Annotated in this window: 108 protein-coding genes and 1 riboswitch (2 of these 109 only partly in view); of the genes, 51 read left to right on the top strand and 57 right to left on the bottom strand. The window is 66.5% G+C overall.

The annotated features are described in order from the left end of the window. From rplX to rpsL, 17 genes are all read right to left on the bottom strand, one after another. On the bottom strand, positions 1-98 hold the beginning of the coding sequence (gene rplX / locus ACX40Y_RS06340; protein ID WP_459118698.1) for a 50S ribosomal protein L24. Its footprint begins 220 nt before the window's first position; only the first 98 of its 318 coding nucleotides appear in the window; its start codon is at positions 96-98; the stop codon falls past the left edge of the window. Further along, positions 98-466: a 50S ribosomal protein L14 gene (gene rplN, locus ACX40Y_RS06335; protein ID WP_019369682.1), complete on the bottom strand. Its 369-nt coding sequence runs from the start codon at positions 464-466 to the stop codon at positions 98-100. The genes rplX and rplN overlap by 1 nt, the downstream gene beginning before the upstream one ends. Before the next feature lie 143 nt (positions 467-609). Continuing rightward, complete coding sequence (rpsQ, locus tag ACX40Y_RS06330; protein WP_459118697.1) at positions 610-876, bottom strand: 30S ribosomal protein S17; 267 nt, start codon at positions 874-876, stop codon at positions 610-612. Between the two features lie 13 nt (positions 877-889). Beyond that, positions 890-1,093 (bottom strand): 50S ribosomal protein L29, encoded by a 204-nt coding sequence (rpmC, locus tag ACX40Y_RS06325; protein WP_459118696.1) that lies wholly within the window; start codon positions 1,091-1,093, stop codon positions 890-892. 4 nt (positions 1,094-1,097) lie between these two features. Next, on the bottom strand, positions 1,098-1,529 hold the full coding sequence (gene rplP, locus ACX40Y_RS06320) for a 50S ribosomal protein L16 (protein ID WP_459118695.1): 432 nt from the start codon (positions 1,527-1,529) through the stop codon (positions 1,098-1,100). A 17-nt stretch (positions 1,530-1,546) separates the two neighbouring features. Beyond that, the gene (gene rpsC / locus ACX40Y_RS06315; RefSeq protein WP_459118694.1) at positions 1,547-2,254 is read right to left on the bottom strand and encodes a 30S ribosomal protein S3; all 708 of its coding nucleotides are present in this window, start codon (positions 2,252-2,254) and stop codon (positions 1,547-1,549) included. Further along, positions 2,254-2,631, bottom strand: coding sequence for a 50S ribosomal protein L22 (rplV, locus tag ACX40Y_RS06310; protein ID WP_459118693.1), 378 nt, complete (start codon positions 2,629-2,631; stop codon positions 2,254-2,256). Before rplV ends, rpsC begins: the two co-directional genes overlap by 1 nt. Further along, positions 2,631-2,909: a 30S ribosomal protein S19 gene (gene rpsS / locus ACX40Y_RS06305; RefSeq protein WP_459118692.1), complete on the bottom strand. Its 279-nt coding sequence runs from the start codon at positions 2,907-2,909 to the stop codon at positions 2,631-2,633. The genes rplV and rpsS overlap by 1 nt, the downstream gene beginning before the upstream one ends. 3 nt (positions 2,910-2,912) lie before the next feature. Continuing rightward, a complete protein-coding gene (gene rplB, locus ACX40Y_RS06300; protein ID WP_459118691.1) occupies positions 2,913-3,764 on the bottom strand; it encodes a 50S ribosomal protein L2 in 852 nt (283 codons plus the stop codon). A 2-nt stretch (positions 3,765-3,766) separates the two neighbouring features. Continuing rightward, positions 3,767-4,084 carry a 50S ribosomal protein L23 gene (locus tag ACX40Y_RS06295; RefSeq protein WP_459118690.1) on the bottom strand — a complete coding sequence of 106 codons (318 nt, stop codon included), beginning with the start codon at positions 4,082-4,084 and terminating at the stop codon, positions 3,767-3,769. Beyond that, positions 4,077-4,703, bottom strand: a complete 627-nt coding sequence (gene rplD, locus ACX40Y_RS06290) for a 50S ribosomal protein L4 (RefSeq protein ID WP_459118689.1) — start codon at positions 4,701-4,703, stop codon at positions 4,077-4,079. Before rplD ends, ACX40Y_RS06295 begins: the two co-directional genes overlap by 8 nt. Beyond that, on the bottom strand, positions 4,704-5,453 hold the full coding sequence (rplC, locus tag ACX40Y_RS06285) for a 50S ribosomal protein L3 (RefSeq protein WP_459118688.1): 750 nt from the start codon (positions 5,451-5,453) through the stop codon (positions 4,704-4,706). A gap of 363 nt (positions 5,454-5,816) precedes the next feature. Next, entirely contained in the window at positions 5,817-6,128 is a 312-nt protein-coding gene (rpsJ, locus tag ACX40Y_RS06280; RefSeq protein ID WP_010545719.1) for a 30S ribosomal protein S10, read from the bottom strand. A 268-nt stretch (positions 6,129-6,396) separates the two neighbouring features. Continuing rightward, positions 6,397-7,590 carry an elongation factor Tu gene (gene tuf, locus ACX40Y_RS06275; RefSeq protein WP_459118687.1) on the bottom strand — a complete coding sequence of 398 codons (1,194 nt, stop codon included), beginning with the start codon at positions 7,588-7,590 and terminating at the stop codon, positions 6,397-6,399. A gap of 80 nt (positions 7,591-7,670) precedes the next feature. Continuing rightward, entirely contained in the window at positions 7,671-9,764 is a 2,094-nt protein-coding gene (fusA, locus tag ACX40Y_RS06270) for an elongation factor G (protein ID WP_459118686.1), read from the bottom strand. Positions 9,765-9,845: 81 nt separating this feature from the next. Continuing rightward, entirely contained in the window at positions 9,846-10,316 is a 471-nt protein-coding gene (gene rpsG, locus ACX40Y_RS06265; RefSeq protein ID WP_168845191.1) for a 30S ribosomal protein S7, read from the bottom strand. A gap of 63 nt (positions 10,317-10,379) precedes the next feature. Beyond that, positions 10,380-10,751 carry a 30S ribosomal protein S12 gene (rpsL, locus tag ACX40Y_RS06260; protein WP_010545715.1) on the bottom strand — a complete coding sequence of 124 codons (372 nt, stop codon included), beginning with the start codon at positions 10,749-10,751 and terminating at the stop codon, positions 10,380-10,382. Positions 10,752-11,066: 315 nt separating this feature from the next. On the opposite strand from rpsL, the gene ACX40Y_RS06255 reads away from it, so the two are divergent. Further along, positions 11,067-11,501, top strand: a complete 435-nt coding sequence (locus ACX40Y_RS06255; RefSeq protein ID WP_459118685.1) for a bactofilin family protein — start codon at positions 11,067-11,069, stop codon at positions 11,499-11,501. A 23-nt stretch (positions 11,502-11,524) separates the two neighbouring features. Here the strand turns inward: ACX40Y_RS06255 and ACX40Y_RS06250 are convergent, their stop codons facing one another. Beyond that, positions 11,525-12,115: a DUF4142 domain-containing protein gene (locus tag ACX40Y_RS06250; protein ID WP_459118684.1), complete on the bottom strand. Its 591-nt coding sequence runs from the start codon at positions 12,113-12,115 to the stop codon at positions 11,525-11,527. 139 nt (positions 12,116-12,254) lie between these two features. Then, a riboswitch (cobalamin riboswitch) is annotated at positions 12,255-12,447 on the top strand. Between the two features lie 133 nt (positions 12,448-12,580). On the opposite strand from ACX40Y_RS06250, the gene ACX40Y_RS06245 reads away from it, so the two are divergent. The 5 genes from ACX40Y_RS06245 (at position 12,581) to ACX40Y_RS06225 (ending at position 18,110) form a co-directional block, all read left to right on the top strand. Next, the gene (locus ACX40Y_RS06245) at positions 12,581-14,434 is read left to right on the top strand and encodes a TonB-dependent receptor plug domain-containing protein (RefSeq protein WP_459118683.1); all 1,854 of its coding nucleotides are present in this window, start codon (positions 12,581-12,583) and stop codon (positions 14,432-14,434) included. Continuing rightward, positions 14,434-15,258: an ABC transporter substrate-binding protein gene (locus ACX40Y_RS06240; protein WP_459118682.1), complete on the top strand. Its 825-nt coding sequence runs from the start codon at positions 14,434-14,436 to the stop codon at positions 15,256-15,258. Before ACX40Y_RS06245 ends, ACX40Y_RS06240 begins: the two co-directional genes overlap by 1 nt. After that, positions 15,255-16,226: a FecCD family ABC transporter permease gene (locus tag ACX40Y_RS06235; RefSeq protein WP_459118681.1), complete on the top strand. Its 972-nt coding sequence runs from the start codon at positions 15,255-15,257 to the stop codon at positions 16,224-16,226. Before ACX40Y_RS06240 ends, ACX40Y_RS06235 begins: the two co-directional genes overlap by 4 nt. Continuing rightward, positions 16,217-16,996, top strand: coding sequence for an ABC transporter ATP-binding protein (locus ACX40Y_RS06230; protein WP_459118680.1), 780 nt, complete (start codon positions 16,217-16,219; stop codon positions 16,994-16,996). Before ACX40Y_RS06235 ends, ACX40Y_RS06230 begins: the two co-directional genes overlap by 10 nt. Before the next feature lie 61 nt (positions 16,997-17,057). Next, the gene (locus ACX40Y_RS06225) at positions 17,058-18,110 is read left to right on the top strand and encodes a hypothetical protein (protein WP_459118679.1); all 1,053 of its coding nucleotides are present in this window, start codon (positions 17,058-17,060) and stop codon (positions 18,108-18,110) included. A 33-nt stretch (positions 18,111-18,143) separates the two neighbouring features. Here the strand turns inward: ACX40Y_RS06225 and ACX40Y_RS06220 are convergent, their stop codons facing one another. The 3 genes from ACX40Y_RS06220 to ACX40Y_RS06210 are packed head-to-tail and all read right to left on the bottom strand — an operon-like array spanning position 18,144 to position 20,541. Then, positions 18,144-18,935: a LysR family transcriptional regulator gene (locus ACX40Y_RS06220; protein ID WP_459118678.1), complete on the bottom strand. Its 792-nt coding sequence runs from the start codon at positions 18,933-18,935 to the stop codon at positions 18,144-18,146. Continuing rightward, entirely contained in the window at positions 18,932-19,336 is a 405-nt protein-coding gene (apaG, locus tag ACX40Y_RS06215) for a Co2+/Mg2+ efflux protein ApaG (RefSeq protein WP_459118677.1), read from the bottom strand. The genes ACX40Y_RS06220 and apaG overlap by 4 nt, the downstream gene beginning before the upstream one ends. Next, positions 19,333-20,541: a trans-sulfuration enzyme family protein gene (locus ACX40Y_RS06210; RefSeq protein ID WP_459118676.1), complete on the bottom strand. Its 1,209-nt coding sequence runs from the start codon at positions 20,539-20,541 to the stop codon at positions 19,333-19,335. Before ACX40Y_RS06210 ends, apaG begins: the two co-directional genes overlap by 4 nt. 94 nt (positions 20,542-20,635) lie before the next feature. Between ACX40Y_RS06210 and ACX40Y_RS06205 the strand changes: the two genes are divergently transcribed. Then, positions 20,636-21,937: a phospholipid carrier-dependent glycosyltransferase gene (locus tag ACX40Y_RS06205; protein WP_459118675.1), complete on the top strand. Its 1,302-nt coding sequence runs from the start codon at positions 20,636-20,638 to the stop codon at positions 21,935-21,937. Positions 21,938-22,026: 89 nt separating this feature from the next. Here ACX40Y_RS06205 and ACX40Y_RS06200 read toward each other — a convergent pair whose 3' ends face one another. From ACX40Y_RS06200 to ACX40Y_RS06185, 4 genes are read right to left on the bottom strand one after another with little or no spacing between them, the layout of a single operon-like run. Further along, a complete protein-coding gene (locus tag ACX40Y_RS06200) occupies positions 22,027-22,248 on the bottom strand; it encodes a hypothetical protein (RefSeq protein ID WP_459118674.1) in 222 nt (73 codons plus the stop codon). Next, positions 22,245-23,102, bottom strand: coding sequence for a signal peptidase I (gene lepB / locus ACX40Y_RS06195; RefSeq protein WP_459118673.1), 858 nt, complete (start codon positions 23,100-23,102; stop codon positions 22,245-22,247). Before lepB ends, ACX40Y_RS06200 begins: the two co-directional genes overlap by 4 nt. Continuing rightward, entirely contained in the window at positions 23,080-23,442 is a 363-nt protein-coding gene (locus tag ACX40Y_RS06190) for a GntR family transcriptional regulator (RefSeq protein WP_459118672.1), read from the bottom strand. The genes lepB and ACX40Y_RS06190 overlap by 23 nt, the downstream gene beginning before the upstream one ends. A 37-nt stretch (positions 23,443-23,479) precedes the next feature. Continuing rightward, positions 23,480-24,061, bottom strand: coding sequence for a nitroreductase family protein (locus tag ACX40Y_RS06185; protein WP_459118878.1), 582 nt, complete (start codon positions 24,059-24,061; stop codon positions 23,480-23,482). A gap of 131 nt (positions 24,062-24,192) precedes the next feature. Here ACX40Y_RS06185 and ACX40Y_RS06180 point away from each other — a divergent pair, with 131 nt between their 5' ends. After that, on the top strand, positions 24,193-25,986 hold the full coding sequence (locus ACX40Y_RS06180) for a peptide MFS transporter (protein ID WP_459118671.1): 1,794 nt from the start codon (positions 24,193-24,195) through the stop codon (positions 25,984-25,986). Between the two features lie 93 nt (positions 25,987-26,079). Here ACX40Y_RS06180 and ACX40Y_RS06175 read toward each other — a convergent pair whose 3' ends face one another. From ACX40Y_RS06175 to acs, 3 genes are all read right to left on the bottom strand, one after another. Further along, positions 26,080-26,301 (bottom strand): hypothetical protein, encoded by a 222-nt coding sequence (locus ACX40Y_RS06175; protein ID WP_459118670.1) that lies wholly within the window; start codon positions 26,299-26,301, stop codon positions 26,080-26,082. A 77-nt stretch (positions 26,302-26,378) separates the two neighbouring features. Continuing rightward, positions 26,379-28,412 carry a M13 family metallopeptidase gene (locus ACX40Y_RS06170; RefSeq protein ID WP_459118669.1) on the bottom strand — a complete coding sequence of 678 codons (2,034 nt, stop codon included), beginning with the start codon at positions 28,410-28,412 and terminating at the stop codon, positions 26,379-26,381. A gap of 99 nt (positions 28,413-28,511) precedes the next feature. Then, positions 28,512-30,449: an acetate--CoA ligase gene (gene acs / locus ACX40Y_RS06165; RefSeq protein WP_459118668.1), complete on the bottom strand. Its 1,938-nt coding sequence runs from the start codon at positions 30,447-30,449 to the stop codon at positions 28,512-28,514. Between the two features lie 144 nt (positions 30,450-30,593). Here acs and ACX40Y_RS06160 point away from each other — a divergent pair, with 144 nt between their 5' ends. From ACX40Y_RS06160 to ACX40Y_RS06145, 4 genes are read left to right on the top strand one after another with little or no spacing between them, the layout of a single operon-like run. Further along, positions 30,594-32,090 carry an efflux transporter outer membrane subunit gene (locus tag ACX40Y_RS06160; RefSeq protein ID WP_459118667.1) on the top strand — a complete coding sequence of 499 codons (1,497 nt, stop codon included), beginning with the start codon at positions 30,594-30,596 and terminating at the stop codon, positions 32,088-32,090. Then, complete coding sequence (locus tag ACX40Y_RS06155; RefSeq protein WP_459118666.1) at positions 32,090-33,463, top strand: efflux RND transporter periplasmic adaptor subunit; 1,374 nt, start codon at positions 32,090-32,092, stop codon at positions 33,461-33,463. The genes ACX40Y_RS06160 and ACX40Y_RS06155 overlap by 1 nt, the downstream gene beginning before the upstream one ends. Continuing rightward, positions 33,453-34,175 carry an ABC transporter ATP-binding protein gene (locus ACX40Y_RS06150; RefSeq protein ID WP_459118665.1) on the top strand — a complete coding sequence of 241 codons (723 nt, stop codon included), beginning with the start codon at positions 33,453-33,455 and terminating at the stop codon, positions 34,173-34,175. The genes ACX40Y_RS06155 and ACX40Y_RS06150 overlap by 11 nt, the downstream gene beginning before the upstream one ends. Beyond that, positions 34,175-35,383 carry an ABC transporter permease gene (locus ACX40Y_RS06145; RefSeq protein WP_459118664.1) on the top strand — a complete coding sequence of 403 codons (1,209 nt, stop codon included), beginning with the start codon at positions 34,175-34,177 and terminating at the stop codon, positions 35,381-35,383. Before ACX40Y_RS06150 ends, ACX40Y_RS06145 begins: the two co-directional genes overlap by 1 nt. On the opposite strand, the gene ACX40Y_RS06140 is transcribed toward ACX40Y_RS06145, so the two are convergent. Beyond that, positions 35,352-35,966, bottom strand: a complete 615-nt coding sequence (locus ACX40Y_RS06140; RefSeq protein ID WP_459118663.1) for an NTP transferase domain-containing protein — start codon at positions 35,964-35,966, stop codon at positions 35,352-35,354. The genes ACX40Y_RS06145 and ACX40Y_RS06140 overlap by 32 nt on opposite strands. Further along, positions 35,953-36,864, bottom strand: a complete 912-nt coding sequence (locus ACX40Y_RS06135; RefSeq protein WP_459118662.1) for an XdhC family protein — start codon at positions 36,862-36,864, stop codon at positions 35,953-35,955. Before ACX40Y_RS06135 ends, ACX40Y_RS06140 begins: the two co-directional genes overlap by 14 nt. A 79-nt stretch (positions 36,865-36,943) precedes the next feature. On the opposite strand from ACX40Y_RS06135, the gene ACX40Y_RS06130 reads away from it, so the two are divergent. After that, positions 36,944-37,990, top strand: a complete 1,047-nt coding sequence (locus tag ACX40Y_RS06130) for a glycerophosphodiester phosphodiesterase (RefSeq protein ID WP_459118877.1) — start codon at positions 36,944-36,946, stop codon at positions 37,988-37,990. Positions 37,991-38,002: 12 nt separating this feature from the next. After that, positions 38,003-38,263, top strand: coding sequence for a hypothetical protein (locus tag ACX40Y_RS06125; protein WP_459118661.1), 261 nt, complete (start codon positions 38,003-38,005; stop codon positions 38,261-38,263). Between the two features lie 81 nt (positions 38,264-38,344). Here ACX40Y_RS06125 and ACX40Y_RS06120 read toward each other — a convergent pair whose 3' ends face one another. Both ACX40Y_RS06120 and ACX40Y_RS06115 read right to left on the bottom strand, forming a co-directional pair. After that, positions 38,345-38,617, bottom strand: coding sequence for a hypothetical protein (locus ACX40Y_RS06120; protein ID WP_459118660.1), 273 nt, complete (start codon positions 38,615-38,617; stop codon positions 38,345-38,347). A gap of 106 nt (positions 38,618-38,723) precedes the next feature. Continuing rightward, entirely contained in the window at positions 38,724-39,491 is a 768-nt protein-coding gene (locus ACX40Y_RS06115; protein WP_459118659.1) for an esterase/lipase family protein, read from the bottom strand. A gap of 80 nt (positions 39,492-39,571) precedes the next feature. Between ACX40Y_RS06115 and phhA the strand changes: the two genes are divergently transcribed. Then, positions 39,572-40,438, top strand: a complete 867-nt coding sequence (gene phhA, locus ACX40Y_RS06110) for a phenylalanine 4-monooxygenase (protein WP_459118658.1) — start codon at positions 39,572-39,574, stop codon at positions 40,436-40,438. Between the two features lie 9 nt (positions 40,439-40,447). On the opposite strand, the gene ACX40Y_RS06105 is transcribed toward phhA, so the two are convergent. From ACX40Y_RS06105 to ACX40Y_RS06095, 3 genes are all read right to left on the bottom strand, one after another. Then, a complete protein-coding gene (locus ACX40Y_RS06105) occupies positions 40,448-41,389 on the bottom strand; it encodes a 50S ribosomal protein L11 methyltransferase (RefSeq protein WP_459118657.1) in 942 nt (313 codons plus the stop codon). Then, positions 41,379-42,083 (bottom strand): SDR family NAD(P)-dependent oxidoreductase, encoded by a 705-nt coding sequence (locus ACX40Y_RS06100; RefSeq protein WP_459118656.1) that lies wholly within the window; start codon positions 42,081-42,083, stop codon positions 41,379-41,381. Before ACX40Y_RS06100 ends, ACX40Y_RS06105 begins: the two co-directional genes overlap by 11 nt. Before the next feature lie 96 nt (positions 42,084-42,179). After that, a complete protein-coding gene (locus ACX40Y_RS06095) occupies positions 42,180-42,662 on the bottom strand; it encodes a hypothetical protein (RefSeq protein ID WP_459118655.1) in 483 nt (160 codons plus the stop codon). Between the two features lie 185 nt (positions 42,663-42,847). On the opposite strand from ACX40Y_RS06095, the gene ACX40Y_RS06090 reads away from it, so the two are divergent. Continuing rightward, complete coding sequence (locus tag ACX40Y_RS06090; protein ID WP_459118654.1) at positions 42,848-43,591, top strand: dienelactone hydrolase family protein; 744 nt, start codon at positions 42,848-42,850, stop codon at positions 43,589-43,591. A gap of 10 nt (positions 43,592-43,601) precedes the next feature. Here ACX40Y_RS06090 and ACX40Y_RS06085 read toward each other — a convergent pair whose 3' ends face one another. The 3 genes from ACX40Y_RS06085 to ACX40Y_RS06075 all read right to left on the bottom strand — a co-directional run bounded on the left by ACX40Y_RS06085 (position 43,602) and on the right by ACX40Y_RS06075 (position 47,032). After that, complete coding sequence (locus ACX40Y_RS06085) at positions 43,602-44,243, bottom strand: DUF2490 domain-containing protein (RefSeq protein ID WP_459118653.1); 642 nt, start codon at positions 44,241-44,243, stop codon at positions 43,602-43,604. A 96-nt stretch (positions 44,244-44,339) separates the two neighbouring features. Then, entirely contained in the window at positions 44,340-45,695 is a 1,356-nt protein-coding gene (locus ACX40Y_RS06080) for a methyl-accepting chemotaxis protein (RefSeq protein WP_459118652.1), read from the bottom strand. Between the two features lie 11 nt (positions 45,696-45,706). Next, on the bottom strand, positions 45,707-47,032 hold the full coding sequence (locus ACX40Y_RS06075) for a methyl-accepting chemotaxis protein (RefSeq protein WP_459118876.1): 1,326 nt from the start codon (positions 47,030-47,032) through the stop codon (positions 45,707-45,709). 241 nt (positions 47,033-47,273) lie between these two features. Here ACX40Y_RS06075 and sdhC point away from each other — a divergent pair, with 241 nt between their 5' ends. The 21 genes from sdhC to pdeM all read left to right on the top strand — a co-directional run bounded on the left by sdhC (position 47,274) and on the right by pdeM (position 71,670). Next, the gene (sdhC, locus tag ACX40Y_RS06070) at positions 47,274-47,696 is read left to right on the top strand and encodes a succinate dehydrogenase, cytochrome b556 subunit (protein WP_459118651.1); all 423 of its coding nucleotides are present in this window, start codon (positions 47,274-47,276) and stop codon (positions 47,694-47,696) included. Then, the gene (sdhD, locus tag ACX40Y_RS06065; RefSeq protein ID WP_459118650.1) at positions 47,689-48,081 is read left to right on the top strand and encodes a succinate dehydrogenase, hydrophobic membrane anchor protein; all 393 of its coding nucleotides are present in this window, start codon (positions 47,689-47,691) and stop codon (positions 48,079-48,081) included. The genes sdhC and sdhD overlap by 8 nt, the downstream gene beginning before the upstream one ends. Continuing rightward, complete coding sequence (sdhA, locus tag ACX40Y_RS06060) at positions 48,081-49,883, top strand: succinate dehydrogenase flavoprotein subunit (RefSeq protein ID WP_459118649.1); 1,803 nt, start codon at positions 48,081-48,083, stop codon at positions 49,881-49,883. Before sdhD ends, sdhA begins: the two co-directional genes overlap by 1 nt. Positions 49,884-49,960: 77 nt before the next feature. After that, a complete protein-coding gene (locus ACX40Y_RS06055; protein WP_459118648.1) occupies positions 49,961-50,629 on the top strand; it encodes a DsbA family protein in 669 nt (222 codons plus the stop codon). Between the two features lie 54 nt (positions 50,630-50,683). Further along, positions 50,684-51,652: a C13 family peptidase gene (locus ACX40Y_RS06050; protein ID WP_459118647.1), complete on the top strand. Its 969-nt coding sequence runs from the start codon at positions 50,684-50,686 to the stop codon at positions 51,650-51,652. A 36-nt stretch (positions 51,653-51,688) separates the two neighbouring features. After that, positions 51,689-52,273 (top strand): ATP-dependent Clp protease proteolytic subunit, encoded by a 585-nt coding sequence (locus ACX40Y_RS06045; protein WP_459118646.1) that lies wholly within the window; start codon positions 51,689-51,691, stop codon positions 52,271-52,273. A 102-nt stretch (positions 52,274-52,375) separates the two neighbouring features. Continuing rightward, positions 52,376-53,158, top strand: a complete 783-nt coding sequence (locus tag ACX40Y_RS06040) for a succinate dehydrogenase iron-sulfur subunit (protein ID WP_459118645.1) — start codon at positions 52,376-52,378, stop codon at positions 53,156-53,158. A 304-nt stretch (positions 53,159-53,462) separates the two neighbouring features. Then, on the top strand, positions 53,463-54,233 hold the full coding sequence (locus tag ACX40Y_RS06035; RefSeq protein WP_459118644.1) for an NF038132 family protein: 771 nt from the start codon (positions 53,463-53,465) through the stop codon (positions 54,231-54,233). A gap of 115 nt (positions 54,234-54,348) precedes the next feature. Then, positions 54,349-55,461 carry a cell division protein ZapE gene (gene zapE / locus ACX40Y_RS06030; RefSeq protein ID WP_459118643.1) on the top strand — a complete coding sequence of 371 codons (1,113 nt, stop codon included), beginning with the start codon at positions 54,349-54,351 and terminating at the stop codon, positions 55,459-55,461. An 81-nt stretch (positions 55,462-55,542) separates the two neighbouring features. After that, complete coding sequence (locus ACX40Y_RS06025) at positions 55,543-57,399, top strand: glycoside hydrolase family 2 protein (RefSeq protein WP_459118642.1); 1,857 nt, start codon at positions 55,543-55,545, stop codon at positions 57,397-57,399. Positions 57,400-57,629: 230 nt separating this feature from the next. Next, positions 57,630-58,592, top strand: a complete 963-nt coding sequence (gene mdh / locus ACX40Y_RS06020) for a malate dehydrogenase (RefSeq protein WP_459118641.1) — start codon at positions 57,630-57,632, stop codon at positions 58,590-58,592. Then, positions 58,562-59,161 (top strand): hypothetical protein, encoded by a 600-nt coding sequence (locus tag ACX40Y_RS06015; protein ID WP_459118640.1) that lies wholly within the window; start codon positions 58,562-58,564, stop codon positions 59,159-59,161. Before mdh ends, ACX40Y_RS06015 begins: the two co-directional genes overlap by 31 nt. Beyond that, on the top strand, positions 59,162-60,046 hold the full coding sequence (gene sucD / locus ACX40Y_RS06010) for a succinate--CoA ligase subunit alpha (protein ID WP_459118639.1): 885 nt from the start codon (positions 59,162-59,164) through the stop codon (positions 60,044-60,046). It begins immediately after the preceding gene. Between the two features lie 66 nt (positions 60,047-60,112). Continuing rightward, positions 60,113-63,043 (top strand): 2-oxoglutarate dehydrogenase E1 component, encoded by a 2,931-nt coding sequence (locus tag ACX40Y_RS06005; protein WP_459118875.1) that lies wholly within the window; start codon positions 60,113-60,115, stop codon positions 63,041-63,043. A gap of 2 nt (positions 63,044-63,045) precedes the next feature. After that, positions 63,046-64,254, top strand: a complete 1,209-nt coding sequence (gene odhB / locus ACX40Y_RS06000; protein WP_459118638.1) for a 2-oxoglutarate dehydrogenase complex dihydrolipoyllysine-residue succinyltransferase — start codon at positions 63,046-63,048, stop codon at positions 64,252-64,254. Positions 64,255-64,256: 2 nt separating this feature from the next. Next, a complete protein-coding gene (locus ACX40Y_RS05995) occupies positions 64,257-65,474 on the top strand; it encodes an AAA family ATPase (RefSeq protein WP_459118637.1) in 1,218 nt (405 codons plus the stop codon). Beyond that, entirely contained in the window at positions 65,471-66,100 is a 630-nt protein-coding gene (locus tag ACX40Y_RS05990) for a DUF4276 family protein (RefSeq protein WP_459118636.1), read from the top strand. Before ACX40Y_RS05995 ends, ACX40Y_RS05990 begins: the two co-directional genes overlap by 4 nt. A 9-nt stretch (positions 66,101-66,109) precedes the next feature. Next, positions 66,110-67,501 (top strand): dihydrolipoyl dehydrogenase, encoded by a 1,392-nt coding sequence (gene lpdA / locus ACX40Y_RS05985; RefSeq protein ID WP_459118635.1) that lies wholly within the window; start codon positions 66,110-66,112, stop codon positions 67,499-67,501. A gap of 90 nt (positions 67,502-67,591) precedes the next feature. After that, positions 67,592-68,776 (top strand): BaiN/RdsA family NAD(P)/FAD-dependent oxidoreductase, encoded by a 1,185-nt coding sequence (locus tag ACX40Y_RS05980; protein WP_459118634.1) that lies wholly within the window; start codon positions 67,592-67,594, stop codon positions 68,774-68,776. Between the two features lie 149 nt (positions 68,777-68,925). Further along, complete coding sequence (locus ACX40Y_RS05975) at positions 68,926-70,959, top strand: TonB-dependent receptor plug domain-containing protein (RefSeq protein WP_459118633.1); 2,034 nt, start codon at positions 68,926-68,928, stop codon at positions 70,957-70,959. Positions 70,960-71,007: 48 nt separating this feature from the next. Then, positions 71,008-71,670, top strand: a complete 663-nt coding sequence (gene pdeM, locus ACX40Y_RS05970) for a ligase-associated DNA damage response endonuclease PdeM (protein WP_459118632.1) — start codon at positions 71,008-71,010, stop codon at positions 71,668-71,670. A gap of 38 nt (positions 71,671-71,708) precedes the next feature. Here the strand turns inward: pdeM and ACX40Y_RS05965 are convergent, their stop codons facing one another. The 5 genes from ACX40Y_RS05965 to ACX40Y_RS05945 all read right to left on the bottom strand — a co-directional run bounded on the left by ACX40Y_RS05965 (position 71,709) and on the right by ACX40Y_RS05945 (position 76,518). Further along, positions 71,709-72,434, bottom strand: a complete 726-nt coding sequence (locus ACX40Y_RS05965) for a head GIN domain-containing protein (protein WP_459118631.1) — start codon at positions 72,432-72,434, stop codon at positions 71,709-71,711. Between the two features lie 112 nt (positions 72,435-72,546). After that, a complete protein-coding gene (locus ACX40Y_RS05960) occupies positions 72,547-73,080 on the bottom strand; it encodes a CarD family transcriptional regulator (RefSeq protein ID WP_459118630.1) in 534 nt (177 codons plus the stop codon). A 251-nt stretch (positions 73,081-73,331) separates the two neighbouring features. Beyond that, the gene (gene fdxA / locus ACX40Y_RS05955; RefSeq protein WP_459118629.1) at positions 73,332-73,670 is read right to left on the bottom strand and encodes a ferredoxin FdxA; all 339 of its coding nucleotides are present in this window, start codon (positions 73,668-73,670) and stop codon (positions 73,332-73,334) included. Positions 73,671-73,733: 63 nt separating this feature from the next. After that, a complete protein-coding gene (locus ACX40Y_RS05950) occupies positions 73,734-74,045 on the bottom strand; it encodes an RNA-binding S4 domain-containing protein (RefSeq protein ID WP_459118628.1) in 312 nt (103 codons plus the stop codon). After that, entirely contained in the window at positions 74,038-76,518 is a 2,481-nt protein-coding gene (locus ACX40Y_RS05945) for a helicase-related protein (protein ID WP_459118627.1), read from the bottom strand. The genes ACX40Y_RS05950 and ACX40Y_RS05945 overlap by 8 nt, the downstream gene beginning before the upstream one ends. A 249-nt stretch (positions 76,519-76,767) precedes the next feature. Between ACX40Y_RS05945 and ACX40Y_RS05940 the strand changes: the two genes are divergently transcribed. Then, a complete protein-coding gene (locus tag ACX40Y_RS05940; RefSeq protein WP_459118626.1) occupies positions 76,768-78,273 on the top strand; it encodes a peptidoglycan DD-metalloendopeptidase family protein in 1,506 nt (501 codons plus the stop codon). Positions 78,274-78,288: 15 nt separating this feature from the next. Here ACX40Y_RS05940 and ACX40Y_RS05935 read toward each other — a convergent pair whose 3' ends face one another. The 5 genes from ACX40Y_RS05935 to ACX40Y_RS05915 all read right to left on the bottom strand — a co-directional run bounded on the left by ACX40Y_RS05935 (position 78,289) and on the right by ACX40Y_RS05915 (position 84,187). Continuing rightward, entirely contained in the window at positions 78,289-79,983 is a 1,695-nt protein-coding gene (locus tag ACX40Y_RS05935) for an ATP-binding protein (protein ID WP_459118625.1), read from the bottom strand. A 70-nt stretch (positions 79,984-80,053) separates the two neighbouring features. Next, positions 80,054-80,776: a TIGR02186 family protein gene (locus ACX40Y_RS05930; RefSeq protein ID WP_459118874.1), complete on the bottom strand. Its 723-nt coding sequence runs from the start codon at positions 80,774-80,776 to the stop codon at positions 80,054-80,056. A gap of 38 nt (positions 80,777-80,814) precedes the next feature. Continuing rightward, positions 80,815-81,729: a sulfite exporter TauE/SafE family protein gene (locus ACX40Y_RS05925; RefSeq protein ID WP_459118624.1), complete on the bottom strand. Its 915-nt coding sequence runs from the start codon at positions 81,727-81,729 to the stop codon at positions 80,815-80,817. 50 nt (positions 81,730-81,779) lie between these two features. Then, positions 81,780-82,778 carry a hypothetical protein gene (locus ACX40Y_RS05920; protein ID WP_459118623.1) on the bottom strand — a complete coding sequence of 333 codons (999 nt, stop codon included), beginning with the start codon at positions 82,776-82,778 and terminating at the stop codon, positions 81,780-81,782. A 32-nt stretch (positions 82,779-82,810) separates the two neighbouring features. Further along, positions 82,811-84,187: a glycosyl transferase family protein gene (locus tag ACX40Y_RS05915; protein WP_459118622.1), complete on the bottom strand. Its 1,377-nt coding sequence runs from the start codon at positions 84,185-84,187 to the stop codon at positions 82,811-82,813. A 247-nt stretch (positions 84,188-84,434) separates the two neighbouring features. Between ACX40Y_RS05915 and ACX40Y_RS05910 the strand changes: the two genes are divergently transcribed. Continuing rightward, positions 84,435-90,209 (top strand): alpha-2-macroglobulin family protein, encoded by a 5,775-nt coding sequence (locus ACX40Y_RS05910; protein WP_459118621.1) that lies wholly within the window; start codon positions 84,435-84,437, stop codon positions 90,207-90,209. A 134-nt stretch (positions 90,210-90,343) separates the two neighbouring features. Next, entirely contained in the window at positions 90,344-92,455 is a 2,112-nt protein-coding gene (gene pbpC, locus ACX40Y_RS05905) for a penicillin-binding protein 1C (protein WP_459118873.1), read from the top strand. 126 nt (positions 92,456-92,581) lie between these two features. On the opposite strand, the gene ACX40Y_RS05900 is transcribed toward pbpC, so the two are convergent. Next, positions 92,582-93,103 (bottom strand): RcnB family protein, encoded by a 522-nt coding sequence (locus tag ACX40Y_RS05900; protein ID WP_459118620.1) that lies wholly within the window; start codon positions 93,101-93,103, stop codon positions 92,582-92,584. A 111-nt stretch (positions 93,104-93,214) separates the two neighbouring features. Then, positions 93,215-93,691 (bottom strand): outer membrane protein assembly factor BamE, encoded by a 477-nt coding sequence (locus tag ACX40Y_RS05895; protein WP_459118619.1) that lies wholly within the window; start codon positions 93,689-93,691, stop codon positions 93,215-93,217. Positions 93,692-93,806: 115 nt separating this feature from the next. On the opposite strand from ACX40Y_RS05895, the gene ACX40Y_RS05890 reads away from it, so the two are divergent. After that, the gene (locus ACX40Y_RS05890; protein WP_459118618.1) at positions 93,807-94,328 is read left to right on the top strand and encodes a ubiquinol-cytochrome C chaperone family protein; all 522 of its coding nucleotides are present in this window, start codon (positions 93,807-93,809) and stop codon (positions 94,326-94,328) included. Then, a complete protein-coding gene (locus tag ACX40Y_RS05885; RefSeq protein ID WP_459118617.1) occupies positions 94,315-94,845 on the top strand; it encodes a YceD family protein in 531 nt (176 codons plus the stop codon). Before ACX40Y_RS05890 ends, ACX40Y_RS05885 begins: the two co-directional genes overlap by 14 nt. Here the strand turns inward: ACX40Y_RS05885 and ACX40Y_RS05880 are convergent. Next, on the bottom strand, positions 94,820-95,491 hold the full coding sequence (locus ACX40Y_RS05880; protein ID WP_459118616.1) for a TetR/AcrR family transcriptional regulator: 672 nt from the start codon (positions 95,489-95,491) through the stop codon (positions 94,820-94,822). The two genes, ACX40Y_RS05885 and ACX40Y_RS05880, sit on opposite strands and share 26 nt — an antisense overlap. Positions 95,492-95,602: 111 nt before the next feature. Between ACX40Y_RS05880 and ACX40Y_RS05875 the strand changes: the two genes are divergently transcribed. The 3 genes from ACX40Y_RS05875 (at position 95,603) to ACX40Y_RS05865 (ending at position 99,648) form a co-directional block, all read left to right on the top strand. After that, complete coding sequence (locus ACX40Y_RS05875; RefSeq protein WP_459118615.1) at positions 95,603-97,933, top strand: TonB-dependent receptor; 2,331 nt, start codon at positions 95,603-95,605, stop codon at positions 97,931-97,933. A 182-nt stretch (positions 97,934-98,115) separates the two neighbouring features. Continuing rightward, on the top strand, positions 98,116-99,369 hold the full coding sequence (locus ACX40Y_RS05870) for a spinster family MFS transporter (protein WP_459118614.1): 1,254 nt from the start codon (positions 98,116-98,118) through the stop codon (positions 99,367-99,369). 42 nt (positions 99,370-99,411) lie between these two features. Then, positions 99,412-99,648, top strand: a complete 237-nt coding sequence (locus tag ACX40Y_RS05865; protein ID WP_459118613.1) for a hypothetical protein — start codon at positions 99,412-99,414, stop codon at positions 99,646-99,648. Here the strand turns inward: ACX40Y_RS05865 and ACX40Y_RS05860 are convergent, their stop codons facing one another. The 4 genes from ACX40Y_RS05860 to ACX40Y_RS05845 all read right to left on the bottom strand — a co-directional run bounded on the left by ACX40Y_RS05860 (position 99,649) and on the right by ACX40Y_RS05845 (position 105,390). Continuing rightward, positions 99,649-101,217: a peptide chain release factor 3 gene (locus ACX40Y_RS05860; protein WP_459118612.1), complete on the bottom strand. Its 1,569-nt coding sequence runs from the start codon at positions 101,215-101,217 to the stop codon at positions 99,649-99,651. It abuts the gene before it with no gap. Between the two features lie 108 nt (positions 101,218-101,325). Beyond that, positions 101,326-102,042, bottom strand: a complete 717-nt coding sequence (locus ACX40Y_RS05855; RefSeq protein WP_459118611.1) for a hypothetical protein — start codon at positions 102,040-102,042, stop codon at positions 101,326-101,328. A 66-nt stretch (positions 102,043-102,108) separates the two neighbouring features. Further along, complete coding sequence (locus ACX40Y_RS05850; protein ID WP_459118610.1) at positions 102,109-102,978, bottom strand: aldose 1-epimerase family protein; 870 nt, start codon at positions 102,976-102,978, stop codon at positions 102,109-102,111. 63 nt (positions 102,979-103,041) lie between these two features. After that, entirely contained in the window at positions 103,042-105,390 is a 2,349-nt protein-coding gene (locus ACX40Y_RS05845) for a S8 family peptidase (protein WP_459118609.1), read from the bottom strand. A gap of 130 nt (positions 105,391-105,520) precedes the next feature. On the opposite strand from ACX40Y_RS05845, the gene ACX40Y_RS05840 reads away from it, so the two are divergent. Beyond that, positions 105,521-106,183, top strand: a complete 663-nt coding sequence (locus tag ACX40Y_RS05840) for a pyrimidine 5'-nucleotidase (RefSeq protein WP_459118608.1) — start codon at positions 105,521-105,523, stop codon at positions 106,181-106,183. A 1-nt stretch (position 106,184) separates the two neighbouring features. Next, positions 106,185-107,003, top strand: coding sequence for a 2,3,4,5-tetrahydropyridine-2,6-dicarboxylate N-succinyltransferase (gene dapD, locus ACX40Y_RS05835; RefSeq protein WP_459118607.1), 819 nt, complete (start codon positions 106,185-106,187; stop codon positions 107,001-107,003). A gap of 9 nt (positions 107,004-107,012) precedes the next feature. Here the strand turns inward: dapD and ACX40Y_RS05830 are convergent, their stop codons facing one another. Then, complete coding sequence (locus tag ACX40Y_RS05830) at positions 107,013-107,441, bottom strand: CoA-binding protein (RefSeq protein ID WP_459118606.1); 429 nt, start codon at positions 107,439-107,441, stop codon at positions 107,013-107,015. Positions 107,442-107,444: 3 nt separating this feature from the next. Beyond that, complete coding sequence (locus tag ACX40Y_RS05825) at positions 107,445-108,401, bottom strand: Mrp/NBP35 family ATP-binding protein (RefSeq protein WP_459118605.1); 957 nt, start codon at positions 108,399-108,401, stop codon at positions 107,445-107,447. Between the two features lie 72 nt (positions 108,402-108,473). On the opposite strand from ACX40Y_RS05825, the gene hflK reads away from it, so the two are divergent. The 4 genes from hflK to ACX40Y_RS05805 all read left to right on the top strand — a co-directional run. Next, a complete protein-coding gene (gene hflK, locus ACX40Y_RS05820) occupies positions 108,474-109,574 on the top strand; it encodes a protease modulator HflK (RefSeq protein ID WP_459118604.1) in 1,101 nt (366 codons plus the stop codon). Then, a complete protein-coding gene (hflC, locus tag ACX40Y_RS05815) occupies positions 109,571-110,422 on the top strand; it encodes a protease modulator HflC (RefSeq protein ID WP_459118603.1) in 852 nt (283 codons plus the stop codon). Before hflK ends, hflC begins: the two co-directional genes overlap by 4 nt. 97 nt (positions 110,423-110,519) lie before the next feature. Continuing rightward, positions 110,520-112,028 (top strand): Do family serine endopeptidase, encoded by a 1,509-nt coding sequence (locus tag ACX40Y_RS05810; RefSeq protein ID WP_459118602.1) that lies wholly within the window; start codon positions 110,520-110,522, stop codon positions 112,026-112,028. 65 nt (positions 112,029-112,093) lie between these two features. Then, positions 112,094-112,862, top strand: partial view of a helicase HerA-like domain-containing protein gene (locus ACX40Y_RS05805; protein ID WP_459118601.1) — the 5' portion only. Its footprint extends 884 nt past the window's final position; the window shows 769 of its 1,653 coding nt (coding positions 1-769); the start codon lies at positions 112,094-112,096; its stop codon lies off the right edge, out of view.

The following is a 112,862-nucleotide window of genomic DNA, read 5'->3' as shown; positions in this document are numbered from 1 at the left end:
TCCTTCGGCAGCGACTTGACGACCTCACCGGTCTTGCCCTTGTCCTTGCCGGACAGGACGATGACCTGGTCGCCCTTCTTGATCTTGGCAGCAGCCATCACAGCACCTCGGGGGCGAGCGAAATGATCTTCATGAAGCCCTTCGAGCGGAGCTCGCGGACCACCGGGCCAAAGATACGGGTGCCGATCGGCTCCTCGTTCTTGTTGACCAGCACAGCGGCGTTGCCGTCGAAACGGATCACCGAGCCGTCGGCGCGACGAATGTCCTTCGCCGTGCGGACGATCACCGCGCGGTGAACATCGCCCTTCTTAACCTTGCCGCGGGGGGCGGCTTCCTTGATGCTGACAACGATGACGTCGCCTACGCCGGCGAAGCGACGCTTCGACCCGCCCAGCACCTTGATGCACTGCACCCGCTTCGCGCCGCTGTTGTCTGCGACGTCGAGATTGGACTGCATCTGGATCATTGATCCGGTTCCTTCTCGTTCGGCCTGCCGGGACGAGCCCGGTGGTTCCAGTTTCTAATGCGTCACTCCGGCCTTGCGGCCGGAGCACCAAAGCGGCGGCCTATGGCCGCTGCCGCAGTTCTCGGCAAGAGCCGAGATGACGATTATGCGTCGACCGTGTTCGGCGTCGCGTGGGTGTTCACCCGCTCGATCACCTTCCAGGTCTTCAGCTTGGAGATCGGCGCAGTCTCTTCGATGCGCACGGTCTCGCCGGCCTTGTACTCGTTCGCCTCGTCATGGGCGTGGTACTTCTTCGAGCGGCGGATGATCTTCCCGTAGAGCGGGTGCTTCACCTTACGCTCAACGAGAACCACCACGGTCTTGTCGCCCTTGTCCGAGACGATGTTCCCGGTCAGCACGCGCTTCGGCATGGTCTCGGTCCTCTTACTTGGCAGCCGAGCGCGAGCGCTCGTTCTGCAGCGTCTTGATGCGGGCGATGTCGCGACGGACTTCCTTGACCCGCGACGGCTTCTCAAGCTGGCTGGTCGCCGCCTGGAAACGCAGGTTGAAAGCTTCGCGCTTGAGGTTGCCGAGCGCTTCGCTCAGCTGGTCCTCGGTCTGTGCCCGGAAATCGGTAGCCTTGGTCATCTTATCAACCCTCCAGGTGCGACGTGTCGCCGAGGCGGGCCACGACCTTGACCTTGATCGGCAGCTTCATCGCTGCGCGCTCGAACGCCTCGGCCGCGAGTGGGCCGGGAACGCCGTCGAGTTCGAACAGGATACGGCCGGGCTTGACGCGGGCGACCCAGAACTCCGGCGAACCCTTGCCCGAGCCCATGCGGACTTCGGCAGGCTTCGACGAAACCGGCAGATCCGGGAAAATGCGGATCCACAAGCGGCCCTGACGCTTGATGTGACGGGTGATCGCGCGGCGAGCCGCCTCGATCTGGCGAGCGGTGATCCGCTCCGGCTCCATCGCCTTCAGGCCGTACGACCCAAAGTTGAGCGCGGTGCCACCCTTGGCGTCGCCGTGGATACGGCCCTTGAACGCCTTGCGGAACTTGGTGCGCTTCGGTTGCAGCATTGTTCTGTCCTAATCCCTTAGCGGCGATCGTCGCGCGACGGACGCACGCCCGAGGTCTGCGCCTCGACGTTCAGCCGGTCCTGCGCCATCGGGTCGTGACCCAGGATCTCGCCCTTGAAGATCCACACCTTCACGCCGCACACGCCATAAGCGGTGTGCGCCTGCGCTTCGGCATAGTCGACGTTCGCGCGCAGCGTGTGCAGCGGCACGCGGCCTTCACGATACCACTCGGTGCGGGCGATCTCGGCGCCGCCGAGACGGCCACCGCAGGTGATCCGGATGCCCTCTGCGCCCAGACGCAGCGCCGACTGCACCGCGCGCTTCATCGCGCGACGGAACGCGATACGGCGCTCCAGCTGATCCGCCACGCCCTGCGCGACGAGCTTGGCGTCGATCTCGGGCTTGCGGATCTCGACGATGTTCAGCGACACGTCCGACGAGGTCATCTCACCCAGCTTCTTGCGAAGCTTTTCGATGTCCGCGCCCTTCTTGCCGATGATGACGCCGGGGCGAGCCGCGAAGATCGAGATGCGGCACAGCTTGGCCGGACGCTCGATCACCACCTTCGAAATCGCGGCCTGGGGCAGCGTCTCGGTGATGTACTTGCGGATCTTGAGATCTTCCAGGAGGAGGCGGCCATAGTCCGCGCCTTCGGCGAACCAGCGGCTGTCCCAGGTGCGGTTGATCTGCAGGCGCAGACCGATGGGATTGCTCTTCTGACCCATTATGCTTCTTCCTGCTCGCGCACGACGATGCGCAGACGGCTGAACGGCTTCAGGATGCGGGTGGACTTGCCACGGCCGCGCGTCGCGAAGCGCTTCATCGTGATCGACTTGCCGACCGACGCCTCGGCGACGACGAGCGCGTCGACGTCGAGATTGTGATTGTTCTCCGCGTTGGCGATGGCCGAAGCCAGCACCTTGCGGGCGTCGACCGCCATCGCCTTGGTCGAGAAGGCGAGGATGTTCATCGCCTCGGCCGCGGTGCGGCCACGGATCAGGCCGGCGACGAGGTTCAGCTTCTGCGCCGAGCCACGGATCTGCGTGGCGACGGCGAGCGCTTCCTTCTCACCAACCTTACGGGGGGCTGCCTGCTTGCTCATTAGCGCTTACCCTTCTTGTCGGCGGCGTGGCCGGGGAAGAAGCGGGTCGGCGCGAACTCGCCGAGCTTCATGCCCACCATGTCCTCGTTGACCGACACCGGCACGAACTTGCGGCCGTTGTACACGTTGAACGTCAGGCCGACGAACTGCGGGAGGATCGTCGAGCGACGCGACCAGGTCTTGATCGGACCAGCGCGCGTGCCCTGTTCCTGGGCGACTTCAGCCTTCTTGAGAAGGTGCAGGTCCACAAAGGGACCCTTCCATACCGAGCGAGCCATCTATCAGCCCTTCTTCTTCGCGTGACGCGAACGGATGATCATCTTGTCCGTCGCCTTGTTGTGGCGGGTGCGCGCACCCTTGGTCGGCTTGCCCCACGGGGTGACCGGATGACGGCCGCCCGAGGTCCGGCCTTCACCACCGCCGTGCGGATGGTCGACCGGGTTCTTCGCGACACCGCGGGTCAGCGGGCGCTTGCCCTGCCAACGGCTGCGGCCGGCCTTGCCGAAGTTCTGGTTCTGGTTGTCGGGGTTCGACACTGCACCCACCGTCGCCATGCAGGCGGCGTGGATGTAGCGCTGCTCACCCGAACCCAGACGCACGATCACCATGCCGCGGTCACGACCGACGACCTGGACATACGCGCCTGCCGAACGGGCGATCTGACCGCCCTTGCCCGGCTTCATCTCCACGTTGTGGACGATGGTGCCGACCGGCATCTGGCCCAGCTCCATCGCGTTGCCCGGCTTCACGTCGGTCTTCTTGCCCGCGATCACCTTGTCGCCGACGCTCAGACGCTGCGGCGCGATGATATAGGCCAGACGATCCTTGCCGGCTTCGTCTGCGCCATAGTTCACGAGCGCGATGAACGCAGTACGATTGGGATCATATTCGATCCGCTCGACCGTGCCCTCGACGTCCCACAAGCGGCGCTTGAAATCGATGATACGATAGCGCTGCTTGTGACCACCGGCGATGCCACGCGAAGTGACATGGCCCTTGTTGTTGCGGCCGCCGGTCTTGGTCTTGCCCTCGGTCAGCGCCTTGACGGGGCGCCCCTTGTAGAGCTGCGAGCGATCGATCAGGATCAGCCCGCGGACGCCCGGCGACGTCGGATTGTAATTCTTGAGCGCCATGGTCAGTTGACCCCCTGCGTCACGTCAATCTGTTCACCCTCGGCGAGGGTGACGATTGCCTTCTTCATGTCCGAACGGCGGTAGGGCGCACCCTTCCACTTCTTGGTCTTGCCCTTCTGGACCAGCGTGTTCACGCCCGTGACCTTCACGTTCCAGATGGCCTCGACCGCCGCCTTGATCTCGGGCTTGGTTGCATCGCTTGCAACCTTGAACACCACGGCGTTCGCTTCCGACACCAGCGTCGACTTTTCGGTGATGTGCGGCGCGACGATCACGTCATAATGACGGTTGTCGACCGGCTTGGTCTGCTTCTTAGCCATTGAAGCGCGCCTCCAGCTTTTCGACGGCAGCGCGGGTCAGGACCAGCGTGTCGCTCTTCAGGATGTCGTAGACGTTGGCGCCGATCGCCGGCAGCACGTCCACCTGGTGCAGGTTGCCCGCCGCCAGCGCGAAGCTGGTCTCGACGGTATCGCCATCGATCACCAGCGCCTTCTTGCCGAAGCCCAGCTTTTCCAGGCTGCTCGCGAGCACCTTGGTCTTGCCGTTCTCGACGACCAGGCTGTCCATGACGATCAGCGAACCCGCCTTGGCGTGGCTCGACAGCGCCATCTTCAGGCCCAGCGCGCGGATCTTCTTGTTCAGCGACGGATTGAAGTCGCGAACGCGGGCGCCGTGCGCCTTACCACCGCCGATGAACACCGGGGCGCGGCGATCGCCGTGACGAGCCGTGCCGCCGCCCTTCTGGCGACCCCACTTCTTGCCGGTACGCGCGACATCGGCACGCTCACGGGTGCCACGGGCGGTGCCGCGGCGCTTCTCGAGCTGCCAGGTGACGACGCGGTGCAGGACGTCGGCGCGCGGATCGAGACCAAAGATCTCGTCGTTGAGCTCGATATCGCCCTTCTCGGCGGCGTCGAGGGTTTGAACCTTGACCTTCACTTAGCCCTCCTGGCCTTCGGTGGCTTCCGGAGCGGCCTCGACGGGCGCTTCGGCGGGAGCCGAGTTGCTGTTGGCGACGGCCTTCAGACCGGCCGGGTACGGCGCATCGGCGTGACGGGCGACCTTGACGGCGTCCTTCACGATCAGCCAGCCACCCTTCGAGCCCGGGACCGAACCCTTGACGAAGATCAGGCCGCGCTCGACGTCGGTGCCGACCACTTCCAGATTCTGTTGGGTGCGGTTGCGGTCGCCCATGTGGCCGGCCATCTTCTTGTTCTTGAAGACGCGGCCCGGATCCTGGCGGTTACCCGTCGAACCGTGCGAACGGTGCGAGACGGAAACGCCGTGGGTCGCGCGCAGACCGCCGAAGCCCCAACGCTTCATGGCGCCGGCGAAACCCTTACCCTGGGTACGGCCCGACACGTCGACCAGCTGACCCGCAACGAAATGGTCGGCCGAGATTTCGGCGCCCACGTCCAACAGACCATCTTCCTCGACGCGGAATTCGCAGAGGATCGCCTTCGGCTCGACTTCGGCCTTGCCGAAGTGGCCGCGCTGCGGCTTGGCGACGTTCTTGGCCTTCGCCGAACCCGCGCCGACCTGAACGGCCACATAGCCATCCCGTTCGGTGGTGCGCTGTGCGACCACCTGGACGCCTTCCAGTGCCAGGACGGTCACCGGCACGTGCCGGCCGTCGTCCTGGAACAGGCGGGTCATCCCCATCTTCTTCGCGATAACGCCAGTGCGCATCGGCCTGTTTCTCCTACACAGAGGCACCCCCGGGACCATTCCCGCGGGTGCGTGTTCAACCCTGAATGCTTTACTGCGAAGCCCCCGTCCGGGCTGAACCTCCACCTTGCGGCAGAAGAGACGGGGGACGCAGGCCCGGCCACTCGAAAGCCGCCGGCGGTATCCCTTGTCGCTGCGAGCCTGGTCGGCTCGCCACTCCTTGCGTTGGATCGGGAAACGATCCGGTCGAGGAGGACGGCGACTCCACGAAGGGAGTCGCGAATCTCGTGGAAGCGGCGCCTTTACGTCAGCTAGGCTTCCATGTCCACCGCATTAAAGGGTGAACGACAAAAGCCCCCGCGAAACGCGGGGGCGTCAGCCGGCTCAGGCCAGCTTGATCTCGACGTCGACGCCAGCGGCCAGGTCGAGCTTCATGAGCGCGTCCACGGTCTGCGGGGTCGGCTGAACGATGTCGAGCATGCGCTTGTAAGTGCGGGTCTCGAACTGCTCGCGCGACTTCTTATCGATGTGCGGGCCACGGTTGACCGTGAACTTGTCGATGTGAGTCGGGAGCGGGATGGGGCCACGGATGAGGGCGCCGGTGCGGCGGGCGGTGTCGGCAATGTCGCCGGCAGCCTGATCGAGCACGCGGTGATCGAACGCCTTGAGGCGAATGCGGATATTCTGCGTTTCCATGGTCCTACCGATGCGAAAGAGCGGGGCAACGCACCCAATGCCACGCCGGGAAAAGCGCCAGCCCCTGCCCGGTTCGCTCCAAGAGCGATGTGGGAGGCGCCGGTTGGTCCGGAGTAGCGGCTGGATGGCCGCCTCTTGCTGTTGAACTCTAAAACCGAAGGGCGCGCCAATAACGACCCTTCCATAAAAAGGCAACCGCCCGACACTCATTTTCTGAGTGCCGGGCGGAACCTTTTTCGCCACCTGCCGGCCGGGGCCGGCGAGATGCTTACTTGTCGATCGAGGCAACCACGCCCGCGCCGACGGTACGACCGCCTTCACGGATGGTGAAGCGCTGGCCGACGTCCATGGCGATCGGCGCGATCAGCTTGACGCCGAGCGCGATGTTGTCGCCCGGCATCACCATCTCGGTGCCCTCGGGCAGCTCGACGGTGCCGGTCACGTCCGTGGTACGGAAGTAGAACTGCGGACGATAGTTCGCGAAGAACGGCGTGTGACGGCCGCCCTCGTCCTTCGACAGGACGTACACTTCCGACTTGAACTCGGTGTGCGGCTTGATCGAACCCGGCTTCGCCAGAACCTGACCACGCTCCACCTCGTCGCGAGCGACGCCGCGCAGCAGCGCACCGACGTTGTCGCCAGCCTGGCCCTGGTCGAGCAGCTTGCGGAACATTTCGACGCCCGTGACGGTGGTCTTGCGGGTGTCGTGGATGCCGACGATCTCGACTTCTTCACCAACCTTGATGATGCCGGTTTCGACACGGCCGGTCACCACGGTGCCGCGACCCGAGATCGAGAACACGTCTTCGATCGGCATCATGAACGGCTTGTCGAGCGGACGCTCCGGCTCCGGGATCGACTCGTCGACAGCGGTCATGAGCGCCAGGATGGCGTCCTTGCCCAGCTTGTCGTCGGTGCCGTTCAGAGCGGCGGTCGCCGAACCGCGGATGATCGGAATGTTGTCGCCGTCGAACTCACGCTTGGAGAGCTCTTCGCGGATTTCCATCTCGACCAGCTCGAGGATTTCCTCGTCGTCGACCAGGTCGCACTTGTTGAGGAACACGACCATGGTCGGCACGCCGACCTGACGGGCGAGCAGGATGTGCTCCTTGGTCTGCGGCATCGGACCGTCGGTCGCTGCCACCACCAGGATCGCACCGTCCATCTGCGCCGCGCCGGTGATCATGTTCTTCACATAGTCGGCGTGACCCGGGCAGTCGACGTGCGCATAGTGGCGCTTGTCGGTCTCATACTCGACGTGCGCGGTCGAGATGGTGATGCCGCGCTCGCGCTCTTCCGGCGCCTTGTCGATGTTCGCGAAATCGACCGCAGCGTTACCCGCAACGTTCTCCGCGAGGATCTTCGTGATCGCAGCCGTCAGCGACGTCTTGCCATGGTCGACGTGACCGATGGTGCCGATGTTGAGGTGCGGTTTGCTCCGATCGAACTTTGCCTTCGCCATTGTCTTCCTACCTTCTGATTCAATTTCCCGTGCCGCCATGGGACTCGCGAGAACGCGGCCCCATAACGGCTGTTTCCCGATTATGCCAGCTTCGCCTTCACTTCCTCGGCGACGTTGGCGGGCACTTCGTCATAGTGCGAGAACTGCATGCTGTACTGCGCGCGGCCCTGCGTGAACGAGCGGAGCGCGTTCACATAGCCGAACATGTTCGCCAGCGGCACCATCGCGGTCACCGCCTGCGCATTGCCGCGCGTGTCGGTGCCCTGGATCTGGCCGCGCCGGCTGTTCATGTCGCCGATGACGTCGCCCAGATAGTCTTCCGGGGTGACGACTTCGACCTTCATCACCGGCTCGAGCAGCTTGATGCCGGCCTTCTGCGCCGCTTCGCGCATCGCTGCACGGGCGGTGATTTCGAAGGCGAGCGCCGACGAGTCGACGTCATGATACGCACCGTCATACAGCAGCACTTCGAAGTCGATGATCGGGAAGCCGACCAGCGAGCCCGTTGCCGCCGTCTCGCGGAAGCCCTTTTCGATCGCGGGGATATATTCCTTCGGAATGTTACCGCCCTTGATCTCGTCCTTGAAGACGATGCCCGAACCACGCTCGCCCGGCGTCAGCTTGACCTTGACGCGACCGAACTGGCCGGTGCCGCCCGACTGCTTCTTGTGCGTGTAGTCGATATCGACCGGCTTCGCGAGATATTCGCGATACGCCACCTGCGGCGCACCGACATTCGCCTCGACCTTGAACTCGCGCTTCATGCGGTCGACCAGGATCTCGAGATGGAGCTCGCCCATGCCCTTGATGATGGTCTGGCCGCTCTCGGCGTCCGACGAAACGCGGAACGATGGATCCTCGGCAGCCAGACGATTGAGCGCGATGCCCATCTTTTCCTGGTCGGCCTTGGTCTTCGGCTCCACCGACAGCTCGATCACCGGCTCGGGGAATTCCATCCGCTCGAGGATGATCGGGTTCGCCGAGTCGCACAGCGTGTCGCCGGTCGTGGTCTCCTTGAGGCCCGCGATCGCGACGATGTCGCCGGCGAATGCCTCGTCAATGTCCTCACGCGAGTTCGCGTGCATCAGGAGCATACGACCGATCTTTTCCTTCTTGTCCTTCACCGAGTTCAGGTAGCTGCCCTTGGACAGCGTGCCCGAATAGATGCGCGCGAAGGTGAGCGAGCCGACGAACGGATCGTTCATGATCTTGAACGCCAGCGCCGAGAACGGCGCCTTGTCGTCGGCCGGACGCGAATCCTTCGTCTCGCCGTCCAGCTTCACGCCTTCGACGGGCGGAATGTCCAGCGGGCTCGGCAGATAGTCGATCACGGCGTCGAGCAGGGGCTGCACGCCCTTGTTCTTGAAAGCCGAACCGCACAGCACCGGCACGAACGCGAATTCCAGCGTACCCTTGCGGATCAGCTTCTTCAGCGTCGCGACGTCGGGCTCATTGCCTTCCAGATACGCTTCCATGACCGCGTCGTCCTGCTCGACGGCCATTTCGATCAGTTCGGCGCGCGCGGTGGCGGCGGCGTCCTTCAGATCGTCCGGAATGTCCTGATATTCGAACTTCGCGCCCAGCGACTCTTCGAGCCAGATGATCGCGCGGTTCTCGACCAGGTCGACCAGGCCCTTGAAGCCGCCTTCGATACCGATCGGCAGGTACAGAACGGCCGGGCGGGCGCCCAGACGGTCCTTGATCATGTCGACGCAGCGCTCGAAGCTCGCACCGGTACGGTCGAGCTTGTTGACGAAGCACATGCGCGGAACCTTGTACTTCTCCGCCTGGCGCCACACGGTTTCGGACTGCGGCTCAACGCCGGCAACGCCGTCGAAGCACGCGACCGCACCGTCGAGCACGCGCAGCGAACGCTCGACTTCGATGGTGAAGTCGACGTGGCCGGGGGTGTCGATGATGTTGATCCGGTGCTCTTCGCCCTTGCCTTCTTCGGCGCGCCAGAAGCAGGTGGTGGCAGCAGACGTGATCGTGATCCCGCGCTCCTGCTCCTGCTCCATCCAGTCCATCGTCGCCGTGCCTTCATGCACTTCGCCGATCTTGTAGGACTTGCCGGTGTAATAGAGGATGCGCTCCGTCGTCGTCGTCTTGCCGGCGTCGATGTGCGCCATGATGCCGATGTTGCGATAACGGTCGAGCGGATGGCTGCGGGCCATGATCGTGGTTTCCTTGAAGCTTTGGGGAGCCGGACCGTCCGGCTCCCCAATATGTAGGTAAGAAATCTACCGACGCCAGCCTTACCAGCGGTAGTGGCTGAAGGCGCGGTTCGCTTCCGCCATGCGGTGCGTGTCCTCGCGCTTCTTCACCGCGTTGCCGCGGTTGTTCGCCGCATCCATCAGCTCGCCCGAAAGACGGGCGGCCATGGTGTGCTCGCTGCGGTTGCGGGCCGAGGCGATCAGCCAGCGGATCGCGAGCGCCTGCGCACGCTCCGGACGGACTTCGACCGGAACCTGGTAGGTCGCACCGCCGACGCGGCGGCTGCGGACTTCGATGCCGGGCTTCACGTTGTTCAGCGCGTCATGGAAGACGCCGATCGGCTCGCGCTTGGCGCGCTGCTCGACGGTTTCCAGGGCACCGTAGACGATCGCTTCTGCAACGGCCTTCTTGCCGTCCAGCATGACCGAATTCATGAACTTCGACAGAACCTGATCACCGTACACGGGATCGGGCAGGATTTCCCGCTTTTCGGGACGACGACGACGTGCCATCTCACATAATTCCTTCTGAACTTCAGCCGATCCGGAACATGTCCGGGGCTTACTATGGCCTGATTACTTCGGACGCTTCGCGCCGTACTTCGAACGGCTCTGCTTGCGGTCCTTGACGCCCTGCGTATCGAGCACGCCGCGAAGGACGTGGTAGCGAACGCCGGGAAGGTCGCGCACACGGCCACCGCGAATGAGCACCACCGAGTGCTCCTGCAGGTTGTGGCCTTCGCCCGGGATGTAGCTGATGACTTCGCGGCTGTTGGTCAGACGGACCTTGGCCACCTTGCGAAGCGCCGAGTTCGGCTTCTTCGGGGTCGTCGTGTACACGCGGGTGCAGACACCGCGCTTCTGCGGGTTCTGTTCCATCGCAGGGACCTTGCTCTTGGCCTTCTGCGGTTCGCGGCCCTTGCGGACCAGCTGGTTGATCGTCGGCATGAAGCCCTTCACCTTTCAGATGGTTACTTTGCTGGAGCCCTGTTGGACAGAATACGAAAAAGCCCCGGCGGCATTCAGCCCCCCGGGCCATTGCGTCTCCAGCAACGTTCAGCTCATTGTTTCCCGGACGGTTTACGGACTCAAAGTACGGCCATCGCGGAACGGGGCGCCTATAACGATATGGCCGAAGGCGGTCAACAGCCCCGCTGTCGGGCGGAGAATGCAGTCCTACTGGATTTTTCGGAGGCTGAAGCACGACGCAAGCTGTGCTACGCCCGGCACCGCCGGCTGATCAACTATGCGGGGGAAGTATCGATGTTCAACGGAAATCGCGGTCGCGACGAGCGCCAGCCCGGTTCAAGTGCGGCGGGCAGCGGCAAGCGCGGCATGTTTTCGGTGATCGGTGCCGATATCGTCATCACCGGCAATCTGGTCGCAACGGCCGACCTCCATGTCGATGGCCGGATCGAGGGCGATGTCCAGTGCGCGACGCTGATCCAGGGGGCCGAAAGCCAGATCTTCGGCAAGGTCAGCGCCGAATCGGCCCGGCTTGCCGGCACCGTTGACGGATCGGTCAATGCGCGCGAACTGACGATCGAACGCACCGCGCGGATCATCGGTGACGTCGAATATGAGACGATCACCGTCGAACAGGGCGGCCATGTCGACGGCCATCTTCGCCATTCGAGCGGGGCGACCACCGCCGCCGCCCCAGCTCTGGTCCACGTGAGCAGCGAGGCAGCGGCCTGAACCGCCGCCCCGCCGCCGGACGTTCACATACCGCGAATCTCGTCATAATGCTCGGAGACGGTATCGGCGGCTCCGCTCGCGAACGTCTTTAGCGGCGCGACATCGCCGTTCGCAGCATAGGCGCGCAGTGCCGTCAGCGCCTTTTCATGGGCCGCGGTCTGCTGCGTCTTGTAGGCCGTGTCGAACGCGCTGCCTGTCGCCGAACGCAGCGCCTCCAGATTGGCCTCCTGCTCGGCGTTCATCGCCGGGGCGGGCGTAATGGCCGGCGTCGCCTGTGCGGCCGCCGCCTTCAGCTTCTCCGTCGAGTCGCTGTGATCTTCGACCATTTCCCTGCCGAAGTCCTTCAACTCGTCCGTCGTCGCCTTCTGCTGCGCGAGCTTGCCGGCCTCTATCTCATAGGCGTCGCTTGCCGCCATCATATCGGCAAACTGCTGGCCCGACATCGCCATCGCGGCATCATTGCCCATCGCATTGTCGTTCATGGCCTCGCCGGCCGGCAGGTTGGTGACCATGTCGGTATTGTTCATCGTGTCGACGGTGGTCGCGTCGTTACCACCACAGGCGGCGAGCACGAGCGCCGGGGCAAGCCCCAGGATCAATCGGTGCGTTTTCATTGTCGGTCCTCCTTGCTCCTGGGTCCGTTCAACGTGCGCGGCACCGCGCCGTTCCGAAATCGTCGAACTATCAATATGAAATCCAATGGAAAATTATCATAGGTTATAAATCAGGCTTGCCGCGCCCGCCCGTCTGCCGCTAGATGGCGGCGTGATGGGTGTCCCTTGGTGAAAGGGATGAAAAGGGAACTCGGTCAAAGTCCGAGGCTGCCCCCGCAACTGTAACCGGCGAGCCGGCGTGCCATTCTGCCACTGGAGTTACCGCTCCGGGAAGGCGGCACATCGCGCGACGACCCGGGAGCCAGGAGACCTGCCCGTCACGGTCGATTCCTTCACGCGGGCGGGGTGCACCGGGTGAACGGGGAGAGAAATCCCCGCGTGAGCGACACCAACCGGGTCGTCACGCGAATCGTCGCGGACGGCCCCCTAAAGGGGTGTCTTACCTTGTACCAATTCCGTTCTCTGATGCTTGCCGCCAGCATCGTTGCGCCGGCGATCGCCCATGCCGATCCGGATGCGCCTGCCACGGCGTTCGTGCCGGCCGCAGACAACATCATCGTCGTCGCCAGCGGCGTTCCGCAGGACGAGGATCAGGTCGGCCGGTCGGTGACTGTGATCGACCGTGCCGAGATAGAGCAGCGCCAGACCGTCGCTCTGTCCGAGCTGCTCGCCACCACGCCCGGCGTCACCGTCGTGCGCAATGGCGGCCTCGGCACCGCGACCGCGGTCAGCATCCGCGGCGCGCAGAGCGACCAGACGCTGGTGCTGATCGACGGCGTCCGCGTCAACGATCCCTCCTCCACCGGCGGTGCCTATAACTTCGCCAGCCTGCTCGCCGGATCGATCGAGCGGGTGGAGGTGTTGCGCGGCCCGAACTCGGTGATCTGGGGCAGCCAGGCGATCGGCGGCGTTGTCAACGTCACCACGCTTCAGGGCACGCAGGGCCTGAAGGCGCGCGCCAATGCAGAGGGCGGCTCGTTCGGCACGTTCAACGGCAACGCCGTGATCGCTGGCGGCAACGATCGGATCACTGCGGGGCTGACCGCCGGCTATCTGACCACCGACGGCATCTCGGCGGCCGCCAATGGCAAGGAAGCCGATGGCTATCGTCAGTTCGGCGCCACCGGCAATGTCGAGCTGAAGCTGGTCGAAGGACTGGCACTCGATCTGCGCGGCTATTACGCGCACAGCAAGGTCGAACTCGATGGCTATGCCCCGCCCGCCTATGCCTTCGGCGACACGGGCGAATATGCCACCACCCAGGAAGTCTATGGCTATGCCGGGCTGCGGCACGCCGCGTTCGACGGCAAGCTCAGCAGCCGCCTTGCCTTCGCGCTCTCCGACATCAATCGCGACGGCTATAACGACGATGACAGCATCGCCTATCGCTATCGCGGCCGCGCCGAGCGCTATCTGTATCAGGGCGACGCGGCGCTGTTCGACCAGCTTCGCCTGGTGTTCGGCGCCGAGCATGAGGAAAGCCGCATCCGCTTCGACGATGGCGGCCCGACGGCGCGCAAGTCGGTGGGCATCACCAGCGTCTATGGCCAGGCGATCGTCACGCCGCTTTCGCCGGTGACGGTGACGGCGGGCGTCCGCAACGACGATCATGACGCGTTCGGCAACCACTGGACGTGGAATGCAGACATTGCGGTCCGCGCGACCGCCGATACGCTGCTCCACGCCAGCTATGGCGAAGGCTTCAAGGCGCCGACGCTCTACCAGCTCTACAGCGCCTATGGCTTCGAAGGGCTACAGCCGGAAACGGCCAAGAGCTACGAAGCCGGGATGCGCCAGACGCTGGCGGCGGGCAAGGTACAGCTTGGCGTCACCTGGTTCCACCGCGACGCGGCCAACCAGATCGACTACAACTTCATCACCTCGACCTATTACAACCTCAACAAGACGCGCGCCGAGGGGATCGAGCTGGAAGGGGTGGTCCAGCCCGTCGAGGCGCTGACGGTGCGGGCGAACTTCACGCATGTCTATTCGGAGAACCGCAGCACCGCGAACCTGGGCAAGGACCTGCCGCGCCGCCCGCGCGACAGCGGCAGCGTGTCGGCGGATTATCGCTTCCCGTTCGGCCTTTCGATCGGTGGCACCGTGACGATGGTGGGCGACAGCTTCAACGATGCCGGCAACGCCACCCGCATCGATGGCTATGCGCTGGCTGGCGTGCGGGCGGAGATGCCGGTCACCGGGCTGTTCTCGATCTATGGTCGCGTCGATAACGTGACCGACGAGCGGTATCGCCAGATCACCGGCTACAGCACCTATGGCCGGGCCGCCTATGGCGGCGTGCGGTTGCGCTTCCAGTGATGCGCGGCGCCGCGCTGCTTGCCTGCCTGATGGCCGCAGGCTGCGCGGCGCCCCCGCCCAGTGGCGGCGGGGGCATCGTTTCGATGAATCCTTGCGCGGATGCGGTACTGATCGAGCTGGTGGCGCCGTCGCGCATCGCCGCGATCAGCCATTATTCGCAAGCTGCCGATTCGACCTCGATTCCACTCGATGTCGCGCGGCGCTTCCGCGGCATCAACGGTACGGCCGAGGAAGTGATCGGGCTGAAGCCCGATCTGGTGATCGCCAGCAGCTTCACCGCCCCGTCGACGCGCGAGGCCTTCGCACGGGCGGGGCTGAAGACGCTGTATCTCGACATCCCCTCCTCGATCGAAGCGAGCAAGGCGCAGGTGACGGCGCTCGCCGCGGCGGTGGGCCAACCCGCGAAGGGCGCGGCACTCAACGCCCGCATCGATGCCGCCATCGCGAACACCAGCTGGACCGGCGCGAAGGCGCCTGCCCTGCTGTGGATCGGCGGCAACCTCGTCAACGGCGGTCAGACGCTGCTCGACGACATGATGGTCAAAGCCGGCTTCTCGAACCAGGCGGCGCATTATGGCCTCTCCCATACCGGCCAGTTGCCGATGGAACGCGTGATTGCCGATCCGCCGCAGGTAATGCTCGTTCCCGAAGGCCCCGGCCACGACGCTGATTCGCGCGCGGCCGATCTGCGAAGGCGCGCCATCGCCGAAACCGGCCTGCCGGTCGTCCAGGCGCATTTCTCGCGCCATCTGGTCAATTGCGGCGGCCCCGTTATTCCCGCAGCGATGAACCGCCTCGCCGCCATCCGCCGGAGCATCCCGTGAACCGACTGGGTCTCAACCTCGGGCTCGCCGCGCTTGTGGCGCTGTTGTTCGCCGGCTCGCTGATCGCCGGCAAATTCTGGGTGCCGCTATCGGCATGGTTCAGCCACGATCCGCGCTGGTGGATCATCGCCGAACTGCGCCTGCCCCGCGCCATCCTTGGGCTGGCGATCGGCGCGGCGCTCGGGCTGTCAGGCGCCGTGCTCCAGGGCTTTCTGCGCAATCCGCTTGCCGATCCGGCCGTGGTCGGTGTGTCCTCCAGCGCGGCGCTCGGCGCCGTGGCCGCGATCGTGCTGCTCGGCAGCAGCGCCCCGCTGACGCTGTTCGTCTGCGCGATGGCGGCGGCATGCGCGTCGATGCTGCTGCTCGCGGGCCTAGCGTGGCGCGCCCAAAGCGCGGTTGCGTTCATCCTCGCCGGCACGGTGCTGGCCAGCCTCGGCGCGGCGCTCACCAGCTTCCTCATCTCGATCGCGCCCAATCCCTACGCCACCGCCGAGATCATCGACTGGATCATGGGGGCGCTCACCGATCGCAGCTTTTCCGAGGCGCAGCTTGCGCTGCCGTTCATCGCGGTCGGCTGTGCGCTGCTGTTTCTCACCGGGCGCGCGCTCGATGCGCTGACGCTGGGCGAGGCTGCCGCCCGGTCGATGGGGCTCCGCCTCGAACGCACGCAGTTGCTCGTCGTGCTGGGCACCGGCCTCGCCGTCGGCGCCAGCGTCGCGGTGACGGGTGTGGTCGGCTTTGTCGGACTGATCGTGCCGCATCTGCTGCGTCCCTTTGTCGGCGCGCGCCCCTCTGCGCTGCTGCTGCCCAGCGCGCTTGGCGGTGCGGCGCTGCTGCTGGCCGCGGACAGTCTGGTGCGCCTCGCGCCCGGGCCGGGCGAGGTTCGGCTGGGCGTCGCAATGGCGCTGATCGGGACCCCGTTCTTCTTCCTGCTCCTGATGAAATTGCGGCGGTCGGTATGGAACTGAGTTTTTCCGATCTGTCGGTCAGCCTCGGCAAGCGCCGCGTGCTGCACGGGCTGGACGCGGTGTTTCAGCCGGGCAAGGTCACCGCGATCCTCGGCCCCAATGGCTCGGGCAAATCGACGCTGGTGCGCGCGCTCGCCGGCTTGCTCGACGTCGATGGTGGCCATGTGAAGCTCGGCGGCCGCGCGCTGGGGCGGTACGACCAGCGCGAACGCGCGCGGATCATCGGCTATCTGCCGCAGGATGCGACCGTGCATTGGGACGTCCGCGTCGGCGATCTGATCGCGCTCGGCCGGCTGCCGCACCGCGCCCCCTTTGCCGGCCTGTCCGCGCAGGATCATATCGCGATCGATGCCGCGATCGAGGCAACGGGCACCGGCCCGCTGGTCGACCGGCTCGTCACCCAGCTTTCGGGCGGCGAGCGGGCACGCGTGCTGCTGGCGCGGGTGCTGGCCGGCGAGCCGAAATGGCTGCTGGCCGACGAGCCTCTCGCGAGCCTCGATCCGGTGCATCAGCTCGATCTGCTCGATCGGCTGCGCAGCCTTGCCGCGAGTGGCATGGGCGTGGTGATCGTGCTGCACGATCTGATCCAGGCCGCACGCGCCGCCGATCAGGTGCTGCTGCTGCGCGAGGGCCGAAGCGTGATCTTCGCCCCCGCCGCACAGGCGCTGGGCCACGGCCCGCTGCGCGACGCGTTCGGGGTCGAGGTGATGGTGATCGGCGACGATCAGGGCCGCCTGCTGCCGGTGCCGATCGGGCGCGTGAAACAATAGCCAGCATCGCGTTGCCAAGGATTTGCTCGAGCGCTAGCCTCATCACCAGGGGGACACAATCATGGCTTTTCGTTCGATCGCGACTGCACTCGGGCTGTTCTTGGCGGTCGTCCCGGCTTCGTTCGCCCAGGACGCGAGCCGGACGCTGGATGTGCCCGCAGACAAGAAGTGGCAGCACGCTACGACCGGGTTGATCGTACCGACCACGCTCGCAGGGCTGCCGCGCACGGAAATCACGGATGCCAGCGCGAGCGAGTTGGACGTCTCGGTTCAGTTCGGGACTGTCGATACGACTTTCGCCACGGTCTTTCTCTTTCGCCCGGCACTGATGAGCGTTCCGATATGGTTTGATCGGGTCGAGACACAGGTGCTGAAGGGAACGACCTTCGGCAGCGCAGTCCCAATCGAGCAACCTGCCGCCTTCGCGCTGCCCGGCCGCACAGTGACCAGCGCGCTCCGCCGGGTATACCGAGCAGGCCAGCCACCATTCACCGCCACTGGCATCGCGGTGCTGCCGCTCGGTAAATGGCTCGTTGTCCTGCGCATGAGTTCGCGGGTGTTGTCGCCAGCCGATCTCGACAGCAAGATCGGTGCGGCCGTCGCCGGGCTCGGCTGGCCTGCGCCAGAGTCGGGCGCGTCAGAGGCCATGCCCGCCACTGTCGTCCAGCCTTGTGCAACACCGCTTCTCTACGACGCCAAGGCCAAGATGAAAAAGCCCGATCTCGCGCAGGGACTGATCGGCGCTACGTTGGCCATGATGGCGGACAAGCCACCTGAGCCGGGCGTGCAGGAGGATGAAACGAAACCGGTCACCTTCTGCCGCGATGGCGAACCCACCCGGGAACTTGCTGTCTATCGGGCGACGCCAGGCGACGCTCAAAGCTACACGATTGCGCTCGCTGATGCCGGCCGCACCGTTTCGGTTTATCCCGATCTACTATCCGATCCGAAGAAGCCGAGCTTCGCGGTCACACTCAACACGTTGGACCACGCCTATGTGTTTCCCTCGTTCAATCGACTGCCGGCGCCTGGCAAGGTGATGGAAGCGATCGGAAAAACCCAACCCATCGCTTCTAGCGAGAGCGGAGGTAGCATCAATGTCTCGATACGGTAGGATCGGGAACGTCAAGAGCGTGCCCGCCTGAGCTCACCCGCCCAGCGCTTCCACCAGCATCTGCACCTTCTTCTGGCGCCATTGGGGCAGCGGGGCGACCAGCCAATAGCCGAGGCGAGAGGCACGGGGCTCGCCGACGATCGCGACGCGGCCTGCCTCGACATCACCGCGCGCCAGCAACTCGGGCACGGTTGTGCGGCCCAGTCCCTGCGCCACCGCGTCGATCGCCAGGCCGGCATCGGCAACGCGCACCAACGCCGCGCTGTCGTCGTCGGTGCAACCCGGCCAGCCGATCCGGCCGTCAATGCCGCCGCCGGGCCGCTCGATCGTCACCATCCCGTCGCTTTCCAGCGCCTCGCCCTCATGCTCGCCCGGCCCTTCGCCCCAACGGATCGCCAGATCGAGATTGGCCTCGGTGAAATCGAGCGCGTCGTCGGCCGGCACCAACACGAAGCGCAGCTCGGGATCGGCGCGGGCGATGTCGGACAAGCGCGGCATCAGCCATTTGGCGGTCAGGTCGCGCGGGGCGGCAATGGTCAGCGACTTGGAGGATTGCCCCGCCTGCATCGCCCGCACTGCTTCCTCGAACTGGAGGAAGCCGTTGCGCAGCGCCGCCAGCCCGGCCTCCGCCTCCGGCGTCAGTTCCAGGCCCTTGGTGGTGCGGCGGAACAGCACGACGCCCAGCGTATCTTCCAGCGCGCGGATCTGCTGGCCGACGGCGGCAGGCGTTACCGCCAGTTCGTCGGCCGCGCGGGTGAACGACAGGTGCCGCGCGGCCGCATCGAGCACGCGCATGCCGTTCAGGGGAAGGTGCGTCCGCTTCATTGCTCGCCCGTCACGGCCGGCGCGATCAGCGAGAATCGCGGGATGGCGACGTCGAACGCCGAGCCGTCCTCGGCGATCATGTGATAGGTCCCCTGCATCGCGCCCGTCGGCGTCGAAAGCGGACAGCCGGAGACATAGTCGAAGCTGGCACCCGGCGCGATCATCGGCTGTTCGCCGACCACGCCCTCGCCCTCCACCGAATGGCGCAGCCCGCGCCCGTCGGTGATGATCCAGTGGCGGGTGAGCAGTTGTACCGCCACCGGGCCTTCGTTCTCGATGCGGATATGATATGCCCAGAACCAGCGCCCGCGCGCCGGTTCCGATTGTTCGGGCAGGTACGACACCGACACGCGGACGACCACGCCGCGCGTCGTCGCCTCGTCGGTGAACAGCGCCTTCACAATCCGGCGCCCCGCAGCGCCTGGTCGAGATCGGCGATCAGGTCGTCGGCGTCTTCCAGGCCGACATTGATGCGAATCATGCCTTCGGTCACGCCCATCTCCAGCCGCTTCTCCTCGGCCAAGCCGGAGTGGGTCGTGGAGGACGGGTGCGTCATCAGCGAACGCGAATCGCCGATATTGTTGGAAATGTCGATCAGTGCGAGGCCGTCGAGCAGCGCGTGCGCCTGGGCACGGCCGCCATCCACCTCGAAGCTGAAGATCGGGCCGGCAGCGGCCATCTGGCGCATGAACAGATTGTGCTGCGGATGGCTGGGCAGCGCGGGGAAGTTCACCCGCGGCACCCGCTGTTCCAGGAAGCTGCCCACCTTCAGCGCATTCTCGCTCTGGCGGCGAATGCGCAGGTCCAGCGTCTCGATCCCCTTCAGCACCACCCAGGCGTTGAACGCGCTCAGCGTCGGGCCGGTGTTGCGGGTGAAGGGCAGCAGCGTATTGGTGATGAAGTCCTCGGTGCCACACACGGCGCCGGCGAGCACGCGCCCCTGCCCGTCCATCATCTTGGTGGCGGAATAGGCGACCACATCCGCGCCAAAGTCCATCGGCCGCTGCAGCGCCGGGGTGGCGAAGGCGTTGTCCACCACCGTGGTGATGCCGTGCTTGCGCGCAATGGCGCACACCGCTTCCAGATCCACCACGTCCATCGTCGGGTTGGCGGGGGTTTCAAAGAAGAAGATCTTCGTGTTCGGGCGGATCGCATCCTCGAACTGCTGCGGGTCACGCGCGTCGATTGTCGTCGTGGTGACGCCGAATCGGGGCAACAACGTATCGGTCAGCCAGCGGCACGAACCGAAGGCGGCACGGCCCTGCACGATATGGTCGCCTTGGCTGACCTGACAGAGCAAAGCCGCCGTCATCGCCGCCATGCCGGTCGCCATCGTCCGGCACGCCTCGGCGCCTTCGAGCAAAGCGATGCGCTGCTCCAGCATCTCCACCGTGGGGTTCTGGAGCCGAGAATAGGTCATCCCCGCCTGTTCGCCGGCGAAGCGCGCGGCGGCATCGCCCGCGCAGTCATAGGCGTAGCCCGAGGTAAGGAACAGCGCCTCGCTCGTCTCACCGAACTCGGAACGCGAGGTGCCGCCCCGCACCGCCTGAGTCGCGGGCTTCCAGTTGCGGGTGACGCTGGGATCCTGTCCGGTACGACGCTTCATGGGATTCGCTTTGCGGCGGCAGGGCGGGCGGCGTCAACCTTTCGCCGCACATCGCCTCTCCCCGGGTGCAGATGGCGATGCTAGGAGCGCGATCATGCTCGCTCGCCTCAAGGCTCTCCGCACCCGCCCCGTCCTCGTCGCGCTGCTGATCGGCATCGCCGTCCAGGCGCTGTTCACGATCCATATCGACCAGCCGAGCCGGATCATGTTCGACGAGGTACATTATGTGCCGGCGGCCGAGGCGCTGATCGAGCTGTCAGGCCCGCGCAACATCGAACATCCGCCGCTGGGCAAGGAACTGATCGGCGCCGGCATGGACATTCTCGGCGACAATCCCTTCGGCTGGCGCCTGTTCCCGACGATCGCCGGCACGGCCACCGTGCTGGGCGTGTTCGCCTTTCTGTGGCTGCTGATGCGCGGGCGGATGCGGCCAGCCCTGGTCGGTGCCGCGCTGGTGACGCTCAATCAGACGCTCTACGTCCAGGCGCGCACGGCGATGCTCGACGTTTTCCTCGGCGCCTTCCTGATCTGGGCGTTCGTATTTTTGCTCTGGGCGATGCGCGGTACGCCAAGGCAGGCCTTGTGGCGCTGGATCTTCGGCAGCGCGCTGATGGGCCTGGCGACGGCGGTGAAATGGTCGGCGGCCCCCTATGTCGCGATGGTGGCGCTCGCGTTCGTCGCGATCCGCATCGTCGATGCCCGCCGCGCAAAACGGCCACTGTCTGCGGCGCTGTTTGCAGGCGATCAGCCGCACTGGCCGGGCCTGTCGACGATCGTGGCACTGGTGCTGCTCGGCGGCGTCAGCATCCCGGTCTATTTCACAACCTTTGCCCCTGAATTCTTCTATGTGCGGGACGCGATCGACCTGCCCGGCCTGTTCAGCCTCCAGCGGGCGATGTACGCGGCGCAGACCCAGGTGCTGCCGCCGCACAACTACCAGTCGGACTGGTGGAGCTGGCCGCTGATGATCCGGCCGATCTGGTTCTTCTACGAATGGGATATGGGTGCCCAGCGCGGCGTGCTGCTGATCGGCAATCCCGTCATCATGTGGGGCGGGCTGGTCGCCGTGCTGGCCGGCTATGCGGCGTGGTTCCGCAGCCGCGCGATACGCCCGCTGGCGATGGCGCTGCTGTGGACCGCGTCGGTCGCGATCTACGCGATCATCCCGAAATCGCTCGGCTTCTTTTACTATTATCACTTGTCCGGCATCTTCATCTGCCTGGTGCTGGCCGTGACGTTCGACCATTTCGATCGCGGGCATGATCGCGGCTGGGACGAATGGTTCGTCGCGCTGTCGCTGGTCTGCTTCGGCTATTTCTACCCGGTGCTGTCCGCGGCGCCGCTCGCGGATGCGCAGTCGTTCAACTATTGGATGTGGTTCCCCAGCTGGCGCTAGCGCATTTTCAAGTTGACCGTGCACAGTCAACGACTCGGAAAATGCGGCAACCAATTATCTAGGGCGCTTTGACCCAGGGTGAAAACGCGCTAGGCGCCGTCGTGGCCGGCTTCTTCGCGCCGCTGGCGCCGCTTTTCGATCTGCTCGGTCGCTTCGCCCTTGGCGGGATCGAACAGGTGTCCGAACGCCAGCCCGATCAACAGCATCGCCGCGCCCGCCCTGCCCCGGCTGTTCCGGCGGGCGACGCGGATCAGAAACGGAATCGCGAGCAGGATCGCCGCAGCGACGCCCCACTGGGCGGCAGTGCTCACTGCGCCTTGGCCGGCCGCAGCGAACTGCCGCTACGGTCCCAGCGGATCGCGCTGACATAAGCGAGCGGGTTGAGCCACGATCCCTCGCCATCATAGCTGAGCGTGACGAATTCGGCGCGTCCGGCAAGGGTCTCGATCGGCACCGCCCCCCCAAGTCCCATGTCGCTCAACGAAAAGCGACTGTCAGCCGATTGGTCGCGATTGTCCCCCATCAGGAATACATGCCCTGCCGGCACCGTGACCGGCCCGAAATCGTCTCCCGGACTGAAATAGCCGCCGGGCAATCGCGCATTGCCCAGATCGATCACGTCATAGCTGACGCCGTTCGGCAGCGTTTCGCGATAGAGTGGCGGCTTACAATAGAGGCGACCGTCCGGCCCGGGCTTGCGGAACGCGGCGAGCGGCCCTTCATCACACGGCACCGCCGCGTCGACCGGGATCATCGCATGGCCGATCGCCCGCCGCGGCACCGGACGGCCGTTGAGAATCACCTGCCCGCCGCGCACCGCCAGCCTGTCGCCCGGCAGCCCGATCACGCGCTTGATCAGATCGGCGCCGTCGCTGCGTCGCACGACGATCACCACGTCGCCGCGCTGCGGGTCGCGCGCCAGCATGCGCGTCTTGGCGATGCGGGTGCCATGCACCATCAGCGACGCCTGCGAAAAGCCATAGGGGAATTTGGTCGCCACCAGCCGGTCGCCGGTACGCAGCGCCGGCATCATCGAGCCCGACGGGATGTAATAGGGCCGCGCGACCGCACTCTGGAACAGGAAGATCGCGCCCAGAAAGGCGCCCCAGCCGGCGACCGTGCGTCGCCAGCTGCCCGAAGGTTCAGGCGATTTCGCGGCTGCCATCGAGCAGTTCGCGGGCATCGAGCCCGAGCAGCGCGATATGCTCCTTCACGCGCGGCCAATAGCCGCTGAGGAACCGCTCGCGCTCAGCCAGGCGCAGCCGCTCGACCGCGCCGGGCAGGACGAACATGCCGACGCCGCGCCGAACCTCGACATAGCCATCGTCCTGAAAGCTCTGATAGGCCTTGGCGACGGTCAGCGGATTGGCCCCATGTTCGGCCGCCATCGCGCGAACCGACGGCAGCTGATCCCCCGCGCGATATTCCCCGCGCAGGATCGCCGCGGCGATGATCGCGCGCAGCTTGAGATAGACGGGACTGTCTTCGTGCTCCAGGGCTGTCATGCTGCCATAATACAGCAGATACCCGGCGAGTCCATACTCAGGGATTCCACCGATGGGCGATCCGCGCCAGTTCGCCGCGTGGCCGTTCGTCCAGCGGGCGCGACGGGGTGCCGATGAACACGAACCCGGCGATCCGCTCGCCCTCCCCGCCAAACAGGTCGCGCACCGCATCCGAATAGGCCGCCCAGCCGGTCAGCCAGCCGCCGGCAAATCCCATCGCATGGACGGCGTGGAGCAGATTCATGCATGCCGCGCCGGCCGAAAGCTCCTGTTCCCACAGCGGAATCTTGTGCGGCTGGACCGGCGCCGAGAGCACCACGACCAGCGCCGGCGCCTGGGTGGCGAACTGGATCGCCGCCTCCTCGTCGCGCGCACTCGCGTCGGGATTTTCCGCGCGCAGGATCGCGACCAGCCGGTCCGCCAGCACGGATCGCGTCTCATCCGGCACGATCACGAACCGCCAGGGGGCAAGCTTGCCGTGATCCGGCGTTCGTGCGGCGATCGCGACCATCTGGTCGAGCTGTTCGGGGCTGGGCCCGGGCGCTACCAGGTCGCGCGGCTTGCCCGAACGGCGGGTCTGTAGAAGCGAGAGCGGCGTCGTGCGATCGTTGAAGGTCATGGCGCTCATCTAGGGCGCCGTCCCGCCGCCGCCAAGCCGCGCGACTTTACACGCGCGTGACAGGCTCTAGTCTGGCGCCCCATGCACCGGGCCGCAGGCGCCCGGCACCCACTTTCAGGACGACAATCTGCATGGTCAAAACACCCACTGCCGATTCCCCGGCAGAGCCGGATATCTCCCACGTAAACCCCGCTGACGAAAAAACCTGGTTCGGCCACCCACGCCAGCTCGCCCGGCTGTTCTCCACCGAGATGTGGGAACGCTTCGGCTTCTACGGCATGCGGGCGCTGCTGACGCTCTACCTCACCCAGCATTTCCTGTTCGGCGACCGCGAGGCGACGGGGCTGTACGGCGGCTACACCGCGCTGGTCTATCTCACCCCGCTGATCGGCGGCTATCTGGCCGACCAGTTCCTCGGATCGAAGCGTGCCGTGAAGTTCGGCGCGATCCTGATGTCGGTCGGCTATTTCGTGCTGTGCTTCGGCGGTCAGACCGCCACCCCCTATGCAAAGATCGACGGGCAGCGATACGAAGTCTCGATCGAACAGAGCGCGGCCGGCGAACAGCGCTATGTGCTCGCCGATGGGCACAAGCAGCTGATCAAGGGCAATGACGACGGCTCAATCACGCTGATCGAAAACGGCCAGGCGGTTCGCACCATCGCCAAGGGCGGGTTCGAATCCGAGGCGGATCGCAGCCCCTTCTACGTGATGGTGCTGCTGATCGCGCTGTCGATGGTCTCGGTGGGCAACGGCTTCTTCAAGCCGAACATCTCGACGATGGTCGGCGAGCTCTATCCCAAGGGCGATTCACGCCGCGATGCCGGCTTCACCATCTTCTACATGGGCATCAATCTCGGTTCGATGCTGTCGCAGGCGCTGTGCCCGTGGCTGGCGGTGGCAGTCGGCTGGTGGGCTGGCTTCGGCCTTGCGGCGATCGGCATGCTGTTTTCCTGGGGGCTGATCCAGCTCGACGGCGGCCGGCTCGACGGCATCGGCGAGCCGCCGGCAAAGGCGGCGAGCCGTGGTCAGCAACTGCTGATCTATGTCGGCGCGCTGTGCGTCATCCCGCTCTTCTACCTGCTCTACATCAACCTGATGGCTGCCGAGCCGGCACCCGCCGGATCGGGGCTGCTCGGCTATGTCGAGTCGCTGTCGCTGATGGGCAAATTGCTGTTCGGCACCTTCATCATCGGCGTGCCGGCGATCCTGATCTGGTCGTTCTTCGCCGGCGACCGCCGCGAGTTCCAGATGATGATGGCGGCGATGGTGCTGATCGTCTTCAACGTCGTGTTCTGGACGCTGTTCGAACAGGCGGGCTCGTCGCTGACGCTGTTCGCCGATCGCAACACCGATCTGTCGGTGTTCGGCTGGTTCACCATGACGGCGGGACAGACGCAGAGCTTCAACGCCATCTTCATCGTGCTGCTGGCGCCGCTGATGTCGATGTTGTGGAGCGGACTGGCACGGCGCGGGCTGGAGCCGAGCATCCCGGTGAAGTTCGGGATCGCGCTGGTCGCGGTCGGCGGAGGCTTCCTGTTCCTCGTCTGGGGCGCGGCCTGGGCCGATACCAGCTTCAAGGTCTCCGTCTGGTGGCTCGCCGGGCTCTATTTCATCCACAGCTTCGCCGAACTGTGCATCTCGCCGGTCGGCCTCAGCATGATCACCAAGCTGTCGATCGCACGGATCGTCGGCATGATGATGGGCGTGTGGTTCCTGTCGATCTCGGTGGCGCAATATGTCGCCGGCGTGATCGCGCAGTTCGCCAGCGTCGAGACGGTCGGCGGCCAGGTCACCAACCTGAAGGTCAGCCTGGAGACCTATCTCAGCGTGTTCACGCTGATCTCCGAATGGGCGATCGGCCTGGGGCTGGTGCTGCTGGTGCTCAGCTGGCCGCTCAAGCGCTGGATGCACGGCGTCAAATAAGCGCCGTCAAAGGGGGACGGGGCGCCGCATAATGGGGGAGACTGCGGCGCCCCTGTCGTTCGCCCGAGGGGGAAGAGGGCGAACGAGTTCCGGTCAGGCTGCCAGTGGCAGCTGTTCGTAAGCGGGCGTCCCGGCAACAGCCGGCGCGCGCTCGAAGACCTTCGCCACCGGCGCGGCCGTCTGACGGCGATAGGCAAGATACAGTGCAAGCAGAGAAAACATCACAGCCTCTAGAAATCGGATTCGCTGCAGTGCAGCGGAGGCGGGCATGTGGTCGCGCCCTGCGGCAAGCGCAAATGCAAAGCGCCCGGCCATGAGTTGCACGTTGCGCAACTCATGGCCGGGCGCATTTGTTTGCGCCTTGGCCCGGCGATGGCGCCGGGCCGTTGCCGTTACCAGATATGCACGCGCTGCGCCGGCGCCAGATACAGCTTGTCGCCGGGCTTGACGTCGAACGCCTTGTACCAGGCATCGACGTTGCGGACGATGCCGTTGACGCGGAACATCGCCGGCGAGTGCGGATCGGTGAGCAGCGCCTGCCGCTGCGCGTTCTCGCGCACCTTGGTCTGCCAGGCCTGGGCATAGGCCAGGAAGAAGCGCTGATCGCCGGTCAGCCCGTCGATCACCTTCGCCGCGCCATGCTTGGCCTGATACTTCTGATATGCGGCATAGGCCGCCTCGATCCCGCCGAGATCGCCGATATTCTCACCCAGCGTCAGCGCACCGTTAATATGCGTGCCGGGCACCGGTTCATAGGCGTCATACTGCGTGGCGAGCGCCTTGGTGTGCGCGGCGAACGCCGTCTTGGCGGCGGGGGTCCACCAGTTCTCGAACTTGCCGGTCGGGCCGAACTGCGCGCCCTGATCGTCGAATCCATGCCCCATCTCGTGGCCGATGATCGCGCCGATCGCGCCGTAGTTCACCGCCGGATCGGCATTGGGATCGAAGAAGGGCGGCTGAAGGATCGCAGCCGGGAAGGTGATCTGGTTCGACAGCGGGTTGTAATAGGCGTTCACCGTCTGCGGCGTCATCGCCCAAAGCGAGCGATCGACCGGCTTCGGGAAACGCGACAGTTCCAGCTGATGCTCGAACTCGCCCGAACGCATGACGTTGCCGAGCAGATCGTCGCGCGCGACCTTCAGCGAGGCATAGTCGATATATTTGTCCGGGTGACCGACGCGCGGCTCGAATGCCGCCAACTTGGCGAGCGCGGCCTTGCGCGTCGCATCGTCCATCCATGATGCGCTCGAAATCCGATCATGATAGGCGTCGCGCAGATTTTCGATCAGCTCGCCCATCTGCTTCTCGGCGGCTGGCGGATAATATTTGGCGACATAAGCCTGGCCGACCGCTTCGCCCAGCGCGCCGTTGACCAGCTGGACACCGCGCTTCCAGCGCTCACGCTGCTCCTGCACGCCCGACAGCGTCTTCGAATAGAAGTCGAACCGGGCATCGTCGAAAGCCTTGGGCAAATAGCTCGCATGGTCGCTGACGAAGCGATAGGCGAGATAGTCCTTCCACTGCTGGATCGGCGTCGCGGCAAAGATCTTGCCCAGCGCGGTGATCGCGGTGTTCTGTGTCATCAGGATCTGCGGCGAGGATTCGACGCCGGCAGTCTTGAGCATCAGCGCCCAGTCGAACTCGGGCGCCTTGGCCTTCAGCCCGGCGATCGACTGCGGATCGTTGAGCGCGGCGATGTTGCGGCTCTGCTCGGGCGACCACTGCACCTTCGCCATTTCGGTTTCCAGCGCGACGATCGCATCGGCCTTGGCGGCGGCGTCCGGGATGCCGGCAAGCGACTGAATCCGCTCGACATAGGCGCGATACGCCTTGCGGATCTCGTCGAACTTTGCGCCTTGGTTCAGATAATAATCGCGCGGCATGCCAAGGCCGCCCTGCCCCACCGCCGCCGTGTAATGCGTCGGATCGGCGAGCCCGGGCGTGATTCCGATTTCGACCGGCGCGGCATAGCCGACGCTGGCGAATAGCACCTGCAATCCGGCCGCGTCGCGCACGGCGTCGATCCGGGCCAGATAGGGCTTGAGCGGCGCCGTGCCGCGCGCCTCGATCCCGGCGGTATCCATCCAGCTGGCGTAGAAATCGCCGATTTGCCTGCCGCTGGCGCCATAGGCGGCGGGATTCTTCGCCATTTCGTCGAGGATGCCACGCACGTTGGTTTCGGCCTCGATCGACAGCTGCGTGCCGAAACCGGCCGATGCGCGATCGGCCGCGATCTCGGTCCGCGCGTCCCAGCCGCCATTCGCATAGTTCCAGAAATCGTCGCCAGGCTTCACACCCTGCTTCTGCGCGGTCAGATCGATGCCGAAGCTGCCATAGCGCGGCGCTGCGGTCTGCGCGAAGCCGGGGCTTGCGACGGCGATCACGGCCATGCTGCCCGCAAGCAGCAGCGAACGACAAATCTTCATGGGGGCATACCTCGAATAGTGTATTATCGGACGATAACGCCGTGTCCCCGCCGCCGCAATCGCGATTTGGGGCGGCGCGCGCGGCCGCCCCGCCCGTCGTCAACCGATGCGGTTGGCCAGCAGATCGTCGACCACCGCCGGATCGGCCAGCGTCGAGGTATCGCCCAGCGACGAGACGTCGCCTTCGGCGATCTTGCGCAGGATTCGCCGCATGATCTTGCCACTGCGCGTCTTGGGCAGGCCCGGCGCGAACTGGATCGCATCGGGGGTGGCGATCGGGCCGATCTCGCTGCGGACCCAGTCGCGCAGCGCCTTGCGCAGCGCTTCGCTCGGCTCGATGCCGGCGTTGAGTGTCACATAGGCATAGATGCCCTGACCCTTGATGTCGTGCGGCATGCCGACGACCGCCGCCTCGGCCACCTTGTCGTGCAGCACCAGCGCGCTTTCGACCTCGGCCGTGCCCATGCGGTGGCCGGAGACGTTGATGACGTCGTCGACCCGGCCGGTGATCCAGTAATAGCCATCGCCGTCGCGGCGGCAGCCGTCGCCGGTGAAATATTTGCCGCGATAGGTGGTGAAATAGGTCTGGAAGAAGCGATCGTGATCGCCCCACAGCGTGCGCATCTGCCCCGGCCAGCTGCGCGCGATCACCAGATTGCCCTCGGTCGCGCCGTGCAGGACATTGCCGTCGCCATCGACGAGCTGCGGATCGACGCCGGGGAACGGCAATGTCGCCGAGCCGGGCTTGAGCGCCACCGCGCCGGGCAGCGGGGTTATCATGTGGCCGCCGGTCTCGGTCTGCCACCAAGTGTCGACGATCGGGCAACGCCCCTCGCCCACCACGTCATGATACCAGCGCCACGCCTCGGGATTGATCGGTTCGCCGACCGATCCGAGCAGCTTGAGCGTCTTGCGGCTGGTGCGGGTGACGTACTCGTCGCCCTCCTTCATCAGCGCGCGCAGCGCGGTCGGCGCGGTGTAGAGGATCTCGACCTTGTGCCGGTCGACCACCTGCCAGATGCGGCTGGCATCGGGCCAGTTCGGCACGCCTTCGAACATCAGCGTCGTGCCGCCGTTCGCCAGCGGGCCATAGACGATATAGCTGTGCCCCGTGACCCAGCCGATATCGGCGGCACACCAATAGACCTGGCCCGGCCGGTAATCGAACACCAGTTCGTGCGTATAGGACGCCCAGAGCAGATAGCCGCCGCTGGTGTGGAGCACACCCTTCGGCTTGCCCGTCGATCCCGAGGTATAGAGGATGAACAGCGGATCCTCCGCCCCCATCGGCTCGGCCGGGCAGTCGGCGGGCACGTCCGCTGCCGCCTCGTGATACCAGATGTCGCGGCCCGGCTGCATCGTCACGTCGCCACCGGTCGCCTTGACGACGATCACGCGCTTCATCGCCGGCGCATGCTGCTGCGCGGCATCGACATTGGCCTTGAGCGGCACGCGCTTGCCGCCGCGCCGGCCCTCGTCGGCGGTGATGACGACGTTGCTGTCGCAATCGACGATGCGCCCGGCCAGCGCCTCGGGCGAGAAGCCGGCGAACACCACCGAATGGATCGCGCCGATCCGCGCGCACGCGAGCAGCGCGAACGCCGCCTCCGGGATCATCGGCATGTAGATGGTGACGCGGTCGCCCTTCCCCACGCCCTGCGCCTTCAGCACGTTCGCGAAGCGGCAGACCTCCTGATACAGCTCGAGATAGGTGATCCGGCGCGGCGCCTCGCCAGGCTCGTCGGGCTCCCACAGGATCGCGATGTCGTTGCCGCGGCTCGCCAGATGGCGGTCAATGCAATTGGCGGCGACGTTCAGCTTGCCGTCGGCGAACCAGCTGATGTGGAAATCGGCTTCGTCGAACGACCAGTCGCCCGCCAGTTCGGGACGCTTGATCCAGTCGAGCCGGCGCGCCTGTTCGAGCCAGAAGCTGCCCGGATCGGCAAGCGAGCGCCCGTAGAGCCGCTCATAACCAGCCGCATCAACGCGGGCATGCTTCGCCCATGCTTCGGGCACCGGAACCGTGTTTTCGCTCATCAGACCCCTCCTGGTCGCGTGCATCTACGGGCGGGATCGCTCGGTGCGCAAGTCGTCGATGACGAAAGCGGGTGGAACGGAGCCGTTACAATTTGCGACATAGATTCCATGGCGTCGGCCGGACAATCGAACCATTTATTCGCGATGCGCCTACGTTCGCTTGCTCTTGCCGTGACCACCGTCCTGCCGCTCGCGGCGTGTTCGGTCGGCCCCGACTATCGCCCCGCCACGCCGGCACAGCTCAATGTGCCCGACCTGTGGTCGGTGCCAGCGGAGCAGCAGGCGCGCGAAGACCTCACCCGATGGTGGAACCGATTCGACGATCCGATGCTCGCCCGACTGGTCGAGCAGGCGCAACGCGCCAATCTCGACGTCGCACAGGCGGCGGCGCGGCTGCGGATCGCGCGCGAATCGCTGATCCAGTCGCGCGCGTCGCTGCTGCCCAGCCTCACCAGTTCGGGCAGCGTTTCGCACAGCGAACCGCTCAAGGGCGGCACCGCCACCACACGCCTTTCCGACGGCACCGTCACGTCGATCGGCCAGGGCGGCACCACCAGCTATTCGCTCGGCTTCGACGCCAGCTACCAGGTCGATCTGTTCGGCAGCGTCAGCCGCAGCATCGCCGTATCGCGCGCCAGCTACGAGGCATCGGGCTTCACTTATGCCGCGACGTTGCTTTCGATCGAATCAGAGCTTGCGCGCAACTATGTGCTCGCGCGGCTCTATCAGGCACAGATCGCCAATGCGCGCGCGTCGCTCGCGATCCAGGACGACAATCTCCAAATCGCCGAATGGCGCGTGCAGGCGGGGCTGGTATCCTCGCTCGATGCCGAGACGGCGCGAACCCAGCGCGCAACCACCGCCGCGACGATCCCGACGCTGGAGGCAAACTATAACAGCGCCGTGTCGCGGATCGGCGTGCTCACCGGCCAGGCCCCGGGCGCGCTGAAGGACGAACTCGCCGCCACCGCGCCGATCCCGAAAGGCCCCGATACGGTGGGCATCGGCATCCCGGCAGAGACGCTGCGCCAGCGGCCCGACGTGCGTTCGGCCGAGCGTTCGCTGGCATCGGCCACCGCACAGGTCGGCGTCGCCACGGCGGCGCTCTATCCCAGCCTGTCGATCACCGGCAGCCTGACCACCAACGCATCGGCGTTCCGGACGCTGGGCGATACCATCACCGGCCAGCTCTTCGGCTCGCTGACCCAGACGATCTTCGACGGCGGCAGGCTCCGCTCGCAGCTGCGCAGCGCCCGGGCGAGCGCCGACGAAGCCTTTGCCAGCTACAAGCAGACCGTGCTCACCGCGCTGGAGGATACCGAGAACGCGGTCGTCTCGCTGGCCAGTGCCGAGGAACGCAGCAGGCAATATGCGATCGCGCTCGATTCGGCCAACATCAGCGCCATCCTGTCGCGCAGCCAGTATCAGAGCGGCCTGACCGATTTCACCACGCTGAGCACCGCCGAATCGACGCTGCTCACCGCGCGCAACAACCTCGCCCAGGCGCAATCCGATCGGGCGACAGCGCTGATCCAGCTTTACGTGGCGCTGGGCGGCGGATGGGATTCCGCTGCACCCACGCCCTCCGTTGAAACCGTCCGGGCGGCCGCTGCCGCCCCCACAACCAGCCAGGACCGCTGATGGCGACCCAACCGAATCTCGACGACTTCCTTGGCAGCAAGCCGGTGCCGCGCTGGCGCAAACCGCTCATCCGGGGGTTGATCGCAGCCGCCCTGCTGCTGCTGGCGTTCCTCGCGATGCACGGCTTCGGCGGCGGGGACAAGGCCGCCTATGCGACCGAAGCCGTCGTCGCCGCTCCGCTCAAGGTTACCGTCTCAGCCACGGGCAACCTCGCGCCGACCAACCAGGTCGATGTCGGCTCCGAAATCTCGGGCCGGATCGTCAAGGTGCTGGTCGACGTCAACGACCGCGTCGTCGAAGGTCAGCCGATCGCGGTGATCGATCCGCAGACCTTCCAGGACTCGGTCAACCAGTCGGAAGCGTCGGTGAACTCCGCAATCGCTTCGGTCCGCCAGAATGAAGCAACGGTTGCAGAGACGCGCGCGACGCTCGCGCGGCAGGAGGAAGTCAGCCGCCTTTCCGGCGGACGCGTTCCGGCGAAGACCGAGCTCGACACCGCGCGCGCCAACTATCAGCGCGCGATCGCCAATCTGGCAGCGGCGCGCGCATCGGTGGCGCAGTCGCAGGCATCGCTTTCGTCGAGCCGGACCCAGCTGACGCGCACCACGATCCGTTCGCCCGTGAACGGCATCGTGCTCGCGCGCCAGATTGAGCCGGGTCAGACGGTGGCCGCGTCGTTCAGCACGCCGACGCTGTTCGTGATCGCCGAAGACCTGTCCAAGATGAAGCTCGAAGTCGCGGTCGACGAAGCCGACGTCGCCGGCGTCAAGGTCGGCCAGCCCGCCAGCTTCACCGTCGATGCCTTTCCGGGCCGCTCTTTCCCGGCAACGATCACCCGCGTCGACCAGGGTTCGAGCCTGACGGCATCGAGTTCGTCGAGCAGCAGTTCGTCGAGCTCGTCGAGCAGCAGCTCGTCCAGCTCGTCGACGGTCATTTCCTATGCCGCGATCCTGAGCGTCGCCAATGCCGACCTCCAACTGCGGCCGGGCATGACCGCGACGGCGGAAATCGTCACCGCGTCGGTCCCGAATGCGCTCCAGATCCCTAACGCTGCCCTGCGGTTCAAGCCCGAGACCGGCGCGGCGGGCACCGGCGCGCAGAGCGGCGGTTTTGCCAGCGCGCTGATCCCCCGCCCTCGCCGCCCCGAAAACAAGCGCAACGGCGAGACGGAGAGCACGGCGCGCGGTGCCGAACACACCATCTATGTCCTGGGTGAGGACGGCGCCCCGAAGCCGGTCAAGGTGACGATCGGCCTGACCAACGGCAGCCAGACCCAGGTCACCGGCGGCATGCTGAAGGCCGGGATGAAGGTCATCACCGGCCAGCTTTCCAGCACCGGCGCCAGCGCCAGCGGAGGCGCCAGTGGCAAATGATGCCGATCCGCTTATCCGGCTGCGGGGTGTCACCAAATCCTATGGTGTCGGCGCGACCGCTTTCCAAGCGTTGAAGGGCATCGATCTCGACATTGCCGCTGGCGATTTCGTCGCAGTGATGGGGCCTTCGGGTTCGGGCAAGTCGACGACGATGAACATCCTCGGCTGCCTCGACGTGCCGACCGAAGGAACGTTCCTGTTCCGCAACGTGCATGTCGAAAACCTGGATCGTGACCAGCGCGCGCTGCTGCGACGCCGCTATCTCGGCTTCGTGTTCCAGGGCTTCAATCTGCTCGCCCGCACCACGGCGCTCGAAAATGTCGAACTGCCGCTGCTTTATCGCGGCGATCCGCGTTCGAAGCGCCGCAACGCGGCGATGGCCGCGCTCGACAAGGTCGGTCTCGCCGATTGGTGGGATCACACGCCGGGCGAGCTGTCGGGCGGCCAGCAGCAGCGCGTGGCGATCGCCCGCGCGATCGTGACCAATCCCGACGTGCTTCTCGCCGACGAACCGACCGGCAATCTCGACAGCGAACGCTCGATCGAGATCATGGAACTGCTCACCGATCTGAACAAGACGAGCAACATCACCGTGCTGATGGTGACGCACGAACCCGACATGGCGGCGTTCGCGCACACGATCGTGCATTTCAAGGACGGCCTGGTCGAACGCATCGAGACCAACCAGGGACAGGGCGAGGCGATTTCCTGATGCTGGGCACCACCTTCCTTCTCGCGCTCCGATCGATCGCACGGCACAAGCTGCGTTCGTTCCTGACGACGCTGGGCATCATCATCGGCGTTGCCGCGGTGGTCGCGATGGTGACGCTGGGCAACGCCACCACTGCGGCGGTGCGCAAGCAGATCTCGGCGCTCGGCACCAACATTCTGCAGATCCGCCCCGGCCAGGGTTTCGGTCGCGGCGGCGGCGGCCCCGCTCCGGCAGACTTTAAAGAAGCCGATGCCCAAGCAATCCGGGATCAGATCGCCGGCGTCACCGCCGTTGCCCCGTTCGCCCAGTCGAGCGTCACCGCCGTCTATGAAGGCGGCAACGCCACGACCACGCTGAACGGCACGACAAACGATTATTTCCGCGTCCAGGCGTGGCCGCTGACCGGCGGGCGGCACTGGACGAATGACGAGGAAAGTGCCGGCAAGGGTGTGTGCCTGGTCGGCAACACGGTGCGCAAGAACGTGTTCGCCGGCGCCGATCCGGTCGGCAAGCGGCTGCGACTCAACAAGGTCACCTGCGACGTGATCGGCACGCTTTCGACGCGCGGCCAGGCCGGCTTTGGCGGCGACCAGGACGACGTCGTCATCATGCCGATCAAGCAGGTACAGCGCCGCTTCACCGGCAGTCGCGACCTGAAGGCGATGCTGGTCGGCGTCGACCAGAATTATGACAACAGCGCGGTACAGGCGTCGATCACCGCGCTCCTGCGCGATCGCCGCCACATCACCGGCGGCAAGGAAGACGATTTCAATATCTTCGACACCGCCCAGATCACCGCAACGCTGACCGGAACCACGCAGCTGCTGACCAGCATCGTTGCGGCCGTCGCAGGTATCAGCTTGCTCGTCGGCGGCATCGGCATCATGAACATCATGCTGGTGTCGGTCACCGAACGGACGCGCGAGATCGGCATCCGCCTCGCCATCGGCGCCGTCGCCAGCGAGGTGCTGACACAGTTCCTGGTCGAAGCGGTGGTGCTGTCATGCCTGGGCGGGCTGATCGGGCTGATCCTGGCACAGGCGATGACCGCCGTGCTGGTGCCGCTGATGCAGGTCGAATGGGTCTTCGTGCCCGAGATCAACCTGATCGCGTTCGGCATCGCGGCGCTGATCGGCGTGGTGTTCGGCTATTTCCCCGCGCGCCGGGCGGCGGCGCTCAACCCCATCGATGCGTTGCGGCACGAATAGCGTCGGGATCGAACCGGGCCCTCAGCGCCGCGAGATCGTCGGGCGTATCGATATCGACCAGTTCCTCGGGACTTGTCACGACATGGCGGCCGCGCCGGATCAGTTGCCGTGCCCCGGCGTCGCCGCTCAGCCGACGCAGTTCGGCAAAATGGCTGCGGCCGATCAGCGCGGGGGGCATTGGCTGCACGCCATCGCTTGAAGCGACAAGGCTCGTTTCATCGCCCGATGGCTCGAACAGCCGATAGCAATGCGCGGCAGTGACGCGCGGCATGTCTGCCAGCGCGATCAGCACTGCCGCCGCCTCCGCTTCCTCCGCCGCCGCCACGCCATATCCCACCGATCGCGCCTGGCCGGCGTCGGGCTCGCGATTCTCGACGACGCTGAAACCGCGCGCCGCAAAGTCGAGCGTCGTGCCCGACACGACGGCGATCCGCACGAGAAACGGCATCTTCTCCAGCGCGGTCACCACATGAAAAGCGAGCGGCTGGCCGAGAAACGGCGCCGCCAGCTTGTCGTCCGCCCCGAAACGGCTCGATCGTCCGGCGGCGAGCAGCAGCAGCGCCGTCTGTTCAGGCCGCAGCATGGAATCGCCTGATCATCGCCGCCGCGATCGACAGGGCGATTTCGGACGGCCCGAGTGCGCCGATATCGAGCCCCGCCGGCCCCTCGATCCGGGCAAGGTTTTCGGGTGACATGCCGGCCGCGCCGAGCCGTTCGAGACGCGCGGCGTGGCTGCGGCGCGATCCCAGCGCGGCGATATAGCCGGTTTCGTGCGCCAGTGCGGCCAGCAGTGCCGCATCGTCGATCTTCGGGTCGTGGCTGAGCGTCACGACCGCCGTCGCCGCGTCGGGGCGCAGCGCTGCCACCGCCTCGTCGGGCCAGCGATCGTCGAGCGCCACGCCGGGAAAACGCGTCTCGGTGAGGAACCGCCCGCGCGGATCGATCACGGTGGTGGCGATCCCCAGTTCGCGCGCCAGACCCGCCAGTGCCTGGGCGATCTGGACTGCGCCGACGATCAGCAGCCGGCGCGGCGGATCATATCGGTTGACGAAGCCCTGCTCGCCGATCGCGCTGCGCCCGGTGGCGAGATCGGTGCCGATCGCAAGCCGCCGCCCCTCGGCCCGGGCGGCCCGGATCGCATCGAACAGTTCGGGCGGAAAGCCATCGGCCGAAACCGGCTGCACCAGCACCGAAATCTGGCCCCCACAGGGCAGCCCGACCTCCCAGGCCGCAGCGTCCGCAACGCCATAGTCTCTGACGGTTGCTGGCGCGCCCGCGATCACCTCGGCCGCGAGCTGCAGAATGTCGGTTTCCACGCACCCGCCGGAAACCGAACCCTCGAAACGGCCATCCTGATGAACCAGCAGGTGACTGCCACGCGGGCGCGGCGCCGAGCCCCAGGTCGACACGACCGTCGCGAGCGCCATCGGGGCCCCGCGCCAGGCGTCGGCAGCGGCCAGCACCATATCATTCTCACTCATTTGACCCGCTCCCGTCACAACTCGCGCCTAACCCCCGTAGCGAAGGGAGAGTTGCGTGACGAGATTGCTGTTGGTCGCAATGATGCTGATGGCGCCGGCCGCCGCGTTCGGGCAGGATCAGCGAATGGAAAAACCGATGCCACCTGTCATCGTGATCGGCCACCGCGGCGCGAGCGGCGAACGGCCCGAACATACGCTGCTTTCCTATCAGCTCGCGATCGATCAGGGCGCCGATGTGATCGAGCCGGATCTGGTGCCGACCAAGGACGGCGTGCTCGTCGCGCGCCACGAAAATGCGATCACCGACACGACCGATGTGGCGGCGCATCCCGAATTCGCCGACCGCCGCACGACGAAGACGATCGACGGCCACACCATCACCGGCTGGTTCACCGAGGATTTCACGCTGGCCGAGCTGAAGACGCTGCGTGCGAAGGAACGCCTGCCGCAATTGCGCCCCGCCAACACGGCGTTCGACGGGCAGGCCACCATCCCGACGCTGGACGAGGTGATCGCGCTGGCGAAACGTGAATCGGCGCGGCTGCACCGGACGATCGGCATCTATCCCGAGACCAAGCATCCCAGCTATTTCGCGTCGATCGGCCTGCCGCTGGAGGGACGGCTGGTTGCCGCGCTGAAGGCGGCGGGCTGGGATCGCGCCGACGCGCCGGTGTTCATCCAGTCGTTCGAGGTCAACAACCTCAGGCGGCTCAAGACGATGACGAAGGTGCGGCTGATCCAGCTGATGGCCGGCAGCGAGGGTCCGGCAGACCATGCCTATGCCAGCTACAAGGAAATGACGACGCCGGCGGGACTCAAGGCGATCGCCGCCTATGCCTATGGAATCGGGCCTGAACTGACCCAGATCATCGCCAGCGACGGCACGCCATCGACGCTGGCAGCCGATGCCCATGCCGCGGGGCTGAAACTCCATCCCTGGACGTTCCGCGCCGAGAATGTCTTCCTGATGCCTGCCTATCGCAACGGCACCGATCCCGCCGAACATGGGCGGCTGGCCGACGAGATCGCCGCCTTCCTCGACGCGGGAATCGACGGCTTCTTCACCGATTTTCCTTCCATTGGCGTGGCAGCCCGCGATAGGTTTCTCGCGTCAACCGAAAAATAAGGGCTGTGTTCGATGCGTTTGCGGCTTCCGATCCTGATCGCCCTGCCGCTGATGGCCGGCGGTTGCCTGGTCAAGACGGCGGCCGATGTCGTCACCATGCCGGTAAAGGCTGGTGCGCAGGCGGCCGACTGGGCGACGACCAGCCAGGATGAGGCGGATCGAAACTACGGCCGCAAGATGCGCGAACAGGAAGCGAAAGAGGGTCGCGAGCGTCGCAAGCGCGAAAAGGAATGCCGCAAGCATCCCGAGCGGTGCGAGGATCGCACCCGATAGAAAAAGGGGGCATCCGGCAAGCGGCTGCCCCCTTCCGATCACGCCGCCTGCGTGGGAACGGCGTGATCCGAGCCAGCGAAATTACATGCCGTTCTTCAGATTGGTGTCGGCGTCGTTCGTGCGCACGTCTTCGGCCATCGCGTCGCCCCGGTCGCGAACCGCCTCGGCACGATTGTCGAGCGCATCCTCGGCCGCGTCGGTCGTGGCGTTATCGGCCATCGCCTCGTAATTGTCGGCGATGTTATCGGTAGTCGCCTCGATGTTCTCGGCTGCCTGCTCGCGCGGCGTGTTGTTGCAGCCCGCGAGTGCGACGAGCCCCACGGCCGCAGCGGCCATGACCAACTTGTGCTTCATTTTGATTAACCCTTTTGTTGCTTCGATCGAAAAGGCGTACGCTTGATCGTTAGCGGCAATCGACGAGCAACGGCATTGTTCCAACGGTTCATCGATTTGCCTGCGCCTAACGGGAACCGTTACTGCCCCGATCGCCGCTTGTGCCGCCGCCGTGGTCGTCGCGCGCCAGTGCCTCGGCCACGGTGGAGAGCACCGCCGCGCGCATCTGAACCCACAAATGGCTGCTGCGGACCTCGACCGCCCGGGCATTCGGCGTCCGGCAATTGAGGCCGTTCACCAGCCCGTCGCTGCGGCTCCAGATTGCGGTGGCGGGCACCGGCAGCGCCGCAGCCGCCTCGGACAGCCGATCGATCACCGCCGCGTCGCTGACCCGCTCGCCGCTCAGCCATTCGAACGGCCGCCAGACATTGGTGGCACGGGGATGGCCCGCATAGGGGGAACTGATCGTGACAACCGCGCGAACCCATTCGGGGTGCCGCCGCGCCGCGATCCGCGCCATGATCCCGCCGAGCGAGATGCCGATGAGCGTAACCGGTTCGCCCGCATCGCGCACACGGGCCTCGATCGCGGCCATCAGTCGCTCGCCATCGGCGCCGATCGTCCGCGCGCCGAGATTGCGCCCCATCCCCCAGCCGCGCGCATCATAGCCGAGCCGGTGCAAATGCCACCGCAGCACCAGATTGGCGCGGTCGCTGTTGAACAGTCCGGGCAATATCATCACCGGCCGCCCGTCACCGCGCGGCGCCTGCCCCAGCGCCCGCCACTGGCCAGCAAGCTCGGCGAGGCCATAAACGGCACGCGGCGTCTCTGCGAGCATGGCGAGGCGCGGCGGCGGCTGATGCCGGGACAGCGGAACCGGCCACGTCCATTTCATCGCGCCCACTCCCTCCGTGCGATCCCGTTCCGGATGCAGCAGCCTTTCAACGGACATCGTCCAAATGCTATGCCCCGCCCATGAACAACGACACGCACGTGCTGGCCAGCCCACCCGAGGGTGCAGCACCCGACTGGACGATACCGCAGGACTGGGACGCATACACCCCCGAGCAGCACGCCACCTGGGACACGCTGTTCACGCGCCAGGCAAAGCTGCTGCCGGGCCGGGCCTCCTCGGCCTATCTGAAGGGGCTGGAGGCGCTGCGCCTTTCGGAGGCGGGCATTCCCAATTTCGAGGAACTGTCCGATCGGCTGAGCAAGCTGACCGGGTGGCGGGTGGTGGCGGTGCCCGGCCTTGTCCCCGACGACGTGTTCTTCGATCACATGGCGAACCGCCGCTTCGTCGCGGGCAATTTCATCCGCCGGCCGGACCAGCTCGACTATATCCAGGAGCCCGACGTCTTTCACGACGTGTTCGGCCATGTGCCGATGCTCGCGGACCCGGTGTTCGCCGATTATCTTGAGGCCTATGGCCGCGGCGGCATGCGCGCGCTCGACCTGGGGGCGCTCAAGCAGCTTGGCCGGCTCTATTGGTACACGGTGGAATTCGGCCTGATCGAGGAGGCGGAGGGGCTGCGCATCTATGGATCAGGCATCGTCTCCAGCTCAGCCGAAAGCATCTTCGCGCTGGAGAGCGACAGCCCCAACCGCATCGGCTTCGACATGAAGCGGGTGATGCGGACCGACTATCGCATCGACGATTTCCAGCAGAATTATTTCGTCATCCCCAGCTTCGAGGAATTGCTGCGCCAGACGGTCGAAACCGATTTCGCGCCGCTCTATGCCGAAATCCTGCCACAGCCGGACATCCCGATCGCGACGATCCTGCCCGACGACCGGGTCATCACCCGCGGCACCCAGGCCCATGCGCGAAGCAGGGCCTGAGCGGCCGCATCAGATATCGAGCGCCCAGCCGTCGCGCCCCTTGGGGTCGGGCGGCGTGGTCGGCACATAGCGCTCGGCGCCGGCGGCGAGCCTCAGGATCGACCAGTCGCCGCGCCGATCGACCGCCTCCAGCCTGCACCCGCAAGCCTCGAACGCCGCCACCACCTGCTCGCGCTGCGTTTCCAGCAGACCCGCCAGCACGATCGTCGCGTCTGGCGCGGCGATCGCGGCAAGTTCCGGCGCCATCGAAACCAGCGGCCCGGCCAGGATATTGGCGATGACGAGGTCATAGGGCGCCTTGGCGGTGATCGCGTGCGAAAGCGCGCCATCGGCGACGACCAGATCGACGCCCTCGATCCCGTTCGCTGCGGCATTTTCGCGCGTCACGTCGATTGCGGCAGGGTCGATGTCGGTCGCCATCACCTTGGCATCGGGCCAGAGATGCGCGCCGGCAAAGGCCAAAAGCCCGGTGCCGGTGCCCACGTCGATGATGTTCGTGAACCGCTTGTCCGCCATCCCGTCGATCATCGCCAGGCAGCCCGATGTGGTCGCGTGATGCCCCGTGCCGAACGCCCGGCCGGCATCGATCAGGAACGCGCGGCCACCCTCCGACGCCTCGGCCGGATGCGCGCTGGTATGGACGACGAAGCGCCCCTCGCGGATCGGCTCCAGCCCTTCCTGGCTCAGCGTAACCCAGTCCTGCGCGGTGAGCGCCTCGACCTCCGGCGCGACATCGCCCGCGCTCGGCACCAGCGCCTTGAGCGCCGCAAGCATCGCGGCGTCGGGTTCGTGCTCCAGATACGCGTCGAGCCGCCAATGCTCGACATCGTCCTCCACCGTCTCGGTGGTCATCAGCACCGCGTCGATTTCGATCATGCCGGCGTCGATCGCTTCGGCCTCGGCGCGGGTGCAGGGCAGGCTGACCTTCCAGCTGTCGATCTCAGCGGACATAGCTGGCTCCATTGGCATCGAGGACCGCACCGGTCATCGAGGGGGGCGCGTCGAGCGCGCAGAACTTGGCGATGGCGGCGATTTCCTCCGGGCTCGCGACGCGGCCGAGCGGAATGTCCGCCAGCAGCTTGTCGCCGCCGCGGCTCGCCAGATAGTCGTCGGCCATGCCGGTCATGGTGAAGCCGGGGCAGATCGCGAAGGCAAGGATGCCCTCGCCCGCATAGCCGCGCGCGATCGACTTGGTCATGCCGACCATGCCCGCCTTGGAGGCGGCATAATGCCAGTGCGCCGGGCTGTCGCCGCGATAGGCGGCACGGCTGGCGACGTTGACGATGCGGCCGCCGCTCTTGCGGTCCTGCCAGTGGCGCACCGCGAGACGGCAGAGCTCGGCCGAGGCGGTGAGGTTGACGCGCATCGTGCGCTCCCAACCCTCGACCCAGTCGTCATGCTCGGCATCAAGGGGGTTCGCCTCGAAGATGCCGGCATTGTTGATCAGCACGTCGATCCGGCCGTCGAGCGCGTCGAGCGCCTGGTCCCAGAGCGCCCGCGGGGCGGCGGGATCGGTGAAGTCGGCCGGGATGCCGCTGCGCGTGCCCTGGCCGACGAGCTTCACGCGCGCATCGTCGCCCAGCAGCGCCGCCGTCGCCGCGCCGATGCCCCGGCTGCTGCCGGTGAGGAGGATATGGGTGGTCATGGGGGCAGCCCTAGCGCGGGCACGCGGGCGCGTCACCCCGTGGGCAAAGCGTTCGCCTGCTGTAATGGCCCGAACTCCCGTTCCTTGGACGCGACTTCAGGTTATCCAGCTTCGTTGGCACTGCGCGGACCATGTGTCCTGTTCGCGCCGAACGACGCAAAACATGCCGTAGCCGAAATGGTTCTCATGGAAGGAAACCTCCACGACAGCGAGGTGCCCGTCGGCAGAAAAGACAGGATTGGTGAAGGAAACGGCTTGCAGATGTCCGTCCTTGTCTTTCGTCTGCGATGCTCGCACCGTTGGCACGCAAAGCGGCCGAAACCCGTCAACGACATAGGCCGGTTCGCGCACCTTCAACGCCTCGAACTCGGCGGATGAAAGCCCTGTGGGCCACCGAAACTCCTCTACCCACAGAGCAAGTTCCAGTCGGCGAGAAGAGGGCCGAATATCCACCGGATAGGCTGGCTCCACGCTCTCAATCGCAGCCGTGTACGCCACCTCGATAACCTTGCACGTGTGCCGGACCGTTTCTGCAGGCTGCGCCGCAGCCGGCGCCAGACACGGCAGCAATACGCCCAACCCGAGTACCCGCCTCACCATCCTCACCATCGCATTTCCGCACTTCGCTTCTGCTGCCGTCGACCTTCCCATGCCGCGAGGGCTGGGGCAATGATCAATGGCAGGCACGCTTTTGCTTCCCCAGCCACAGATTTCGGGGCTACGGCGCCCCCGATCGCCTCCCACCACGGCACCTGGAGCCCTCGATGATCTTGCGCAGCGACGAAACCACCGATGTCGACGTTCCCGGCAGCGGGGCGATGCGGATTCACTGGTTTCGGCCGGCAGTGGAAGGGACGTTTCCCGGCATCGTGATCTATTCCGAGATCTACCAGGTCACCGCGCCGATCCGGCGGCTGGCGGCGATGCTGGCGGGGAACGGTTTCGTGGTCGCCGTTCCCGAGGTCTATCATGAATATGAACCCGCCGGCACGGTGCTCGCCTATGATCCCGCCGGCACGGATCGCGGCAACGAGCTGAAATTCACGAAGCCCGTCGCCGCGTTCGACGCCGATGCCGCCGCCGCCCTTACCGCGCTCACCGCGCATCCGGCGTGCAATGGCCGGCTCGGCAGCTTCGGCGTTTGCCTGGGCGGACACCTAGCCTATCGCGCGGCGCTCGATCCCCGTGTCTCGGCCGCAGCGTGCTTTTACCCGACCGACATCCATTCGGGGACGCTGGGCGAAGGCAGGGCCGATGACAGCCTCGCCCGCATCGCCGATCTGAAGGCCGAGATGCTGTTCGTCTGGGGGCGGCAGGACCCGCACATCCCCTTTGCCGGGCGCGAGGCGATCCGCGCCGGGCTGGAAGCGCACGGCGTCGCCTACACATGGCACGAGATGAATGCGCAGCATGCGTTCCTGCGCGACGAAGGGCCGCGCTACGATCCGGCGCTGTTCCTCCAGTCGATGGCGATCACCCTCGCCTTCTACCGCCGCACGCTGGGCTGAGCGGCGCCGCTCAATCGTGCAGGGGCGCAATCCCGAGCGCGCCCAGATTGATCGTGAGCTGGATGCTCAGCGCATGGTCCATCTGCGGCCGGGCGCCGTTCCGCCCAAGCCGATACTGGTTGAGATACCCGATATCGGCGTTCACCCCCTTGCGAAAGGGTAGCGCCACTCCGAGGATGTTGCGCATCCGTTCATAGCCGGCGCGCTGGCCCCATCGCGTACTGTTCGCCAGCAGAAAGCTTTCGTGGCTGACAAACAGCGCCACACGCTTCGGTGACAGCGGCAGATTGTAGCGCAGCAACGGCCGAATGCGGACACCGATCCCGCTCGCGGTCGTGACGAACCGTTCGTCTACGCGAAGCCGCCCGGCAAAGCGCCCGCTGGTGAATACGATATGCTGGCGCAACCGATCCTCGTCCGGCGCGCTGTTGAGGCTGTGAAAGCCGACGCGCCGATAGCCCATGCCGAGTTCGACGCCCTTCAGCACCTGCCAGCCGACGATCGCGCCATATTCGGTGGTGTAGACGCCATCCTGGCGATCGCTCACCCGCCCGATCTGTTCGATCGTCACGCGAACGCGCGGCACCAGCGGAACCACGACGTTCAACTGTTCCCAGGCCTGCGCATCCTCTTGCTGCGCACGTGCAGGCATTCCCCAAAGGCACAGCGCCACCAGCGCGAAAGGCAAAAATCGTGACATGCGCGCGGCGCCTGGCACGGCGGACGGGCAAAGATCAAGTTGCGCCGTTCATGCCGCCACTGACGCCGAGAAGCTGTCCGCCGCCGCACGCAACTGGTTGAGCCGGTCGTCAACCTCGGTGACGTCGTGCTGGAGCGTGTCGATCTCGGTCGTGACGGTCTTGGTATCCTCGCGGATCGCGCCGATCGTCGCCGACATGGAGTCGGCCGCCAGCGCGGTTTCGTCGACGGCGGCGGTGATCGCGGTGACGGTCTGCGCCTGCACCTCCATCGCGGTGCGGATGCGGTTGGCGCTTTCCTGAACCTCGCTGACCGTCGAGCGGATCGACGCGTTGGTCTCCACCGTCGAGCGGGTGGCGGACTGGATCGCCGCGATCTTGGCGGCGATATCGTCGGTCGCCCGCGCCGTCTGGTTGGCGAGGCTTTTCACCTCCTGCGCAACCACGGCAAAGCCGCGCCCGGCATCGCCCGCCCGCGCCGCCTCGATCGTCGCGTTGAGCGCCAGCAAATTGGTCTGCCCGGCGATGTCGCGGATGAGGCCCAGGATCGATTCGATCGACTTGGCGTGATCGGACAGCATCTCGCTCATCCCCACCGCGTCGCTCGCCTGGCTGGAGGCGCGCGTGGCGATGCCGGCCGCCGCCTCGACTTCGCTGCGCGCATCCTCGATCGCTCGGATCAGCCCGGCGGCGGTCATCGCCGCCTCGCGCATCGCCACCGCCGACTGCTCCGCCGCCGCCGCAACCTCGCTCGCCTTGCCCAGCATCCCGCGCGCCGAACTCGACGCGCCCTGCGCCTGCACGCGGATACGATTACCGAGCATCGTCGCGCCTTCGATCGATTCGGCGATGCTCGCGCGGAACTGCTCCGATCGCGTGCGGCGCTCCTCGATCACAGTTTCGGCGTCACGGGCGCCGAGATGCCCCGTCATCAGATCGACTTCGGCCATCGCGATCCGCTGAACCGTGTCGCTTAGCCTTGCGAGCCGGGGCGCATCGTCGGCGAGCGCCGCCTGCAGCGCCGCGATCGTCTGGCTGTGCGCGAAGGCGAACTGGCCGAGCAGCGCCGGCAGCGACACACCCTGCCGCTGCGTCGCGATGGCATAGTCGCAGATGATCCGCGTCCAATCGGCCTCGAACGGATGGCGATAGCGCGTGCGAAAGAAGGTCATGCCGTCCGTGATATAATCCTCGCGCTCGACGCTGGCGCGCAGCTTCTGCCCCGCTGGCGTCGTCAGCACATGATGCTGGCAGGCGCGCGTGATCGCTTCCCAGGCACCGTCGAGCAGGTCGGCAATCTCGTTGCAACCCTGGAGCAGCGTGCCGTCCCAATCATAGTCGCGCCGCCATTCGGCGAGCGACCGCATGCCGGAACCCCATTGGCCGGGCTCATGGCTGACAGGCATGTTCTTCTCCATCACGCCGCGACCTTTGCGACGAATTCGCCGGCGCTGCCCTTGAGCGTCCCGAGCTGGGCATCGAGCGCGGCAAAACCTTGGCCGACCCGATCGATGTCGGATGCAACCGCTTCGGTATCCTCGCGGATCGCGCCGATCGTCGCCGACATGGAGTCGGCCGCCAGCGCGGTTTCGTCGACGGCGGCGGTGATCGCGGTGACGGTCTGCGCCTGCACCTCCATCGCGGTGCGGATGCGGTTGGCGCTTTCCTGAACCTCGCTGACCGTCGAGCGGATCGACGCGTTGGTCTCCACCGTCGAGCGGGTGGCGGACTGGATCGCCGCGATCTTGGCGGCGATATCGTCGGTCGCCCGCGCCGTCTGGTTGGCGAGGCTTTTCACCTCCTGCGCAACCACGGCAAAGCCGCGCCCGGCATCGCCCGCCCGCGCCGCCTCGATCGTCGCGTTGAGCGCCAGCAAATTGGTCTGCCCGGCGATGTCGCGGATGAGGCCCAGGATCGATTCGATCGACTTGGCGTGATCGGACAGCATCTCGCTCATCCCCACCGCGTCGCTCGCCTGGCTGGAGGCGCGCGTGGCGATGCCGGCCGCCGCCTCGACTTCGCTGCGCGCATCCTCGATCGCTCGGATCAGCCCGGCGGCGGTCATCGCCGCCTCGCGCATCGCCACCGCCGACTGCTCCGCCGCCGCCGCAACCTCGCTCGCCTTGCCCAGCATCCCGCGGGCTGCGGCCGAAGTGTGCATCGCCTGGTCGCGAAGCTGCTCGCCTTCACGCGAGGCATGCTCGACGGTGGCACCGATCGAATCGCGAAACTCGCGGGCAAGACGGTCGCGTGCCACCTGCGCGCTGTGCTCGCGATACATGTTGTAGAGATCGACGGTGATATCGCCCTCAAGCGCCGACAGCCGCATCAGCGTGTCGATCATGCGCGGCAGTCGCTGGTCGTCGCTGCCGACGCGACGCATCAGCACCTCGAGCGCGGCGCGGTCGCTGGCGCTGATCATCGACAGCAGGGCCATCGGCGGCACCCCGCCGGCATAGGCCGACGCGACCGAGCGCTCGATCGATTCGATCCATGCATTGCCGGTCGTGTCGAGAAAGCGGTTCTTGAGGAACGTGATGCCGATTTCGATCATCTTCGCCGTGTCATGTTCTACCCAGTCGCGCTGATCGGCGAAGCAGCGGACCCATTGTTGCCAGAAGGCTGCGGAGACGCCCTCGATCTCGGGCTCAAGCACTTCCCAGCATTCGCGACTCGACTGGATCAGCGATCCTTCGAAGTCGAACGCATGGAGCCGGGCCTGGACGTCGATCCGCGCACTCATCGTGCCGGATGCAGCCAGTGCCTGGGTCGATGTCGAAGTCGTCACGCGATGATTCCCCGGTGATCGGCCGCAATGCTGGCCGTGTCATCCCCCGGCTATGCCGCGCCACTGGTTAAGGCGCGGTTAGGATCATAACGCCCGCGGACTGGTGCCAGACGATGCTGTCCGAAGGGGCAATGCGTCTTGCATCCTCGTCAAGCGGGATTAAGGAGGCCAGCGTCGACCCGAAAGGAACCCATCGTTGGCCAATGTCCGCAATACGGCGCGACCGCTGTCGCCGCACCTCGGCATCTATAAATGGGGGCCGCATATGGCGGTCTCGATCATTCACCGCGCCACCGGCTCCGGAATGGCGACCGTCGGCACGGCGCTGTTCGTCTGGTGGCTGGTCGCCCTCGCTTATGGCCCGCAGGCCTATGCGACCTTTGTCGACGTGTTCACGGTGAAGCGCGGCCAGCTCAACATCCTCGGCTATATCGTCGGCATCGGCCTCAGCCTGTCCTTCTTCCAGCACATGGGCTCGGGCGTGCGCCACCTGTTCCTCGATGCCGGCGCGAATTTCGAGCTGCGCGCCAACAAGCGCAGCGCGCTCACCACCTTCGCGTTCAGCATCCTCGCCACTGCGATCTTCTGGGTCGTGCTTCTGGAGAAGGCCCATGGGTAACGGCACCCGTCTCGGCCGCGTCCGCGGCCTCGGCTCCGCGCATGAAGGCGCGGGCGAATGGTGGAAGCACAAGGTTTCCGCCGGATCCAACCTGCTGCTGGTGCTGTGGCTGATCGTCTCGATCGCGCTGCTGCCGGCCTATGATTACGCGACTGTCGCCGGCTGGATGGCCCAGCCGCTGGTCGCGGTGCCGCTGATCCTCCTGGTGCTCAGCGTCACCTACCACTTCCGTCACGGCCTGCAGGTCGTGATCGAGGACTATCAGCATGACGAAACGCGCTTCGTGCTGATTGCCCTGCTCGAATATTTCACGATCACCGTCCGTGTGCTCGCGATCTTCGCCATCCTGAAGGTCGCCTTCACCTTCACCGGAGTGGCTGCCTGATGCCCGCCGCCTACAAGATCATCGACCACACCTATGACGCCGTCGTCGTCGGCGCGGGCGGCTCGGGCCTCCGCGCGGTGATGGAAGTGGCGCAGTCGGGCCTCAAGACCGCCTGCATCACCAAGGTGTTCCCGACGCGCAGCCACACCGTGGCGGCGCAGGGCGGCATCGCCGCCAGCCTCGGCAACATGGGTCCGGACCACTGGACCTGGCACATGTACGACACCGTCAAGGGCTCCGACTGGCTCGGCGATCAGGACGCGATCGAGTATCTCACCCGCGAGGCCCCGGCCGCGGTGTACGAGCTCGAGCATGCCGGCATGCCGTTCAGCCGCACCGACGAGGGCAAGATCTATCAGCGCCCGTTCGGCGGCATGATGCAGAACATGGGCGAAGGCCCGCCCGCGCAGCGCACCTGCGCCGCGGCCGACCGTACCGGCCATGCGATGCTGCACACGCTGTACCAGCAGAGCCTGAAGTACGACGCGGACTTCTTCATCGAATATTTCGCGCTCGACCTGATCATGGAAAATGGCGAGTGCCGCGGCGTGATCGCGCTGTGCATGGAAGACGGCTCGATCCACCGCTTCCGCAGCCATGCGGTGGTGCTGGCGACGGGCGGCTATGGCCGCGTCTACCAGTCGGCCACCTCGGCGCACACCTGCACCGGCGACGGCAACGCGATGGTGCTCCGCGCCGGCCTGCCGCTGCAGGACATGGAATTCGTCCAGTTCCACCCGACCGGCATCTACGGCGCGGGCGTGCTGATCACCGAGGGTGCGCGCGGCGAAGGCGGCTATCTCACCAATTCCGAGGGTGAGCGCTTCATGGAGCGCTATGCGCCGTCCGCCAAGGATCTCGCCAGCCGCGACGTCGTGTCGCGCTCGATGGCGATGGAGATCCGCGAAGGCCGCGGCGTGGGCAAGGAGAAGGACCATATCTTCCTTCACCTGAACCATATCGACCCGAAGATCCTGGCCGAGCGCCTGCCCGGCATCACCGAGACCGGCAAGGTCTTCGCCGGTGTCGACCTCACCCGCCAGCCGCTGCCGGTGGTCCCGACCGTCCACTACAATATGGGCGGCATCCCGACCAACTATCACGGCGAAGTCGTCCATCTGAAGGACGGCAACCCGGATGCGGTGGTCCCCGGCCTGTTCGCGGTCGGCGAAGCGGCCTGCGTGTCGGTGCACGGCGCCAACCGCCTCGGCTCCAACTCGCTGATCGACCTCGTGGTGTTCGGCCGCGCGACCGGCAAGCGGATCGTCGATATCCTGAAGCCCAACACGCCGCATCATCCGCTGCCCAAGGGCTCGGAAGAAATGGCGCTGGGCCGTCTGGATTATTTCCGCAACGCGAACGGCGGCACTCGCACGTCGCAGATCCGCGCCGACATGCAGAAGACGATGCAGCGCCACTGCGCCGTGTTCCGCACCGACGAGCTGATGGCCGAGGGTGTCGCGCACATGGAGCAGGTTTATGCCGGCTTCCAGGATGTGCATGTCAGCGACCGTTCGCTGATCTGGAACACCGATCTCGTCGAGACGCTGGAGCTGGACAATCTGCTCGGCCAGGCGATGGTGACGATCCGCAGCGCGATCAACCGCAAGGAAAGCCGCGGCGCCCACATGCACGAGGACTTCCCCGAGCGCGACGACGCCGGCTGGATGAAGCACACCATCGCGACGTTCGACGGCTGGGGCGGCAAGGGCGGCACCACCGCGATCGATTACCGCCCGGTCCACGACTACACGCTCACCGACGCGATCGACTATATCAAGCCGAAGAAGCGCGTGTACTGATCGTTGCCGCAGCAGCGCACAATCCGGGGGCCGGCGGCATCTGTCGCCGGCCCCTTTGTTTGTGCGGCACATCGCCGATGAGCGCGCGGGCCTTTGGCAGGCGCGACGTGGCGATGCTGATCGCCGTCGGCGCCGGCGGCTATGCGGCGAGCCGGTTGCTGCGCGGCACCGCCCCGATCGGGCGCGACGTCTCTGCCAGCGGGCCGGCGATGGCGATCCTGGGCGACCGCGACGTGCCCGCGATCGGCCCCGCCGATGCCGGGCTGACGATCGTCGCCTTCAGCGATTTCCAATGCCCGGCATGCCGCGCCGCCGAGCCGGCGCTGCGCGATGCCTGCGCGCGCGACGGCCGCGCCCGGCTGGTGTTTCGCGAATGGCCGGTGTTCGGTCCGCGATCGGAAGCGGCGGCGCGAGTCGCGCTCGCGGCGATCCGCCAGAATCGCTACGACGCGGTCCACCGTGCGCTGATGGCCGAGCGGCGGCCGCTCGATCCGCCCGTGCTTCGCGCGGCAGTCGAAGGCGCCGGCGCGGACTGGGCCACCATCGTCGCGGACATGGAGCAGCACCGCGCGGACATCGAACGCGTGCTGCGCAACACCGCCGCCACCGCCTTCGCAATCGGCCTGCCGGGGACGCCGGGCTATATGTTCGGCCCGCTGCTCGTCACCGGCGCCCAGTCCCTGGCCGGGTTCCGGCGCGCACTGGACGAGGGCCGGGCATTGCAGGCGAAGCGAACGGCAGCTTGACACCGGCCCTGCAGCGTCAAGAGTGATCGCCCCCGCCCCCCGAGGGACATCGTCGTGCCGATCCGTACCCTGCTCTTCGCGTTCGCGTGCCTGTTCACCACCGCCGCCGCCGCCCAGACCCGCCCGCCCGAGCACACGACGGACTGGCCGGGACTGGTATCGGGCAAACGGGGGATCGAGGGGATCGATGCCGGCCCCGAACTGCACCGCGGCATCGGCGCGGCCGACGCGCTTGCCCAGCACCGCCGGCTCGATGCCGCGCTCGCCAGGCTGGCGCCTCAACGCAAGGGCATGGTCGATGCCTATGTCGTCAGCGTCGGGCTGGACAGCGATCCGGTGTTCGCCCGCGAGGCACGCGAGGCCGGCACGGTCCTCGCCCGACGCTATGATGCGGCAGGCCGCAGCATCACACTGGCCGGTCCGGACGGTCACGATGGCGAGGCACTGGCGCAAGGGAGCCTGACCGCCCTCAATCTTGCGCTCGCGCGGGTGGCCGAGGTGATGGACCGGGACGAGGACACGCTGGTCCTTTATCTCACCAGCCACGGCGCGCCGGATGTCGGCATCGTCTATCACGACGGCGATACCGGCTTCGGCGTGCTTTCACCCCGCCGGCTCGCGACGGTGCTCGACGAACTGGGGATCAGGAACCGGCTGCTGATCCTCTCCGCCTGCTATTCGGGCGCGTTCGTTCCACGCCTGCACACTGACAGCAGCGTCATCCTCACCGCCGCATCGGCAACGCGCAGTTCCTTTGGCTGCCGCGCGGACAATGACTGGACGTTTTTCGGCGACGCGCTGATCAACCATGCGCTGCGGACGCCGCAACCGCTGCGCGAAGCCGCCGAACAGGCGCGGACCACCATCAGGGGCTGGGAGCGCGAGGGATCGCTGGAGGCGTCGAATCCCCAGATTTCGATCGGCAGGAAGGCAGCGAGCTGGCTGACGCCGCTCGAAGCGCGAATGCCGACGACCGCGAGCGAACCGGTGGGCGCCCCCGCCACCGACGCGCTGGAACCCTGAACGGAACCTGCGCGTCCGTCGCCGGTTGCGCTCCCGATGACCGACGCCGCACCCTCGCCCGCCCCCGTGCAGCGTTATCCGCTGCTGGCCACGCCGCACATCCATCTGCAGGGTCCGATCGACCAGGGCCTGTACCGGCAGTTTCGCGACCAGCTGGCTGCCGCCCCCGCCGGCGGGCCGCTGGTCGTGGCGCTCTCCACCCTTGGCGGCGATCCCGAAGTCGCACGCCTGATGAGCGACGATCTGCGGCTGCTGCGTGATCAGAGCGGCCGCGAAATGCTGTTTCTGGGAAAAGTCGCCGTCTATTCGGCCGGCGCCACGTTCATGGCCAGCTTTCCGGTCGAGAAGCGATTCCTGACGCGGGGCACGCGGATCATGGTGCATGAGCGCCAACTGACCAGCACGATCGACCTGTCGGGCCCGCTTCGCTCGCTCTCGGCGACGCTCAAGGCGAAGCTCCATGAGATCGAACATTCGATCCGCATCGAGGAAGAGGGATTTCGCGCGCTCATTGCGGGCTCGCGAATCGAGTTTGACGAGTTGCGCCGGCGAGCCCCGGAAAACTGGTATATCGAGGCCGAGGAGGCGCGCGAACTGGGCCTCGTTCTCGATATCATCTGACCGGTTTGAGGCCCGCGACCCAAAGGACACTTGCGCTGCGGATGCGAAAGGCATAGCTCGCCCCCCAAAGACGCGTCGCGCCGCAAAGAGGAAGTTTCAGGAATGGCCGAATTCCGCCTGCCCAAGAACAGCCGCATTACCAAGGGCCAGGAGCACAAGGCGAGCCCCGAAGCCACGCGGGTCAAGAAGTTCAAAATCTATCGCTACGATCCCGATGCCGGGGCCAATCCGCGTTACGACACGTTCGAGGTCGATCTCGACGATTGCGGCCCGATGGTCCTCGACGCGCTGATCAAGATCAAGGGCGAGCAGGATTCGTCGCTGACCTTCCGCCGTTCATGCCGAGAGGGCATTTGCGGTTCCTGCTCGATGAACATCGACGGCAAGAACGGCCTCGCCTGCACCACCGCGATCGAGGATGTGAAGGGCGAGATCCAGATCACGCCGCTGCCGCACATGGACGTGATCAAGGACCTCGTCCCCGATTTCACGCACTTCTACGCGCAATATGCCTCGATCAAGCCCTGGCTGCAGACCGTCACCACCACGCCTTCGGGCAAGGAACGGCTGCAGAGCCCCGAGGACCGTGAGAAGCTGGACGGCCTCTACGAGTGCATCCTGTGCGCCTGCTGCTCGACCTCGTGCCCGAGCTATTGGTGGAACAGCGACAAGTTCCTCGGCCCAGCGATCCTGCTCCAGGCCTATCGCTGGCTCGCCGATTCGCGCGACGAGATGACCGGCGAGCGGCTCGACCAGCTCGAAGATCCGTTCCGCCTGTATCGCTGCCACACGATCATGAACTGCGCGAACGCCTGCCCCAAGGGGCTCAGCCCGGCCAAGGCGATCGCCGAAGTGAAGAAGCTGGCGGCAGAGCGCACGCTCTGATCGTTCAGGGACGTCGTCCCTATCCTCATTCGCAAGACGCCCCGGTGGTGAGCCGGGGCGTTTTTTGTTGCTGCAACTGATCGAGTAACAAGCAGCACATACACGACAAGTTCGAGGCGCATCGCACAAGCCGCTCGTCCCACTCGTCGAAATTTCGTCGAATGACGAGTTTATCCAATTATCGACGGCGATTTCCTCTTAAACTTTTTGCGCTCCGTTTTGGGGCAATCCGTTTTCAGCAAAAGATTGAGTTGCGGTTTCGGGTCGCGGCATCATCCAACAATCCAATCTACAGGGGATCATCATGAACCGACTTTCGAAGAGTCTGATCGTTTCAACGATCATGGCGGGCGCTGCAAGCCTCGCCACCCCTGCCGCGGCGCAGACCTGCACGGGCGTCTGTGGCACGCTGGGTGCTGATGGTGACGTCTCGGCATCGCCGCTGGGCGGCACCTATCAATACATCACGACCGAGGGCGGCGTTGAAGGCGCGGGGCAGATCGACGGCGTCGGCGGCACCAACGGCTCCGAGTATCGCACGCAGATTTTCGCTGCCGGTTCAGGCGACGTGCTCAATTTCTACTTCCAGTATGTGACATCCGATGGCGCCGGCTATTCGGATTATGGCTTTGCCGAATTGCTCGACGGCATGGGCGGACATGTCGCCTATCTGTTCACGGCGCGGACGACGACATCGGGCGACACCAGCCCCGGCTTCGATCTGCCGCCCAATGATTCGACGCTCAATCCCGGCAGCACGCCGATCATCGCGAACGAAACCAACTGGAGCCCGCTGGGCGAGACTTCGGGCGCGTGCTTCGAACTAGGCTGCGGCCGTACCGGCTGGATTCAGTCAAGCTATGAGATCACGATGGCCGGCAATTACCAGTTGCGCTTCGGCGTCACCAACTGGGACGACACAGCCTGGTCATCAGGCCTGGCATTCAACGGCGTGACGATCGGCGGGAATCCGATTGGCGTGCCTGAACCGGCGGCCTGGGCAATGCTGATCGGGGGCTTAGGCCTTGCCGGCGGCGCGATGCGCACCCGGCGAACCCGGATCGCCTACGCCTGATCCCGGAACTGACGGCCGCGCGGAAGGGGTTTCGCGCGGCCGTTTTCGGGCCTATCGCGCGCAAATCCACGTGCGCCCATGACGGGCGCCTTCTTTTCGCGCGAGCCATCTGGTTTTGACGAACGTCCTCAGCCGCTACCACGCCCTGCTTTCAGCCGGCGAACTCCGTCCCGACACCGAACAGCAGGCCGCAGCCGCGCGGCTCGATGCGCTGGCCGCCGAACTGGAGGCAACGCCGCGCAAGGGCAGCATCCTGTGGCGCCTAGCCGGTCGCAAGCCGGAGCCGCCACGCGGCCTATACATGTGGGGTGGCGTGGGTCGCGGCAAATCGATGCTGATGGACCTGTTCTTCGACCGCCTGGCCATCCGCCGCAAGCGCCGCGTTCACTTCCACGAATTCATGCTCGAGGTCCATGAGCGGCTGAACGCCGAACGCCAAAAGGACACGGCCGATCCGATCACCGCCGTCGCCGACGCGCTGGCAAACGACACACGGCTGCTCGCCTTTGACGAACTTGTGGTGAACAATCCGACCGATGCAATGATCCTATCACGCCTGTTCACCGCAATGATGGCGCACGGGCTCACCGTCGTCGCCACTTCGAACCGCCCGCCACGCGATCTCTACAAGGACGGGCTGAACCGTGATCTGTTCGTGCCGTTCATCGACCTGATCGGCAAACGCATGGACGTGATCGCGCTGAACGGCCCCGTCGACTATCGGCGCGATCGGCTTGGCAGCGCCGATACTTGGCTGGTGCCCAACGGGTCCGAGGCGACCGCGACGCTTTCCGCCACCTTTTTCCGCCTCACTGACTATCCGGTGGAGGATCGCACGCGGGTGCCCACCTGCGAGGTGCCGATTCCCGGCGGACGGCAGATCCATGTGCCCAAATGCGTGAAGGGGGTTGCCGTCTTTTCGTTCAAGCGCCTGTGCGGCGAGGCGCGCGGCGCGCCCGACTATCTGGCGATCGCCCGGCGCTTTCATACCGTCATCCTGGTCGGCATCCCCCGGCTGGGCCCGGAGAATCGCAACGAGGCGGCCCGCTTTGTCACGCTGATCGACGCGCTCTACGAGAACAAGGTCAAACTGCTAGCCGCCGCCGATGCTCCGCCCGAACAGCTTTACGAGCACGGTGACGGCCGGTTCGAGTTCGAACGCACCGTCAGCCGCCTGCTGGAAATGCAGTCCGACGAGTATCTGGCAAAGGGTCACGGAGAGGATTGATCGAGCCTTGTCGTGAGTCCATTCTTCCCTTCGACAAGGGCAACAAGCTTCGGGATTCCCCGGAGAAACGGGGAAAAGATGATGCGGCGATTGCGCCATCTCGCGGCGTTGGGGTTGGCAAGCCTCGGCATATCCCCTGCCTGGGCGCAGCCCGTGCTGGTGGCGGCAGACCTGCGCCAGCAGCAGAGTCTCGACGGGCCGTGGCACTGGTCGATCGACCCCTATCGCGACGGTCTCGCCGGTTTCCATGGTGAACCACCGAACGTCCGCACCAACCGCGCCGCCGATGTGATCGTCGCCGATGTGATGCAGGCCAAGCCGCGCACCTTCTTCGAATATGACATGCAGCAATCGCCGGTCGTCAGCCTGCCGGGATCGTGGATCGGCCATTCGCCCGAGATGCGGCTCTACCAAGGCCTCGTCTGGTACCAGCGCGACTTCACCGCCGCATCGCCCGAGCCGGGCAAGCGCGTGTTCCTGCGCGTGGGGGCGGCCGAATATCGCAGCTATGTCTATCTGAACGGCAAGCCGCTGGGCGAGCATCGTGGCGGCTACACGCCGTTCGCCTTCGAAGTGACGAGGCTGCTCCGCCCGGGCCGCAACCAGGTCACCATCGGCGTCGACTCGGTCCGCACCATCAACGATGTGCCGCCGCCGGTCACCGACTGGGAGACCTATGGCGGCATCACCCGCAGCATCACGCTGGTGACGGTGCCCGACACCTATGTCGACGACGCGTTCGTGCGCCTCACCCCCGACGGCACCCGCATCGCCGTCTCCGTGACGCTCGAAGGGCCGAAGGCGGCGAACACCGCGGTGAAGTTCCGCATTCCCACGCTCGGCGCCACGCTCGACGGCAAGACCGATGGCGAGGGCAAGTGGGAAGCGACCCTGCCCGCGCCGCGCAACCTGGTCCGCTGGTCGCCCGAGAACCCCAGGCTCTACGACATCGCCATCGACGCAGGCGCCGATCACTTCAGCGATCGGCTGGGCTTTCGCACCATCGCGGTGAAGGGCACCGACATCCTGCTCAACGGCAAGCCGATCTTCCTGCGCGGTATCTCGATGCATGAGGAGGAGCTTGGCGCCGATCCCGTTCGTGCGATGACGCCCGCCGCCGCCCGCGCGCTGCTCGGCGAGATCAAATACGGGCTGCATGGCAATTTCGTTCGCCTGGCGCACTATCCGCACAGCGAAGCCACGACGCGGATGGCGGATGAAATGGGTCTGCTCGTGTGGAGCGAGATTCCGCTCTACTGGCTGGTCAACTGGTCGAATCCCGAGACGCTGGCCGATGCGCGCCGCATCCAGGCCGAAAACATCCGCCGCGATCGAAATCGCGCTTCGATCGTGCTCTGGAGCGCCGCCAACGAGACGCCGACCAATGACGCGCGCAACGCCTTCCTGCGCGCGATGATCGCCGATGTCCGCGCCCTCGACTCCAGCCGGCTCGTCACCGCCGCGCTGCTCAGCGGACGCGAGGGCAGGATCATGAAGATCGACGATCCGCTCGCCAACGATCTCGATGTCATGGCAATCAACACGTACAACGGGTGGTACAGCGATGACGCGCTGGCGGATCTGGCCAGCCAGGAATGGCGCGGGCCGGTGAACAAGCCGCTGATCTTCTCGGAATTCGGCGCGGGCGCGCGGGCCGGTTATCACGATCCGGTGGAGAGCCCGCACAAGTTCAGCGAGGAATATCAGGCCGATTACTACCGCGCGACGCTCGCAATGGCAGCCAAGGTGCCGTTTCTGCGCGGCATGAGCCCCTGGATCCTCAAGGACTTCCGTTCGCCGCGGCGACAGCACCCGATCTACCAGCAAGGATGGAACCGCAAGGGACTGATCTCCGAGACCGGCCAGCACAAGCTCGCGTTCGACGTGCTCGCGCGCGATTATGCCCGGCGCGAGGCGGCGGACGCTGCGAAGAACTAGGATGCGCAGCGCCCCTGCGCCGCAACGGCAACGAGCCGGCTAAGCGCCTGCAACCCGGCTGGTCGCTGCCTAAAATGCCGCTTATTGCTCTTGCGAACGAATTGCAAAGATATTCCGCGCGCTGTACCGAATCCCGGGTTGCAGCCGCGCTATTATAAGCCTATCCCGCCCCCGCTTTCGCGGCGCATGTAAACGCGCCCGCTTTGCTTGGATTCAACCAAGGAGATTCCATGGCTCGCAAGAAGATCGCGCTGATCGGCTCCGGCATGATCGGTGGTACGCTCGCGCACCTCGCGGCGATGAAGGAAATGGGCGACATCGTCCTGTTCGACATCGCTGAGGGCACCCCGCAGGGCAAGGCGCTCGACATCGCCCAGTCCGGTCCGGTCGAGGGGTTCGACGCCAATCTCAAGGGCGCGAACAGCTATGAGGACATTGCGGGCGCCGATGTCTGCATCGTCACCGCCGGCGTGCCGCGCAAGCCGGGCATGAGCCGCGACGATCTTCTCGGCATCAACCTGAAGGTCATGAAGGCCGTCGGCGAGGGCATCGCCCAGCACGCGCCGGACGCCTTCGTGATCTGCATCACCAACCCGCTCGACGCGATGGTGTGGGCGCTGCGCGAATTCTCAGGGCTCCCGCACCAGAAGGTCGTCGGCATGGCCGGCGTGCTCGATTCGGCGCGCTTCCGCCACTTCCTCGCGGATGAATTCAAGGTTTCGGTCGAGGACGTCACTGCCTTCGTGCTCGGCGGCCACGGCGACACGATGGTTCCGGTGATCGAATATTCGACCGTCGCCGGCATTCCGGTGCCCGACCTGATCAAGATGGGCTGGTCCACCCAGGAACGCATCAACGCCATCGTTGCGCGCACCCGTTCGGGCGGCGGCGAGATCGTCGGCCTGCTCAAGACCGGCTCGGCCTTCTACGCCCCGGCCACCAGCGCGATCGCGATGGCCGAGAGCTATCTTAAGGACAAGAAGCGCCTGCTGCCCTGCGCCGCGCACCTGACCGGCCAGTATGGCGTGGACGACCTGTACGTCGGCGTGCCGATCGTGATCGGCAAGGACGGCGTCGAGCGCATCGTCGAAATCGAACTCAACGGCGATGCCAAGGCGAATTTCGACGTCTCGGTGAATGCCGTCAAGGAGCTCGTCGCCGCATGCAAGTCGATCGACTCCTCGCTCGGCTGATCCTGCCGGTGGCGCTGGCGGCGCCCGCGGTCGCTTCCGCACAGGAAGCGATCGCGACGGCACCGACGGACCCCGTCGGGCTGTTCCGTGCCGTGTGCATGGGCGGCACGGCCAAGCTCACGCGCAGCAATGCCGAGCCCAGCGCCTATCCGATTTTGCCGGCACCGGCGAAACACGCAATGGCAAGCGCGGTGGCACCCGATGCCGCGGCGGCCGCCAGCGCCATGGCGCCAGCCGATGATGCGGTGTCGAACACCATCTATCGCATCGCCGGCGGCAACATCTACCTTGTCGTCCCCAAGGCCGGCACCGATGCCGGCCCTCTCGCGGAGTCGTGCCTCGTCGTCTGGCTCGCTGCGGGTGACGACTATCTGACGGCACGCAAAATTCTGCTGCCCGGCGAAACGCGGGTGCCGCTCTACCAGCGCCCCGATTCGAAGCCGGACGGCGCGACCTTTACGACCACTTCGTCGGGCGCAACCACCTATACCCTGGCCACCTTTGGCGGCTGGATGGCGTTGCGCTCTTATACCCCAGCCCCTCCCAGCGACCCGGAAAAGGCGAACTGAATGAGCATCCTCGTCGACAAGAACACCAAGGTCATCGTCCAGGGGATGACCGGTGCCACCGGCACGTTCCACACCGAACAGGCGCTTGCCTATGGCACGCAGATGGTCGGCGGCGTCACCCCCGGCAAGGGCGGCAGCACGCATATCGGCCTGCCCGTGTACGACACGGTCGCCGAAGCCAAGGACAAGACCGGCGCCGACGCGAGCGTGATCTACGTGCCGCCCCCCTTCGCGGCCGACTCGATCCTCGAGGCGATCGATGCCGAGATCCCGCTGATCGTCGCGATCACCGAAGGCATTCCGGTGCTGGACATGGTCAAGGTGAAGCGCGCGCTCTCCGGCTCCAAGTCGCGCCTGATCGGCCCGAACTGCCCGGGCGTGCTGACGCCTGGCGAGTGCAAGATCGGCATCATGCCGGGCTCGATCTTCTCCAAGGGTTCGGTGGGCGTCGTGTCGCGCTCGGGCACCCTCACCTATGAGGCGGTGTTCCAGACCACCAACGCGGGCCTGGGCCAGACCACGGCCGTCGGCATCGGCGGTGACCCGGTCAACGGCACCAACTTCATAGACGTGCTCGAGATGTTCCTTGCGGACGAAGCCACCCAGTCGATCATCATGATCGGCGAGATCGGCGGCTCGGCCGAGGAAGAGGCTGCCCAGTTCCTGATCGACGAGGCCAAGCGTGGCCGCAAGAAGCCGATGGCCGGCTTCATCGCGGGCCGCACCGCGCCTCCGGGCCGCCGCATGGGCCATGCCGGTGCGATCGTCTCGGGCGGCCAGGGCGGCGCCGAGGACAAGATCGCGGCGATGGAAGCCGCTGGCATCCGCGTTTCCCCCAGCCCCTCGCTGCTCGGCGAAACGCTGATGGAAGTGCTCAAGGGCTGAATTTGCAACGGTAGCGCTCCTATATAGGGTGGGAATGGGAGCGCTAACACGAACGGAAGCATGATCATGGGCTATGAAGGCCTCGACTTCGACGACATCGCCGGTGGTGTGAGCCCCGGCTTCGTCGAGACTTTGTACCGGCGCTACAAAAGCGATCCGGCTTCGGTGGAACCCAGCTGGCGCGCCTGGTTCGAGGGCCTCGAATCGACCGCCTCGGGCCCCAGTTGGAAGCGTGCCAACTGGCCGCTGACCGATACCGATTCGCTGACGGCCGGGCTCGACCCCACCCAGATGGAGCCCGCGCCGAAGCCCGCCAAGGGCGGCGCCCCCGCAAAGGCCGCAGCGCCCGCCGCCTCGACGGCAGACGTGACCAAGGCCGCGGAAGATTCGATTCGCGCGATGATGCTGATCCGCACCTATCGGGTGCGCGGCCATCTCGCTGCCAATCTCGATCCGCTCGGCCTCTCCCGCCAGAATCTCCCTGCCGACCTGACGCCGGAATATCACGGCTTTTCCGGCGCCGATCTCGATCGCCCGATCTTCCTTGGCGGCGCGCTGGGCGTGCAGCAGGCGACGGTGCGCGAGATCGTGGCGATCCTCCAGGCCAATTATTGCGGTAATGTCGGCCTCGAATATATGCACATCGCCGATGTCGAGGAGCGCCGCTTCCTTCAGGAGCGGATGGAAGGCAAGGACAAGGAAATCCACTTCACGCCCGACGGCAAGAAGGCGATTCTGTCCAAGGTGATCGAAGCCGAGCAGTGGGAAAAGTTCCTCGGCAAGAAATATGTGGGCACCAAGCGGTTCGGCCTCGACGGCGGCGAATCGATGATCCCGGCGATGGAAGCGATCATCAAATATGGCGGCGCCCAGGGCGTGCGCGAGATCGTGTACGGCATGGCCCATCGCGGCCGCCTGAACATGCTCGCCAACGTGATGGCCAAGCCGTTCCGCGTGATCTTCCATGAATTCGGCGGCGGTTCCGCCAATCCGGAGGATGTCGGCGGTTCGGGTGACGTGAAGTATCACCTCGGCACCTCCACCGACCGCGAGTTCGACGGCATCACCGTCCATATGTCGCTGGTCGCCAATCCGTCGCACCTCGAAGCCGTCGATCCGGTCGTGCTCGGCAAGGCCCGCGCGCTGCAGACGATCCGCGGCGACCTGGAAAAGCACGAGCAGGTGCTGCCGGTGCTGATCCACGGTGACGCGGCGTTCGCCGGTCAGGGTATCGTCTGGGAAACGCTCGGCTTCTCGGGCATCCGCGGCTACAATACCGGCGGCTGCATCCACTTCGTCATCAACAACCAGGTCGGCTTCACGACGAGCCCGCAGTTCGCGCGCTCCTCGCCCTATCCGTCGGACGTCGCGAAGGGCGTCCAGGCGCCGATCCTCCACGTCAACGGCGACGATCCCGAAGCCGTGACCTTTGCCTGCAAGGTGGCCATCGAGTTCCGCCAGACCTTCCATCGGGACATTGTGATCGACATGTGGTGCTATCGCCGCTTCGGCCACAATGAAGGCGACGAGCCCAGCTTCACCCAGCCGTTGATGTACCAGAAGATCCGTCAGCACCCGCCGGTGAGTAGCGTCTATGCGCAGAAGCTGATCGGCGAAGGCGTGGTCGATCAGGGCTTTGTCGACGAGAAGACGCACCAGTTCACGACGCTGCTTGAAGGCGAGTTCGAAGCGGGCAAGACCTATCTGCCGAACAAGGCCGACTGGTTCGCCGGCCGCTGGACGGGTCTCGGCGCGCCGGTGGATTCGGAAAGCGCACGTCGGAATATTGAGACCGGTATCGAGAAGAAGCTGTTCGACAGCCTCGGCCGCACGTTGACCACCGTTCCTGACGGGCACGAGATCCACAAGACGCTCGCGCGCGTGCTCGATGCCAAGCGCGAGATGTTCAAGTCCGGTGCCAATTTTGACTGGGCAACCGGCGAGGCGCTGGCCTTCGGCTCGCTGCTTTCGGAAGGCTACACCGTCCGCCTGTCGGGCCAGGATTCGGGGCGCGGCACCTTCTCGCAGCGCCACGCCGTCTGGGTCGACCAGAAGACCGAGTCGAAGTACGTGCCGCTCACCACGGTGCCGCATGGCAGCTTCGAGGTGCTCGACTCGCCGCTCAGCGAATATGGCGTGCTCGGCTTCGAATATGGCTATGCGCTTGCCGATCCGAAGGCGCTGGTGCTGTGGGAAGCGCAGTTCGGCGACTTCGTGAACGGCGCGCAGATCATGATCGACCAGTTCATCGCGTCGGGCGAGTCCAAGTGGCTCCGCGCCAACGGCCTGGTGATGCTGCTGCCGCACGGCTATGAAGGCCAGGGCCCCGAGCATAGCTCGGCGCGTCCGGAGCGCTTCCTCCAGCTCTGCGCGCAGGACAATATGCAGGTGGTGAACATCACCACGCCGGCGAACTATTTCCACCTGCTGCGTCGGCAGATGCACCGCAACTTCCGCAAGCCGCTGATCCAGATGACGCCCAAGTCGCTGCTCCGTCACAAGATGGCGGTGTCGAGCGCCGAGGAGTTCTTGGGCGACAGCCACTTCAAGCGGATCCTGTCGGACCCCAGCGCGCCTGCGGACAAGGACGTGAAGCGCCTGGTGCTGTGCACCGGCAAGGTCGCCTATGACCTGATCGAGGCACGCGACGCGGCGGGCGACAAGAACACCGCGATCGTCCGGATCGAGCAGCTCTACCCGTTCCCGGGCGAGCCGCTGACCGATCGGCTGAAGCGCATGACCAACCTCGAAGAGGTGGTGTGGGCCCAGGAAGAGCCGAAGAACAACGGCTACTGGTTCTTCGTCGAGCCGCTGATCGAAGAGTGCCTCATCGACGCCGGCACGAAGGTACAGCGTCCGCGTTACGCGGGCCGCGCCGCGGCGGCATCGCCCGCAACCGGCCTGATGAAGCGCCACACCGCAGAGCAGGGCGCGCTCGTTGCCGACGCGCTCGGCCATAATGTCCGCGAAGAAATCCGCCGCACCCGGAAAGGTTGAGAATGGCCACCGAAGTCAAAGTCCCTGTACTGGGCGAATCGATCACCGAAGCCACTGTCGGTGAATGGCTGAAGAATCCGGGCGATCCCGTCCGCGCCGACGAGCCGATCGCCAGCCTCGAGACCGACAAGGTCTCGGTCGAAGTCCCCTCGCCGGTCGCCGGCGTGATGGGCGAGCAGATCGTCAAGATCGGCGATACCGTCGAAGTGGGCGCGGTGATCGCGATCATCGCGGGTGAAGGTGCTGCGGCTGCTCCGGCCGCTGCCCCCGCAGCCGCGCCGGCACCCGCCGCTGCTCCTGCGCCTGCCGCTTCCCCGGCGCCCGCTGCCGATGCGGCCGCGCTGTCGCCGTCGGTGCGCCGTGCGGTGCTGGAGACCGGCGTCGATCCCTCGACCGTGCAGGGCACCGGCAAGGATGGCCGCCTGACCAAGGAAGACGTGCTCGCCGCAGCCAGCAGCAAGCCCGCCGCGCCGGCCGCTGCGCCTACCGTCGCCTCGGCCCCCACCGTCGGCCGCAAGGAAGAGCGCGTGCGGATGACCCGTCTGCGCCAGACCGTCGCCCGCCGCCTCAAGGACGCGCAGAACACCGCGGCACTGCTCACCACCTTCAACGACGTCGACATGACCGCCGTCATCGAGGCCCGCGCCAAGTACAAGGACCTGTTCGAGAAGAAGCACGGCGTCCGCCTCGGCTTCATGGGCTTCTTCGTGAAGGCCGCGTGCATGGCGCTGAAGGACATCCCCGGCGTCAACGGTTCGATCGAGGGCGACGAGATCGTCTACCACGATTATTGCGACATCTCGGTCGCGGTCTCGGCCCCGCAGGGCCTGGTCGTCCCGGTGATCCGCGATGCGCAGGACCTGTCGGTTGCCGGCATCGAGAAGACGATCGGCGATTTCGGCAAGCGCGCCAAGGACGGCACGCTGAAGATGGACGAAATGAAGGGCGGCACCTTCACCATCTCCAACGGCGGCGTGTTCGGCTCGCTGATGTCGACCCCGATCATCAACCCGCCGCAGTCGGCCGTGCTGGGCCTGCACCGCATCGAGGATCGCCCGGTCGTCCGTGACGGCCAGGTCGTCGTTCGCCCGATGATGTATCTGGCGCTCAGCTACGATCACCGCCTGATCGACGGCCGCGAGGCGGTCACCTTCCTCGTCGCGATCAAGAACGCGATCGAGGATCCGACCCGTCTGCTGATCGACCTGTAAGAATGGGATTGCCGATCGTGACTCCTTCACGCCTGAAGCCCGCGCGCATCGAAGAGGTCAAGATCGGCAATTTTCGTTCGCTCCAAAAGGTGCAGTTCAAGGACATAACGCCCTTGACTGCACTGTTAGGGCCGAATGGCAGCGGCAAGTCTACTTTCTTCGATGTATTCGCATTTCTTTCGGATTGCTTTTCCGAAGGGCTTCGACGCGCGGTAGATAAGCGCGGTAAATTTTCAGATCTGCGAAGCCGGGGACAAAAAGGTCCGATCACGTTTGAACTTGCTTACCGCGAAGGCGGTCGCCTTGATGGTAAAGAACCAAGCTTGGTTCGTTATCATCTTGAGATAGACGACGTTGACGGGAAACCCGCAATTGCATCTGAGTGGATGCACTGGAAACGAGGCAGCTGGGGTAAACCCTTCCGGTTTCTGGATTACAAATTTGGCTCCGGAACTGTGGTCTCCGGCGAACTCCCGGAACAGCACGACAAAAAAATCGAACTCCCGCTTGCTGGTCCGGATGTTTTAGCGGTTAGCACGTTGGGCCAGCTTGCGGATAATCCGCGCGTCAAGTCTTTGCGCGACTTCATTGTAGGCTGGCACCTCTCCTATTTATCGGCTGGAGATACTCGAGTGGTGCCTGAGGCAGGGCCGCAAGAACATCTTTCGCGCAACGGGAACAATCTAGCCAACGTAATTCAGTTTCTCGGCGAGCGTCACCCCGACCGCCTAGAGCGCATCTTTGGCATATTGCGCCGGCGTATTCCTAAACTCGAATCAGTGAACCCGGTGGCACTGCCTACGGGACACTTGCTGCTGACTGTAAAAGACGCCCCCTTCGAGGAAGGGGTACAAGCGCGATACGTATCGGATGGCACACTGAAGATGCTCGCGTACTTGATCCAATTGCACGATCCAGCGCCGCCACCCTTTTTGGGAATCGAAGAACCGGAAAACTTCTTGCATCCGAAGCTGCTCTACGAGCTTGCGGAAGAATGCGAAGTCGCATCTGCGCAAATGCAGATGGTGGTGACGACCCATTCCCCTTTCTTCATCGATGCACTTGAACCCAAACAGGTTTGGGCCTTACGACGGAACGAGCGCGGCTATACCGAAGCTATTCGCGCTGCCGACATGAGCGGCGTTTCGCACCAGATAACTGCAGGCGCAAAGCTGGGACAGCTGTGGTTGGAGGGCTACTTCGAGGCAGGCAACCCTTGAGCCGCGAGATACATATTCATGTCGAAGAACCGTCGATGGAGGCATTCCTAAGGGATTTCCTCCCCCGTGTTCTGCCGAATACGGCATTATGGCGTCCCATCAACCACGGCTCCAAACCCCAACTGCTGAAAGAGTTACCAAAGCGCTTACGTGGCTATGCGAGTACGCCACTTGCCTTTCGCCCGCTCGCGCTGGTTCTGATTGACCGCGACGAAGACGACTGCAAGGCCTTGAAAGCGCAGCTTGAAGCGGCTGCTCAAGATGCCGGTTTGATCCATAAATCTCAGGCAGACGGAGTCGAATTTGACGTCGTCAATCGCATTGTTGTTGAGGAGCTAGAAGCTTGGTATTTCGGCGACGCAATTGCCACAGCTGCGGCTTGGCCTGGGGTTAAGCCGACCTTCGCAAGTTCGGCCCGCTATAGAAACCCAGATGCGATAAAGGGCGGGACGCATGAAGCTTTCCTACGAGTGCTGCATGGCGCCGGACATTGGAAAGATCAGACGCGACTTCCGAAGGTTGAGAGCGCGCGGCGAATGGCCGCTCATATCGATCCCGCACGAAACTCCTCCCGCAGTTTCCAACACTTCCTGTCCGGCCTGAATGCGCTGGTCGAGCTTGCTTAGGAATCAAAAATGGCTGAATATGATTTCGACGTCCTGGTGATCGGTGCCGGCCCCGGCGGCTATGTCGCCGCGATCCGTGCCGCGCAGCTGGGCCTGAAGACCGCCTGCGCCGAGAGCCGCGAGACGCTGGGCGGCACCTGCCTCAATGTGGGCTGCATCCCGTCCAAGGCGATGCTCCATGCGTCCGAATTTTTCGACGCCGCCGCCAATGGCGCGATGGCAAAGATGGGCATCAAGGTCACGCCCGAGCTCGATCTCGACACCATGCACGGCCAGCGCCGCGACGCGGTGAAGCAGCTGACCGGCGGCATCGAGTTCCTGTTCAAGAAGAACAAGGTCACCTGGCTGAAGGGCCGCGCCAGCTTCGAGGACGCGCACACCGTCTCGGTCGGCGACCAGAAGGTCACCGCCAAGAACATCGTCATTGCCACGGGTTCGTCGGTCACCCCGCTGCCGGGCGTTACGATCGACCAGAAGGTCGTGGTCGATTCGACCGGCGCGCTCGAACTGCCCGAGGTTCCCGAGCACATGGTCGTGATCGGCGGCGGCGTGATCGGGCTGGAGCTGGGCAGCGTGTGGCGCCGCCTGGGCGCCAAGGTGACCTGCGTCGAGTATCTTGACCAGATCCTGCCGGGCATGGACGGCGATGTCCGCAAGGAAGCCAACAAGATCTTCAAGAAGCAGGGCATCGAGTTCAAGCTGGGCACCAAGGTGACCGGCGTGGCGGTGAATGGCGACAAGGCCACCCTCACCCTCGAACCCGCCGCCGGCGGTGCTGCCGAGACGCTGGAGGCCGATTGCGTGCTGGTGTCGATCGGCCGCCGCCCGAACACCGACGGCCTCGGCCTCGACAAGATCGGCCTCGCCACCAACCAGCGCGGCCAGATCGAGACCGACCACAGCTTCCGCACCAAGGTGGACGGCGTGTGGGCGATCGGCGACGTGATTCCCGGCCCGATGCTCGCGCACAAGGCCGAGGATGAAGGCATTGCGGTTGCCGAGAACATCGCCGGCCAGACCGGCATCGTGAACCACGATGTGATCCCCAGCGTGGTCTACACCTGGCCCGAAATCGCCGGCGTCGGCCTGACCGAAGAGCAGGCCAAGGAACGCGGCGAGGTGAAGGTCGGCAAGTTCCCGATGCTCGCCAACAGCCGCGCCAAGACCAATCACGAGCCCGACGGCTTCGTGAAGATCATCGCCGACGCCAAGAGCGACCGCGTGCTCGGCGTATGGGCGATTGCCAGCGTCGCCGGCACGATGATCGCCCAGGCCGCGCAGGCGATGGAATTCGGCGCGACCAGCGAGGACATCGCCTATACCTGCCACGCCCACCCCACGCATTCCGAAGCGATCAAGGAAGCGGCAATGGGCGTGCAGGGCAAGCCGATCCACATCTGATCCGCCCCAACCGGGCAGAAGCAGGCGCCGTCGGTATTCCCGGCGGCGTTTTGCTGTTCGGGGCCCGAGAACCGCGCTAACGGCCCTGCCATGCACGCTTCCCTCGGTATCCATGACGCAATCATCCTCGGCGCGGGTGCGGCGGGGATGTTCTGCGCCGCCATGGCCGGTCAGCGTGGCCGCCGGGTGCTGCTGCTCGATCATGCCGAGGCGCCGGGGAAGAAGATCCTGATCTCCGGCGGCGGTCGGTGCAATTTCACCAATCTCGGCGCCGCACCCGACCGCTATCTCTCGGCCAACCCGCATTTCGCCAAGTCGGCGCTCGGCCGCTACACCGCGCAGGATTTCCTCGCCCTGGTCGAGCGCCACGACATCGCCTGGCACGAAAAGACCCTTGGCCAGTTGTTCTGCGACGGCTCGGCCCGTCAGATCGTCGACCTGCTGCTCGACGAGTGCGGGCGCGGCCAGGTGACGCTCCAACTGGGCGCGGGCATCACCGCCGTCGACCATGCCGATGGCCGCTTCCGCGTCACCACCAGCAAGGGCATTGCCGAAGCCCCTGCCCTCGTCATCGCCACCGGCGGCCCGGCCATTCCCAAGCTCGGCGCCACCGGCTTCGCCTATGATCTCGCCCGCCGCTTTGGCCTGAAGGTGGTGGAGCCACGCCCGGCGCTCGTGCCCCTCACCCTCGGCCCGGACCAGGCGCTGTTCCGCGATCTCTCCGGCGTCTCCACGCCAGTCGCCGCCAGCGCCGGCAAGGCGACGTTCCGGGAGGCGGCGCTGTTCACCCATCGCGGGCTTTCAGGCCCGGCGATCCTGCAGGTCTCGTCCTATTGGCGCCACGGGGAGGCGATCGCGATCGACTTCCTGCCCGATCAGCCCAAGGGCTGGCTGCGCGATGCAAAACGTACCGAGCCGCGCCTCACCCTGCGCACCCTGCTCGGCCGGCATTTGCCCGATCGCCTGGCCGCCACGCTCGCCGAACGCATCGCCCTGCCCGCCGAACTCGGCAACAGCCGCGACGCCGCGCTCGAGCAGGCCGAGGCGCAACTGGCCGGCTGGCGCTTCCTGCCCAGTGGCACGGAGGGCTTCGCCAAGGCCGAAGTCACGATCGGCGGCATCGCCACCGCCGACCTGTCGTCGAAGACGATGGAGGCACGGCGCGTGCCCGGCCTCTATGCGATTGGCGAGGCCGTCGACGTCACCGGCTGGCTCGGCGGCTACAATTTCCAATGGGCCTGGTCGAGCGGCTGGGCGGCGGCAGAGGCGCTCTGATCCGCGGGGGCGTGGCGCTCATGTCACGCTTTCCCGCTTAAATTCATGTTAAGTCGCGTTTTGGTGGCGCAAAGCCCTGCCCTGTCGCACAACTGCGTTTGGGGAGTCTTCGGCGCAGGCCGCCGGAGCATTGGGGAAATTCGGCGCGTATGAAGTTCGTATCGTTTGGGGTGATCGCCGTTGCGATCTGCCCCGGCGTGGCCTTTGCACAGCAGGCACCATCATCAACCGAAGCGACGCCAGAGCAGGGCGTTCTGGTCTACGGACCGGAATTCTTCGGATCGACCGCTTTGGCCACGGCGCTGGAGATGGTTCAGCGCCTGCCCGGCTTCACCCCCGATTACGGCAATAGCGACGCGCGCGGACTCGCCGGCAACAGCGGCAACATCCTGATCGACGGCAGGCCGCCCGCATCGAAAACCGATTCGCTGGGCGTCGTGCTGCGGCGCATCTCGGCGGCCAGCGTCGCGCGGATCGAGCTGATTCGCGGCGGCGCGCCCGGCATCGACATGCAGGGGCGCGCGGTGGTCGCCAATGTCGTGCTCAAGCGCACCGAAGCCACCGAAAAGCTGATCGATTTCCAGACCTATGTCTATCGCGACGGCTATGTCGGGCCCGACGTCACCGCCCAATATACCCATCGCAACGGCGATGCGCGCGAGGAACTCTCGGTCGAGCTGGTCACCGATCGCACCGCCGGCACCGCGCAGGGCACGCGCACCCGCACAGATGCGTCGGGCGGGCTATACCAGCTGCACGATCTCGACCTGTGGGACCGCTATCGTAACGCCAATGCGCGCGGCAGCATCCAGCGCCGCGCCGGTGGGGGGCTGCTCCGCGTCAATGCGCGGGTGGATTACACTAACCTCAATTCCAGCCAAACCGTCACGCTGCTCGCCGGCAGCGGCAGCGACGGGCGCGCCGAGGATGTGACGCACGACTGGGCGGGCGAACTGGGCGCGAACTGGACCCGTCCGCTTGGCGAGAAGAGCGAGATCGAACTGATCGCGCTCCAGCGGCTTGGTCATGAGAGCTATGATTCGTCGACCGTGTCGGGCGGCTTCATCTCCACCTTCGGCTCGCAATCGACCAACGGGGAGAGCATTGTCCGCTCGATCCTGCGCCACAAGATAGACCGGCATTGGTCGGTCGAAGGCGGCGGCGAGATCGCCTATAATTTTCTGCGCAGCGACACGGCCTATGCGGAGGAGAACCAGCTCGTCGCGCTGCCGAACAATCAGGTGTTCGTGAACGAACTGCGCGGTGAGATGTTCGGCCAGGCGAGCTGGACCCCCTCGCCCCGCCTCACGGTAGAGGCAGGTCTCCGTACCGAAGTGTCACGGATCGCCAGCAACGGCGATTTCGATCGGCGCCGCTCGTTCTTCTATCCAAAGCCACGCGTGCAGCTGACCTGGCGCCCATCGAAGAAGGACCAGCTGCGCCTTCGCCTGGAACGCACGGTCAGCCAGCTCGATTTCGACGATTTCGTCGCATCGACCGAAATCAACCTGGGCACGGTGATCGGGGGCAACGGCAATCTCGTGCCGCAACGGACGCTGACGCTGGAGGCGGTGTACGAGCATCGTTTCTGGAACATCGGCGCGATCGAACTGGGCGTCAGCCACGAAGCGACCAGCGACGTGATCGACTATATCCCGCTCGAAGACGGCTATGACGCGGTGGGGAATATCGGCGATGGCACGCGCGACACCGCCTCGGGTAAGCTCACGCTGCCGTTCGACAAGATCGGGATCAAGGATGCCCGGTTGCGCGTCTCCGCTGCCGTCACCCGCTCGCGCGTCACCGATCCGCTGACCGGCGAGCGGCGGCGCTATTCGGACGAGGTGCCGTTCACCTGCAACGTCACCTTCAGCCACGATCTGTCTGGCGGCCGCTTCACCTATGGCATCGATCACAGCTGCAACGCCGATCGCTCTCACCTCTATCGCATCGCCGAATATCGCACGACCGACATCGAGCCGGTCCTGACGCTGTTCGGGCAGTGGAAGCCGTCGAAGAAGCTGACGGTCCGCGCGGATCTGGGCAACGCCATCAACGCCGCGCGCATCTACGACCGCGACGTCTATACCGGTCCGCGAAACACCGCGCCGCTGCTCTATCGCGAGCGGCGGGTCCAGCGCCGGGGCCAGTATCTCTATCTCCAGGTCCGCCGCGCCTTCTGACGCGCCGGGGCGGTTGACGTCGCCCCCGGGGAGGACGATAGCAACGGCATGGTTCCCCTTTCGTTCGGCGGTCACGATCTGCGCGCGATGTCCGAGGGCGCGCTCTACTGGCCGTCGCGACGGGCCTTGCTGGTCGCCGATCTGCACTTCGAAAAGGCGAGCTGGTTCGCCGGACACGGCCAGATGCTGCCACCCTATGACACGATCGCCACGCTTGCCGCGCTCACGGCGCTCGTCGACCGGCTGGCGCCCGACGAACTTTGGTGCCTTGGCGACAGTTTTCATGATGTCGAAGGCTGCGCGCGACTCACGGCCGAGGCACGGGGGATGCTGACCGCGCTGACCAGCCGCCTCGCCTGGCACTGGATCACCGGCAATCATGATGTGGTGCTGATCGATCATTGCGGCGGCACCGTACACGACGAAGCCGAGGTCGACGGGCTGGTGCTACGCCACGAGGCGCTGCCTGGGGAGGCTCGGCCCGAACTGTCCGGCCATTTCCATCCCAAGCTGCGCCTGACGGTGCGCGGTCGGCACGTCGCCCGCCGTTGTTTCGTGTCGACGGGCACCAAGCTGATCCTGCCGGCGTTCGGCGCGCTTACCGGCGGGCTCGACGCCGCACACCCGGAGATCATCCGCGCCGTCGGCCCAGGCGCGGAGGCGCTGGTCGCCACCGCGCACAAGCTGCTTCGCTTTCCGCTGGCGGCCTGAACGCGTCGGGCGAAGGAGCTCTACCCGCCGGCCATCTGCTATGAGCATTTGGCGTCGCCGGACCCCATCTTGCTCACCTCGCACTTGGCCCCGCCGCGCAGTTCGACATCGCCCGAACCCAGGATCGAAATCGACGCCGGGCCAGGCACGTTCGCCCGCACCCCGCCCGATCCTGCGATCGAAATGTCGGCGCGTCCCGCCGTGAAGTTCTGGCCGCGCAGATCGCCCGATCCGGCGATCGACACGTCGAGCGTCCGGGCGCGGCCGGCGATCGTGACGTCGCCCGATCCCGCGATCGACAGCGAGGTCTCGCCGCCATCGAGCGCAGCGACGTCGAGATCGCCCGAACCGGCGACCACTCCTTCAAAGTCGCCCTCAGCGCGATCGGCGCGCAGCGTGCCGGAGCCCGCCACCACCGCCTCGGAGAGGCGCGGCATGACGACATGGATCCTGGCGACCCGACCGTCGCGGTCGCCGAACCAGCCGCCCTCCCGCTTGCGCGACACTTTCAGCGTGTTGCCGTCGAGGCGGATGTCGAGCGCGTCGAGCACGTCGGGATCGCCGTCCGCTCGCACCGAGAAGGCGTTGCCGGCGCGGACGTCGACATCATCGGGCCCTTTCAGCGCAACAGCGGTGAACCCCCGGGCATCGAAGTCGCGTGTCGCCCCCGTCCCCTTGGCCGCAACCTTGGTGCCGTCGTTCGACCAGCTGGCATGGCAGCCCGCCACCAGGGGCAGCAGGGCAAGGACGAGCAACGGGCGCATGGCGGTCTCCTCGAATGTGTATTGCCCCTATAATACACATTCGAGCCGAAACGAAAAGGGGGCGCGAGCCCGTGGCTCCGCCCCCTTTTGATCCGACCCTGTTCCGTGCCTGTCAGGCCGGAACCTTGTCCTTGTTGTAGATCGCTGCGGCCTTGCGCAGGATTTCCAGAATCTTCTCGAGTGCGGTGGGTTCATCCACCTCCTCCATCGCCGCGAGTTCGCGGGCGAGACGGCTTGCCGCCGCTTCGAAGATCTGGCGCTCGGAATAGCTCTGCTCGGGCTGATCGTCAGCGCGGAACAGATCGCGGACCACTTCGGCGATCGACACGAGGTCGCCCGAATTGATCTTCGCTTCATATTCCTGGGCGCGGCGCGACCACATGGTGCGCTTCACCTTGGGCTTGCCCTTCAGCGTGTCGAGCGCTTCCTTGAGCGTCTTGTCGCTGGAAAGCTTGCGCATGCCGACGCTCTCGGCCTTGTTGGTCGGCACGCGGAGCGTCATTTTCTCTTTTTCAAACCGCAGGACGTAGAGTTCGAGCTGCATCCCTGCAATTTCCTGCTTTTGCAGCTCGATCACACGGCCAACGCCGTGCTTGGGGTAAACGACATAATCGCCGACATCGAAGGACAGCGCCTTTGCAGCCATGTGCGAGGAACCTTTCGTGAATTTACCGGCCCCGATACGATCGCGGTACACGCCCGGTCGCGCGAAGCGCGGCAGACGAGTGGATTCGGGGCATACGCTAGCGTCTCCGGGCGAAGGCGAGCCTGATGCCTTCGTCAGCCCCTATTTAACACGCTCGTAATAAAATTACCAGTCGAACGTCATCGCCGCTGTGCATAAATGTGCACAACGCGTCCCGATTCGGTCACTGGCGGGCGGCGTGGGCCGCCGGTTCAGGCGCCAGAGCCCGGGTTGGGCGAGAAATACTTGTCGAACTTGTCGGTCTCGTTCTTCATCGCGTCGGCGTCGGCCGGGGCCTCGCCCTTCTGCGTGATGTTCGGCCACTGCTCGGAATAAACGCGGTTGAGCTCGAGCCACTTTTCAAGGCCGTTCTCGGTATCGGGCAGGATCGCCTCGGCCGGGCATTCGGGCTCGCAAACCCCGCAATCGATGCATTCGCTGGGGTTGATGACGAGCATGTTCTCGCCTTCATAGAAACAATCTACGGGACAAACCTCGACACAATCCATGTACTTGCACCGGATGCACGCGTCGGTGACGACATAGGTCATGGAAGAAACGGCCCTTGTTACGACGAAAACAGGGGGCCCTGCTATGCGCGGTCGCGCGCCGCGTCAATCGGATGCCGACGCGGCCGGGCCATTTTCAACCGTCAGTTCCTCGTAACAGCCGGCCGCTTCGGCCGGCGGCCCCCGCCGCCCCGGCAGCGTCACCACGCGCAGCACCCGCACCCGGCCGTAAAGCGGAAAGGCCAGAATCGAGCCGATCCGCACCGCTGCGGACGATCGCTCCACCCGCCGGCCGTCGATCCGCAGCAGCCCGCGCTCGCAAATCGCCTGCGCGGCGCTTCGCGTCTTGGCGATCCGCACATACCAGAGATAGCGATCGGCGCGCATCGCCGCGCCCCCGGCCGCCGGGTCAGCCATCGCGCAATGCCGCCAGCGCCGCAAAAGCGTTGCCCGGCACCGCCGCGGGCCTCGACGGCGCCAGCGGCGTCAGGCCCTTCCACATCCAGCGCGCCTCGCCATCGTCATCGCCGCCGCGGGCCGCCCGAAAACCAAGCTGCGCCATCAGCCGCGCCAGGGTATCTGCGCGCAGCCCCATCGACGTCGCCAGCGCCGGATCGGGGGCGAAGGGCTTGCGCCCCTGCCGCGCCTGATGCGCCGAATGGGCAATGCGCTCGATCAAATCGACACGCACCGCTTGGGCGCCGAGCGGGCGAAATCCGTGCGCAAGCGTCGCACCTGGCGCGCTCCGCGCAAGCACGGTGGCGCCGTCCGGCGGCGCATCGTCGAGATGCATCAGCGCCCGGCGGCGCGCCGCAGCCCGTGGCTTGAGCAGCGACGGGGCGAACAGGTCGAGCGTGCCGATCGTCACCCCCATCCGGCGCAGCTTGCGGCGCGCATCGGCGTCGAGCGCCTCGACCATCTCGCCCGCCGCACGCCGCGGCAGCAGCCCGCCCGCCGCGAGCAGGGCATTGGCCAGCGCGCGCAGCGGCGCCCCCGCCTCGGCATCGGTCAGCACCGAATCGAGCCGCGCCAGCACCGGCACCTCGCTGCGCACCCGATCGCCGAACCAGCGCTCGATCCGAGCCTGCACCGCCGCCCGCGCCTGGGGATCGAGCACATCGAGCGCGCGATCGACCGTCACGCGCGGCCGCACCAAAGTCGGCCCCGGTCGCAGCGTCGCCACGTCGCTGCCGCGCCAGCACAGCCTGTCGCCGGCCAGCGCCAGATCGCCATCGGCGGCATCAGCGAGCGCAGCGCCGCGCTGGCGATATTCACCGGCCAGCCGCTTTTCGGCGGCAGCGAGCAGCATCCGCTTGTCGGCGACACGGGCATCGGGCGCGACGCTGAACCGGAACCCCTCCAGTCGGCCGATCGGATGTTCCTCCACCGTCACCTCGCCATCGGCGGCGATCGTGACCGGCAGCGTCGACGCATCGGCGCCGATCTGGCGCAGCAGCACCGTCGTGCGTTTGTCGACGAAACGCTGCGTCAGGCTGGCATGCAGGGCATCCGACAGCTTTTCCTCGATCGCGCGGGTGCGCTCGGCCCAGTGCGCGGGATCTTCCAGCCAATCGGCGCGATGCGCGATATAGGCCCAGCTGCGCACCGCCGCGATCCGGCCGGCCAGCGTTTCGACATCGCCCGCCATGTTGTCGAGCCGCTGGATCTCGTCGGCGAACCATTGATGCGGCACATGGCCGCGACCTTCGGACAGATGGCCGAACAACCGCCCGACGAAGCGCGCATGCGGATCGACGCCGAGCTTGCGGAAATCGGGCAGCCCGCACGCCGCCCAGAAGCGCGCCACCATCCGCGGACCACGGACCCGCGCGCGCACCCAATCCTCTTCCGCCAGCCGCTTGAGCACGGCCAGGTCGGTTGCCTGCGGGGCGGCGCGCAGCATCTCTGCCTGCGGGCGGACCTCCAGGCTCGCGACCAGCGCATCGATGCTGCTCAGGTCGGGCTCGCCGTCGCGCCAGTAGAGATGCTCCAATCGGGGCACCTGATGGCCCTCGATCGCCAGCACTTCCTCGGGCGTGAACGCGCTTGGCCCCTGCTCGTGCAGCGCACCGAAGGTGCCGTCGCGCTGATGCCGGCCGGCGCGGCCCGCGATCTGCGCCATCTCGGCGATGGTAAGCCGCCGCTGGCGCCGTCCGTCAAACTTATGGAGCGAGGCGAAGGCGACATGGTGGACATCCATGTTGAGCCCCATGCCGATCGCATCGGTGGCGACCAGATAATCGACCTCGCCCGCCTGGAACATCGCCACTTGGGCGTTGCGAGTCCGCGGCGAAAGCGCGCCCATCACCACCGCCGCCCCGCCGCGCAGCCGCCGCAGCGCCTCCGCCACGGCATAGACTTCCTCGGCCGAAAAGGCGACGATCGCCGATCGGCGCGGCAGGCGCGACAGCTTCTTTGCGCCGGCATAGCTGAGCGTCGAAAAGCGCGGCCGGCCGATCACTTCCGCTTCGGGCACCAGCGCCTTGAGCATCGGCTTCAGACTTTCGGCGCCGAGGATCATCGTCTCCTCCCGCCCCCGCGCCCGCAACAGCCGATCGGTGAAGACATGGCCGCGCTCGGGATCGGCGCCTAGCTGCGCCTCGTCGAGCGCGACGAAGGCGGTCTCGCGCTCCAGCGGCATGCTCTCCGCCGTGCAGCAGAACCAGCGCGCCTTCGGCGGCAGGATCTTTTCTTCGCCCGTGATCAGCGCAACCTCGCCCGGCCCCTTCATGCGGACGACGCGGTCATAGACTTCGCGCGCCAGCAGCCGCAGCGGAAAGCCGATCATGCCGCTGGCATGGCCGCACATCCGCTCGACGGCGAGGTGCGTCTTGCCGGTGTTGGTCGGCCCAAGCACTGCCGTAACGGGGGAACGCGCGAACTGGCTCATTATTCGACCAAGATCGTTCCGCAGCGCCCCTTAGGCAACTCCCCGCAATCGTAATTCCCTGGAAAGCGTGATTGAATCGGCACGGTTTCACGGAATCGCGGGCTTCTGGCCCGCCAAGGGCACGGCTTGCCGCACGCAGGCGCCAGCAACCGGGTGCTTAATTTGACTTTAAACCCTGTATTTCACAGTGATTCGATCCGGGGACGCGGCAGCGACCGTGGCGAAACGGCTTTTTGGGGGCATTCGGCCTTGTTCTTGCGCGACGATCATGGCTTCGGGCTCGCCGGTGGTGGCGGGACGACGCCGGTTCGTGCGACGCTGGCTCTCGCCCCGACCGCAGCACCGATCGGCCGCCTGGGCCAGTGGCTCGCGACAGTCGACTTGGTTCCCGATCTGGGCGCCGACATTGGTTCGCGCACCTGGTTCCGCGGCGCCGCCACCTGCGCCGCGCTTTGCGCCGCCACCTGGCTGCTCTCCCCCGGCTTCGATCGCCCGATCATCGGCGCCGTGCCCGCGCCGCTGTCCGGCGCCGATCTCGCCGCCGCACGTGCGCAGGCGATCGCGCCGCTGGCGCTCGGTTCGCGTACCGGCATCCACATCGCGGCGACGGGCGCGGTCCGCCCGCTCAGCGACACGCCCGAACGGCCGATCATCGAGCATGAGGCGAAGCTTGCATCGGGCACCGCGCTGCTCGCGGTGCTGCAACGCTCCGGGGTCGGCAAGGCCGATGCCGCCGCCGCCAGCGCGCTCGTGTCCGGCGCAATGCCGCTGAGCGATATCCAGCGCAACACGATCCTCGAAATGACGCTCGGCCGCCGGACGGACAAGTCCCAGCCGCGTCCGCTCGAAAAGCTCGCCTTCCGTGCCCGCTTCGATCGGCGGCTGGAGGTGGTGCGCAGCGGCGGCACGCTCGCGCTCAAGGAAATCCCGATCGTGATCGATCGCACCCCGCTTCGGGTCCAGGGGCTGATCGGATCGAGCCTCTATCGCTCGGCACGGGCGGCAGGTGCCCCGGCAAAGGCGGTCGAAAGTTTCCTGCGCACGCTAGCCAGCCGCGTGTCGGTATCGCGCCTCGGCGCCGATTGCCGATTCGATCTGATTCTCGGCCAGGCGCGGGCGGAAACCGGCGAGGTGCAATATGGCTCGCTGATGTATGCCGGAGTCAGCGGCTGCAAGAACAGCATCAAGCTCGCGCCGTGGCAGAATGACGGCAAGACCGAGTGGTTCGACGCATCGGGCACGGGCGGCAAGACCGGCATGATGAGCATGCCGGTCAATGGCCGCTTCTCGTCCGCATTCGGCATGCGCAAGCACCCGATCCTCGGCTATACGCGGATGCACAAGGGCATCGACATCGCCGCCCCCTATGGCTCCCCGGTTTACGCCGCAGTCGACGGCACGGTGCGCCTCGCCGGCCGGGCCTCGGGCTACGGCAACCTCGTGCGGATCGATCATGGCAGCGGCTTCGGCACCGGCTATGCCCATCTCAGCCGGATCATGGTTCGGCCCGGCCAGCATGTCCGCAAGGGCCAGATCATCGGCCGCAGCGGCAATTCCGGCCTTTCGACGGGGCCGCATCTTCATTTCGAAACGACGCGCAACGGCAAGCCGGTCAATCCGCGGTCGGTGTCGTTCACCTCGGTGCGCAAGCTGACCGGCACGGCGCTGGGCGCGTTCCGGGCAAAGCTGAACGCACTGCTCGCCACGCCCGTTGGCCACGGCGTCGAGCCGCAGCCGGAGAACGCGGCCGACTGACCGCGCCGCCAGTCGTCACTTCCCCTGCGAGCGCCAGCGCTTGATCGTGCGCTCGAGCATCTGCTCCTCGCCGCCCGAATGGCACCACAGGTCCGAGAACACCGGATCGTCGGAGGCCGGCCGCTTCGCCGCCTCGAGCGAATCGAACAGCAGACGGGTGGGCGTCGCCACACCTTCGCCCACCGCAATGCACTCGCGGTTGCGCAGCGCCGGGATCGAATCGAGGAAACCGCGTGCGCCTTCCGGCATCGCCGCACGGACGAACGCCTGGTCGCGTTCGTTGTTGAGCCGCATCGACAGGATCGTGCCGCATTGTGACAGCACGCCTTCGGCCAGATCCGACGGCCGCTGGGTGATCAGGCCCAGCGACACGCCGTATTTGCGCCCTTCCTTGGCGATGCGGCTGAGGATGCGCCCGACCGAGGAGCGATCGGCATTGCGTTCGTTTGGCACATAGCGGTGCGCCTCTTCGCAGACGAGCAGCACCGGATGCTTGGCCTCGCCGCGCGACCAGATCGCGAAATCGAACACCATCCGGCTCAGCACCGCCACCACCACCGACGTGATCTCGCTCGGTACGCCCGACACGTCGATGATCGAAATCGGCTTGCCGTCGCCCGGCAGGCGGAAAATGCGAGACAGGAACGATGCCATCGTGTCCGCCACCAGCATGCCGGAAAACATGAAGGCATAGCGCGGATCGCCGCGAATCTCGTCGATCTTGCCCTTCAGGCGCAGATAGGGGGCGGTATCGGTCGCCTTGTCCATCTTGCCCATTTCAAGCTGGAGCGCGTTGGTCAGATCCGAAAGCAGATAGGGGATCGGCGCGTCGACGGTGATCTTGCCGACTTCCTGCGCAAGCCGGTTCTTCCCCTTGGCAAGCAGCAGACACTTGGCGAGGATGTCGCCGTCCACCTGACGGTCCGATCCCGCGCTGGTCAGGAAGACCTCGCAATGCTCCTCGAAGTTCATCAGCCAATAGGGCATCTGAAGGTTCGACACGTCGTACAGCGCGCCGTTGTTCTTGAACGCGCTGGCATATTCGCCGTGCGGATCGATCATCACGATATGGCCGCGCGGTGCCAGATCGCAGATGCGGTGAAGCAACAGCGCGGCCGCGGTCGACTTGCCGGTGCCGGTCGATCCCAGCAGCGCGAAATGCTTGCCCAGCAGCGAATCGACGAACAGCGCGGCACGGATGTCGCGGGTGGGATACACGGCGCCCACCTCGACATGCGGGCGATCGTCGGCGGCATAGATCTGCTTCAGATCGGCCGTCGTCACCGGATAGACCTCGGCGCCCGGTGTGGGATAGCGGGTGACGCCGCGGCGGAACTTGTAGAGCTTGCCGGTCAGGCGCTCCTCATCGCCTTCGCCGAGAAAGTCGATCTGGGCGGTGATGCGTTCGCCCGACGAATCGAGCCGCAGCGTACGGATATTGGCGATCAGCCAGCTGGCGCCGACGCGAACCTTGATCTGGCTGCCGACCTGCCCCGCATTGACGAGCGCGGGATCGAGGCTGGTGGAAAGCGCCTCCAGTTCCGCGACGCCGAGCAACACCTGGCTCGACGAACCGGCGATCTCGAACACGACGCCGATCGCCTCGGGCACGATGCTGCGGGCGGTCACCTCGTCGCGGGCCGCCGTTGGCGCGGACGCCAGTTCGTACATTCCAGACTGGCCTTCCATCGCCCCGAACTGGCCTTCCATTGCCGTCTCCCTGATTGGCGGCGGCACCATGCATGGCGGAAAGTAAAGATCGGGTTGTGATGCGCCTGCGTCAGAACCGACGCCAGAGCATGCCCGCGCCCCAGCCGAACAGCAGCGACACGGCGACCGCGAACAGGCCGTAGAGCACCGAATCATGCTGGGCGCTGGTGGCGACGAAGCGTTCGAAGCCGGACTTGCGGATTTCGATCGGCCGCACCGCGGCGGCAAGCACGCGCCCGTCGCGGATCAGGAAGGTTTCGGCGGTGAAGCGGCCGACCGGCACCCGCGCCGGAATCGTCAGCCGTGCGCGGTAGAGTACACCGTCGGTGATCTCGACGGCGCCCGGCGCCTCGTAGAACAGGCCGTTGCGGCGGCGCAGATCGGCGAGCCCGCGATCGAAGCGCTGCTGCACGTCCGGTGCCGCCGCCGATGCGGGCGAAAGCTGCAGGCTGTCGAGGCCCAGTTCGTAGATGGCGCGCGTCCGCTCATCGACCAGCCTGTTGATCGGGCGCGACGATGCCACCGCATAGAAGCTCGGCACCGAACGATAGCGCATTTGTTCGGCATTCACCCAGATCCCGGCGACCTTTTCCTTCTCGCGGACCATCACCGATTCGGTCGGCCCCTTCAGCACCACCGCGATTTCGGCCGGACGTTCCTCGTCCGCCGGCGGGCGCCCGCCGGGATAGAGGATCGCGCCGAACAGCAGCAGTTCGGCGCCGGTGAAGCTGTAAGCGATTTCGATGTCGCGCTGCGAAACGTCGGGCACCAGCGCCGGCTTCGACTGCGCCATCAGCAGCGGGGCGAGAACCAGCAACCAGCGCCAGCGTTTCACGCCGCCGTCACCGAGTAGATTTCATCCGGCCGCCATGCGAGGCCGAGCAGCATCCGCGCCGCCACCGCCAGCACGATCAGCGCGAGGATCAGCCGCAGCGATTCTGGCCGCGCTCGCGCCGCGAACCGCGCGCCCAACTGCGCCCCGATCACTGATCCGAGCAGCAGCATCACCGCCAGCACGATATCCACCGCCTTGGTGGTCGTCGCATGGACCATCGTCGCCACCGCCGTCGTGAACAGCGTCTGGAACAACGAGGTGCCCACCACCGTCTGCGTGCCCATGCCGAGGATGTAGAGCATCGCGGGCACGAGGATGAAACCGCCGCCGATGCCCAGCAGCATCGTCAGGATGCCGGTGAAGAATCCCAGCAGCAGCGGGGCGAGCGGCGAGATGTACAGCCCCGATGCATAGAAGCGCCATCGGAACGGCAGCGCTGCGACCATCGGGTGATGCCGCCGCTTACGCGAGCGGGCGGGTGCGCGGCCGCGCCGCGCCAGGATCGCGCCCAGCGACTCCCGGAACATCAGGCCGCCGATCGAACCGAGCAGCAGCACGTAGAGGACGCCGATCACCACATCGATCTGCCCGCTTGCCTGGAGCAGCTTGAACAGCCATGCGCCCATCAGGCTGCCCAAAATGCCGCCGGCCACCAGCACGCCGCCCATCTGCAGATCGACGCCGCCGCGGCGGAAATGGGCGAACACGCCGGACACGCTGGCCCCGGTCACCTGGCTCGCGGCCGATGCCGCCGCCACCGTGGGCGGAATGCCATAGAAGATCAGCAGCGGCGTGGTGAGAAAGCCGCCGCCGACCCCGAACATGCCCGACAGCAGCCCGACGCCAAGCCCGAGCGCAATGATGACGAGCGCGTTGACCGACAGGTTGGCGATGGGAAGATACAGGTCCATGCGCGATCAGCCCTACCGCGTTTGCAGCGGGCCGCGAACCCCCGATCGCGTCAGAAATCGGTGCCGAGCGACAGCGCGAGGCCGGAGCCCGGACGCGCGCTGCCGGCGATGCGCTGGCGCCAGTCGATCGCGACGCGCAGTTGCGCCTTGCCCAGCGCGAAACCGATCGTCGCGGACGGCCCGACGTCGAGCCGTTCGGCATCGCGCTGGGCCGCGCCCCAGGCGCCTGCCCCGATCGCCAGCCTTGTGCCGCCGGGCGCCGCCACCTGTCGCGTCATCCGCACCGCCCCGTCGACATAGGGCTCCGCGCGCTCGCGCCAGATCACGCCCGCCTGACCATAGCCCTCAAGGCGAAACCCGGCCGGCAACCTCGCGTCCACCCCGGCGATCGCACCGACGCCGGTGCCGTCGCGGGTGCCGTCGATCCCGATCCGCCGCTCCGCCACCAGCCGCACCGGCGCGCGGGTCGGTTGCCATTCGACGCCGGCCGAGACCTCGGCGCCGCGCCCCTGCAACGGCGCGGCGACGCGGGCAAACGCCGCGATCCGCGCGCTGGGCACGACCATATAGGCGATCCGCGCGCCGCCCTGGCTGCCGCCGATCTGGCCGCCCCCGGCCACTGCGCCGAGCCCCGTGCCCGGCCGCGCGACCACCCATGCGCTGGCGCTCCAGCGATCGGGCAAGGCAAGCAGACGATCGGGCTGCCAGACAATCGGCGGGGTGGATTGCGATTGCGCGCGTCGTGCGATCGGCTCGACCGCGCCGAATTGCAGCAGCCCCAGCAGCGCCATCTGGACGCGGAGCGGTGACGCTGCCCGGCGTTCCCCAGCGGGCATCGCGGCGACAGGCACAGGTCGCGCCGGGGGCGTGGGCCGGCCGGTAGCCCGCGCCGCCCGGTACGGGGTTTCGGGTGCATAACCCGACGGGGTCGCCACCGCCGCCGCGACCGGCTTCGGTAGCACCCGGTCGAGCACCGGCGGCAGCGCTTCGGCACCGGGTAGCAGCAACACCACGCGCATGCCGATCCAGCCCGCGGCAATGATCCCCACGAAGCGAAGCGGGCGCCCTCGCCCGGCGACGTTCAAGCGCCCACCTGCTCAGGGGCGTCGGGGAACTGGTGCGCGGTTTTCTCCCAGCGTGGCGGCCCACCCGCCAGGATGCCGAAATACAGCGTCAGCGCGCGACGCGCGGCAAGCAACGCAACATAATTGGCGACGAACACGCGCGGGATCGACCAGAGCGCCTCCCGTACGCCATAGGCGCGCCCGACGAACGCGGCGCGGACGATCAGGCGCCAGCCGACCAGCATCAGATTGCCCCACAGCAACGTCCCAACCAGCGGATGGGGTTCAGGCGCGAACGTCCCCGCCAGTTGGTGCAGCACAAACGAACATCCCCACAGCACCAGCGCACCATAGGCGATGGCCAGCACCGGCATCGCCAGCGTCGCCCGACGGTCGCGCATCCGCATCCAGTGATCGCCCATGTCGCTCCACCGGCTCCAGCCGGTGCGATCCCAGCCGGCCAGCGCGATCCCGGTCATCCAGCGCGCCTTCTGGCGCACGGCAGCGGTGAGCGTCCCGGGGAAATAGGCCCGCACCGCCACCGGCGGGCCACCCGGACGCTCGGGCACGCGCGCAAGGACACAGCCGCCGCCCAGCGCGCGCAGTGTCAGGCCAAGCTCATAATCCTCGGTTAGGCTCGTCTCGTCGAACGGAATGCCGCCGCGCTGCTCGGCGATGCGCTCGAGCAGGTCGCGCCGGATCGCGCAGCCGACACCGGCGAGCGGCATCGCCGCGCCAAGGGCCTGGCGGACGAGCAGAACCTTGCTGTGCGCTTCGGCGAACTCATCGAGATAATGGCCGGAAATGAAGCGCGACGACGGATGCCGCAGCGGCAGCACCGGAATCTGGACCGCCGCGTGCTGCCGCAGAAAGCGCGCATAGACCCGCAGTTCCAGCGGATGCACGATATCCTCGGCATCGTGCAGGATCACTGCGGCAAATGGCGCCCCCCGCTCGGCCTCGTCGCGCTTCAGCGCGCGCCACAGCGCGTTGAGGCAATCGGCCTTGGTCGTCGGCCCGGGCCGCGGCCCGATCACCAGCCGAACCCGCGCGTCCTGCTCGGCAACCGCGGCGACAGCGTCGATCGTCGCGCGATCGTTGGGATAGGTGCCGACATAGAGCCGGTAATCCTCATAGTCGAAGCGGCTGAGCGCCGTCCGCAGCATCTGGCCGATCACCGCCGATTCGTCCCAGGCGGCGATGAACACCGCCAGCGGCACCGGCGGTCCCTCCTCCGTACGCTCGTCCGGCTTCGGCCGCGTGAAGAGCGCGCCGACCCGGCGAATCGTGTAGATGAAGTCGACAAGCAAGTCGTCGATCCCGCCGATCACGAAGAAGATCGCCGCGAACAGCGTGGCTTCGCGCGCCGCGGCATCAATTGATTCCAGGATCACCGCGCCCCCCTTCGGCGATGTCTCCGATTCGGATGGGCCTTTATCGAACCGCCGCCCACGCGCGATCAACCGCAATTCTTGCGCGGCGGCGTCCCATAATTTGCCAACATTCAAAACGACGGGCGACGGCGGCTGATTGCCGCCATTTTGGATCAGTCTGTCCGTGAAATGCATGCGGCTTCGGTGCTGGACTTGCGGGTTACCCCGCCTTTACACGGTGCCTATCGCGGCAGAGAGGGACGGAACGATGAGGCTGGGCACACGATTTCTGCTGGCCGCGCTCATCGCCTCGCCGCTGGGCGCGCTTGCGGCGATCGGCGGCAACGGTCCCCAGGTGGAAATGGCGACGCCCGGAATCGCAAACGGTGCGATCGAACGCTTCACCATCCGCTTCAACGAACCGATCGCGCCACTCGGCGATCCGCGTGCCGCCGCACCGTTCGAGGTCAAATGCCCCGTCGCCGGCCAGGGGCGCTGGGCCGATCAAAGCACCTATGTGCACGAATTCGAAAAGCCGCTTCCCGGCGGCGTCACCTGCCGGTTCACGCTGAAGCCCGGCCTCAAGACGCTCGACGGCTTCGCGATCACGGGGCAGCGCGACTTCACCGTCGACGGCGGCGGCCCGGTCGCCCGCGCCGTCCTGCCGCAACGCTATGACGGCGAGATCGAAGAGGATCAGACCTTCCTCGTCGCCGCCAATCTGGCGCCCGACCCCGCGTCGGTGGCTGCGAACGCCTATTGCGCGGTCGACGGCATCGGCGAGCGGATTCCGGTGAAGGTCCTCGCGCGCGATACCGCGGCCAAGCTGCTCGCGGCGATGGGCACCGGCCGCTGGCAGGTCCAGAGCTTCCTCGGCGAGGCCGGCCTGCCGCAATCGCTTCCCGACGACGCCGCCAATCGTGCGAAGGCGACTGCCTCGATCGTCGCGCTGCAATGCGGACGCCCCTTGCCGCCGGGGCGCGACATGTCGCTCGTCTGGGGCAAGGACATCCGCAGCGCCTCCGGCCGCGTCGCCGGTGCCGATCAGCGGTTCGACTTCACCGTGCGCAAACCGTTCACCGCCCGGTTCGAATGCCCGCGCGTCAATCCGCAGGCGGGCTGCAATCCGGTCGAGGCGGCAGCAGTGCGCTTTTCGGCGCCCGTGCCGCGTGAACAGGCGCTCGCGGTTCGCCTGCGCCTGCCCGATGGCCGCGAGATCATGCCCGCCGCCAGCGACGACGACAAGAACAAGGAGACGCTGAGCGACGTGACGTTCAAGGCGCCGCTCCCCGGTGCCGTCACGGCGCGCGTCGTGCTGCCGGCCCGGCTGGCCGACGATAGCGGGCGGGCGCTTTCCAACGCCGCACGGTTCCCGCTCGAGATACGCTTTGATGCGCCCCCGCCGCTGGTCAAGTTCGCCGCCGATTTCGGTATTCTTGAAGCCGAAGAAGGCGGCGTCCTGCCGGTCACCGTGCGCAACGTCGAACCCAGCCTGCGCGGCAGCCGGATGGGCGTGACCGGCCAGAGCCTGCGCGTCGCCGGGGACGATGGCGAAGTCGCCAAATGGCTGCGCGCCGTCAACGACGCGGGGCGCAGCCGCTACGACACGGTGGAGCGCGGCGACGAAACCGTGCGGATCAACCAGACCGGCACCAGACCCCTGCTCAGTGCCGCGACCGGCAGCCCGTTCAAGCTCAACCTGCCGGGCAAGGGCAAGGATTTCGAAGTCGTCGGCATCCCGCTGGCCAAGCCCGGCTTCTACGTGGTCGAACTCGCCAGCCCGCGGCTGGGTGAGGCGCTGCTCGGGCGCAAGGCGCCACGCTACGTCGCATCGGCGGCGCTCGTGACCAATATGAGCGTCCATTTCAAATGGGGGCGAGATACGTCGCTGGTCTGGGTGACCGCGCTCGATAGCGGCAAGGGCGTCGGCGGCGCGCGCGTGCAGATCACCGACAGCTGCACCGGGCAATTGCTGGCGCGCGGCACCACCGACGTCTCCGGCCGCCTGGGTGTGCCAAAGGGGCTGCCAGAACCCGAAACCTATGCCGGCTGCGAAGGGCAGAGCGCCGCGCCGCTGATGGTATCGGCACGCAAGGGCGATGATTTCAGCTTCTCGCTCACCAGCTGGGGCGACGGCATCCGCCCCTATGATTTCGATCTGCCCTATGGCTGGAGCGCGCCGGAGCCGGTGTATCACACCGTGTTCGATCGCGCGCTGCTGCGCCAGGGCGATACGATCCACATGAAGCATTATGTGCGGCGCCCTGTCGCGAGCGGATTCGCCGTGCCGAAGCCGTTCCGCGCGACGCTGCGCCTCGCGCATCGCGGATCGGACACGGTTTACGACATCCCCGTCAGCTTCGACGCGAACGGCGTTGCCGAATCGAGCTGGACCGCTCCCAAGGGCGCGAAGATGGGCGATTATGATCTGCGCTTCATCGTCGAGCGCAGCATCGACGGGCGCGAGCAGGAACAGACGATCTGGACCAGCCAGTCGTTCCGCATCGACGAATACAAGCTACCGACAATGAAGGCGAGCGTGACCGGGCCGAAGGAAGCGCAGGTTCGCTCCAAATCGCTGCCGCTCGATCTGTTCGTCGGCTATCTGTCCGGCGGAGGGGCATCGAACCTGCCGGTCGACCTCCGCATCGGCTATTTCGACAGCGTTGATCGTCCCGCGGGCTATGACAGCTACAGCTTCGGCGGCCAGCCGATGGTCGAGGGCGTTCGCCCGCTCGATGGCGATTCACGCGATTTCGATGCCGGTCCTCAGCTCCCCCCCACCCAGACTCTGCCGCTCAAGCTAGGAGCCGATGGCGGGCTGCGCACCAGCGTGGCGGTGCCGGCATCGATCGATCGCAACACGTCGATGCTCGTCGAGATGGACTATCAGGACGCGAACGGCGAAATCCTGACGGCGTCGCGCCGCATCCCGCTCTACGCCTCGAGCGTCCAGCTCGGCGTCAAGACCGATGGCTGGCTGATGAAGGCGGACGATCTGCGGCTGAATTTCGTCGCGCTCGATACGGCGGGCAAGCCGGTCAAGGGCCAGAAGGTCTCGGTCGCGCTGTACAGTCGCGAGATCCTGACCGCGCGGCGCCGGTTGATCGGCGGCTTCTATGCCTATGACAATCAGGTGAAGACCGAAAAATTGTCGGCCAGCTGTTCGGCGACCACCGACGAACTTGGTCTCGCCGGATGCCAGGTCGATCCGGGCGTTTCGGGTGAAGTCTATGTCGTGGCCATCACCACCGATGCCAACGGCAATGTCGCCCGCGCGGTCCGCTCGGTCTGGCTGGCGGGCGAGGACGACTGGTGGTTCGGCGGCGACAATGGCGACCGCATGGACGTCATCCCCGAAAAGACCGAGTACAAGGCCGGCGAAACCGCGCGCTTCCAGGTACGGATGCCGTTCCGCGAAGCCACCGCGCTGGTGACCGTCGAGCGCGAGGGCGTGCTGTCGAGCTTCGTTGTCGGCCTGTCGGGCAAGGATCCCGTGGTCGAGGTGCCGATGCCCGCCAGCTATGCGCCCGATGTCTATGTCTCGGTGATGGCGGTGCGCGGGCGCGTGTCGGGCTGGGCCGAATGGCGGGCGGAAATGGCGCGCAAATGGGGCCTGCCCTGGTCGAAGGACGGCGGCAAGCCGACCGCGACCGTCGATCTCGCCAAGCCCGCCTATCGGCTCGGCATCGCCAAGGTGAAGGTCGGCTGGGAGGGGCACCGGCTGGGCGTGACGGTCAAGGCCGATCGCGCGACCTATGCGGCGCGCGATACCGCGAATGTCGACATCGCGGTGCGCAAGCCCGACGGGACGCCGGCCGCGAGCGCCGATGTCGCATTCGTCGCGGTCGATCAGGCGCTGCTCCAGCTTGCGCCCAATGACAGCTGGAAGCTGCTCGATGCGATGATGGGCGATCGGCCGCTGTCGGTCCTCACCTCCACCGCGCAGACCCAGGTGGTCGGCAAGCGCCATTATGGCAAGAAGGCGGTGGCGGCCGGCGGTGGCGGCGGTGGCGATTTCTCCGGCCTCAACCGCGAGAATTTCGAGCCGGTCCTCCTCTGGAAGGGTCGCGTCGCGCTCGATGCGCAGGGCCATGCCCGCGTTCAGGTGCCGCTGTCCGACGCGCTGAGCGGGTTCAGGCTGGTCGCGATCGCCTCCGATGGCGCGCAGCTGTTCGGCACGGGCGAGGCTGATATCCGCACCCAGCAGGATCTGACGATCTTCGCCGGGCTGCCGCAGCTGGTTCGCGCCGGCGACCGGTTCGGCGCGATGTTCACGCTGCGCAACGGATCGGCGCAGGCGATGCGGGTGACCGCGACCGTCTCGCTCGATCCGGCGCTTGCGACCGGACGCCCGCTCACCGTCGATCTGCCGCCGGGCGCCGCCGTGCCGGTGACATGGACGCTCAGCGTGCCGTCGGGCATTCGCGGTCAGCTCCACTGGACCGTCACCGCGCGTTCGAGCGACGGCAAGGCACAGGACCGCGTGACCGTCACACAGGCCGTGGTGCCCGCCGTGCCGGTGGAAACCTGGGCCGCCACGCTGGTTCGCATCGGCACCGCGACCAATGTCGCGATCGCGCCGCCCGCCGGCGCCCTGCCCGGCCGCGGCCTTGTCGAGGTGCTGCTCGCCGACATGCTGGCGCCACCGCTTCAGGGCGTGCACGACTATATGGCCGCCTATCCCTACAACTGCCTCGAACAGCGGGCGTCGCGGGCGGTGGCGCTCGGCGATACCGGCGGCTGGGTGCCGATCGCGGCCGACATCCCCGCCTATCAGGACGGCGACGGCCTGCTGCGCTACTTCCCCGGCGACGGCCCCGGTTCGGAGGCGCTGACCGCCTATATGCTGTCGATCAGCGCAGAGGCGGGACTGCCGCTGCCCGACGCCGCGCGCGCGCGGATGATCGAGGCGATGCGGGCCGTGCTCGACGGCCGGCTGCGGCGCGAGGATTATGGCGACGTCCGGCTTCAGCGGGTCGCCGCCTTCTCGGCGCTCGCCCGTCAGGGGGCGGCAACACCGGCGATGGTCGGCCAGCTCGGCATCGCGCCGGCTGACATGCCCAGCGCGACGCTCGCCGACTATCTCGCCGGGCTAGGCAATGTCTCCGGACTGCCCAACGCCGCGCAACTGCGCACCGAGGCGGAACAGGTGCTGCGCACCCGGCTGGTCTATGAAGGCACGCGCATCGATCTGGCCGACAAGGGCCAGATGCCCTGGTGGCTGATGGCATCGGACGACAGCGCCGCGATCAAGGCGCTGCTGGTTACGCTCGGCCGCCCCGGCTGGGCCGATGACAATGGCAAGATGATGGTGGGGATCGCCGCCCGCCAGCGGCGCGGCCATTGGGATACCACCCCGGCCAACGCCTGGGGGGCGATCGCCGCCCGCCGCTTCGCCGCGCTATACCCGGCACAGGCGATCGCCGGGGTGACGAGCGCGTCCTTCGGCCAGACGACCGTGACGCGCAAATGGCCGCTCGCCGATGGCGGGCGCAGCTTCACGCTGCCGCTGCCGACTGGCCCGACCCAGCTTTCGCTGCGCCAGAGCCAGGGCGTCGGCCCCTGGGCGTTCGTCCGCGTCAAGGCGGCGGTTCCGCTCACCCAGCCGCTGATGGCCGGATACAAGGCGACCAAGACGATCAAGGTCATGCAGGCCGCCGTCCCCGGCCGGCTGACGCGCGGTGACGTGATCAGCGTCACGATCCGCGTCGAGGCGTCGGCCGAACGCAACTGGGTGGTGATCGACGATCCGGTGCCGCCGGGCGCCACCGTGATCGGCGATCTCGGTGGCCAGTCGCGCATGCTCGATCAGGAGCTTGCCGACAGCGGCGGCGTCGCGCCCAGCTATATCGAGCGCGGCAGCGACAGCTGGCGTGCTTATTATGGCTGGATGCCGCGCGGCAGCTTCACCATCTCCTATACGATGCGGCTCAACACCGCCGGTCAGTTCAACCTGCCGGCGACCCGGATCGAGGCGATGTACGCGCCGGAAATCCGCGCCGAGCTGCCCAACCAGGCGATGGCGGTGTCGCCGCGGTGACGCCGCCCCGTCGCGGCCGCGGCACCCCCGCACTTCACCGCCTGATCGCGCGGATCGACAGCGCCCCCGCCGATGCGTGGCGGGCACTGCGGATCGCGCGTCGTCGCTGGCGCGCGAAGGGCTGGCGCGGAATCATCTCGCCCGGTCGGGTGGTCGCCCTGTCGGGGCTGGCGCTGATCCTGGTCGCGGCCGCGCTGCTATGGATCACCGCGCCGATGCCGTTGCCCAGCTATGCCGCCGTGCGCAGCCACTGGCAGCCCTCCGAAAGCTGGCTCTACGATCGCAATCGCCGCCTGATCGACAGTAGCCGGGTCGATTATCAGGCGCGGCGGCTCGACTGGACCCGACTCGCCGACATCTCGCCCGAGGCGCGCAAGGTGATCGTCGCCGCCGAAGACCACCGCTTCTATCGCCATGGCGGGGTCGACTGGATCGCGCTTGCCGCCACGCTGCGTGACCGGCTGACGGGGGGCGGGCCGCGCGGCGCCTCCACCCTGTCGATGCAGCTCGCCGCCTATCTCGCGCCCGATCTGGCGCGCCCGGGCCGGCGCCGGGTGATCGACAAGCTCCGTCAGATGCGTACCGCCTGGCTGCTGGAGGCAACGTGGCGCAAGGACCAGATCCTCGAAGCCTATCTGAACCTCGCCGGCTTCCGTGGCGAGGCGCAAGGGATCGGCGCGGCCGCGCTCAGCCTGTTCGGCAAGACTCCGGCCGCGCTCAGCCGTGACGATGCGCTGCTGCTCGCGGCGCTGCTCCCCAGTCCCCAAGCACCCGCCGGTACCGTCGCCGCGCGCGCTTGCGCGCTGTCGCGCGATCGCGACTGCGCCCGCTTCGCCGGCGCCGCCGCGTCGATGCTCGGGCCGGCGCGCAGCCTCGCGCTCGATCCCGGCCTCGCCCCTCATCTGGCCGCGCGATTGTTGGTGCGGCCGGGGATGCGGGTGACGACGACGCTCGATCTGCGCATCCAGCGGATCGCCACGGTGGCGCTGCGCCGCCAGCTCGAAGGGCTGGGCGGCAGCCGTGCCCGCGACGGTGCGGTGGTGGTGGTCGAAAATGCCAGCGGCGACGTGCTCGCCTATGTCGGCGGGGTCGGCGGCGAATCGACGGCGGCGCAGGTCGATGGTGCATCCGCCTATCGCCAGGCCGGATCGACGCTCAAGCCGTTCCTCTACGCCCAGGCGATCGAGAAAGGCTATCTGACCGCGGCGTCGCTGCTCGACGATTCGCCGGTTCAGCTCGACACCGCATCCGGCCTCTATGTGCCCCAGAATTACGATCGCGCGTTCAAGGGCCCGGTCTCCGCCCGCGTCGCGCTGGCCGGATCGCTCAACGTGCCGGCGGTTCGCACGCTGTTGCTGGTCGGCGTCGATGCGTTTCGCGACCGGCTGTGGGACACGGGCTATCGCGGGCTGGTCGAGGACGGCCAATATTATGGCTTCTCGCTGGCGCTCGGCTCGGCCGAGGTGACGCTGCTCGAACAGGTCGCCGCCTATCGCAGCCTCGAACAGCTGGGCCGCTGGTCGCCGCTTCGGCTCACCGATCGCGACCCGCACGCCCCGCCGCGCATCGTCACCACGCCGCAAGCGGCATGGATCGTCGCCGACATGCTGGCCGACGCCAACGCGCGCGTGGCCACCTTCGGTGCCGATTCGGCGCTGCGCCTGCCCTTCTGGGCGGCGGTGAAGACGGGCACATCAAAGGCGATGCGCGACAATTGGTGCATCGGCTTTTCGGACCGGTTCACGGTCGGCGTGTGGGTGGGCAATCTCGAGGGCGATCCGATGCGCGCCGTCTCCGGCACCAGCGGCGCGGCGCCGGTGTGGCGCGATGTGATGATGGCGCTGCATGACCGCATCCCCGGCCGCGCGCCGCCCGAGCCGCGCGGGATCGAGACGCGCATGGTCCGCTTTGCCCAGGGGCCGGAACAGCCCCGCCGCGAACGTTTCGTCGCCGGCACCGCGCTCGCCCGCGTCGCGCTGGCACCCGTCGAATCGCGCCGGCCGCGGATCACCAGCCCGGTCGCGGGCAGCGTCTATGCGCTCGATCCCGACATTCCCTCGCGCAACCAGCGGATGGTGGTGCTGGTGAGCGGCGACGTCGCCGGCCATCGCGTGGCGCTCGACGGTCGCGATATCGCCGCCGCCGACGGCCAGCCCGTGATCCTCGCGCCGCCCGGATCGCACCGGCTCGAACTGGTCGACGCGGCGGGTAAGGTCGTCGATCGGATCCGATTCACGATCCGCTGAGTCTCGATGTCGCAGGCGATGGGAGCCGAATGCAGCTTCCGGCGTTGTCCACGCGGCGCGGATTCCTTTTCGAGGCCCATCGACTGCCGGCCGCGCCCATATCGGTGCGCGGCCGGCCTTTTCCTGTCAGTAGTAGAAGCCCGGGATCGTGCGGATCACCACCCCGCGCCGCGTGTCGATCAGCAGCACGTCGCGATAATGGCGGACCCAGGCGCGATGCAGGCCGGGCCGCGGCAGATGATAGCGCCACGGATCGCCGATCACGTAGCGGGGGCCGTAATAGACGCGCCCGATCCGCGCACCGGAGCGAAACCGCGTGTAACGGAACGGCGCATGCCAGTTGCCACGCGCATAGAGATGCCGGTTGGTGGCACGATAGCGCCGCCAGTCGTCATTGCCCCAGCGCCGGTCGCGGTCGCGCAGATCCTCGCGATATTCGCGTCGCGCATCGCGCAGGTCGCGGCGCTCCTCCCGGATCCGGTGCGGATTGCCCGATCGCCGGGCGCGATCGAGATCGCGGCGTTCCTCACGAATGTCCTGCCGGTCGCGGCGAAGTTCGCCCCGCGACTGCGCCATCGCGCTCACCGGAACGGCAACCGCCGGGACCGCCAGAGCCGCGAGCAGTGATGCGGTGATCAATTTTCTCATATCATCCTCCATCCGAACCCGGGCCGATCGAAACGGCGCCGGTGTTGGGTGGAAGATGGCCGGGCCGCGCTGAACCATGCAGGAACGCGGCCGTCAGCCAATCGACAGGAATCAGGGGCCGGTATTGCCGCCCGGTGCGCCGGTTGCACCGGGCGCGCCCACCGTTCCGATATTGCCGAACAGATCGGAGAAGAAGCTGGTGTGACGACCCAGCGTCGGCGTCGTCTTGCCATAGGGGGTGATCGACGCGATCAGTTCGGTCCCCGTCTGGTCGACCGAGGTGACGTTGCCCGCCTGATCGAAATGCACCCGCAGCGTCATCTGGGTCTTCGGGCGCGGATCCTGGAACGCGAAATTGCTGTTGTCGCGCGAGATATAGAACCAGTCGCCCTCGTTGAACTGGCTGGTGAAGCTCGGCTGCCCCAGCGTCTGCAGCACCGACTGCCGCGTATCGACACCGGGCTGGATCGACGCGACCAGATCATGGTCGACGACATAGCCCTGGTGCGTCCGCACCGGCGTACAGGCGGCGGTGCCGAATGCTGCCAGCAACGCGGCGGCACCAAGCGTGCGAACGGAAAGCGACATCAACTTCTCCAGGCAAACGCGACAGCCCGTGGATTGCATCGCGGGCGGATCGCCTCAATATGCGTCAAAATGCGGCCAAACAAGGTCGCGAGCGAGGAACGGACGAACAACCGCCATGCAAATGCTGAAGCGCCTCTTCGGCCGCCCCGATCGCGGCACCACCCCTGCGCTTTATGCGGCGATCGTCGCGCGCGCCCGCCAGCCGCATTGGTATCGCGACGGGGCCGTCCCCGATACGGTCGACGGCCGGTTCGATATGATCGCCGCGCTGCTCTGCATGGTGCTGCTCCGGCTGGAGATGGCGCCCGAGGGGATCGCACCGAGCACCGCCCTCGCCGAATGCTTCATCGACGATATGGACGGCCAGCTTCGCGAGATCGGTATCGGCGACATCGTCGTCGGCAAGCATGTCGGCCGGATGATGAGCATGCTCGGCGGCCGGCTTGGCGCCTATCGCGACGGGCTTGCCGGCGACGAACTGGGCGCAGCGCTCGTTCGGAACCTGTATCGCGGCGACGTCCCCGATGCGGTGGCGCTCGCCCATGTGGAAAATCGCCTTCGTAGCTTTCATGCCGCGCTGGCGGCGGCGCCGATCGCGCCCATCATCGCCGGAGACCTGCCCGATGAACGCGCCTGAATTTTCCCGCCCCCACCGGCTCGACCAGATCGGCACCGGCGAAAGCGACGTCCGCATCGTCGCCGACGACGCCGAACGCGCCGCGCTCAGCCGCCGATTCGGCCTCAAGGCGATCGAGCGGCTGGAGGCCGCATACCATCTGCGCCGCGATGCGCAGGGCGTGGTTGCGCGCGGGCACCTGTCCGCGCGGCTGACGCAAGCCTGCGTCGTCACCGATGATCCGCTGCCGGCAACGGTCGAACAGGATTTCGCCATCCGGTTCCTGCCCGAGGTCAGCACGGCGGGGGGCGATGAAGAAGTGGAACTCACCGAGGACGAGTGCGACACCGTTTTCTATACCGGCGGCACGATCGATCTGGGCGAGGCCGCGGCCGAGACGATGGCGCTCGAACTCGATCCCTATCCGCGCAGCCCGCGCGCCGCCGACGTGCTGCGCGAAGTCGGGGTGAAGAGCGAGGAGGAAGCCGGGCCGACCAAGGCGCTGGCCGGGCTCAAGGATCTTCTGACGAAGAAATAGCGGTGCCGATGCCGCGCGCCAGCAACTGCGCGACGGCGTCCGCAATCGCCTCTGGTGCGGTGTCCTCGTCCCAAACGCTGTAGCGCAGCCCCAGAAACACGTTCATGCCCATGATCGCCCAGGCATGGATTTCGCTGACCTCGTCGCGCACCTCGCCCCGCCCTGCGGCGGCGCGCAGCCGCGCGGCGATCCGGTCGGCGGTGCTTTCATAATGATGCCGGAAGCTTGCGGGGTCGACGAACTCGGCCTCGTCGATGATGCGGTAGATTTCCTTGTGCGTCCGCGCGAACCGGATGAAGGCGAGCAGCGCCGATCGCTCGGCATCGATCTGGTCGCGCGCGCCGCGCAGCGACGGGCCGACATGCTCGCGCACCTGATCGCTCATGTCGCGAACGAGCGCGCGGAACACATCGTCCTTCGAATCGAAATAGGTGTAGAAACTGCCCAGCGCGACGCCGGCTCGCCGGGTGATCCCGCTGATCGATCCGTCGTGAAATCCCTTTTCGCCGAACTCGGCCGCCGCCGCGTCCAGGATGGCGCGCAGCGTCCGCCGCCCGCGCTCGGTGCGCGGCACCTTCGCGTCGCCGGCGGTTTCGGTGCCCCCCGATGCGGAAGTGGCAGGAATACCACGCTCGCCGACCTTCATGCCCCTCGCCTTCCAATCCCAAGTTGAAACCCGGTTCAGGTTTCAGTATAGTGTCCTGCAATGGCTTACAACCCGCATCCGACGGGTTGCACCAGGGGAGGATTACCACGCATGTCACGGCACGATTCCGTTCGCATCGCCCTGCTCGCCGGCGTTGCGCTGCTCTCCACCACCCCCGCCTTTGCGCAGGAAGCGGATGCCCCGGCAAGCGCCGCCGCACAGGCTGAATCGATGGACGGCGAGATCATCGTCACCGCCCGCCGCCGCGAGGAAAGCCTGATCGACGTGCCGATCGCCGTCACCGCGATCAGCGGCGCGCAGCTCAATGCGCAGGGCGCGCTCGACATCACCGATATCGGCAATTCCGCACCCAACGTGACGCTGGAAGTGTCGCGCGGCACCAATAACACGCTGTCCGCCTTCATTCGCGGGGTCGGCCAGCAGGATCCGGTCGCGGGATTCGAGGCAGGTGTCGGCCTGTATCTCGATGACGTGTACCTGAACCGGCCGCAGGCGGCGGTACTCGACATCTACGACGTCGAACGGATCGAGGTGCTGCGCGGGCCGCAGGGCACGCTTTATGGCCGCAACACGATCGGCGGCGCCGTCAAATACGTCACCAAGCGCATCGGCATGGACCCGATGCTTCAGGTGCGCGGCACCTATGGTTCGTACAACCAGGCCGATCTGGTGGTCAGCGCCAGTGCGCCGATCGGCGACACCGGCTTGAAGGTCAGCGCCGCTGGCGCACGGCTCAGCCGCGGCGGCTTCGGCACCAATCTCACCACCGGCGAGGAAAACTACAACAAGGATCTCTGGGCGGCGCGCGGCACGATCGAATTCGAGCCGAGCAGCAGCGCTTTCTTCCGCCTGTCGGGCGATTACACGCACGACAAGAGCAATCCGCGCGGCGGCCATCGGCTGATCCCGGGCCTGGTCAGCGGCACCCCCGTCCTCACCGACAAGTTCGATTCGCAGGGCGGCCTCGTCACGCCGCGTCAGGACGTGAAGGCGTGGGGCATCACCGGGCTCGCCGAGTTGCACCCCACCGACTGGATGACACTCCGTTCGATCACCGCCTATCGCAAGGACGACAGCGCGACGCCGATCGATTTCGATGCGCTGCCTGCCGTCCAGGTCGACGTACCGGCCTTCTACAACAACAAGCAGTTCAGCCAAGAAACCCAGCTGCTGGTCGATACCGGCAGCTTTTCGGGCCTGCTCGGCGTCTATTATCTCGACGCCAAGGCAAAGACGATATTCGACGTCCGCCTTCCGGGCGGCGTGACCGCACTGACCTTCGGCGATGTGAACACCGATACCGTCGCCGTGTTCGGCGACTTCACCTACGATGTCACGCCGATGATCAGCCTGTCCGCCGGCGGTCGCTATACCTGGGACCAGCGCCAGTCGCGCGTGCTGCGCCAGACCTTCCTCGGCGGCGGATCGCCCTTCTTCGGGGGCGCCGGGACGCTGTTCGCCACCACCTCCGATTTCCGGGGCACCGCCAATTTTTCGAAGTTCACGCCCCGCGCCTCGATCAGCTTCAAGCCCGGCAACGACCACACGCTCTATGCAAGCTGGGCGGAAGGCTTCAAGGGCGGCGGCTTCGATCCGCGCGGCCAGACCAGCGCGTGCCGAACGCCCGGCGGCACCATTTGCACGCCCGCCCAGGTCTACGACTTCATGTCGTTCGATCCCGAAACCGTCACCAGCTACGAAATCGGCTACAAGGCTTCGCTGTTCGATCGCCGGCTGACCTTCGCGCTGGCCGCCTTCCATGCCGATTACACCGATGTGCAGGTGCCCGGCTCGATCGGCACCACGATCAACGGCCAGCAGAGCTTCATCGGCATCACCACCAACGCCGGCAAGGCGCGGATGCGCGGCGTGGAATTCGAAGGCAATCTGGTCGCCGCGCGCGATCTGGGCACGCCGGGCGGCACGCTGAACTTCAACTGGTCGGTGGGCTATCTCGATGCGCGCTACCTCGAATTCATCGATTCGCGCGGCATCGACGTGGCGGATGAACGCCGCATCCAGAACACGCCCGATTGGACCGCCAGCGGCACGATCGGCTATTCGATGCCGGTGGGCAGCGAAGGTTCGGTGGCGGCGAGCGTCACCGCTTCGTACCGCAGCGCCTCGCAACAGTTCGAGCTGCGCACGCCGATGCTCGATCAGCCCGGCTTCACGCTGTTCGACGCGAACCTCAACTGGGACGTGAACCGGATGCTCTCCTTCGGCCTCCACGGCCGCAACCTGTTCGACAGGCGCTACATCGTGTCGGGCTATAACTTCCTCGCGCAGAACCCCGACACCGGCGATTTCCTCCGCAACGCCTCGGGCAATTATATCCCGACGCTGGGGACCGAGGGCGTGTTGACCGCCTATTACGGCAATCCGCGGCAGGTGTTCGTGACGGGCACGGTGAAGTTCTAGGGGTCCCCGATCACCCTCACCCTTCCGGCGCTCCGCGCCTCCCTCCCTCCCCCACAGGGAGAGGGAATAAGCGCCCTCTCCCTATGGGAGAGGGAGGGGACCCGCCGCCGCAGGCGGTGGGGAGGGTGAGGTTGACCACAGCGCTAGCATCAAGCCGCCCACCAGCGCACAAAGGACGCACCATGCCCCCGCACCCCGCCCGTCCCGCCACGCCGCGCGGCATCGTCCTCGCGATGCTGCTGCTGGTCTATATCTTCAATTTCCTCGACCGGCAGATCCTCTCGATCCTCGCCCAGCCGGTGAAGGCAGACCTGGGGCTGGACGACGCCCAGCTGGGCATGCTCGGCGGCTTCGCCTTCGCGCTGCTCTATTCCACGCTTGCGATTCCCCTGGCGATGCTGGCGGATCGCACCAGCCGCAGCTGGGTGATCACGGTGTCGCTGGGCGTGTGGAGCGCCTTCACCGCGCTGTGCGGCGCGGCGCAGAGCTTTACGAGCATGTTCCTGTTCCGGCTCGGCGTCGGCGTCGGCGAGGCCGGCGGGGTGGCGCCCAGCTATGCGCTGATCGCCGATGCCTATCCGCCGCAACAACGCGCACGGGCGCTGTCGATCTATTCGCTCGGCATCCCGCTGGGCTCGGCGGGCGGCGCACTGCTTGGCGGCTATATCGCGCAGACGGTGGAGTGGCGCACCGCCTTCCTCGTCGTCGGGCTGCTCGGGCTGGCGATCGCGTTGCCGTTCAAGCTGCTCGTCCGCGACCCGCCACGCGCTGCGCCGGTGAAGGGCTCGGTGCCGCTCGGCCGCGTGTTCGGAATGCTCGCGGCCAAGCCGAGTTTCTGGCTGCTTGCCTTTGGCGCGGCGGCGGGATCGATGTGCGGCTATGGCGTCGCTTTCTGGCTGCCGAGCCTGATCCTGCGCAGTTTCCAGCTCGATCTCGCACAGGTCGGCCAGTTTTTCGGCGGACTGCTGCTCACGGGCGGCGTTGCCGGCATCCTGCTCGGCGGCTGGCTCGGCGACCGGCTGGGCCAGCGCGACCGCAAATGGTACGCGCTGGCCCCGGCGATCAGCTATGTCCTCGGCCTCCCGCTATTCGTCGCGGGCGTGCTCGCGCAAAGCTGGCAGGCAGCGTTCCTGCTGTTCCTTGTGCCCCAAGCGCTGGTCTATGTCTGGCTCGGGCCGGTGCTCACCGCGGTCCAGCACCTCGTGCCGCCACAGATGCGCGCGACGGCATCCGCCTCGTTCCTGCTCATCAACAACCTGATCGGCCTGGGCCTGGGCAGCTGGGTGATCGGTCGGCTGTCGAAACAGCTGGCGCCCGTCTATGGCGAAGCGGACGGCCTGCGCTACGCCATCGCGGCCGGGCTGAGCCTGTATCTCGTCGCCGGCGCGCTGATGGCGCTGGCAAGCCGGCGGCTCGCAAGCGACTGGGTGGATTGACCGCGATTCTCGTTCGCCGCGCGGTCGTTCTATATTAACCACATGAGCTACACCCCGACCGACCTCGCCAAAGCCGAGAAGAATGTGGTGCTCGCCGAGCGCCACATTGCCGCCCAGCAGGAAGTTCTGGCCATGATGCGTGCCGCCGGCACCGACACCAGTGGCGCCGAGGAACTGCTCGCGAAGTTCGAAGCCGATCTGGGCCGCGCCCAGCGCATCCGCGACTGGATCGCCAGCGGCATGAGCGAGCACGGCCGGGAAGCGCGCGTCGCAGCCTGATCAGCGCTCGCGCGTCGCCGCGAACGTCACCTTGGCATAGCGATCGGCGATATAGCCGACTTCCCAGGCCGACTTCGCCAGGAAGACGGGATTGCCGTCGCGATCCTTGGCGAGCGCACTGCGATTGAGGTCTACGAACTCCTTGAGCGCCGCCGGATCGTCCGACGAAATCCAGCGCGCCGTGTCATAGGGCGAAGCCTCGAGCACCGCGCCCACCTTATATTCCGCATCCAGCCGGCTGAGCAGCACGTCGAGCTGCAGCTGGCCGACCACGCCGATGATCCAGTTCGATCCGATCTCCGGATAGAAGACCTGGATCACGCCCTCTTCGGAAAGATCGTCGAGCGCCTTGCGCAGCTGCTTGGTCTTGGTCGGATCCTTCAGCGCCACGCGGCGCAGGATTTCCGGCGCGAAGTTCGGCAGCCCGGTGAAGCGCACCCCAGCCCGCTCGGAAAGCGTGTCGCCCACGCGCAGCGTGCCGTGGTTGGGGATGCCGATGATGTCTCCCGGGAACGCCTCGTCGGCCAGCTCGCGCTCGCGGGCGAAGAACAGGATCGGCGAGTGGATCGCGATCGGCTTGCCATGCCCGGTCGGCGTCAGCTTCATGCCGCGCTTGAAGGTGCCCGAGACCAGCCGCATGAAGGCGATGCGGTCGCGGTGGTTAGGGTCCATGTTGGCCTGGACCTTGAACACGAAGCCGGTCACCTCGTCGCGGGTCGGCTCGACCGGCGCGGGCTCGGCGGGCAGCGCATGCGGCGGCGGCGCGAACTCGGCGATCGCGGCGATCAGCGAATCCACCCCGAACTCTTTCAGCGCCGAGCCGAAATAGACCGGCGTCATGTCGCCGTTCCGATAGGCCTCGCCATCGAATTCGGCATAGCCGGCCTGGGCCAGCTCGACATCCTCGCGCAGCTTGGCGAGATTGTCGGCCGAGAGGATCGCATCGAGCTGCGGATCGTCGAGCCCGGTGGTCTGGATCACCTTGCCGTGGAATTCGCGGGCATCCCCCTCCGGCAGCAGCAGCCGCTTGGTCGCGAGGTCGTAGATGCCCTCGAAGGTGCCGCCCATGCCTACGGGCCAGGTCATGGGCACCACGTCCAGCTGCAGCAGCTCGGCCACCTCATCGAGCGTCGCGAACACCTCGCGGCCCTCGCGGTCGACCTTGTTGACGAAGGTGATGATCGGCACGTTGCGCAGCCGGCAGACCTCGAACAGCTTGCGCGTCTGGCTCTCGATGCCCTTGGCGACGTCGATCACCATCACCGCGGAGTCGACGGCGGTGAGCGTGCGGTAGGTGTCTTCCGAGAAGTCCTCGTGGCCCGGCGTGTCGAGCAGGTTGAAGGTGATGCCGTCGCGCTCGAAGGTCATCACCGAGCTGGTGACCGAGATGCCGCGCTGCTGCTCGATCTTCATCCAGTCCGAGCGCGCACGCCGCGCCGCGCCACGTGCCTTTACTTCGCCGGCAAGATGGATCGCGCCGCCGAACAGCAGCAGCTTTTCGGTGAGCGTGGTCTTGCCCGCGTCCGGGTGCGAGATGATGGCGAACGTACGACGATCGGAGGGGGACATGCAGGTGCTTCGAACGGAGGGGAGAATCCGGCCGCTTTAGTCGGAGACGGGATCATTATCCAGCCGGGACACGTGCCACGGCTGCCCTGCGAAGAGACGGCAGCCGGCTCAGGCGGCGGCAGCGATCGCCTTGGGTGGCATCAGCTTGCCCGGATGCGCCCGCCAGTCGCGCACGGCCTCCTCGACATAGGGCAGGAACTCCAGCGTCGCCATCGCGCCCAGCGCACCGAACACATAGGTCTTGTCCAGCGGATCGCGCTTCACGCCGATCGGGCGATAAGGCTCGACGCGCCGGCCCAGCAGCGCCAGCAGCTGCGGCCAGTGCAGCAACGACACGAACGACACCGCGAGTAGCGGCACCATCTCCAGGAAGCTGTGGACATGCTGTTCCAGCGGCACCACGTCGCGCGCCGTCACGGCATAGGAGACGTCCCACATCGCCGTTCCTTCGTGCAGGAAGAAGGCGGCGACCATCACGCCGAGCACCAGCGGGTCCAATTCCAGAAAGAAGCCGGCGAACACCGGCACGGCGGCCTCGCCCAGCATCGTCAGATGGATCAGCGTTTCCTTGAGACCGGTGGTATCCTCGATCTCGGTACGCCGGTGGCACCACCAGTCGGCCAGCCCCGCCGCGAGCCACATCGGCACGACGAAATACTGGATCGCCTTGCGCGTGACGGCGCGGGCCTCATCCTGGAAGCCCAGCGGTTCTTCGGCAGACACGCTGCCCTCCGCCGCCGCCTTGCGCGAGCGATATCGCGCCAGCACGCCCGCCCCGAGGCTGAGCGCGGCGGCGGATGCGGTGGCGAGAAGGAAGCGGCGCATGACGGTCTCCTGCGATGCGGTGAAGGTTCACCGGAAGAACGCCACCGATCGTGAAGGCTTCCGTTCTCAGCCGCGTTCGAGCAGTGTCACGTCCATGCCAAAGCGCCGCGTCTCGCCCGGCGCCAGCCGCTGGATGCCGGACTTGTCCCAGATCTCGCCCTCGAACCCCGCCGGATCGGCAATCCCCCACCAGGGCTCGACACAGACGAAGCGTGCACCCGGCTTGGTCCAGATGCCGAGCAGGCCGGTATCGGGAAAGCGGATGCGCAATTGCGGCCCGTCTTCGGCGCCATAGAGCAGCCCGCGGCTGGCCAGATCGTCCCAGATCAGCGCATCGGCGGTGAACAGATCGTTCGACAGCGCCAGCGTCCGCCCCGCGACCGGGCTCGGCCGGCGATCGGGCGCGATCCCGCCCTCGCCAATATATCGCAGCGACGTGAATTCCGGCTCGTCGAACAGGATTCGGTGCGCGCCGCGGGGTGCGCCATAGGGCAGCGGCCAGGCAAAGGCGGGGTGGAACCCGAAGCTGGCCGGCATGTCCCGGGTGTCGCGGTTGGTCGCCGCAATCTCGATCCACAGCGTCGCCTCTTCCAGCCGATAGGTCGCATCGAGCGCGAAGGCGAAGGGATAGACCGCGCGCGTCTCGGCATCGTCGGTCAGCCGGAAGGTCGCTCGATCGCCGAGCTGCGACACCAGCTCAAAGCCTCGCCGCCGGGCGAAGCCGTGCTGCGGCAGGCTATAGTCGCGGCCGTCGAGCCGGTAGCGATCGCCCACCAGCCGCCCGACGATCGGAAACAGCAGCGGCGCCCGCCCGGACCAGAAGGCGGGATCGCCATCGGTCATCAGCTCATGGCCGCCGGCATCGCGCAGCGATGAAAGCTCGGCGCCCAGCGGGTTGATCGCAGCGCTGAGCCGCGTGTTCGAAATCTCGATCACTCGCCATCTCCCTCGGGCGTCCTCCCGGCGGCGATAGCGGCGTCGTGCGCCGGCGAAAACCCGTCAGAAGCCCCAGCTCAGCCGCACCGCGCCGCCGACATCGTCGGGCATCGATGCGAAATTGCCCGGCTGGCGGCGCACGAACAGGTTGCTGCTGACGTCGCCCGACAGGAAGTCCCAGCGATAGCGAAGCTCGTAATCGATCTCGCGCCCGTTTGGAGCGAGATTGACGCGCGATCCCGCCCAGTCGGTGACGCTGCCCGTCGCATAGTCCCAGCCCTGCGGCAGCGACAGGTCCAGCCCGCCCTGCGACACGCGCAGCGGTTGTGCCACGCGAATGCCGATCGAGTCGCTGCCGCTGAACAGCCGGTCCTTGCCGATATCAGCGGCCCAGGCGCTGGTGCGGATCGCGCCCGATCCACGCACGCCGTTGCGCAGCTGCGCATCGGTCCAGCCGCGCCGCAGCGACCCGCCGATCCGCCAGCCGCCGCCGGGCAGCCACTGCGCCGCCATGTCGGCGAACAGGCTGTTCGCCCGCGCCGCGCCCAGCCCTGCGCTGAACCGGGCGCCGAGCACCGTGTTGTTCTCGCTCAGCCGGGTCAGCGCGATGCTCGCGCCCAGCGCGCCGAACTGGCGATCGAGCGCCAGCGTCGTCCGGCCATAGCCGAACCGTTCGTAGCGATAGCGCAGCGCCGGCGCCTCGCCGTCACGCTGCGCCAGCACGTCGCCATATTCGCTGGCCATCGTCACGCCCCACGCGCCGAACGCCTGCCGCACGGCCGCCGATCCGCCGACATCGGTATCGAAGCCGGCGCTGGTGATCGGATCGCGCGCGATCAGGAACGCCGGGTCGCTCCGCCCGGCAAGCTGCGCGGTCAGCATGTTGCCGCCCTGCGACGCGCCGATCGCGAACTGCGCACGCGAGCCGAGCCGCCCGCTTATCGTCGTCGCGATCATCCGCGCGACGCCGGCATCGCGGCTGCTGATCCCCAGCGTCTCGATCCGCACCGAATCATGCGTCGGCACGATCGTCACGGCGACGCGCATCTGGTCGAGCCCGACCGCAAAGCTGCGGTCGCGCGTCGCCATCAGTGACGGCAGGTTGCGCGACGGCGTCTGGCGCCGGATCGTGCCGCCAAGTTCAGTATGGAATGCGCGCTGGAACGAATCGAGCACCACCGTGCCCAGCGCCCCCTGGCTGGCATCGCCCATCGGCGTCGATAGCATCGCGTTCACCGAAGCCGAAACGGTGCCGGTCGAGCCTGCGAGCGAGGTTGTGCCGACCGGCTGGAACGCGCGCGTCAGATCGAGCACGCCGCGACCATAGACTGCGTCCACCCCGGGGTCGCCCACGTCACGCGCGGTGGCATAGATCAGGTCGACGATCTGCTTGGCGGTCAGGTTTGGAAACGCCTGGGCCAGCAGCGCGATCGCGCCGGCGATCTGCGGCGCGGAGAAGGAGGTGCCCGACCAGAGATAGGGCGTGTTGCTCGCGTCGGGCGCGCGGACGCTTTCGCCGACCGCGGTCAGATAGACGCTCGCGGAGCTGCCGGCCCGGTTCGAGAAGCTGGAAATCGTGTCGTTCGAATCGACCGATCCGGCGATGATGACCAGCCCGCGCGATACCGCCGTGTTCGTGGCCGGGCTGCTAAAGCCATCGGGATTGGCGGCGCCGTCGTTGCCCGCGGAAATCACCACGATCACGCCCGCCGCCGTGGCGCGATCGATCGCCGCCGAAAGCGTGCCGGAGGCGGTATCGCCCCCCAGCGAGATGTTGACGACGCGCGCGCCCGCAAGCCGCGCCTTGTCGAGCCCGGCAGCGATCGCGCTGTCGTTGAACTTGCAGCTGCTCGTATCGCTACCGTCGCACGATCCGGGCGTATCGGCCCGCAGCACCACGAGCTGCGCGTTGAACGCCACGCCGTGCGTACCGGCGCCATTGTTGCGGCCCGCGATGGTGAAGGCGACGGCCGTGCCGTGCCCGCCGACATCGTCGATCGAGCCATTGCCGGCGGTGTCGGCCGAGCTGGACGTGATGCGGCAGGTACCGGTGCCGATGCCGCCCGAACAGTCGCCAAATTCGGCGCTCTGCAGGTCGATCCCCGAATCGATGACGCCCACCTTGATCGATTCGCCGGTGGCGCCGTTCTCATAGGCGGTCAGCGCGTTCATCGAAACGGCGCCCACCGTCGCCCGATATTCGCTGGTGTCGTAATTGACGCTGGGTGTCGGCGTGGGTGTCGGGGTGGGGGCCGGCACCGGCGTGGGGGTAGGCGTCGGTGTCGGCGCGGGAGCCGGGGCCGGCGTGGTCGAAATGCCGCCCCCGCCCCCGCCGCCGCTGCACGCGCCCAACAGCACCAGTGCGCCGACCGCCGTCGACCGCAACCACAACCCGCGCAACGCTACTCGCATAACAACTCGTCCCCGACTCACGAGCGCCCGCTTTACGGTGCGATCCGTTTCCGCTTGTTTACCATGACGCCAAGCAGAATGCCGCGATCCGGCTTGCGACACGGGCGGGCAACTCCTAGAGCCCGGCGCGATGCTCGCCCAGCTCTCGCATGTCCGCAACTGGATCTTCGATCTCGACAACACGCTCTATCCGGCGAGCGCCAATCTGTTCGCGCTGATCGATGCGCGCATCGGCGAGTATGTGCAGCAGCTGCTCGCCTGCTCGCCGGAAGAGGCGTACCGCGTGCAAAAGGCCTATTTCCACGCGCACGGCACCACCTTGTCGGGCCTGATGGCCGAACATGGCACCGATCCGCACCATTATCTCGATTATGTCCACGACGTCGACATGAGCGTCCTCGAACAGAATGAGGCGCTGGTCGAGGCACTGGCGCGGCTGCCCGGCCGCAAGCTCGTCTTCACCAATGGCGACGCGCCCTATGCGCAGCGCGTGCTCGAAAAGCTCGGCCTCGCCGAAACGTTCGAGGCGATCCACGACGTCCACGCCACCGCCTATCGCCCCAAGCCCGAGCCCGCCGCCTATCAGGGGCTGTGCGAGGCCTATGCACTGGACCCGCACGAATCGCTGTTCGTCGAGGATATGGCGCGCAACCTGAAACCGGCCAAGGCGATCGGCATGACCACCGTGTGGATCGACAACGGTTCCGAACAGACGCCCGACGCCGATCGCAGCTTCATCGACTATACCATCACCGATCTCGGAGCCTGGCTCCACACCGTTCTGGAGAGCTGACATGACCGATCTCGCCGCGACGATCGACGCCGCCTGGGAAGACCGCGCGAACCTGAGCTTCGCCACCGAGGGCGCGGTGCGCGAAGCCGTCGCCGAAGCGCTGAACCTGCTCGATCGCGGCGAGGCCCGCGTTGCCGAGCCGGTGGACGGCGGCTGGCAGGTCAACCAGTGGCTCAAGAAGGCGGTGCTGCTCAGCTTCCGCCTCAACGACAATGTCGTCGTCCCCGGCCCCGAAGGCACCGCCTGGTTCGACAAGGTGCCCTCGAAGTTCACCGGCTGGGGCGAGGCCGCGTTCCGCGACGCCGGCTTCCGCGCGGTGCCGGGCAGCATCGTCCGCCACGGCGCACACATCGCCAAGGGCGCGGTGCTGATGCCGAGCTTCGTCAACATCGGCGCCTATGTCGGCGAAGGCACGATGGTCGATACCTGGACCACCGTCGGCAGCTGCGCGCAGATCGGCAGGAACGTGCATCTCTCGGGCGGTGTCGGCATCGGCGGCGTGCTGGAGCCGCTGCAGGCCGATCCCGTGATCATCGGCGACGGCGCGTTCATCGGCGCGCGGTCGGAAGTGGCCGAGGGCGTGCGCGTCGGCGAGGGCGCGGTGCTGTCGATGGGCGTCTATCTCGGCGCCTCGACCAAGATCGTCGATCGCGCGACCGGGCAGGTCTATCGCGGCGAAGTGCCGCCTTATGCGGTGGTGGTGCCGGGCACGCTCCCGGCGGAAGACGGCAAGCCCGGTCTCTACTGCGCGGTGATCGTCAAGACGGTCGACGCGCAGACCCGCAGCAAGACCGGCATCAACGAACTGCTACGCGACTGATCGTCGCGATCAGGCGACGGGGGCGATCCCCAGCCGCCGGATTTCGATGGCGGGGCAACGGTTCATCACGACCTTGAGCCCCGCCGCCTCGGCGCGCGCGGCGGCGGCCTCGTCGACGATGTCGAGCTGCATCCACACCGCCTTGGCGCCTGCCGCAATCGCGGCATCGACGGCCTCGCCGGCATGTTCGGAGCGGCGGAAGATGTCGACCATGTCGATCGGCTCGCCGATCTGTTCGAGATCGCGGAACACGAATTCGCCGTGGATATGCTCGCCGGTGATCTGCGGGTTGATCGGGATCACCCGGTATCCGTGCCGCTGGAGCAACAGCATCACGCCGTTGCTTGGCCGGTTCGGCCGATCCGACGCGCCGACCATCGCTATGGTCCGCGTTTCCTCGAGCAGCGCCCGGATATCCTCGTCACGCGTCAACGGCATGCTTCACCTCTTCAGCCACTCATAGACGGACTCGGCGATCGATCCAAACGGTGTCGCATCACCATTATCCCCCGCAGCCGGGGGCGTGCCCGCATCCGATGCAGCGCGGATCGCCATCGCCAGCGGGATGCGGCCCAGAAACGGAATCCCCATCGTCGCGGCAGCCGATTCGGCGCCACCCGATCCGAACGGGTCCGACGATTCGCCACAATGCGGGCATTGATATCCCGCCATGTTCTCCACCAGGCCGATGATCGGCACCCCGGCCTTGTTGAACAGATCGATCGCGCGCGTCGCATCGATCAACGCCAGATCCTGCGGCGTCGATACGATCACCGCGCCGGTCGGCTTGTGCTTCTGGATCATCGTCAGCTGCACGTCGCCGGTCCCGGGCGGCAGATCGAGCACCAGCAGTTCGGTATCGCCCCAATCGGCATCGACCAGCTGGCCCAGCGCGCCGCCCGCCATCGGCCCGCGCCAGGCGATCGCCTGCCCCTCGGCCACCAGCCCGCCCATCGACAGCATCCGCACGCCGTGCGGCGTCGCGATCGGGATCAGCGTCTTGTCGCGCGCCTGCGGGCGGATGCCCTCGGCGCCGAGCAGCTTGGGCTGCGACGGGCCATAGATGTCGGCATCGACGACGCCCACCTTCAGTCCCGCCCGCGCCAGCGCGATCGCCAGGTTGGCGGCCACCGTCGACTTGCCGACGCCGCCCTTGCCGCTCGCCACGGCGATGATCCGACGGGTCCGCCGTTCGCTCGTCCGCAACAGCCGCACCTCGCTTACGTCGGGCCATCCCGTCGCCGCCGCGCGGACATCGGCTTCGATGGCATCGGCGGTGTCGGGCGCGAGGTCGGTGACGTCGAGCACGATGCTGGCTCGGCCATCCTGGATGCGGGCGGTGGCGCGGCCCGCGGAAACCGGGGCGAGCGCGGCGGAAAGAGCTTCGGAACTGGTCATCGCGGCGTGACATAGGGACACAATCGACTCCTGCCACTGTAAATCCGCGTATCGCCCCTTATAAAGGCAGGCATGACGAATAGTTCTGGCCACGACATTCCGTCGGGCAACTTCCACAACGAAGCGCCGAAGAGCCCCTGGGGCGGCGGTGGCAACGGCGGCGGCGACGATCGGGGCGGCGGGCGCAATCCCTGGTCGATCCCGCCGGAGGGACGGCGCAACCGGCCCAACACCCCCAGCGCGCTCGACGAGTTGCTCCGCCGTGCCCGCGGCGGTGGCGGCGGCAGCAGCGGCGGCGGATCGGGCTTTCCCGGCGTGCCCAGCGGATCGCGGTTGTGGCTGCTCGTGTTCGGTGCGCTGGTCGGCATCTGGGTGCTGTTCACCTCGATCCACCCGATCGGCCCGCGCGAGAAGGGCGTGGTGACGTTTCTTGGCCGTTATTCGGGGACGCTCGATCCGGGCATCCAGTTCACGCTTCCGGCGCCGTTTCAGCTTGTCGACGTCGTCGATGTCGGCAACATCCGCACCGAGAACTTTCCGAATACCGGCGAGAATTTGATGCTCACCGGCGATCAGAACATCGTCGATCTTGCCTATTCGGTCCGCTGGGACATTCGCAGTGCCCCCGAATTCGCGTTCCAGATCAAGGATCCGCGCGAAACGGTGCGCGCCACGGCGGAAAGCGCGATGCGCGCGATCATCGCCAACACCACGCTGAACGACGCGATCGGCGAAGGCCGTTCGGAGATCGAGGCCGAGGCGCAGGCGATGATGCAGCAGATCCTGGACGAATATCGCTCGGGCATCCGCATCCAGGGCGTCGCGGTGCAAAAGGCCGCCGCACCGCAGCAGGTGGACGAGGATTTCAAGGCGGTGACCGCCGCCAAGCAGGAAGCCGAATCGAACCGCAACAACGCCAATGCCTTTGCCCAGCGCGTGCTCGCCACCGCCCAGGGCGAGGCGGCGGAGTTCGACAAGATCTACGAGCAGTACCGGCTGGCCCCCGAAGTGACCAGGCGGCGCATGTATTACGAGACGATGGAGACGGTGCTGGCGCGCAGCAACAAGACGATCATCGAGGCACCGGGCGTGACCTCCTATCTTCCCCTGCCCCAGCTGCGCCGCAACGTCGACGCCGCCGCTGAGCCGGATGCGAAGGGGGCTGCAAAGTGAGCAGCTGGTATCGCAATCCGATCGCGCTGGCGGTCGCCGCCGTGGTCGTGCTCGTCCTGCTGATGAGCTCGATCGCGATCGTTCCCGAAACGAAGCAGGCGGTGATTCTGCGGCTCGAAAAGCCGCTGCGCACCGTCAACGCCTATCAGAATGGCGAACAGTTCGGCCGGACCGGCGCCGGCCCGATCCTGCGTATCCCGCTCCTCGATCGTATCGTCTGGGTCGACAAGCGCGTGCTCGACGTCGAACTGCCCGGCGAACCCGTGCTTTCGACCGATCAGCTCCGGCTCGAGATCGACGCCTACGCGCGCTATCGGATCGTCGATCCGCTGCGCATGGTCGTCACGGTCAACACCGAGGAGCGGCTACGCGAACAGCTTCAGCCGCTGCTGCGGTCGTCGCTGCGCAACGAGCTTGGCCGGCGTCGCTCCGAAATACTGCTCAGCCCCGAACGCGGCGAAGTGATGGATAATGTTCAGGCGTCGCTGCAAAAGCTCGCCAGCCAATATGGCGTGCAGATCGTCGACGTGCGCATCAAGCAGACCGAACTGCCCAGCGGCTCACCGCTCGACAGCGCGCTGATGCGGATGGCGACGGCACGGCGCCAGGAGGCCGAGACGATCCGCGCACAGGGTCTGAAGGACGCGCAGATCATCCGCGCCACCGCGCAGGCCCAGGCCGCGGAAATCTATGCCGCGGCGTTCAACAAGGATCCGAAATTCTACGACTTCTATCGCGCGATGCAGTCGTACCGGACCACCTTCGCCAGCCCCGACGCCAAGGGCGAGACCCAGATCATTCTGTCTCCGCAGAACGGCTATCTGAAGGAGTTCACCGGGCAACGATGACGCTGTCCATCCGTTCACATTCAAACGAGGTTCAGCCACCGCGCGCCAAGAACGCGCGCCAAGACGAATTTCGTTCGCTTCGAGAGGAAATGACCCCGTGCGTTACGCCTACGCCCTGACCACCGCGATCCTGCTCGGCGGCGCTGCCGCCACCCTGTCGCTCAACCAGCCGGCCGGCGCGCAGACCGCCCAGAACGAGCCGGGTGCGATCCAGGCATCCGTGCCCAGGGCCGGCGCGCCTATGAGCTTTGCCGACATGGTCGCCAAGCTCCAGCCCGCCGTCGTCAACATCTCGACGACGCAGCGTGTGCAGGTCAACAGCAATCCGTTCGCCGGAACGCCTTTTGAGATGTTCGGAGGCGGCCAAGGCCAGCCGGTGACGCGCGAGGCGCAGTCGCTCGGCTCGGGCTTCGTGATTTCGGCCGACGGCTATGTCGTCACCAACAACCACGTGATTTCGGCCGGCGCACGCGGCGCCGTGGTCGAAGCGATCACTGTGACGCTGGCCGACGGACGCGATTTCAAGGCCAAGCTGATCGGGAATGACGCGCAGTCGGATCTTGCGCTGCTCAAGATCGAGGGCACCAACCTGCCGTTCGTCCGCTTCGGCGATTCGAAAAGCGCGCGCGTCGGCGATTGGGTCGTCGCGATCGGCAATCCGTTCGGCCTGGGTGGCACCGTCACCGCCGGCATCATCTCGGCCACGCACCGCGTGACCGGCCAGGGCGGCGCCTATGATCGGTTCATCCAGACCGATGCCTCGATCAATCGCGGCAATTCGGGCGGCCCGATGTTCGATCTGAACGGCAATGTGATCGGCATCAATTCGCAGATCCTGTCGCCCACCGGTGGCAATGTCGGCATTGGCCTTGCGATCCCCGCCGAAGAGGCCAAACCGATCATCGACAAGCTGATGCAGGGCAAGTCGATCGATCGCGGCTATCTGGGCATCGCGATGCAGGATCTGACCAAGGAACTCGCCGACGGTTTCGGCCTGCCGTCCGACAGGGGCACGCTGGTCTCGCGCGTCGAGCCGGGCCAGCCTGCGGAAAAGGCCGGGATCAAGCAGGGCGACGTGATCGTAAAGGTGAACGGCAAGGATGTGACGCCCGATCAGACACTGTCCTATCTGGTGGCGAATGTCGCCCCCGGCACGCGCATCCCGGTCGAGCTGATCCGCGACGGCAAGCGCCAGACGGTCAACGTCACCGTCGCCAAGCGTCCGTCGGAGGAACAGCTTGCCCAGTTCGATCCGAACGACGAAAGCAGCGGCCCCGACGGCAGCGACGACAGCGCCACGGCGACCACCGAATCGATCGGGATCGCGGTGACGCCGCTGACTGCGCAGATCGCGCGCAGCGTCGGCGTCGACCCGTCGATCGGCGGGGTCGTGATCCTGGGCGTCAACCAGGCGAGCGACGCGGCCGGCAAGGGCCTGCAGCGCGGCGACGTGATCGTGTCCGCCAATCGCCAGCGCGTCTCGAGCGCCGACGATCTCGCCAAGGCCGTTGCCGCTGCCAAGGCGGCCGGGCGCAAGCAGATCGTGCTCTATGTCCAGCGCCGCAACATCGGCAACTTCATCCCGGTGGGCATCACCGGCAACTGATCGGCGCGAAGCCGGCTGACCAACGCCCGTTTCTCCCCTATGCCAAGCGCCGAAGGAGCAGGGGCATGGGCGGAGAGACGGGCATTTTCGTGGGTGCGGCCGGCGAGCGGCGACTTGAACTGGTGCTGTGCCGCGCCAATCGCCACGGGCTGATCGCGGGCGCCACCGGCACCGGCAAGACGGTGACGCTGCAGGGGCTGGTCGAGGGTTTTTCGGCGGCCGGCGTGCCGGTGTTCGTCGCCGATGTGAAGGGCGATCTCAGCGGGCTCGGCATGGCCGGCTCGCCGACCGCCAAGCCGCATGATGCCTTTGCCGAGCGCGCCCGTGCGATCGGTGATACCGACTGGCGGTATCGCGCCGCCCCCGTCCAGCTATGGGATCTGTTCGGCCAGCAGGGCCATCCGATCCGCACCACCGTCTCCGAAATGGGGCCGCTGCTGCTCGCACGGCTGATGGACCTCAACGAGGTGCAGGAAGGCGTGCTGACGATCGCCTTCCACGTCGCCGATCAGGACGGGCTGCTGCTGCTCGATCTCGACGATCTCCAGGCGATGCTCGCGCACTGCGCCGAACGCGCCGACGAACTGACCGCCACCTTCGGCAATGTCTCGAAGCAGAGCGTCGGCGCGATCCAGCGCCAGCTGCTCCAGCTGCGGGCCCAGGGCGGAACGCATTTCTTCGGCGAACCCGCGCTCGCGATCCGCGATTTCCTCGCCACCGATGAGTCCGGCCAGGGCGTCGTCAACATCCTCGCCGCCGACAAGCTGATGGCAAGCCCGCGGCTCTATGCCAGCTTCCTGCTCTGGCTGCTTTCCGAACTGTTCGAGACGCTTC

The organism is Sphingomonas sp. RS6, assembly GCF_054489705.1.
The sequence above is the reverse complement of the archived record's forward strand: the minus strand, read 5'-3'. Positions and strand labels throughout refer to the sequence as shown.

Bases quoted from the DNA above. Each gene is read 5' to 3' on its own strand.
- rplN (WP_019369682.1), bottom strand. From the start codon at position 466: ATGATCCAGATGCAGTCCAATCTCGACGTCGCAGACAACAGCGGCGCG.
- rpsQ (WP_459118697.1), bottom strand. From the start codon at position 876: ATGCCGAAGCGCGTGCTGACCGGGAACATCGTCTCGGACAAGGGCGAC.
- rpmC (WP_459118696.1), bottom strand. From the start codon at position 1,093: ATGACCAAGGCTACCGATTTCCGGGCACAGACCGAGGACCAGCTGAGC.
- rplP (WP_459118695.1), bottom strand. From the start codon at position 1,529: ATGCTGCAACCGAAGCGCACCAAGTTCCGCAAGGCGTTCAAGGGCCGT.
- rpsC (WP_459118694.1), bottom strand. From the start codon at position 2,254: ATGGGTCAGAAGAGCAATCCCATCGGTCTGCGCCTGCAGATCAACCGC.
- rplV (WP_459118693.1), bottom strand. From the start codon at position 2,631: ATGAGCAAGCAGGCAGCCCCCCGTAAGGTTGGTGAGAAGGAAGCGCTC.
- rpsS (WP_459118692.1), bottom strand. From the start codon at position 2,909: ATGGCTCGCTCGGTATGGAAGGGTCCCTTTGTGGACCTGCACCTTCTC.
- rplB (WP_459118691.1), bottom strand. From the start codon at position 3,764: ATGGCGCTCAAGAATTACAATCCGACGTCGCCGGGCGTCCGCGGGCTG.
- ACX40Y_RS06295 (WP_459118690.1), bottom strand. From the start codon at position 4,084: ATGGCTAAGAAGCAGACCAAGCCGGTCGACAACCGTCATTATGACGTG.
- rplC (WP_459118688.1), bottom strand. From the start codon at position 5,453: ATGCGCACTGGCGTTATCGCGAAGAAGATGGGGATGACCCGCCTGTTC.
- rpsJ (WP_010545719.1), bottom strand. From the start codon at position 6,128: ATGGAAACGCAGAATATCCGCATTCGCCTCAAGGCGTTCGATCACCGC.
- tuf (WP_459118687.1), bottom strand. From the start codon at position 7,590: ATGGCGAAGGCAAAGTTCGATCGGAGCAAACCGCACCTCAACATCGGC.
- fusA (WP_459118686.1), bottom strand. From the start codon at position 9,764: ATGGCCCGCAGCCATCCGCTCGACCGTTATCGCAACATCGGCATCATG.
- rpsG (WP_168845191.1), bottom strand. From the start codon at position 10,316: ATGGCACGTCGTCGTCGTCCCGAAAAGCGGGAAATCCTGCCCGATCCC.
- rpsL (WP_010545715.1), bottom strand. From the start codon at position 10,751: ATGCCGACGATCAACCAGCTGGTCCGCAAGGGCCGCGAACCGCAGAAG.
- ACX40Y_RS06255 (WP_459118685.1), top strand. From the start codon at position 11,067: ATGTTCAACGGAAATCGCGGTCGCGACGAGCGCCAGCCCGGTTCAAGT.
- ACX40Y_RS06250 (WP_459118684.1), bottom strand. From the start codon at position 12,115: ATGAAAACGCACCGATTGATCCTGGGGCTTGCCCCGGCGCTCGTGCTC.
- ACX40Y_RS06245 (WP_459118683.1), top strand. From the start codon at position 12,581: ATGCTTGCCGCCAGCATCGTTGCGCCGGCGATCGCCCATGCCGATCCG.
- ACX40Y_RS06240 (WP_459118682.1), top strand. From the start codon at position 14,434: ATGCGCGGCGCCGCGCTGCTTGCCTGCCTGATGGCCGCAGGCTGCGCG.
- ACX40Y_RS06230 (WP_459118680.1), top strand. From the start codon at position 16,217: ATGGAACTGAGTTTTTCCGATCTGTCGGTCAGCCTCGGCAAGCGCCGC.
- ACX40Y_RS06225 (WP_459118679.1), top strand. From the start codon at position 17,058: ATGGCTTTTCGTTCGATCGCGACTGCACTCGGGCTGTTCTTGGCGGTC.
- ACX40Y_RS06220 (WP_459118678.1), bottom strand. From the start codon at position 18,935: ATGAAGCGGACGCACCTTCCCCTGAACGGCATGCGCGTGCTCGATGCG.
- ACX40Y_RS06210 (WP_459118676.1), bottom strand. From the start codon at position 20,541: ATGAAGCGTCGTACCGGACAGGATCCCAGCGTCACCCGCAACTGGAAG.
- ACX40Y_RS06205 (WP_459118675.1), top strand. From the start codon at position 20,636: ATGCTCGCTCGCCTCAAGGCTCTCCGCACCCGCCCCGTCCTCGTCGCG.
- lepB (WP_459118673.1), bottom strand. From the start codon at position 23,102: ATGGCAGCCGCGAAATCGCCTGAACCTTCGGGCAGCTGGCGACGCACG.
- ACX40Y_RS06190 (WP_459118672.1), bottom strand. From the start codon at position 23,442: ATGACAGCCCTGGAGCACGAAGACAGTCCCGTCTATCTCAAGCTGCGC.
- ACX40Y_RS06185 (WP_459118878.1), bottom strand. From the start codon at position 24,061: ATGACCTTCAACGATCGCACGACGCCGCTCTCGCTTCTACAGACCCGC.
- ACX40Y_RS06180 (WP_459118671.1), top strand. From the start codon at position 24,193: ATGGTCAAAACACCCACTGCCGATTCCCCGGCAGAGCCGGATATCTCC.
- ACX40Y_RS06175 (WP_459118670.1), bottom strand. From the start codon at position 26,301: ATGGCCGGGCGCTTTGCATTTGCGCTTGCCGCAGGGCGCGACCACATG.
- ACX40Y_RS06170 (WP_459118669.1), bottom strand. From the start codon at position 28,412: ATGAAGATTTGTCGTTCGCTGCTGCTTGCGGGCAGCATGGCCGTGATC.
- acs (WP_459118668.1), bottom strand. From the start codon at position 30,449: ATGAGCGAAAACACGGTTCCGGTGCCCGAAGCATGGGCGAAGCATGCC.
- ACX40Y_RS06160 (WP_459118667.1), top strand. From the start codon at position 30,594: ATGCGCCTACGTTCGCTTGCTCTTGCCGTGACCACCGTCCTGCCGCTC.
- ACX40Y_RS06155 (WP_459118666.1), top strand. From the start codon at position 32,090: ATGGCGACCCAACCGAATCTCGACGACTTCCTTGGCAGCAAGCCGGTG.
- ACX40Y_RS06145 (WP_459118664.1), top strand. From the start codon at position 34,175: ATGCTGGGCACCACCTTCCTTCTCGCGCTCCGATCGATCGCACGGCAC.
- ACX40Y_RS06140 (WP_459118663.1), bottom strand. From the start codon at position 35,966: ATGCTGCGGCCTGAACAGACGGCGCTGCTGCTGCTCGCCGCCGGACGA.
- ACX40Y_RS06135 (WP_459118662.1), bottom strand. From the start codon at position 36,864: ATGAGTGAGAATGATATGGTGCTGGCCGCTGCCGACGCCTGGCGCGGG.
- ACX40Y_RS06130 (WP_459118877.1), top strand. From the start codon at position 36,944: ATGATGCTGATGGCGCCGGCCGCCGCGTTCGGGCAGGATCAGCGAATG.
- ACX40Y_RS06125 (WP_459118661.1), top strand. From the start codon at position 38,003: ATGCGTTTGCGGCTTCCGATCCTGATCGCCCTGCCGCTGATGGCCGGC.
- ACX40Y_RS06120 (WP_459118660.1), bottom strand. From the start codon at position 38,617: ATGAAGCACAAGTTGGTCATGGCCGCTGCGGCCGTGGGGCTCGTCGCA.
- ACX40Y_RS06115 (WP_459118659.1), bottom strand. From the start codon at position 39,491: ATGAAATGGACGTGGCCGGTTCCGCTGTCCCGGCATCAGCCGCCGCCG.
- phhA (WP_459118658.1), top strand. From the start codon at position 39,572: ATGAACAACGACACGCACGTGCTGGCCAGCCCACCCGAGGGTGCAGCA.
- ACX40Y_RS06105 (WP_459118657.1), bottom strand. From the start codon at position 41,389: ATGTCCGCTGAGATCGACAGCTGGAAGGTCAGCCTGCCCTGCACCCGC.
- ACX40Y_RS06100 (WP_459118656.1), bottom strand. From the start codon at position 42,083: ATGACCACCCATATCCTCCTCACCGGCAGCAGCCGGGGCATCGGCGCG.
- ACX40Y_RS06090 (WP_459118654.1), top strand. From the start codon at position 42,848: ATGATCTTGCGCAGCGACGAAACCACCGATGTCGACGTTCCCGGCAGC.
- ACX40Y_RS06085 (WP_459118653.1), bottom strand. From the start codon at position 44,243: ATGCCTGCACGTGCGCAGCAAGAGGATGCGCAGGCCTGGGAACAGTTG.
- ACX40Y_RS06080 (WP_459118652.1), bottom strand. From the start codon at position 45,695: ATGCCTGTCAGCCATGAGCCCGGCCAATGGGGTTCCGGCATGCGGTCG.
- ACX40Y_RS06075 (WP_459118876.1), bottom strand. From the start codon at position 47,032: ATGAGTGCGCGGATCGACGTCCAGGCCCGGCTCCATGCGTTCGACTTC.
- sdhD (WP_459118650.1), top strand. From the start codon at position 47,689: ATGGGTAACGGCACCCGTCTCGGCCGCGTCCGCGGCCTCGGCTCCGCG.
- sdhA (WP_459118649.1), top strand. From the start codon at position 48,081: ATGCCCGCCGCCTACAAGATCATCGACCACACCTATGACGCCGTCGTC.
- ACX40Y_RS06055 (WP_459118648.1), top strand. From the start codon at position 49,961: ATGAGCGCGCGGGCCTTTGGCAGGCGCGACGTGGCGATGCTGATCGCC.
- ACX40Y_RS06045 (WP_459118646.1), top strand. From the start codon at position 51,689: ATGACCGACGCCGCACCCTCGCCCGCCCCCGTGCAGCGTTATCCGCTG.
- ACX40Y_RS06040 (WP_459118645.1), top strand. From the start codon at position 52,376: ATGGCCGAATTCCGCCTGCCCAAGAACAGCCGCATTACCAAGGGCCAG.
- ACX40Y_RS06035 (WP_459118644.1), top strand. From the start codon at position 53,463: ATGAACCGACTTTCGAAGAGTCTGATCGTTTCAACGATCATGGCGGGC.
- ACX40Y_RS06025 (WP_459118642.1), top strand. From the start codon at position 55,543: ATGCGGCGATTGCGCCATCTCGCGGCGTTGGGGTTGGCAAGCCTCGGC.
- mdh (WP_459118641.1), top strand. From the start codon at position 57,630: ATGGCTCGCAAGAAGATCGCGCTGATCGGCTCCGGCATGATCGGTGGT.
- ACX40Y_RS06015 (WP_459118640.1), top strand. From the start codon at position 58,562: ATGCAAGTCGATCGACTCCTCGCTCGGCTGATCCTGCCGGTGGCGCTG.
- sucD (WP_459118639.1), top strand. From the start codon at position 59,162: ATGAGCATCCTCGTCGACAAGAACACCAAGGTCATCGTCCAGGGGATG.
- ACX40Y_RS06005 (WP_459118875.1), top strand. From the start codon at position 60,113: ATGGGCTATGAAGGCCTCGACTTCGACGACATCGCCGGTGGTGTGAGC.
- odhB (WP_459118638.1), top strand. From the start codon at position 63,046: ATGGCCACCGAAGTCAAAGTCCCTGTACTGGGCGAATCGATCACCGAA.
- ACX40Y_RS05995 (WP_459118637.1), top strand. From the start codon at position 64,257: ATGGGATTGCCGATCGTGACTCCTTCACGCCTGAAGCCCGCGCGCATC.
- lpdA (WP_459118635.1), top strand. From the start codon at position 66,110: ATGGCTGAATATGATTTCGACGTCCTGGTGATCGGTGCCGGCCCCGGC.
- ACX40Y_RS05980 (WP_459118634.1), top strand. From the start codon at position 67,592: ATGCACGCTTCCCTCGGTATCCATGACGCAATCATCCTCGGCGCGGGT.
- ACX40Y_RS05975 (WP_459118633.1), top strand. From the start codon at position 68,926: ATGAAGTTCGTATCGTTTGGGGTGATCGCCGTTGCGATCTGCCCCGGC.
- pdeM (WP_459118632.1), top strand. From the start codon at position 71,008: ATGGTTCCCCTTTCGTTCGGCGGTCACGATCTGCGCGCGATGTCCGAG.
- ACX40Y_RS05965 (WP_459118631.1), bottom strand. From the start codon at position 72,434: ATGCGCCCGTTGCTCGTCCTTGCCCTGCTGCCCCTGGTGGCGGGCTGC.
- ACX40Y_RS05960 (WP_459118630.1), bottom strand. From the start codon at position 73,080: ATGGCTGCAAAGGCGCTGTCCTTCGATGTCGGCGATTATGTCGTTTAC.
- fdxA (WP_459118629.1), bottom strand. From the start codon at position 73,670: ATGACCTATGTCGTCACCGACGCGTGCATCCGGTGCAAGTACATGGAT.
- ACX40Y_RS05950 (WP_459118628.1), bottom strand. From the start codon at position 74,045: ATGGCTGACCCGGCGGCCGGGGGCGCGGCGATGCGCGCCGATCGCTAT.
- ACX40Y_RS05945 (WP_459118627.1), bottom strand. From the start codon at position 76,518: ATGAGCCAGTTCGCGCGTTCCCCCGTTACGGCAGTGCTTGGGCCGACC.
- ACX40Y_RS05935 (WP_459118625.1), bottom strand. From the start codon at position 79,983: ATGGAAGGCCAGTTCGGGGCGATGGAAGGCCAGTCTGGAATGTACGAA.
- ACX40Y_RS05930 (WP_459118874.1), bottom strand. From the start codon at position 80,776: ATGGCGCAGTCGAAGCCGGCGCTGGTGCCCGACGTTTCGCAGCGCGAC.
- ACX40Y_RS05925 (WP_459118624.1), bottom strand. From the start codon at position 81,729: ATGGACCTGTATCTTCCCATCGCCAACCTGTCGGTCAACGCGCTCGTC.
- ACX40Y_RS05910 (WP_459118621.1), top strand. From the start codon at position 84,435: ATGAGGCTGGGCACACGATTTCTGCTGGCCGCGCTCATCGCCTCGCCG.
- ACX40Y_RS05900 (WP_459118620.1), bottom strand. From the start codon at position 93,103: ATGAGAAAATTGATCACCGCATCACTGCTCGCGGCTCTGGCGGTCCCG.
- ACX40Y_RS05895 (WP_459118619.1), bottom strand. From the start codon at position 93,691: ATGTCGCTTTCCGTTCGCACGCTTGGTGCCGCCGCGTTGCTGGCAGCA.
- ACX40Y_RS05890 (WP_459118618.1), top strand. From the start codon at position 93,807: ATGCAAATGCTGAAGCGCCTCTTCGGCCGCCCCGATCGCGGCACCACC.
- ACX40Y_RS05885 (WP_459118617.1), top strand. From the start codon at position 94,315: ATGAACGCGCCTGAATTTTCCCGCCCCCACCGGCTCGACCAGATCGGC.
- ACX40Y_RS05880 (WP_459118616.1), bottom strand. From the start codon at position 95,491: ATGAAGGTCGGCGAGCGTGGTATTCCTGCCACTTCCGCATCGGGGGGC.
- ACX40Y_RS05875 (WP_459118615.1), top strand. From the start codon at position 95,603: ATGTCACGGCACGATTCCGTTCGCATCGCCCTGCTCGCCGGCGTTGCG.
- ACX40Y_RS05870 (WP_459118614.1), top strand. From the start codon at position 98,116: ATGCCCCCGCACCCCGCCCGTCCCGCCACGCCGCGCGGCATCGTCCTC.
- ACX40Y_RS05865 (WP_459118613.1), top strand. From the start codon at position 99,412: ATGAGCTACACCCCGACCGACCTCGCCAAAGCCGAGAAGAATGTGGTG.
- ACX40Y_RS05860 (WP_459118612.1), bottom strand. From the start codon at position 101,217: ATGTCCCCCTCCGATCGTCGTACGTTCGCCATCATCTCGCACCCGGAC.
- ACX40Y_RS05855 (WP_459118611.1), bottom strand. From the start codon at position 102,042: ATGCGCCGCTTCCTTCTCGCCACCGCATCCGCCGCCGCGCTCAGCCTC.
- ACX40Y_RS05845 (WP_459118609.1), bottom strand. From the start codon at position 105,390: ATGCGAGTAGCGTTGCGCGGGTTGTGGTTGCGGTCGACGGCGGTCGGC.
- ACX40Y_RS05840 (WP_459118608.1), top strand. From the start codon at position 105,521: ATGCTCGCCCAGCTCTCGCATGTCCGCAACTGGATCTTCGATCTCGAC.
- dapD (WP_459118607.1), top strand. From the start codon at position 106,185: ATGACCGATCTCGCCGCGACGATCGACGCCGCCTGGGAAGACCGCGCG.
- ACX40Y_RS05830 (WP_459118606.1), bottom strand. From the start codon at position 107,441: ATGCCGTTGACGCGTGACGAGGATATCCGGGCGCTGCTCGAGGAAACG.
- ACX40Y_RS05825 (WP_459118605.1), bottom strand. From the start codon at position 108,401: ATGACCAGTTCCGAAGCTCTTTCCGCCGCGCTCGCCCCGGTTTCCGCG.
- hflK (WP_459118604.1), top strand. From the start codon at position 108,474: ATGACGAATAGTTCTGGCCACGACATTCCGTCGGGCAACTTCCACAAC.